Source organism: Oceanospirillum multiglobuliferum (assembly GCF_900167095.1).
Taxonomy (GTDB): domain Bacteria; phylum Pseudomonadota; class Gammaproteobacteria; order Pseudomonadales; family Halomonadaceae; genus Oceanospirillum; species Oceanospirillum multiglobuliferum.
Genome location: NZ_FUXG01000010.1, coordinates 1 through 115,343 on the forward strand (window position 1 = coordinate 1; position 115,343 = coordinate 115,343).

General features: G+C 44.4%; 93 protein-coding genes (1 of these 93 running past the window's edge). 44 read left to right on the top strand and 49 right to left on the bottom strand.

Annotation, left to right across the window (positions count from 1 at the left end; translation table 11 throughout):
• The 3 genes from tnpA to B5D26_RS08215 all read left to right on the top strand — a co-directional run.
• A partial coding sequence (tnpA, locus tag B5D26_RS08205; protein ID WP_143833096.1) for an IS200/IS605 family transposase occupies positions 1-255 on the top strand: 255 nt, incomplete at its 5' end.
• 60 nt (positions 256-315) lie between these two features.
• A complete protein-coding gene (locus B5D26_RS08210; protein ID WP_078745255.1) occupies positions 316-1,680 on the top strand; it encodes a diguanylate cyclase domain-containing protein in 1,365 nt (454 codons plus the stop codon).
• Between the two features lie 206 nt (positions 1,681-1,886).
• The gene (locus tag B5D26_RS08215; protein ID WP_078745256.1) at positions 1,887-2,354 is read left to right on the top strand and encodes a flavodoxin; all 468 of its coding nucleotides are present in this window, start codon (positions 1,887-1,889) and stop codon (positions 2,352-2,354) included.
• 58 nt (positions 2,355-2,412) lie between these two features.
• Here the strand turns inward: B5D26_RS08215 and B5D26_RS08220 are convergent, their stop codons facing one another.
• Both B5D26_RS08220 and B5D26_RS08225 read right to left on the bottom strand, forming a co-directional pair.
• Positions 2,413-3,087 carry a cytochrome b/b6 domain-containing protein gene (locus B5D26_RS08220; protein WP_078745257.1) on the bottom strand — a complete coding sequence of 225 codons (675 nt, stop codon included), beginning with the start codon at positions 3,085-3,087 and terminating at the stop codon, positions 2,413-2,415.
• A gap of 8 nt (positions 3,088-3,095) precedes the next feature.
• Entirely contained in the window at positions 3,096-5,234 is a 2,139-nt protein-coding gene (locus tag B5D26_RS08225; RefSeq protein WP_078745258.1) for a protein-disulfide reductase DsbD family protein, read from the bottom strand.
• 338 nt (positions 5,235-5,572) lie between these two features.
• On the opposite strand from B5D26_RS08225, the gene B5D26_RS08230 reads away from it, so the two are divergent.
• Together B5D26_RS08230 and B5D26_RS16610 are read left to right on the top strand one after the other, a co-directional pair.
• A complete protein-coding gene (locus tag B5D26_RS08230) occupies positions 5,573-7,615 on the top strand; it encodes a methyl-accepting chemotaxis protein (protein WP_078745259.1) in 2,043 nt (680 codons plus the stop codon).
• A gap of 215 nt (positions 7,616-7,830) precedes the next feature.
• The gene (locus B5D26_RS16610) at positions 7,831-9,837 is read left to right on the top strand and encodes a methyl-accepting chemotaxis protein (RefSeq protein ID WP_078745260.1); all 2,007 of its coding nucleotides are present in this window, start codon (positions 7,831-7,833) and stop codon (positions 9,835-9,837) included.
• 118 nt (positions 9,838-9,955) lie between these two features.
• On the opposite strand, the gene B5D26_RS08240 is transcribed toward B5D26_RS16610, so the two are convergent.
• Positions 9,956-11,650 carry a DUF342 domain-containing protein gene (locus tag B5D26_RS08240; RefSeq protein WP_078745261.1) on the bottom strand — a complete coding sequence of 565 codons (1,695 nt, stop codon included), beginning with the start codon at positions 11,648-11,650 and terminating at the stop codon, positions 9,956-9,958.
• A gap of 443 nt (positions 11,651-12,093) precedes the next feature.
• Here B5D26_RS08240 and B5D26_RS08245 point away from each other — a divergent pair, with 443 nt between their 5' ends.
• From B5D26_RS08245 to B5D26_RS08275, 7 genes are all read left to right on the top strand, one after another.
• On the top strand, positions 12,094-12,429 hold the full coding sequence (locus B5D26_RS08245) for a hypothetical protein (RefSeq protein WP_078745262.1): 336 nt from the start codon (positions 12,094-12,096) through the stop codon (positions 12,427-12,429).
• Between the two features lie 116 nt (positions 12,430-12,545).
• Positions 12,546-13,175, top strand: coding sequence for a uracil phosphoribosyltransferase (gene upp / locus B5D26_RS08250; protein ID WP_078745263.1), 630 nt, complete (start codon positions 12,546-12,548; stop codon positions 13,173-13,175).
• A gap of 16 nt (positions 13,176-13,191) precedes the next feature.
• On the top strand, positions 13,192-14,442 hold the full coding sequence (locus tag B5D26_RS08255) for a uracil-xanthine permease family protein (RefSeq protein ID WP_078745264.1): 1,251 nt from the start codon (positions 13,192-13,194) through the stop codon (positions 14,440-14,442).
• Positions 14,443-14,760: 318 nt separating this feature from the next.
• Complete coding sequence (locus B5D26_RS08260) at positions 14,761-15,999, top strand: EAL and HDOD domain-containing protein (protein WP_078745265.1); 1,239 nt, start codon at positions 14,761-14,763, stop codon at positions 15,997-15,999.
• 54 nt (positions 16,000-16,053) lie between these two features.
• Positions 16,054-17,160: a DNA polymerase IV gene (dinB, locus tag B5D26_RS08265; RefSeq protein WP_078745266.1), complete on the top strand. Its 1,107-nt coding sequence runs from the start codon at positions 16,054-16,056 to the stop codon at positions 17,158-17,160.
• Between the two features lie 111 nt (positions 17,161-17,271).
• Positions 17,272-18,069 (top strand): response regulator, encoded by a 798-nt coding sequence (locus B5D26_RS08270; protein WP_078745267.1) that lies wholly within the window; start codon positions 17,272-17,274, stop codon positions 18,067-18,069.
• Positions 18,070-18,124: 55 nt separating this feature from the next.
• A complete protein-coding gene (locus B5D26_RS08275) occupies positions 18,125-20,716 on the top strand; it encodes an EAL domain-containing protein (protein ID WP_139776630.1) in 2,592 nt (863 codons plus the stop codon).
• A 19-nt stretch (positions 20,717-20,735) separates the two neighbouring features.
• Here B5D26_RS08275 and B5D26_RS08280 read toward each other — a convergent pair whose 3' ends face one another.
• The 5 genes from B5D26_RS08280 to B5D26_RS08300 form a co-directional block, all read right to left on the bottom strand.
• On the bottom strand, positions 20,736-21,572 hold the full coding sequence (locus tag B5D26_RS08280; RefSeq protein ID WP_078745268.1) for an amidohydrolase: 837 nt from the start codon (positions 21,570-21,572) through the stop codon (positions 20,736-20,738).
• Positions 21,560-22,747 (bottom strand): pyridoxal phosphate-dependent aminotransferase, encoded by a 1,188-nt coding sequence (locus B5D26_RS08285; RefSeq protein WP_078745269.1) that lies wholly within the window; start codon positions 22,745-22,747, stop codon positions 21,560-21,562. The genes B5D26_RS08280 and B5D26_RS08285 overlap by 13 nt, the downstream gene beginning before the upstream one ends.
• A gap of 113 nt (positions 22,748-22,860) precedes the next feature.
• Positions 22,861-24,786 (bottom strand): sensor histidine kinase, encoded by a 1,926-nt coding sequence (locus B5D26_RS08290; RefSeq protein ID WP_078745270.1) that lies wholly within the window; start codon positions 24,784-24,786, stop codon positions 22,861-22,863.
• 7 nt (positions 24,787-24,793) lie between these two features.
• Entirely contained in the window at positions 24,794-25,936 is a 1,143-nt protein-coding gene (locus B5D26_RS08295; RefSeq protein ID WP_078745271.1) for a BMP family lipoprotein, read from the bottom strand.
• Positions 25,933-26,985: a BMP family ABC transporter substrate-binding protein gene (locus B5D26_RS08300; protein WP_078745272.1), complete on the bottom strand. Its 1,053-nt coding sequence runs from the start codon at positions 26,983-26,985 to the stop codon at positions 25,933-25,935. The genes B5D26_RS08295 and B5D26_RS08300 overlap by 4 nt, the downstream gene beginning before the upstream one ends.
• 351 nt (positions 26,986-27,336) lie before the next feature.
• Here B5D26_RS08300 and B5D26_RS08305 point away from each other — a divergent pair, with 351 nt between their 5' ends.
• The 3 genes from B5D26_RS08305 (at position 27,337) to B5D26_RS08315 (ending at position 32,742) form a co-directional block, all read left to right on the top strand.
• Positions 27,337-30,366: a PAS domain S-box protein gene (locus tag B5D26_RS08305; RefSeq protein WP_078745273.1), complete on the top strand. Its 3,030-nt coding sequence runs from the start codon at positions 27,337-27,339 to the stop codon at positions 30,364-30,366.
• A gap of 2 nt (positions 30,367-30,368) precedes the next feature.
• Entirely contained in the window at positions 30,369-31,583 is a 1,215-nt protein-coding gene (locus B5D26_RS08310) for an EAL domain-containing response regulator (protein WP_159445622.1), read from the top strand.
• Positions 31,584-31,644: 61 nt separating this feature from the next.
• Positions 31,645-32,742 carry a response regulator gene (locus B5D26_RS08315; RefSeq protein ID WP_078745275.1) on the top strand — a complete coding sequence of 366 codons (1,098 nt, stop codon included), beginning with the start codon at positions 31,645-31,647 and terminating at the stop codon, positions 32,740-32,742.
• A gap of 53 nt (positions 32,743-32,795) precedes the next feature.
• Here B5D26_RS08315 and B5D26_RS08320 read toward each other — a convergent pair whose 3' ends face one another.
• The 10 genes from B5D26_RS08320 to B5D26_RS08365 form a co-directional block, all read right to left on the bottom strand.
• A complete protein-coding gene (locus B5D26_RS08320; RefSeq protein WP_078745276.1) occupies positions 32,796-33,530 on the bottom strand; it encodes a 3'-5' exonuclease in 735 nt (244 codons plus the stop codon).
• A gap of 3 nt (positions 33,531-33,533) precedes the next feature.
• Positions 33,534-35,468 carry a putative nucleotidyltransferase substrate binding domain-containing protein gene (locus B5D26_RS08325; protein ID WP_078745277.1) on the bottom strand — a complete coding sequence of 645 codons (1,935 nt, stop codon included), beginning with the start codon at positions 35,466-35,468 and terminating at the stop codon, positions 33,534-33,536.
• Positions 35,469-35,615: 147 nt separating this feature from the next.
• Positions 35,616-37,247, bottom strand: coding sequence for a BCCT family transporter (locus B5D26_RS08330; protein WP_078745278.1), 1,632 nt, complete (start codon positions 37,245-37,247; stop codon positions 35,616-35,618).
• A 385-nt stretch (positions 37,248-37,632) separates the two neighbouring features.
• Positions 37,633-38,706 carry a peroxidase, FMP-type gene (locus tag B5D26_RS08335; protein ID WP_078745279.1) on the bottom strand — a complete coding sequence of 358 codons (1,074 nt, stop codon included), beginning with the start codon at positions 38,704-38,706 and terminating at the stop codon, positions 37,633-37,635.
• A complete protein-coding gene (locus tag B5D26_RS08340) occupies positions 38,699-39,889 on the bottom strand; it encodes a tryptophan 7-halogenase (RefSeq protein WP_159445623.1) in 1,191 nt (396 codons plus the stop codon). Before B5D26_RS08340 ends, B5D26_RS08335 begins: the two co-directional genes overlap by 8 nt.
• Positions 39,867-41,705, bottom strand: coding sequence for a LodA/GoxA family CTQ-dependent oxidase (locus tag B5D26_RS08345; RefSeq protein WP_078745281.1), 1,839 nt, complete (start codon positions 41,703-41,705; stop codon positions 39,867-39,869). The genes B5D26_RS08340 and B5D26_RS08345 overlap by 23 nt, the downstream gene beginning before the upstream one ends.
• A gap of 42 nt (positions 41,706-41,747) precedes the next feature.
• On the bottom strand, positions 41,748-43,058 hold the full coding sequence (locus B5D26_RS08350) for a ferritin-like domain-containing protein (protein WP_078745282.1): 1,311 nt from the start codon (positions 43,056-43,058) through the stop codon (positions 41,748-41,750).
• 268 nt (positions 43,059-43,326) lie between these two features.
• Entirely contained in the window at positions 43,327-44,511 is a 1,185-nt protein-coding gene (locus B5D26_RS08355; RefSeq protein ID WP_139776631.1) for a hypothetical protein, read from the bottom strand.
• A gap of 10 nt (positions 44,512-44,521) precedes the next feature.
• The gene (locus B5D26_RS08360) at positions 44,522-45,712 is read right to left on the bottom strand and encodes a methanobactin export MATE transporter MbnM (protein WP_139776632.1); all 1,191 of its coding nucleotides are present in this window, start codon (positions 45,710-45,712) and stop codon (positions 44,522-44,524) included.
• Positions 45,713-46,582: an MbnP family copper-binding protein gene (locus tag B5D26_RS08365; RefSeq protein WP_078745284.1), complete on the bottom strand. Its 870-nt coding sequence runs from the start codon at positions 46,580-46,582 to the stop codon at positions 45,713-45,715.
• Between the two features lie 300 nt (positions 46,583-46,882).
• Between B5D26_RS08365 and B5D26_RS08370 the strand changes: the two genes are divergently transcribed.
• The gene (locus tag B5D26_RS08370) at positions 46,883-48,148 is read left to right on the top strand and encodes a 6-phosphofructokinase (protein ID WP_078745285.1); all 1,266 of its coding nucleotides are present in this window, start codon (positions 46,883-46,885) and stop codon (positions 48,146-48,148) included.
• Between the two features lie 69 nt (positions 48,149-48,217).
• On the opposite strand, the gene B5D26_RS08375 is transcribed toward B5D26_RS08370, so the two are convergent.
• The 5 genes from B5D26_RS08375 to purU all read right to left on the bottom strand — a co-directional run bounded on the left by B5D26_RS08375 (position 48,218) and on the right by purU (position 53,427).
• Entirely contained in the window at positions 48,218-49,696 is a 1,479-nt protein-coding gene (locus tag B5D26_RS08375; protein WP_078745286.1) for a M48 family metalloprotease, read from the bottom strand.
• Positions 49,697-49,807: 111 nt separating this feature from the next.
• Positions 49,808-50,479: an energy-coupling factor ABC transporter permease gene (locus B5D26_RS08380; RefSeq protein ID WP_078745287.1), complete on the bottom strand. Its 672-nt coding sequence runs from the start codon at positions 50,477-50,479 to the stop codon at positions 49,808-49,810.
• A gap of 103 nt (positions 50,480-50,582) precedes the next feature.
• Positions 50,583-51,692: a BamA/TamA family outer membrane protein gene (locus B5D26_RS08385; RefSeq protein WP_078745288.1), complete on the bottom strand. Its 1,110-nt coding sequence runs from the start codon at positions 51,690-51,692 to the stop codon at positions 50,583-50,585.
• A 313-nt stretch (positions 51,693-52,005) separates the two neighbouring features.
• Positions 52,006-52,413: a CBS domain-containing protein gene (locus B5D26_RS08390; RefSeq protein WP_078745289.1), complete on the bottom strand. Its 408-nt coding sequence runs from the start codon at positions 52,411-52,413 to the stop codon at positions 52,006-52,008.
• A 159-nt stretch (positions 52,414-52,572) separates the two neighbouring features.
• Positions 52,573-53,427, bottom strand: coding sequence for a formyltetrahydrofolate deformylase (gene purU, locus B5D26_RS08395; RefSeq protein WP_078745290.1), 855 nt, complete (start codon positions 53,425-53,427; stop codon positions 52,573-52,575).
• Between the two features lie 392 nt (positions 53,428-53,819).
• Between purU and B5D26_RS08400 the strand changes: the two genes are divergently transcribed.
• The 4 genes from B5D26_RS08400 to B5D26_RS08415 all read left to right on the top strand — a co-directional run bounded on the left by B5D26_RS08400 (position 53,820) and on the right by B5D26_RS08415 (position 59,918).
• Positions 53,820-55,775, top strand: a complete 1,956-nt coding sequence (locus B5D26_RS08400; protein ID WP_078745291.1) for a methyl-accepting chemotaxis protein — start codon at positions 53,820-53,822, stop codon at positions 55,773-55,775.
• A 300-nt stretch (positions 55,776-56,075) separates the two neighbouring features.
• Positions 56,076-57,395 carry a sensor domain-containing phosphodiesterase gene (locus tag B5D26_RS08405; protein WP_078745292.1) on the top strand — a complete coding sequence of 440 codons (1,320 nt, stop codon included), beginning with the start codon at positions 56,076-56,078 and terminating at the stop codon, positions 57,393-57,395.
• A gap of 118 nt (positions 57,396-57,513) precedes the next feature.
• Entirely contained in the window at positions 57,514-59,037 is a 1,524-nt protein-coding gene (locus tag B5D26_RS08410) for a thymidine phosphorylase family protein (RefSeq protein ID WP_078745293.1), read from the top strand.
• The gene (locus B5D26_RS08415) at positions 59,034-59,918 is read left to right on the top strand and encodes a ribose-phosphate pyrophosphokinase (RefSeq protein ID WP_078745294.1); all 885 of its coding nucleotides are present in this window, start codon (positions 59,034-59,036) and stop codon (positions 59,916-59,918) included. Before B5D26_RS08410 ends, B5D26_RS08415 begins: the two co-directional genes overlap by 4 nt.
• Before the next feature lie 59 nt (positions 59,919-59,977).
• Here the strand turns inward: B5D26_RS08415 and B5D26_RS08420 are convergent, their stop codons facing one another.
• The 5 genes from B5D26_RS08420 to B5D26_RS08440 form a co-directional block, all read right to left on the bottom strand.
• Complete coding sequence (locus tag B5D26_RS08420; RefSeq protein ID WP_234985251.1) at positions 59,978-61,312, bottom strand: SLC13 family permease; 1,335 nt, start codon at positions 61,310-61,312, stop codon at positions 59,978-59,980.
• Between the two features lie 190 nt (positions 61,313-61,502).
• A complete protein-coding gene (locus B5D26_RS08425; RefSeq protein WP_159445628.1) occupies positions 61,503-62,231 on the bottom strand; it encodes an amino acid ABC transporter ATP-binding protein in 729 nt (242 codons plus the stop codon).
• An 83-nt stretch (positions 62,232-62,314) separates the two neighbouring features.
• Entirely contained in the window at positions 62,315-63,400 is a 1,086-nt protein-coding gene (locus tag B5D26_RS08430) for an amino acid ABC transporter permease (RefSeq protein ID WP_078745359.1), read from the bottom strand.
• Between the two features lie 44 nt (positions 63,401-63,444).
• Positions 63,445-64,641, bottom strand: a complete 1,197-nt coding sequence (locus tag B5D26_RS08435; protein ID WP_078745297.1) for an amino acid ABC transporter permease — start codon at positions 64,639-64,641, stop codon at positions 63,445-63,447.
• Between the two features lie 66 nt (positions 64,642-64,707).
• A complete protein-coding gene (locus B5D26_RS08440) occupies positions 64,708-65,721 on the bottom strand; it encodes an amino acid ABC transporter substrate-binding protein (RefSeq protein ID WP_078745298.1) in 1,014 nt (337 codons plus the stop codon).
• A 718-nt stretch (positions 65,722-66,439) separates the two neighbouring features.
• Here B5D26_RS08440 and B5D26_RS08445 point away from each other — a divergent pair.
• The 8 genes from B5D26_RS08445 (at position 66,440) to B5D26_RS08485 (ending at position 76,451) form a co-directional block, all read left to right on the top strand.
• The gene (locus tag B5D26_RS08445; protein WP_078745299.1) at positions 66,440-66,796 is read left to right on the top strand and encodes a hypothetical protein; all 357 of its coding nucleotides are present in this window, start codon (positions 66,440-66,442) and stop codon (positions 66,794-66,796) included.
• Between the two features lie 534 nt (positions 66,797-67,330).
• Positions 67,331-70,705, top strand: a complete 3,375-nt coding sequence (locus B5D26_RS08455) for an ATP-binding protein (RefSeq protein ID WP_078745301.1) — start codon at positions 67,331-67,333, stop codon at positions 70,703-70,705.
• A gap of 142 nt (positions 70,706-70,847) precedes the next feature.
• A complete protein-coding gene (gene purD, locus B5D26_RS08460; RefSeq protein ID WP_078745302.1) occupies positions 70,848-72,140 on the top strand; it encodes a phosphoribosylamine--glycine ligase in 1,293 nt (430 codons plus the stop codon).
• 140 nt (positions 72,141-72,280) lie between these two features.
• On the top strand, positions 72,281-72,724 hold the full coding sequence (locus tag B5D26_RS08465) for an acyl-CoA thioesterase (protein ID WP_078745303.1): 444 nt from the start codon (positions 72,281-72,283) through the stop codon (positions 72,722-72,724).
• 57 nt (positions 72,725-72,781) lie between these two features.
• Positions 72,782-73,654, top strand: coding sequence for a phosphoribulokinase (locus B5D26_RS08470; protein WP_078745304.1), 873 nt, complete (start codon positions 72,782-72,784; stop codon positions 73,652-73,654).
• Between the two features lie 115 nt (positions 73,655-73,769).
• Positions 73,770-74,111, top strand: coding sequence for a histidine triad nucleotide-binding protein (locus B5D26_RS08475; RefSeq protein WP_078745305.1), 342 nt, complete (start codon positions 73,770-73,772; stop codon positions 74,109-74,111).
• A gap of 169 nt (positions 74,112-74,280) precedes the next feature.
• The gene (locus B5D26_RS08480) at positions 74,281-75,255 is read left to right on the top strand and encodes a bifunctional enoyl-CoA hydratase/phosphate acetyltransferase (RefSeq protein WP_078745306.1); all 975 of its coding nucleotides are present in this window, start codon (positions 74,281-74,283) and stop codon (positions 75,253-75,255) included.
• Positions 75,252-76,451, top strand: a complete 1,200-nt coding sequence (locus B5D26_RS08485; RefSeq protein ID WP_078745307.1) for an acetate/propionate family kinase — start codon at positions 75,252-75,254, stop codon at positions 76,449-76,451. The genes B5D26_RS08480 and B5D26_RS08485 overlap by 4 nt, the downstream gene beginning before the upstream one ends.
• Before the next feature lie 126 nt (positions 76,452-76,577).
• Here the strand turns inward: B5D26_RS08485 and glpE are convergent, their stop codons facing one another.
• The 7 genes from glpE to B5D26_RS08520 form a co-directional block, all read right to left on the bottom strand.
• Positions 76,578-76,898, bottom strand: a complete 321-nt coding sequence (glpE, locus tag B5D26_RS08490) for a thiosulfate sulfurtransferase GlpE (RefSeq protein WP_078745308.1) — start codon at positions 76,896-76,898, stop codon at positions 76,578-76,580.
• A 46-nt stretch (positions 76,899-76,944) separates the two neighbouring features.
• Entirely contained in the window at positions 76,945-77,763 is an 819-nt protein-coding gene (locus B5D26_RS08495) for a symmetrical bis(5'-nucleosyl)-tetraphosphatase (RefSeq protein WP_078745309.1), read from the bottom strand.
• Positions 77,764-77,776: 13 nt separating this feature from the next.
• The gene (gene apaG, locus B5D26_RS08500; RefSeq protein ID WP_078745310.1) at positions 77,777-78,196 is read right to left on the bottom strand and encodes a Co2+/Mg2+ efflux protein ApaG; all 420 of its coding nucleotides are present in this window, start codon (positions 78,194-78,196) and stop codon (positions 77,777-77,779) included.
• Complete coding sequence (gene rsmA / locus B5D26_RS08505; RefSeq protein WP_078745311.1) at positions 78,189-79,001, bottom strand: 16S rRNA (adenine(1518)-N(6)/adenine(1519)-N(6))-dimethyltransferase RsmA; 813 nt, start codon at positions 78,999-79,001, stop codon at positions 78,189-78,191. The genes apaG and rsmA overlap by 8 nt, the downstream gene beginning before the upstream one ends.
• 14 nt (positions 79,002-79,015) lie before the next feature.
• A complete protein-coding gene (gene pdxA / locus B5D26_RS08510; protein ID WP_078745312.1) occupies positions 79,016-80,050 on the bottom strand; it encodes a 4-hydroxythreonine-4-phosphate dehydrogenase PdxA in 1,035 nt (344 codons plus the stop codon).
• Positions 80,051-80,068: 18 nt separating this feature from the next.
• Positions 80,069-81,352: a peptidylprolyl isomerase gene (locus B5D26_RS08515; RefSeq protein WP_159445624.1), complete on the bottom strand. Its 1,284-nt coding sequence runs from the start codon at positions 81,350-81,352 to the stop codon at positions 80,069-80,071.
• Positions 81,353-81,438: 86 nt separating this feature from the next.
• Positions 81,439-83,826, bottom strand: coding sequence for an LPS-assembly protein LptD (locus B5D26_RS08520; protein ID WP_159445625.1), 2,388 nt, complete (start codon positions 83,824-83,826; stop codon positions 81,439-81,441).
• Positions 83,827-84,127: 301 nt separating this feature from the next.
• Between B5D26_RS08520 and B5D26_RS08525 the strand changes: the two genes are divergently transcribed.
• Genes B5D26_RS08525 through B5D26_RS08535 form a run of 3 tightly spaced genes read left to right on the top strand, consistent with a single transcriptional unit; the run spans position 84,128 to position 86,119 of the window.
• Entirely contained in the window at positions 84,128-85,183 is a 1,056-nt protein-coding gene (locus tag B5D26_RS08525) for an aminoglycoside phosphotransferase family protein (RefSeq protein ID WP_078745315.1), read from the top strand.
• Positions 85,183-85,869 (top strand): N-acetylmuramate alpha-1-phosphate uridylyltransferase MurU, encoded by a 687-nt coding sequence (murU, locus tag B5D26_RS08530; RefSeq protein WP_078745316.1) that lies wholly within the window; start codon positions 85,183-85,185, stop codon positions 85,867-85,869. The genes B5D26_RS08525 and murU overlap by 1 nt, the downstream gene beginning before the upstream one ends.
• A 31-nt stretch (positions 85,870-85,900) precedes the next feature.
• Entirely contained in the window at positions 85,901-86,119 is a 219-nt protein-coding gene (locus B5D26_RS08535) for a DUF6500 family protein (protein ID WP_078745317.1), read from the top strand.
• A 379-nt stretch (positions 86,120-86,498) separates the two neighbouring features.
• Here the strand turns inward: B5D26_RS08535 and B5D26_RS16175 are convergent, their stop codons facing one another.
• From B5D26_RS16175 to B5D26_RS08545, 3 genes are all read right to left on the bottom strand, one after another.
• Positions 86,499-86,672: a hypothetical protein gene (locus tag B5D26_RS16175; protein ID WP_159445626.1), complete on the bottom strand. Its 174-nt coding sequence runs from the start codon at positions 86,670-86,672 to the stop codon at positions 86,499-86,501.
• Positions 86,673-86,830: 158 nt separating this feature from the next.
• Entirely contained in the window at positions 86,831-87,910 is a 1,080-nt protein-coding gene (locus B5D26_RS08540; RefSeq protein ID WP_078745318.1) for a hypothetical protein, read from the bottom strand.
• A gap of 424 nt (positions 87,911-88,334) precedes the next feature.
• Positions 88,335-89,570, bottom strand: a complete 1,236-nt coding sequence (locus B5D26_RS08545) for a DUF3530 family protein (protein ID WP_078745319.1) — start codon at positions 89,568-89,570, stop codon at positions 88,335-88,337.
• Positions 89,571-89,858: 288 nt separating this feature from the next.
• Between B5D26_RS08545 and rpe the strand changes: the two genes are divergently transcribed.
• The 7 genes from rpe (at position 89,859) to B5D26_RS08580 (ending at position 98,134) form a co-directional block, all read left to right on the top strand.
• Positions 89,859-90,533: a ribulose-phosphate 3-epimerase gene (gene rpe / locus B5D26_RS08550; RefSeq protein WP_078745320.1), complete on the top strand. Its 675-nt coding sequence runs from the start codon at positions 89,859-89,861 to the stop codon at positions 90,531-90,533.
• Between the two features lie 22 nt (positions 90,534-90,555).
• Positions 90,556-91,233 carry a phosphoglycolate phosphatase gene (locus B5D26_RS08555; RefSeq protein ID WP_078745321.1) on the top strand — a complete coding sequence of 226 codons (678 nt, stop codon included), beginning with the start codon at positions 90,556-90,558 and terminating at the stop codon, positions 91,231-91,233.
• Positions 91,234-91,415: 182 nt separating this feature from the next.
• Positions 91,416-92,903 carry an anthranilate synthase component I gene (gene trpE / locus B5D26_RS08560; RefSeq protein WP_078745322.1) on the top strand — a complete coding sequence of 496 codons (1,488 nt, stop codon included), beginning with the start codon at positions 91,416-91,418 and terminating at the stop codon, positions 92,901-92,903.
• A 116-nt stretch (positions 92,904-93,019) separates the two neighbouring features.
• Positions 93,020-93,607, top strand: a complete 588-nt coding sequence (locus B5D26_RS08565; RefSeq protein ID WP_078745323.1) for an aminodeoxychorismate/anthranilate synthase component II — start codon at positions 93,020-93,022, stop codon at positions 93,605-93,607.
• A 16-nt stretch (positions 93,608-93,623) separates the two neighbouring features.
• On the top strand, positions 93,624-94,655 hold the full coding sequence (gene trpD / locus B5D26_RS08570) for an anthranilate phosphoribosyltransferase (protein WP_078745324.1): 1,032 nt from the start codon (positions 93,624-93,626) through the stop codon (positions 94,653-94,655).
• A 9-nt stretch (positions 94,656-94,664) separates the two neighbouring features.
• Positions 94,665-95,462, top strand: a complete 798-nt coding sequence (gene trpC / locus B5D26_RS08575) for an indole-3-glycerol phosphate synthase TrpC (RefSeq protein WP_078745325.1) — start codon at positions 94,665-94,667, stop codon at positions 95,460-95,462.
• A gap of 227 nt (positions 95,463-95,689) precedes the next feature.
• Positions 95,690-98,134 (top strand): putative bifunctional diguanylate cyclase/phosphodiesterase, encoded by a 2,445-nt coding sequence (locus B5D26_RS08580; protein ID WP_078745326.1) that lies wholly within the window; start codon positions 95,690-95,692, stop codon positions 98,132-98,134.
• A 20-nt stretch (positions 98,135-98,154) separates the two neighbouring features.
• Here B5D26_RS08580 and crp read toward each other — a convergent pair whose 3' ends face one another.
• Positions 98,155-98,787: a cAMP-activated global transcriptional regulator CRP gene (crp, locus tag B5D26_RS08585; protein ID WP_078745327.1), complete on the bottom strand. Its 633-nt coding sequence runs from the start codon at positions 98,785-98,787 to the stop codon at positions 98,155-98,157.
• Positions 98,788-99,006: 219 nt separating this feature from the next.
• Between crp and B5D26_RS08590 the strand changes: the two genes are divergently transcribed.
• On the top strand, positions 99,007-99,426 hold the full coding sequence (locus B5D26_RS08590; protein WP_078745328.1) for an OsmC family protein: 420 nt from the start codon (positions 99,007-99,009) through the stop codon (positions 99,424-99,426).
• A gap of 171 nt (positions 99,427-99,597) precedes the next feature.
• The gene (gene speD / locus B5D26_RS08595; RefSeq protein ID WP_078745329.1) at positions 99,598-100,410 is read left to right on the top strand and encodes an adenosylmethionine decarboxylase; all 813 of its coding nucleotides are present in this window, start codon (positions 99,598-99,600) and stop codon (positions 100,408-100,410) included.
• Positions 100,411-100,501: 91 nt separating this feature from the next.
• Here speD and B5D26_RS08600 read toward each other — a convergent pair whose 3' ends face one another.
• From B5D26_RS08600 to B5D26_RS08620, 5 genes are all read right to left on the bottom strand, one after another.
• Complete coding sequence (locus tag B5D26_RS08600; RefSeq protein WP_139776634.1) at positions 100,502-100,879, bottom strand: hypothetical protein; 378 nt, start codon at positions 100,877-100,879, stop codon at positions 100,502-100,504.
• 164 nt (positions 100,880-101,043) lie between these two features.
• Positions 101,044-101,691, bottom strand: coding sequence for a 2-polyprenyl-3-methyl-6-methoxy-1,4-benzoquinone monooxygenase (gene coq7 / locus B5D26_RS08605; RefSeq protein WP_078745331.1), 648 nt, complete (start codon positions 101,689-101,691; stop codon positions 101,044-101,046).
• 201 nt (positions 101,692-101,892) lie between these two features.
• Complete coding sequence (locus tag B5D26_RS08610; protein ID WP_139776635.1) at positions 101,893-103,119, bottom strand: flagellar assembly protein T N-terminal domain-containing protein; 1,227 nt, start codon at positions 103,117-103,119, stop codon at positions 101,893-101,895.
• Between the two features lie 111 nt (positions 103,120-103,230).
• Positions 103,231-103,827 carry an LPP20 family lipoprotein gene (locus B5D26_RS08615; protein ID WP_078745333.1) on the bottom strand — a complete coding sequence of 199 codons (597 nt, stop codon included), beginning with the start codon at positions 103,825-103,827 and terminating at the stop codon, positions 103,231-103,233.
• Positions 103,828-103,869: 42 nt separating this feature from the next.
• Positions 103,870-104,112, bottom strand: coding sequence for a hypothetical protein (locus B5D26_RS08620; RefSeq protein WP_078745334.1), 243 nt, complete (start codon positions 104,110-104,112; stop codon positions 103,870-103,872).
• 112 nt (positions 104,113-104,224) lie between these two features.
• On the opposite strand from B5D26_RS08620, the gene B5D26_RS16615 reads away from it, so the two are divergent.
• The gene (locus B5D26_RS16615; RefSeq protein WP_078745335.1) at positions 104,225-105,361 is read left to right on the top strand and encodes a tRNA nucleotidyltransferase/poly(A) polymerase-related protein; all 1,137 of its coding nucleotides are present in this window, start codon (positions 104,225-104,227) and stop codon (positions 105,359-105,361) included.
• 6 nt (positions 105,362-105,367) lie between these two features.
• Here the strand turns inward: B5D26_RS16615 and folK are convergent, their stop codons facing one another.
• From folK to tsaD, 3 genes are all read right to left on the bottom strand, one after another.
• On the bottom strand, positions 105,368-105,931 hold the full coding sequence (folK, locus tag B5D26_RS08630) for a 2-amino-4-hydroxy-6-hydroxymethyldihydropteridine diphosphokinase (protein ID WP_078745336.1): 564 nt from the start codon (positions 105,929-105,931) through the stop codon (positions 105,368-105,370).
• On the bottom strand, positions 105,931-106,284 hold the full coding sequence (folB, locus tag B5D26_RS08635) for a dihydroneopterin aldolase (protein WP_078745360.1): 354 nt from the start codon (positions 106,282-106,284) through the stop codon (positions 105,931-105,933). The genes folK and folB overlap by 1 nt, the downstream gene beginning before the upstream one ends.
• A 65-nt stretch (positions 106,285-106,349) precedes the next feature.
• On the bottom strand, positions 106,350-107,381 hold the full coding sequence (tsaD, locus tag B5D26_RS08640; RefSeq protein ID WP_078745337.1) for a tRNA (adenosine(37)-N6)-threonylcarbamoyltransferase complex transferase subunit TsaD: 1,032 nt from the start codon (positions 107,379-107,381) through the stop codon (positions 106,350-106,352).
• A gap of 203 nt (positions 107,382-107,584) precedes the next feature.
• Between tsaD and rpsU the strand changes: the two genes are divergently transcribed.
• The 3 genes from rpsU (at position 107,585) to rpoD (ending at position 111,774) form a co-directional block, all read left to right on the top strand.
• Positions 107,585-107,800: a 30S ribosomal protein S21 gene (gene rpsU / locus B5D26_RS08645; protein ID WP_078745338.1), complete on the top strand. Its 216-nt coding sequence runs from the start codon at positions 107,585-107,587 to the stop codon at positions 107,798-107,800.
• 124 nt (positions 107,801-107,924) lie between these two features.
• The gene (gene dnaG, locus B5D26_RS08650) at positions 107,925-109,796 is read left to right on the top strand and encodes a DNA primase (RefSeq protein ID WP_078745339.1); all 1,872 of its coding nucleotides are present in this window, start codon (positions 107,925-107,927) and stop codon (positions 109,794-109,796) included.
• 121 nt (positions 109,797-109,917) lie between these two features.
• Positions 109,918-111,774: an RNA polymerase sigma factor RpoD gene (gene rpoD / locus B5D26_RS08655; protein ID WP_078745340.1), complete on the top strand. Its 1,857-nt coding sequence runs from the start codon at positions 109,918-109,920 to the stop codon at positions 111,772-111,774.
• Between the two features lie 115 nt (positions 111,775-111,889).
• On the opposite strand, the gene relA is transcribed toward rpoD, so the two are convergent.
• Both relA and rlmD read right to left on the bottom strand, forming a co-directional pair.
• Positions 111,890-114,151 (bottom strand): GTP diphosphokinase, encoded by a 2,262-nt coding sequence (gene relA / locus B5D26_RS08660; RefSeq protein WP_078745341.1) that lies wholly within the window; start codon positions 114,149-114,151, stop codon positions 111,890-111,892.
• A 93-nt stretch (positions 114,152-114,244) separates the two neighbouring features.
• Positions 114,245-115,343 carry the 3' portion of a 23S rRNA (uracil(1939)-C(5))-methyltransferase RlmD gene (gene rlmD / locus B5D26_RS08665; protein WP_078745342.1) on the bottom strand. It continues 185 nt past the right edge of the window, so the window shows 1,099 of its 1,284 coding nt (coding positions 186-1,284); its start codon lies off the right edge, out of view; its stop codon occupies positions 114,245-114,247.

Here is a 115,343-nt window from a genome sequence, read left to right on the forward strand (position 1 = left end):
GACCTACTGGAAATGGACGGTGAATCAGATCATGTTCACCTGCTGATAGCTTATCCGCCGAAGCTGGCGATCAGCGTCATGGTGAACAACCTGAAATCGGTTTCATCACGCCGGATACGCATACTCAATACCCATATCCCCCGGCAAAGCAAAAGTGCAGCGCTCTGGTCACGTTCTTACTTTGCCTGCAGTGCAGGCGGGGCAACGATCAAAACACTGAAAGAGTATGTGCAAAGTCAGGCGACACCTGATTAGAACCGCTGCGCGGTTCCCGCTTGTATCCCCGCCCGATTGGGCGAGGGTTTACGCGGAGTTTTGCTAATTAGCTTGCTGGTTTCTATTGTTGTCTACTTACTGCTGAATAGCCGATTCTCTGCAATACGCATGGCGTCACAATTGCTTGAGCAGTTTGCCGAGAGTGAAACTCGTTATAAGTCTCTTTTTGAATTATCCCCTGAAGCTGTCATTATTCATCGCCAAGGTCAGGTACTGTTGGTGAATAAAGCGGCACAGCATTTACTAGGTGCTGAGTCTCCCGGATTATTGATTGCCCGCAATGTGTTAGATTTTGTACATCCAGACTCTAAAGCGGAAGTATTGGCGAGGATGAAAGAATCATCAGATAAACCTCTGCCATTCACTGAGGAAAAGCTGGTTAGGCTTGATGGCACTGACTTTTTAGCAGAAGTGACTAGTGCTGCAATCCACTTTGAAGGTAAGCCTGCAACTCAAGTGCTGTTTCGTGATATTTCATCCGAGCAAGCGGCTCGCTATGAAGCACAAATATCACGAGCCGTATTTAAACATACTCATGAACCTATGATGGTGACGGATGCTAAAGGCCAGATCATTCTTGTGAACGCAGCCTTTACACAAGTGACGGGCTATGAGTCATTAGATGTTCAACATGAAAATGCCTCTATTTTATCCTCTGGCTATCATGATGAATCTTTCTATTTAGCAATGTGGGACGAGCTGAAAGCCGAAGGGCAATGGGAGGGCGAGATCACCAATCGCCGAAAAAATGGCGAGATCTATATTCAACGTGCTCATATGTCCGCCATTAAAGGGTTTCAGAATCAAGTTACGCATTATATTTGTGTGATGAGTGATATTACTGAGCAAAAGCGTGAGCTAGAGTCTATTCGTTTCCAAGCCCTACATGATCCGTTAACGCATCTACCTAATCGTATTTTGTTTATCTCAGAAGTAAAGAAAGCGATATCCAGCGCTAAAAATAATAAGCAACAATGTGCAGTGTTGTTCATTGATTTGGATGGTTTTAAGCCAGTTAATGACAACTATGGTCATTTAGTAGGTGATAAACTACTAAAAGCACTGGCTAAAAAACTATCGGGAGCTGTTAAGCATGATGATATGGTCTCTCGAGTGGGGGGCGATGAGTTTCTGGTACTACTACGAAATATTGATGATGAGCATGGTGCGATGACGGTAGCAGAGCGTTTGATTGCCTTGGTAAAAGAACCATTACTCATTGATGGTATCAGCCTGCATCTGGGAGCCAGTATTGGGGGCGCAATTTATCCTGATCATGCGCTAAATGAATTAGAGCTGATAGACTTAGCTGATCAAGCGATGTATCAGGTAAAGCGCACAGATAAAGGACGTGCTCATCTTTGTACTCCAGTGAATCGTGCTAATACGATTATCACTGAATAATTAAACCGAATGATAAGGGGGGTACATATCTGATGTAGCCCCTATCTTGTTTGAATACCCTGCTTTCATGACCTAGCATCATAAAATGTTTTTGTGCATCGAATCGGTGTGCCTGTCTGTATAATTTCCTCTTCGCTCTCAATGTCGTATAATACCTGACATAAATACTTGGTTTAAATGTTAAAGCAAAATAGAGACAGTATTCGATGGCGATGATTAAAATTTTGGTAGGCACAGTATATGGTAGTGCGCGTGAGGTCGCGGATGCACTGGAACCTATTTTTGCAGCTAAAGGGCATCAGGTGGAGATCTCAGAAGACCCTGAGGTTTCTGATTTGAGTGATAGCCGTTACCAAGCGGTACTAATTAGTTGTTCGACTTCTGGGTCAGGAGATTTCCCTCCTAACTTTATTCCGTTTTACCGTCAGTTGGATCAGCAGCGCCCCACTTTAAGCCACTTAAGATATGGTTTGATTGCTTTAGGTGATAGTGCTTACGATCAAACCTTCTGTGAGGCAGGTTCTAAAATTGAAAGACTGTTTGGTCAGCTGGGCGCTAATCGTGTGGGTCAACGCTTAGATATTGATGCCTCTGAGCACTTCCAAGCCAGCGAGGCTGCTTTACCTTGGGCTGAGCGTTGGCTGAACCACTTTGAAGCGGAACGTTCCGTTTAGGCTGTTACAGAACCACCGTTTTAGCGGTGGTTTTGGTCTTTAAGCTTATCACTCATAACTAAAACCAAACAAAGCGGCTTAATAACCACCAGCCGATTAGACTGAGTGTGGCGACTACAATCAAAAAACGCCTGCTAGGCAAATGAGACTCTGGTGCATCCTGTTTGCTCTGCTTTACCCCTGTGATCATCGCTTGGATTAAACGCTCACGCTTTACTGCATCGTGGAATAGCACGGCTGCAAGGTGCAGTATAATTAAAGCGACTAAAAAATCAGGCACTAGCAAGTGTATTTCACCTAATAAAGATGCCCACTCCTCTGAAAGATAAGGGATAAGCGGACCATCAATAGAGATATCATCAGTAGTGCCTAAGCCGCTGATAGCCTGTAGTAACAGGGTAAAAAGCAGGAGAATGACCATCCAGCCCCCAAGAGGGTTGTGGCCGACATAGTGAGAATCACTCCGTATTGAAAACAGGTCTGGTATTGCCTTTAGGGTTTGTATAGGTGAGCGAATAAAGTGCACAAAGCGGGCATGATGACTGCCAATAAATCCCCATATCAGACGATAGCTTATCAGCGCTAACACGCCGTACCCTGCTTGAACATGCTCATCCATCATTTCGCCTTCAGTGCCACTCCACCATAAAAAGCCGATTAAACCTGCTAACAGCCAGTGAAAAATTCGAATACTGAAATCCCAAACTTTGACAGTTTTTACGGTGTCCATCATCTAATCTCCTATTGTTGGCTGGAAGCTTGCTGCAAACTAGATAGCACAGCTTCTTGTGTCAGTAGTTCTGGCAGAATAATGCCTTCAGGTGCTCTAGGGCCGTATACCACGTTAAATGGAATGCCAAAGCGTTGATGCTGACTTAAAAAATCACTGATACGTTGATCAGGACGCGTCCAATCCCCTTGCATCGCAACAACACTTTGTTGAGTCAAAGCCTGTTGAACCGCTGCGGTATTGATCACCGCCACTTTATTGGCCACACAGGTCACACACCAACGGGCAGTGATATCCACAAAGACCACTTTACCTTCAGCTACTAAGCTAGAAATTTTTTCAGGTTCAAAGGCTTGCCACTTGATTTGGTCGTTAACCTCTCCACCTGTTGGCACTCGCAGTTCGGCGCTAGGTATAGTGAATACCAGCAGCCAAGCAGCAACAGGTACTAGCCAAAGTAACTTGGATTTAGTGATACCTAACCACCAAAGGCTAATTAAGGCACTCAGCAGTAGCACGCCCCAAAACGCAATTAAGTCAGATAGCACCCAAAGTAGCCAAATCGCAGTGGCAATTAACCCTAAGGCGAGTATTTTTTTCAGGGTTAGCATCCAATGTCCCGGCTTAGGTAAATAATGTACCCAATGAGGCTGCAAACTCAGTAGCAGGTAAGGCAGCGCTAAACCTATGCCTAAGACGGTAAAAATAGACAGCATTACCGCTGTTGGCTGGGTAAAAGCAAAGCCAATGGCAGTACCTAAAAAAGGTGCAGAACAAGGTGTGGCTAATAATGTAGCTAATGCACCTTGTACAAAAGAGCTGGTCATACTTGAGGGGTTAGCTGACTGGCCTTGCCCTGCTAGCGGATTGCTGATGGCACTGGGCAGTACAAATTCAAAGCGCCCCCATAAGTTAGCCGCAAACAGCAGCACCACAATGGCAAGGGCGGAGATGAACAACGGTTGTTGGAATTGAATCCCCCAACCAATCGCCTGCCCACTATTTTTCAGGCTGATTAGCACCAAAGCCAACACTATAAATGAACTGATAATCCCTGCTGCAGTGGATAAGAAGCTTAGACGCATCTGTCTTGCTGATAGCTTTTGATGTTTGATCAAGTGCAGTACTTTTATAGAAAGCACCGGCAGAACGCAGGGCATTAGGTTAAGAATAAAGCCTCCCACCAAGGCTAGAAGCAACATCCACCAAAGATTTTGTGACGCTATTACCGTATTCGTTTGAATGCTAGGGAGCGCTGCGGTAGTCAGTTCAAGCGGTGCTTCTAATTGGTAATCACCTTGACTGGTACGTAAAGTCACAGATACAAGATTGTTGTCATTAGGCTGATACCGACGGGTTAGCGGCAGTTGAGCTCGCCATACTGTATCAGCTTCAGCAGAGATCAGGCTTGTGATCACAGGGGCGTCTAATTCTGGTTCTGGCTGTAACTCAGGAAAAACGTCCAGTAAGCGCATTGACGAAGGTAAGCGCTGTTCAATCTGCAATAGCTTTTGTTCAAGATTGAGCTGGATACGGGGGGGCGTTAGGCCAATGTGCGCGCCAGATAAGGGGATTTTGGCGCGGTATTGCTCAATGGCAAATGCCGCTTCAGCATCAGCTGAAAACTGCTGTGGATTCAATGTCACTTGCAATGGAAAGCTTGCAGGCACGCAGAGCTCTCGGCAGATCAACAAACGCGCATCCAACTGCACATTCAACACCTTATCTGCATTAGCTTGAGCCGTTATGATCAGAGGGAAAATCACATGTTTTTGATAGCCATATAGCTGCAATCCCTGAAAATCTAATCGACTGGGTGCAGGGTATAACAATTCTGTCTGTTGGATCGCGCCCTCTACAGGCCAGATCAATTTGGGGGGCATCCCGGCAGCTCCGGGTGTGCGCCAATACGTTTTCCAGCCATCAGGCAGCTTAACTTCTAAACCAGCTTGTATTCGAAAGAGACCTGTTTGTTCTGATGTTTGTTCTGATAGTGCTTGTACCGCTGCAACCCTCAAACGTGCCTCCCCTTGAGCGGTGCTATGCCATGCGCTATCTAACGCGAAGCTGGGTAAGCTGAAAAAGCAGATGAGTAGAAGTGATAATAAGCGCAAAGCGTTACTGAGACTAAAATGAGGGAGTTGACGCAAAATTCACTCCTAAAACAGACCAATGTAAAAAAGGGGCAAGCATAACAAACCCTGATAAACCTAGACAGGTGTTATCTATTTCAGTTCCAAGAGGCTTAATAGTCTCAATATCGTATTTTAGCATTGGGTCTATTTGTTTAAGTATCTAGGATTAATTTGGATTTGAGTTCGCTTTAAGGTGTTATAGCGGTCTTAATTTCCAACCTGTTGTTTTTAAAAGTTTTTTGTTTTTTAGACGGATGTAGTTTGCTATCTTTTTTGGGTTTAGAGGGTGTATAAATTGTAAAGAACACCCTCTTTTAAAGCCCAAAAAAGACTCACAGCAATGGAATGGTGACATGATAAAACTTTTCAAACAGCTTTCTTTAGCAACGCAATTAACCCTTGTTGTTGCGGTATTGATGATTGCCAGTAGCTTGGTCATCACCTTTCAACTAACCCATGAAACGCAGCAGGATCTTGAGCGAGAAGCGGAGCATAAACTACAGCAACAAAGTCATGATATTTCATCGCTACTGAGCTTTTATTATCAAGACAGTTTCAATAATGCTAAACGCCTTTCTGACATTTTCTTCAATCTTTTCCCTCAAGGCTTAGTCCAGACTGATCAATCCGTCATTGTAGGGCAATACAAAACCTTGGCGTTGCAAGATGAGGTTGGGGTGGTGAATGGTAACTTTGCTAAACCTGACCAGTTCACCAAAATGACAGGGGGGACGGCTACCATTTTTGCTCGTCACGGAGATGACTTCTTGCGTGTGAGTACCTCTTTACGAAAAGTTGATGGCAGTAGAGCCTTTGGCACTTTGCTTGGTCAGAAGCATCCAGGATATGAAAAGTTGATGCGTGGTGAAAGTTATCATGGTGTTGCGCATTTGTTTGGCCGTGACTATATGACCGTGTACCGACCTGTGCAGAAAGACAATCGAACCATTGCCGTGCTCTATATTGGCTTTGACCTAACCGAAGGATTGGCTGAATTACGTAAAACTCTAGTCAATATTAAGGTTGGCCAAACGGGTTATGCCACTATTGTGGCCGGTGTAGGGCATAAACAAGCAGGTACTATATTGATGCACCCAACAGTGGAGGGCGCCAATTTAGCAGAGGTTACCAGTGCTGACGGCCTTAAACCTTTTGGTCGTATGTTGCAGGAAAAACGAGGCATCATGCGATATCAGTGGCTAGATAGCCAGCAAGAAATGCGGGAAAAAGTTGCCATATTCGAACATATTGAAGGTTGGAATTGGGTGATTTTGTTGAGTAGTTATTCTGAAGAGTTTGCGGTAACCAGCAACAATCTTCAGCGCTCGATGATTATTGCGATGGCTTTCAGTACGTTGATGATTATTGTAGTCATCGCTTTTATGTTGCGCCGCCGATTACTACCTCTCCAGAAAATTACAGAAGACTTAGTGGCCATTGGTGCGGGCCGTTTAGATCTGGTACTGCCCAAGGTTAAAGCTGACCATAACTGTCGAAATGAAGTGATATTACTGCAACAAGGCGCAGGTGCCATGCAAGAAGGTTTAAAGAGCCTTGTGCAGTCACTAGGGCAAGCTGTTGTGGCTCTAAAAGAAAATGCCCAGCAGGTCAACCAAGCCAGCCATGACACTGATCAAGCAGTTGCACGGCAAAGCCTAGAAACGGATCAAGTTGCCAGTGCGATGGAAGAGCTTACTGCGACTACGGCAGATGTAGCTGACAACGCCAGACAAGCGGCTCAATTGACAGGCTCTGGTAGAGAGAAAGCAGACCAAGGCCAAGCAGTAGCCGAAGCAATTCATCGTAATATATCAGGCTTAGCCAAGGAAATGATGGCCGCCGCCCAGCTGATCTCTGATGTATCAGAAGAGAGTGACAATATCAGCCATTTTATGACGACCATTAGCGATGTAGCAGAGCAAACTAATCTGTTAGCCCTAAATGCTGCAATTGAAGCGGCACGTGCGGGTGAGTCTGGCCGCGGTTTTGCCGTGGTTGCAGACGAGGTGCGCACACTGGCAGGGCGTACTCAGCATGTTACAGGGGAGATCCAACAGCTAGTGAATAGGCTGCAAGATAAAATTCATCAAGCTGTTAGTGCAATCCAATCAAGCAATAGCGCATCAAAGAAAAGTGCTGAAGAAGCATTGGCAACACGCAACCAGCTAGCCGACATTCGGGCTTATATGGTGCAAATTACCGATATGAGCACCAGTATTGCCAGCGCTGCAGAGCAGCAAGCAGCAGTCTCTGAAAGCGTCACCCAAAGTCTGCACAGTATTCGAGCCTTATCAAACGACAGTCATCATCATAGCGAATCAGGTATAGCAGCAAGTAAACGTCTGCATCAGGTCAGTATTGATATAGAGCAAAAGCTGTCGCGCTTCAAAGTATAAGTCATGACGGATAGAAAAATTAATACTCAATAGTACTTTATAAGGGCTTGCATCACGCAATGGATGTAAGCCTTTTGACGCCCGACTAAAGGGCGCAAGAAATTAGCGCATAAGCTCTCTATGATGCACAAAAAGCACCCTCTAATCACAATGGATAATCGACCACCGTCGCCCTTAATGGATTGCCTACTGATCGCCACTGCAGAGAGCCTTGTATGTTTTGGAACAAGAATAAAAAAAGCCACCCCCTTTCTGAAGCGCAGACCGTACCCGTTAAAGTCATCAGCTTAAAGCAAAGCCAAATCTCAGAGTCCTACCTCAAACCGCTGGATATCGCGGATCAAGGTGCTGCGCTTGTAGTGGCATTTATCTCCCCTTATTTACCTTTTGAGCAAACTGCACAGCAGCTTAAAAATGCGATGCCTTTTGCCCAGCATCTGATTGCTGTAATGACCGCGGGGGAGGTGAGCTCTTGTGGGCAGCAGTTCTACCACGAAGCAGATAACCAGTGGGATAATATCGTTCTGCAAAGTTATAGCCGCGATCTGTTTAGCGCGGTTGAAATTCGTACTGTGCCCTTGCATTGCGAGGATATTAAACAAGGACAAACTCGCTTAACTGAGCAAGCACGAATTGAGCGTATTGAATCCGAAATTAAAAAGCTGAATCTGCCCTTTGCAGTGAACTCACAAGACACCTTGGCGTTGACTTTTTTTGATGGCCTATCTGCCAGTGAAAACTTCTTTATGCAGGCGCTTTACAATAGTGATCGCCTGCCATGTTACTTTGTGGGTGGCTCTGCGGGTGGCAAGCTGGATTTTCAGCAAGCTGCGGTCTTTGATGGCCAAAAAATTGCCAACAACCAAGCGGTACTGATTTTCTGTAAACTGAAACCCGAAGTGCGTTACGGCATTTTTAAAAGCCACAATTTCCAAAAAACAGGCACTGCTTTTGCGGTGGTTGAGGCTGATGCCCACAGCCGTAACGTACACTCCGTAATGCAAAAAAATGCCAATCGCGCCATCAGCTTAATGGATGCGCTTTGTCAGCACTTTTCCTGCTCTAAAGCCCAGTTAGGCGCCAAACTGCAAGGTTACTCATTTGGGGTTGAGATTGGTGGCGAGCTATTTGTACGCTCTATTGCGGGGATGGATGAATCCAGCGGAGCGATTTCATTTTTCTGCGATCTGCATTTTGGCGACCAACTGCACCTACTCAAAGCCAACCCTTTTGCCTCGCAAACGGAACAAGAGTACCAGCAGTTTGCTCGTAATAAGCCAACCCCCATCGCCATGTTGGCCAATGACTGTATCCTGCGACGCTTGAACAATGCCAATGAACTGAATCGCGTCACCCCATTTCAGAAGATTCCAAGCGCGGGCTTCTCCACCTTTGGTGAGCTGCTTGGCGTGCACATGAATCAAACGCTCACTGCCATTTTCTTCTACCGAGTGAAAGACGGTGAGCGCTTTCAAGATGATTACGCTGACAATTTCCCTCAAAACTACAGTCATTTTCGAATGTACTTTATGGCATCACGCCTGAATAGTTTGCAGCAGATTAACAGACTGCAAGCCACCTTGATTGACCGTATGTCTGAATACAAACCCTTAGTGCGCTCGATTATGAATGGCTTTGATTCATTGCAAAATTACACCGAATCAAGCCGCGGTGTACTCAGCGATGTACAACAGCGTTTTAGCCACTTCAATAAACTGGTGGATGAGCAGGAGCAAGACCGACTACAACTACGTAGCGATGTGGATATACTGCAACAAAATGCAGAAGAAGTGATGTCAGTTTTGAATGTGATCGCAGGTATTGCAGACCAAACTAGCTTGCTGGCGCTGAATGCTGCTATTGAAGCTGCGCGTGCAGGTGATGCAGGCCGAGGCTTTGCCGTAGTAGCAGATGAAGTACGTAACCTTTCACAAAACACTCAGCGTAGCGTGGATGAAACGGGCAAAACCATCAACAGCGTATCTAGCTCTATTATCAGTATTAAGGGCACCATTGACCGTACCAGTGATTTTATCGAGGAAATTGCCACCAATTCCTCATCACTGAGCGAAGAGATGGATTCAATGGTAACTTCAGCTATGAAGACAGGATCAGAAGTTAGCGCCAATATTGAAAGTATGAACGAACTGTCGATTCGACTGGATCAAATTGATGAAGAGGTTGAGGAGATCAACCGCTTAAAAGCCCTGAGCGATTACTAAGCTCAGGGTTCTGTAGAACTTTAAGGGGAGTGGACACTCATACTATAAACGCGAGCAGCGTTCACAGAGAGCTGTAGTAATTGCAGTGCCATACTAAGCTTGATCTCTCAATTAGAGGCTAGCGTAGTAATATTTCAGTGCCCTCAAGGTAAAACGTTGTTTTGCCAAAATCCTCTTTAAGGATACGACTTACATCAGAAATAATAATATTACATCCTGAGTGTGCTTTTTTAATACCGCGCACTCGGCCTTTTTTTCTTGTTTGTACTTCTTGTTCAAGCTCACTTCGACGCAGCTCTAAAGCTGCAATTACATTACTGATAGTGTCTCTGGCCTTCAGTATTTGCTCTTTCTTTTCAGGGCTAATCTTGCGCTTTTCTTCTTTGATACGGTGAATCAAATCTCGTAGCTGCTTCATTTGAGCCGCGCCTTCCTTGAGCTTGTTTTGCACCTGTATCACCTCTTCCCGAATAGCATCTAGAGGCCCTACCTCTAAGATAGTGGGTACAGAAGCTAAAGTGCCAAGCTGTCCTGCTTCGATAAGTGTACCTGCGATAACATGTCCACCAACAAGCTGGCCTGCTCCCGCAAGTTTAACCTGATGCGCAGCCCATAATCGGCTATGCATAATCAGCTTCTGAGCGCTAATGGAGCCATTAGATTCAACCCATGCATCTTGAATAAAACGTGCCTTAACATTGCCTTTAGCGCGTACCACGGCATTTTCTTTAGTGGGAGCATCGGCTTTTAAACTTGGAGATTTTTGCCCGATGATACCGCCCACAATTTCAACATTGCCACCTGAAATCACTGTGGCATTGTCAACTAAGCCACCTACCTTAATATCACCAGTTGCTTCTAGCAGCATGCCTGGATTTACCCCTTTTTTGACAAGTACGCTACCATCAAAACGGATATTGCCTGTCCCCATGTTGATTTCATCTAGCTTTAGTACTTGCTCAACATGTACACCTTGCTCGGTAAAAACAGGCATACCTTTAACGGTCGAGATATAAACTCGACGATCTTCATAACTAGGTTTGACGCTACTATCGAGCTTTAATTTTTTCTCTTTGCCTTGATAGGCTTTAATAGGCTTACCTGAAAGAGAAAAGCCATCTTCCCCTGCGACAGGTTCTGTTAGACGAAATAGGGGGGTTTCAACTTCAACAACAGGAAAGTCACCCAACTCTCGAAAGTCGACTTGATCAATTTGATCATTAATAACCTTCGGACGGCGTTCAGATATTTGCTCGGTTAGCGGCACTAGCTCAGAATCTTGACCATTCTTCGGTTTTTGACCAAATGCAATTAAATAGCATTGCTCCTCTCTAACTTGCGCCAAAGCCTCGTCTGACATGATTTTTTCAATCAACTCATGATCTAAACCACGATAGATACGTGCTTTTTGTAAAGCACTATCAAACAACTGGCGTGAGAGAGGTAAACCTTTTCCTGATGGTGGTAATATGCGTACGCCTGCCAAAGTTTTATCTTGAGCAAAATAAATAGACACATCGCCATCTGTAGGACCACCAATTTCAATCTCAAAACTGCGGCGTTGACGAATACCTATAACCAGATCTTTTAGTCGATCTGGATATATTGGATAGTCTTCTTCGGAATAGCCTTGCTCAGCAATCATCGCAAGAATTTGCTCTTCACTTAGCGCTGCGCTGTTTGGGACAGGCTGAAAATGAGCTGCTAAACGAGTGCCCGCAGGGTTAATAAACAACTCCAACCCCGTTGATTCTGTCACTTCAACATCTGTATCTGCATTGTTTTTTTCAGGTGCATCGGTATCAATAGTCATATATTCAGTGAGTCTGCTGCGCTGTAGATAAAGGGTTTGCCTATAGTATCTTCTCTCTTAGCGATTAAAAGTACGAAGATGATATTATTCTTAGGCCATATTGATTACGTTTGTTTGACTTCACCATAAACTAACCTTTTTGACCATTGTTTACTGATCGAAGATACTATTTTTTACTCATTTATTCATCTTGTTAACGTATTGCTATGCCACTGAAAAAGGATTCATTTAAATACATCTTTTTTTGGCACAATATTTTCAACGACTTGAGCCATAGACATTAGTACCGGATGCCATAACTGGGCTGTAATACCACCATTTTTTCGTTGATCTGACATAGGCAACTGGTTTGATTCAGGTTATCATCCTGCGGGATTAAGTTTCGTATATTGGAACAAATTAACCTTAAGCCGATTACGAAGAATATAACTCAAGGATTTTTAATGTCTGATTCATCTAAGGTTCGCGAAAAGCGCTTCAAAAACTTACTTGGCATTGTGCTCCTGTCTGAGCTAATGACGGGCAAGCGCAATTTGCTTAACCTCATGCTGGATAAAGGCACAACGATAGATCAAGATCGTAAAGAACTAGAGCTACCACCTTTGCCAGGCAACAGCTGGCAAGGTCTAGATATCAAAACTCAGCTGAGAAAAGCCCGTTTAGAATCTGCTATTTTGGCGCTATCTGGTGATAGAAAAATCGACCCTACAAAGAAACTGGTCTATCGAGACAACGTTTATCAACCAGAAAAACAACCTGTATCTCAGAAAACTCGTTAAATATTCGCCACAAACTATACCTTCGAATATAAGACTATCGCATAATTAGAGCTTTACGCCTAAACCTGAACTCGGGCTTAGGCATTTGCGACAGTCTCTACTGATTCGAGGTCTTCATGACAATCCACGTAATTAACCACCCTCTGGTTAAACATAAACTAGGTCTAATGCGCCAACAGGGCATCAGTACTAAGAGCTTTCGTGAGCTAGCGGCAGAAGTCGGCACATTACTCACTTATGAAGCTACCAAAAGCCTTGAAGTTGAAACCGTTATGATTACAGGCTGGGATGGCTCTGAAATTCCAGTTGAGCATATCAAAGGCAAAAAAATCACTGTTGTACCCATTCTGCGCGCAGGCTTAGGCATGATGGACGGCGTGATGAATTTGATTCCTAGCGCTAAAGTCAGTGTTGTTGGCTTGCAACGTAATGAGGAAACCTTAGAGCCTGTGCCTTATTTTGAAAAACTGGTAGGCAAAATTGATGAGCGTATCAGCCTAATCATAGACCCAATGCTTGCAACAGGCGGCTCTATGATCGCTACCATTGATATGCTGAAAAAAGCAGGTTGCCAAGACATTAAAGTGATTGTATTGGTTGCGGCTCCAGAAGGGGTTCAAAAAACCTTGGAGGCCCATCCTGATATTGAGATTTTTACAGCCTCACTTGACCAGTGTTTAAATGACAAGGGCTATATTATTCCCGGTCTAGGCGATGCCGGTGACAAAATTTTTGGCACCCTGTAGCCCAAAGGAATAGTTTATGAGTCATGATCAACTGTCTGCCCAGCGTGCAGACGCATTTTCAGTTAAAACAGTACTCACAGGCGCGCAAATGTTATTTGTCGCGTTTGGCGCCCTGGTATTGGTGCCTTTACTCACAGGTTTAGATGCCAACGTGGCACTCTTTACGGCAGGTGCTGGTACATTGCTGTTTCAGCTTGTTACTCGTGGTCAAGTACCTGTTTTTTTAGCCTCTTCATTTGCTTTTATTGCACCGATTATCGCCAGCGTTCAGTCTTGGGGGATACCCGCTACAATGGGAGGGCTATTTGCTGCTGGCTTGGCCTATGTGTTGCTCAGCGCTTTAGTTAAAGCCAAAGGCGCGGATATCCTGCATCGAATTCTACCACCTGTAGTTGTTGGCCCCGTAATTATGGTGATTGGCTTGGCGCTAGCGCCTGTTGCGGTCAATATGGCGATGGGTAAAACAGGGGATGGCTCTGGGGTGTTAGTGGCGTATGACAAAGCCATTATCGTCTCAATGTTTGCCTTATTAGTCACCTTACTTATGGCAGTGTTTTCTAAAGGGATCTTCCGTTTAATCCCAATTTTATCCGGTGTTGTTGCGGGTTACGGTCTTGCGTTCGTCATGGGGCTTGTTGATTTAAGCCCTGTCACTCAAGCTGCTTGGATTTCGATGCCTGCATTTACCGCACCGGAGTTTCATTGGCAGGCTATACTCTTCATGATTCCGGTTGCTATTGCACCTGCAATTGAACACTTAGGCGATATGGTCGCTATTAGCCAAGTAACAGGCAAAAATTATCTGAAAAAACCAGGTCTACACAGAACATTACTGGGTGATGGTTTAGCAACCTCTACCGCTGCGCTATTTGGCGGACCTCCAAACACAACCTATTCAGAAGTGACGGGGGCAGTTATGCTGACAAGGAACTTTAATCCAGTAATCATGACTTGGGCGGCGATCTTTGCCATCTTACTTGCCTTTATTGGCAAAATGGGTGCTGTATTACAAACCATTCCAGTACCTGTCATGGGCGGCATTATGACGCTTCTGTTTGGCTCTATTGCAGTGGTCGGTATGAATACTCTGGTTAAATCGGGTCAAGATTTAACAGCACCTAGAAATCTAAGTATTATCGCATTGATTCTGGTATTCGGTATTGGAGGGATGTATATCGGCGGCGGTGAATTTAGCTTACAGGGAGTTAGCCTTTGCGCTATTGTTGGCGTTTTACTGAATCTGATTTTGCCTAAACAGGCTGAATAGAGAGCTTAAGATCAACCCTGCTTCAGAAGTGCTGCCATAGTCAGCCTTCTGAACAAGCTGTGACTTTTAATGATTTATGATGGTGCCTTTCAACACCTCAATGCTCGCTTTGTCACTGAATAGCCAAAAAAACTGTAAACAAAGCACTAAATTATCAGAATATTCTACTTAGTAATACACTATGATGTGATGTGAGTTGAAGTTAACAGCAGAACCAAGCCAATAATAACTACACCATAAAACTAGGGTTTTCCCTAGTTGCTTTGCTAAAAGACTTAGCCTGTAATGATGGGTAGGGGCTTTAACTGGAGGTGATCAGTGCAGCTTGAACAATCGGACGCAATGCTTCACGAAGACTACTGTCTTGCTCGGCAACCCATCTGCGATGTTGAGCTAAACTTAGCCGCTTATGAGTTACTTTATCGTAATAGCGCCAATTCAACGGCAGCAACCGTTAGCAGCCCTCATGAGGCTACCGCTCGGGTTTTCACTTTGGCATTTATGGATATTGGCATTGATAAACTAGCAGGTAAGCACCCTGTCTTTATCAATATGACAGATGAGTGGTTACTCAAGAGTGATATGTTACCAGAGCCAGCGGAACGTATTGTTTTAGAGGTTTTAGAGGATATTCGCCCTAGCCCAGAGATTATCAGCGCGCTTAAGTCTTTAAAGTCCAGAGGCTATAAAATCGCTTTAGATGATTTTATCCTGACACAAGACACAAAAGCCTTTCTACCCTACGCAGATATTATCAAGTTAGATGTGATGGCATGCTCAAAAGAGGTGCTGGCAAAACGGGTACAGATCTTAAGCCGTTTTCCTATCACTTTATTGGCAGAAAAAGTTGAGACATGGGAAGAGTATAAACAATGCCGAGAAATGGGCTTTACCCTATTTCAAGGCTACTTTTTGTCTAAACCTGAAACCATGAACAACCATTCAAAATCAGATAGCGGTATCGTTCTGACACAGCTATTGGCTATGTTACATATGGCAGAGCCTAATGTGGGCGAATTAGAACAACAAATCTCCCGTGACCCACAGCTATATTATCGAATCTTACGCTATATCAACTCAGCACAATATTCCCTACCGAGAAAAATCGAAAGCTTAAGACAAGCTATCGTACTACTTGGTTTTGACAACCTCCGCTCTTTAGTCAGCATGATGGTACTCGCTGGCTCTAATCGTAGAGGCAGTACCTTAATGCCAATTGCACTGCTACGTGCAAAAATGTGTGAGTGTTTAGCTCGGAAATATAAGCTGTCGCCTGCTGAAAATTTCTTTACAGTTGGGTTGCTATCAATGTTAGATGCATTTTTTAACCGCCCACTCCCTGACATCCTAGCAGATCTTCCTTTGCACCCCAGTGTTGAGTCTGCACTGCTTAGCTTTGAAGGTATGATGGGTGATGTCCTAAAAGTGGTTGAAGCTTATGAAAAAGCGGATTGGGAATCTGTCGAAAAAAGCACTTTTGATAAAGCAATTCTTGCTGATTGTTATGTTGATGCAATGTCTTGGGCTGACGGTGTAATGGGTATTGCTGCTGGATGATTGATAAAGCCTGCTCTAGAATGCTGTTTTTAAATACAGTATTTTGGGGTATTCATGAGAAAGATCATTCATGCCGATTGTGATTGCTTTTTTGCCGCAGTCGAAATGCGTGATAATCCTGCATTACGCGATAAACCTATTGCGGTAGGCGGTGCCGCCGACAAGCGCGGCGTGATAGCCACCTGTAACTATACTGCCAGAAACTTTGGTATTCACTCTGCTATGCCAACCGCTCAGGCTTTAAAATTATGCCCTGAGCTGGTTGTTTGCCCACCAAGAATGTCTGCTTACAAAGAAACAGCCGAGCATATTCGCAGTATATTCTTACAGCTTACCGATCAAGTTGAGGTTGTTTCCATTGACGAAGCCTACCTAGATGTTTCAAATGTTGAACAGTTTAACGGTAGCGCAACACTTATGGCGCGATGGCTAAAGCAGCAGGTTCAAGGCCAAACAGGTGTGACGATCTCAGTAGGTATTTCAGTGAATAAGTTTTTAGCCAAAATAGCCTCTGATTGGCAAAAACCTAATGGCCTCTTTATTATCAAACCAGATGAAGTTTCCAACTTTATTTCCACCTTGCCTGTAGAGAAAATTCATGGTGTTGGCAAAGTAACGGCACAAAAACTACACCAAAAAGGGATACATAACTGCCAACAGCTTCAGCAAGTTTCAATGCATCAGTTAACCGAACAGTTTGGTAAGTTTGGCGTGGCACTTTATCAGCGTGCCCGCGGAGAGGATTTTCGAGAGATCAAAACAGAGCACATACGCAAGTCAATCAGTGTTGAGCGTACTTATGCTGAGAATATCGCGGGGATTGAACGCATCTCTCACGCACTATTACAACTTGCAGAGCCTTTAATGCAGCGTTTTCCCCAAGACCTTCAGCAACAGGTTAAAAGTATTTTTATTAAACTGAGATTTGCTGATTTTTCTACAACCACGGTAGAGATCACACCCTCAGCTCAGCAGCTTGCACAACTACAGCAGCAGTTAAAACACCAGCGCTTAAATGCAGCCGTTTTTTTGCCGTTGCTCACAGAAGGGCTGAGTAGAGGGAAAGGCGGTATTCGTTTATTGGGTATGGGCGTTAAATTATCAGAACCTTATGCCTTAACACCCGATGTCAAACAGTGGCAGCAGTTAGTTTTATTCTAGTATCAAGCATAGATTAGGTGATATTTCCCTTTAAATTGAATAGGATTATGGCTCTTTAAACTTATCGTTAATTTATAGTCATTTTGTTTCAGTCACTGGGAAGTGTTTGGTATGGAAAGCTTGGCCGTTCAGGATCTCTCTATTTTATTGGTAGAGCCCTCCACCACGCAGCGCAAAATCATCATCAACGAACTAAAAGAAGAAGGCATTTTAAACATAGAAGGTGTCGGCAGTGCACGGGAAGCATACGCCCGTCTCAAGCAAAATAAGCCTGATTTGCTAATCACTGCGATGTATTTGCCAGATACTACAGCGGCAGAACTAGTTGAGCTGCTACAGAGAAATGATGATTTGGCTGATATTCCCGTCATGGTCGTTTCAAGCGAGCAAAACTATGACAACCTTGAGGCTGTAAGGCAGTCAAAAGTACTGGCATTACTCCCTAAGCCATTTACGCGTCAAGATTTACATCGAGCACTGATTGCTACCATCGAATATATCAATCCTGATGAGTTAGACCTAGATCTTTACGATATTGATAACATCAGAGTACTTATTGTTGATGATAGTCGTATGGCGCGTAAGCACCTATCACGAGTGATGCAGCAAATTGGCATTACCAATATCACAGAAGCAGTTGATGGCTTAGATGCCCGCAATATTATAGAAGCTCATGCTTTTGACTTAATTTTAACAGATTACAACATGCCTAATATGGATGGTGAAGCACTGGTCAGTTACATTCGTAACGAAAGTGATCTGTCTCATGTACCTATATTAATGGTAACCTCTGAGGAGAATGATGCCCGCTTAAGCTCTGTTCGCCAAGCAGGTGTGTCAGCCCTATGCGACAAACCCTTTGAAATGACCCAAGTAAAAGGCTTGCTTGCATCGTTACTGGAAGGCTAACGGTCTACTTATACCTACCACTGGTCACGGGATTGAACTAGTGCAGGAGAATTTGATGGTGTTTGAATTGAAGCAGCGTACTCAGGTGCAACCAAACTATCTACAGCGTATGACGTTTACCACAGATGTACCTGTCGGTGAGGTAATACATCATAGTCTGTTGAGCTGCTCCCCAGATGCGCGCTTGATAGACGCTGCAAAGCAGATGGAAAAGCACCATGTAAGTTCTATTCTAATCATGAGTGCAGGCACACCTATAGGCATATGGACAGAGGCTGATGCACGCAAGTTAGACTTCTCAGATAAAAGCATCGGCACTCGCCCCATTAGCGATTTTATGAGTGCGCCTGTTGAAACTGTTTTGGATACCACCAGCCTCAGCGAGGTCGCACTCAAATTTAAACAGCAGCGTCGACGTCATTTTTTAGTTATTGATGAAAATGCTGAACCTATGGGCGTGGTATCACAAAGTGATGTAATCCACTATCAAGGATTAGAGCATTACCTTTGTATGCGTAATGTGCGCTCTGCTTTAAAACATGTGCCGCTCATTTTAGATGACCATCTTTCTCTCAGTGAAGCGGTATCACGCTTACGTGAAGAACAACGAGACTCAGCCGCAGTACGTGTTGGCAGATCCGAGCAATACAGCATTATCACAGAGCGAGATATCGTACGCTGGCTAGCCAATGATGTGAAAGGTGACTGCCTAAGAGATGTTTGCGATAACCGTTTGTACTCTGTTGATGAAGAAACAGGTTTATTACAAGCCAGTAACCTACTAAAACGCAAAGGTTTTAGACATTTAGGGGTGGTAAACAATATTGGCAAGCTTGTTGGCATTCTATCTTATGCCGATATATTAGAAAGCGTTGAATACGAATACGTCAATCGCTTGCAAGATGCCTTACACTCCAGAGATGAGGCTTTAAAATCATCAACAACCCACCTTCGTCTTGCTCAACGAGTCATTGAAGCAAGTCTTGATGGCATCATTATCACCAACCCAAAAGGCGTTATTCAGTCGGTCAACCCTAAGTTTACTCAGGTCACTGGCTACAGTGCTGAAGAAGCTATCGGTCATACCCCTCAACTCCTCAGCTCTGGCCGCCACTCAGGTGATTTCTACCAGCATATGTGGGATGAACTATACCGCAATGGTTATTGGCAGGGGGAGATCTGGAATCGTCGAAAAAATGGGCAAGTTTATCCTGAGTGGCTAACGATTACGGCCATTTATGATGACGATGGCCAAGTGTGTCAGTTTGCGGCCATTTTCAGTGACATCACAGACCGCAAGAAGGATGAGGAACGGATTCGTCGTTTAGCTTTTTTTGATGATTTAACTGGCGTCGCTAATAGAAGATTGTTCCAAGATCGGCTTGAGCAAGCAATCGCCAATGCACATCGCCATAAACACCGTTTGGCCGTTCTATTTCTTGATTTAGACATGTTCAAACGCATCAATGACTCACTGGGTCATTTAATGGGTGATGAAGTACTCAAAGTAGTTGCTGGGCGCTTAGCGCATACTGTGCGAGAGGGAGACTCTGTTGCACGCTTAGGTGGCGATGAGTTTACCGTGATGGTGCCTGAAGTAGAATCCATTGACGGCTTAATGGTTCTAGCTGAGCGTATTAATCAGGCTATCAGTGAACCAATAGCGGTGGGTAGTCATGAACTATATGTTTCTTCAAGTATCGGCATTAGCATCTTTCCTGATGATGGCAAAACACCTGACGAGCTGATTAAAAATGCCGATGTTGCAATGTATAGGGTCAAGGCAGATGGTCGAGGTAGCTACCATCGCTATACGGCATCACTGCACCATGACTCGGTACGAGAACTAACCATCGAAACCCGATTGCGCAAGGCAATAAAAGAACAAAGCTTTGATCTACACTATCAACCAAAAATAGACCTGAAAACGGGTGAATTGCTCAGCTTTGAAGCCCTGCTGCGCTGGTATGATAGCTACAGTGAGCAGCAGATTTCACCTGCTGAGTTTATCCCTGTTGCTGAGCGTTTAGGCTTAATTAGCATGTTAGGTGAATGGGTGCTAGAGCGCGTTTGCATGCAACAAGTTAAGTGGCATAAAGAAGGACTTAAGATCAAGCCTGTCGCCATTAATATTTCTGCTCAACAATTAATGAAAGGCGATATCAGCCAAACAGTACACAGAGTATTAAAAGAAACAGGAGCACAAGCCAGTTGGTTAGAGTTTGAAGTGACAGAAAGCTGCTTCATTCCAGAACAAGCTGATCGTATTGCAGAAATTTTGCATAACCTAAGGTCCGCAGGCTCTAACATCTCCATTGATGATTTTGGCACAGGCTACTCCTCTCTCAGCTACTTGCGACGTTTACCACTAGACGAACTAAAAATTGACCGTAGCTTTGTTACCGACATTGCAGTTAACGCTGATGATGCACGTTTGGTTTCTACTATCATAGCTATGGCGCAGGGCTTAGGCTTAAGGGTTGTTGCAGAAGGTATTGAAACTCAAGAACAACTTGATTATCTGCGAGACCACGGTTGTCACCAAGGACAAGGTTACTTTTTTGCAAAGCCATCAACAAAAGAACAAGCTCATGACTGGTTGGCTACAGAATGGAATCCACTAGAGACTAAGCCTATATCGGCTTAGCTTCTAGTGTAAATATTGATCACTTTTGAGCAGGCTTTACCTTATCTAAAGTAAAGTTGTCAGCATCACTAAATGCAGGGAAGGCTGTTCTAAAATCAGACAACGCGCTTTTTGACAAAGCTGCTGTTTGAATAAACTCAATACCTGCATCTGCTGATATTTGAGAATGCCCTTTGAAATCAATTAAGGCAGAATCACCACTGTAAGGCAGTTGATTCGCATCAGTACCTACCCTGTTGACGCCCGCTACATAGCACAGGTTTTCAATCGCACGAGCTTGTAGCAATACCTGCCAGGGGTGTCTACGTACTTCAGGCCAGTTAGCAACATAGATCGCTAGATCATATTGCCCATGATTACGACTCCAGACAGGAAAACGTAGGTCATAACAGATCTGTGGAAAGATTCGCCAGCCCATATACTCAATAACTAGAGCCGACTCTCCTGCACAGTAAAACTGGTGCTCACCTGCCATACGAAACAGGTGTCTCTTGTCATAAGAGTGATGCAGGCCATCCGGTTGCACCCAGTAAAAACGATTGTGGAAGCCTTGGTTAGACTTCACTACCACACTACCACAAAGCGCTGCATTCAAGCTTTTTGCTTGCGCTAACATCCAGTCCAACGTAACCCCATTTTCAGGCTCTGCAACAGATTCAGGCTGCATGGTAAAGCCTGTGGTAAACATCTCAGGCAAAATAATCAGATCAGTCTGGCCTTTAAGCACTGCCAGCTTTTCCGTAAACATCTGCCGATTCAGCTCAGGTTGATGCCAGTGCAGATCAGATTGAACCAAACTAACGCGCAATGATTCAGCCACAGTACTTAGTGTTAGAGATGAGCCTAAAGTTGACATAAGCGTGCTCCTGCTTGGTTTAATGTATCAGCGCCTTTGGCAAAGCAAAACCGTACCAATTTCATGCTAGGATTAGGCTCTGCACAAAAAACTGACACGGGTATTGCTGCCACCCCTTTTTCTACCGTTAACCAACGCGCAAAACTTACATCATCAAGGTCACTAACGGCACTATAGTCAACCAACTGAAAATAAGTACCCTTTGCAGGTGTAAAACTAAAACCTGAGTCACGAATTAAGGCGCAAAATAGGTCTCTTTTTTGTTGATAAAATGCAGGCAGCTCATTGGTATAGTGAGGGTCTTTTTTCATGTAGTCGGCAATAGCTAACTGTAAAGGCGTTGCGGTACTAAAAGTCAGATACTGATGCACTTTTCGCAACTCAACAGATAAAGGTGCAGGCGCAATACAGTAGCCCACCTTCCATCCTGTTGTGTGATACGTTTTGCCAAAAGAAGATACAACAAAGCTACGAGCCGCTAACTCGGCATGAGTCAGCAAGCTGTTATGCGGCTGATCATCAAAAACTATATGCTCATAGACCTCATCCCCTAATAACAGAATATGTGTGTCACGCACTAAATCAGCCAACTGATCCAGATCGGCTTTACTCAAAGTTGCACCACTTGGATTATGCGGTGTATTAACAATGATCATGCGTGTACGGGGAGTTAGGCTGCTTTTTAGTAACTGCCAATCAATATTAAACTCAGGTAAGGTCAAAGGTAAGTGACGACAGATGCCACCATTAATTTCAATAGCAGGCTCATAACAGTCGTAGCACGGATCAAAAACAATCACCTCATCACCAGCACGCACTACCGCACTAATTGCTGCAAAAATAGCCTCTGTAGCGCCTGATGTAACCGTTACTTCAGTTTCGACATCCACCTGACAACCATACAAGCGCTCTACTTTCTCGGCAATGGCCTCTCTTAGAGATGGCATACCTGTCATTGGTGCATATTGATTTGCACCATGCGCCATGTGATAAGTGACACGCTCACGTAACGCTTCTGGGCCTTCAAAGTCGGGAAAGCCTTGAGATAGATTAATCGCGCCATGTTGAGCCGCTAACTGTGACATAACTGAAAAGATAGTCGTGCCTACTTTAGGTAGCTTAGTTGTAGGATAGTGAAATGGGGTTACTGAGTGCAGGGTGTCAGAACTGTGCATAATGGCGATAACTCAACTCTAAAAAGCCAGATGATTAGCATTTGAAATGGGCCATTATAGATCGGGAAAAGCCTATTGAGTTATAACAATTATGCCCTGCCTTATAAGTATGGCTAACTCACCAGCGAGCGAGGGAAACGTATCGTGAAATGCACCCCTTGACCAATTTCACTATGCACCTCAATCGTCCCCTTTAAGACTTGTGTAACAAGGTTAAAAATAATATTGCCACCTAATCCACTCCCCCCTGCCCCTCTGCGTGTGGTATAGAATGGATTAAACACTTTTTCACACTGCTCTTGATCCATCCCTGCGCCATTATCACTGTACTCAACCACAACCTCATCTGCACGTTCACTGTCTTGAACTTGAATGTGAATAAGCCCTTCAGCCCGCTCACCAAAACCGTGAATAACAGAGTTCATGATCAAGTTGGTAATGATTTGAGAGAATGCCCCAGGGTTGTGCACTACCTCTAATTCCTCTATACCCTCAACTAACACTTTGTGTTTTTTCATTTTCAAACTTGGGGTTAAAGAGTTCGCCACTGCGCGTACATACTCTACTAACAAAAAGGCACGCACATCATCATGAGACTGATCAACGGCGACTTTTTTGAAATCGTTAATTAGCTGAGAGCCTCGATGTAAGTTGCTGCTCATTAATGCCAATGCATTATCGGTGTCTTCAATAAACTCTTGTAGCATTGATGCGGTGAGGTTTTGCGTCTCCAATGCATTTTTAAGCTGTTTTAGATCATGTGCAATATGAGATGAAGCGGTAACACAAATACCTATCGGCGTATTAATTTCATGGGCAACCCCTGCTACGAGCTCACCTAAGGCCGCCATTTTCTCCCGTTGAATTAGCTCACTTTGCGTTCGTTGTAGATAGGAAAGTGTTTCAGATAAAGTTTTGGTGCGCTCACTCACTCGATGCTCTAGTTCATCGTTCAGCTTTTGCAAACTCTCTATCGCCTCTTTCACTTGCATCGCCATATCATTAAAAGCTTCAGATAAGAGTACAAACTCAACAGGTGAGTGAATCTCAAGTTTCGGTTGATACTCTCCCTGACTGACCTGCTTAGCCGCATGGGTTAGCATTTGCAAAGGCTCAGTAATTCGACGTGTTAGCACCCTGCTGACCCAGAATACTATCAACATTGCAACGAGTGCCCCCCCTAAAGAGAGGTAGATAATTTTATGAATGGGTGCGAGCACTTTGTCATAAGACACTTCGGCAACAACCGTCCAAGGCGTACCAAATACTCGGTATAAGTTACCCAAGACCTTGTCGCCTTCGATACCGCTGTATAGATCTAAAGCGGCATGACCAGAGATCTGTAGCTGTTTTTGCAATGCGGGTTGAGTTAAAACCTTTCGAACTGAGGCTAACATCGCAGAGTCAATTTTACTGCCCGACGCAATTAGCTGATATTGACCATCAACCAGATAAGTGGTGCCACCAATAGTATTGCTCACTTGAGCTAAGCGATAACGTAAAGGCTGAAGATTAATACTGGCGACTAAGACGCCGTTTACCTTATCTTGCTGATCACGCACAGGCACAGACAGCTGCACAAAGTGGGCATCTAAATCAGGGAGATAGGTTGGTGCAGAGACAAACTCTTCATGTCGATTCAAAGATCTGCGAAAAAAGTTTTCACTGCTGACATTGGGTGCAGATTTTTTACCGTACAGGCTCGTTTGAGCAATCACATTCCCCTCTTTATCGTAAAGGGCCACCAACTCAAAGGCACTATTTTGACGGCTTAAGGCTTCGATCAAAGGAAATGCTTGCTCTGGCTCTAGCTCTGCAAAACCTCTGATCCTTGCCAGCAAATTCATACTACGAACGACTTCATCCCAAAATATCTTAACTGTCTCACCTGCTAACTGGCTACTTTGGTGAACCTGTGCCCTAGCTTGCGTATCCAGAGCAGAAAAACTGACAGGCATGGTTAACGTAAAGGTCATTAATACCGATACTAAGGTTAACAATACGCTGCCCGCCAAGAGCTGCTTACGAATACTACTCATATACAGCCTACTTAGTTACTGGCTGAGAAGAGTTTACTGGCACCAGTAAACCTTGACTAAGCTGATCAATAATCATAAATATATTTTGCCGCTGTTCTAGGTCAACCAAGTTAGAGTTGAGTTTCACCAACGCCACGTTCTCTTTGAAACTAAACCATTCTTGCTGGCCATACCAATGTCCTGCACTGACCTTTTTAGCGCTGTTGCTGATCAGCTCGGCTACATCAATAATGCCTGTTGCTAGAACTTGCTCAGGATTCCAATGGCTACGCTCGTCTGTATCCACTAATAACAGACGCCTATCAGGGTATTGCTTAATCAGCTCTGCAATAACAGCATTTCCCATCCCTGTATTGATCAATAAAACTTGGACACCTTGGTCTAATAATATTTTGGCTTTCTGATAGGCAAGATCTGGGGCTGCAAAGCTACCAACCCAGTCTACTATCACATCAACAGTTTGATCGTATCCATTAACCGCATTATCAAAGGCTTGCGCCATTTTCTGATAAGACTTAAATGGAATTCCACCTATAAAGCCAACTGTCAGCTGCTTCGATTGATTGTGAGCAGTATCCTCAGCTCTAACAGCAGCAAAGCTTTGCCTCATTAAATCCTGATACGCAACAACACCTAATATATAGCCTATATCATCAAATCGGCCTGCAACTGCACCAAAATTCCGCTGATTACCTTCTGTCTCCCCTACAATAGCCATGCGTACATAGGGGTGCTCTGATGCTAAAAAGCGTAAAAAACCCTCATACTGACCACCAACCCCCACAATAAGCTGTACGCCAGACGTTAAACTCGGACTAATCAGCTCTAAGAGCTTGTCCTGTGATAGTTTTTTAGGATCTGTGCCCGTTAATAGTGTTACTTGAGCATTTAACTGCTGTTCTATTCTATGCGCGCCTTCTTGCCCTTGGGCACTCCAATTGTCGGTATCAGGATATTGAGGCACAAGAACTAGCACGTGCATCTGGTTCTGGTTTGGCGCGCCTCTGTCAACCTTCTTGTGTTCTGCTGGTTCGCTACAGCCTTGCACTAGTAACAACACACCAAACAGCATCAAAAACTTGCAAATCAGGCTTGCAGTAAACAATGCAGAAAGCTTATTTTTAGGCGACGTCATCGTAATCAAGTTCAATGTGTCAGCTCCAGCTGTCGACTGAGTAATTGTTGGGCAAGAGTATCAAAGCGCTGTTGTTTCTCTGGTTCCAGCGCTCCGGATGTTAGTTCAACCTGCTGCACTTGATCATCTATACCAAAGCGATACAACTTACCCTCCCAGCGGCCTTGTAATATTTGGCTTAAACCATATTCAATTAGACGACTGGTTTCTAATCTAACATTGGCCAATAGCGTTGCTGGCTTATCTGCATATAGCTGCAAATCTCGTCCGATAATTGCGATACCAGCTTGAGCAAAGATCGGGTAAAGCTTCAAACTGGCAGGGTCAGCATTGATCGCGACAACATCAACACCTTTTTTGATCATTTTTTCTGCTTCAATCAGTGCTTGGGTATCATCGCTCCAGCTATTGAGATAAACCTCTGTCAGCTCGATATTAGGGTTAATATGCTGGGCTCCATGGCGAATACCTTGTGCCATTTGTTGCAAAATATTCAATCGCATACCGCCAATGAAACCGATCTGCCCTGTGCGACTCTTTAAACCTGCAGCAATACCTGTTAGCTGCCCTAGTTCATCCCAATCAAAAGACAAACAACCTAAATTGATGTTATTACCGGCACAGTCACTGTTTACAATGAAGTTTACTCTTGGAAAAGCTTTTGCTAACTCAGAGGTTGCATTAACAAACTGCCCGCCATGCGCCAGCACCAAGCGAATATTATGTCGCTTAATCTCCGCACCAACCTCCGCTTTAAAGCGCTCAACATCTGAAAACTGTACTGACTCTAAATAATGAAAGGGCATACCCAAAGAAGCTGTCAACTTTGTAGCACCTTGGTAACCACCTTGATTCCAAGCTGAGCTTGTAATGGTTTGTGGAAACAAGGCCAATAACGCTAAGCCACCTTGAGCAGTAGGTACGGCACTATGATCTCTACTCATTGTTGTAGTTGTAGACATTGACTGCGCATCTTTAACCGCAGACGGCTCGTCGCTACAAGCCTGTAGCAACATAAAAGAGAGGCAAAAACACAACCATTTCAATGACTGCAAAGCGTTCATAAGTGAGTCCCACCACAATAACGCACAAGAAAAGCAGTCATCTGATTAGACTGCTGAACTGTCATAAGCATAGCCCATGATCAGAGGTTAATAATATTCTACTCCTGCAAGTATGCAAAAAATAAAACAATCAAGCTAACCTTTTGATTAAGTACATTATATAACACTGAGTCCTAATACTGTTTCGCTCTGAACTCCGCACTTTTGTCTGCCGAGAAATATTGGCCAATCAAATTCACAGAGAACTTTGCAAATAAGCAAAACATCGCCTAATTCTTAAGTAATGATTGATCTAACAACCAAAGCTCCTTCCGAAGGTGATAGACGAACGCTACTGCAAGGATTTGCATTATGACAACGGCCACTATGACACCATCAACCATACTAGAGCCTACACTTGAGCTGCAAAAGCTACTCCAGCAGTTTATGGAAGATACTGCTACAGCAGATCTCATTTTAAGTGTATTACAGACAATGATTAGACTGTCAGATAGCCAATCTGCATTTCTGTTACCAAACAACAGAGGGGCAGATTGTAGCGGTGCAAAGAGTAATCAGCTGTATTGGCAATATCACGCAGGATACGAAGGTGTAAAAAAACAGATCGAGCCACATTTGACAAAAATCAGCCATGTGTTTCAGCCTGAACTCTGCCGTACAGAGCCATTGTTTGCAAACACCTCATGTGCAGTATTAACAGCCTTTAAATCAACACTTTTATGGCACTCATTGGGGCGTGTGGCTGTTATTCCACTACAAAGCAGCATGGGCCTACATAAAGGTGTACTTATTCTTGCTGGCAGAGATACGCCCTATTACGCCAGCATGATTGAACATATAGAGCCATTTATCTCCTTTTGTATGAACTTGTTACTGCTCGACCAAAAGGGACTTTTGGGCAATTCACATACATCAATCAATAACAGTCAATCTATTCCAATTTCAGAACCTAAACTTGAACAATTCAAACCTTTTTTTGACCACAGCGTTTTACCCCACGTTATTACTGATGTTGACGGCACAATTCAACAGTGCAATGCCGCAACAGAGCAACTATTAGGCTATCCAGAAAACAAACTTGTAGGGCAACATATTGCTCGTTTCATCCCAAAAATAAAGCTGAGCCTACACCATTTAGAACAGGAAAAAAGTTTACAGGAACTTAAAGCCTATACTAGGCAAGGCATTGCACTGTCTATACGGGCAAATACTCAACCCCTTATTGAAGATGAGAGTTTGCAGTTCAATATTACATTGCAAGACCTAAGGCGTAATGACGAGTCTAAAGCCCATCAGCAAGCACGGGAAAAAAGAATTCAAAAACAGATTCGCAGCACCTTAAGAATTGCCCGTATGGCCACTCAAGAACAAGCGCCTTTTGCACAGCTGGTACAACAAATCTGCGAGCTAACAGCTGAGACATTACAAGTACTACGTGTTGGAATCTGGCTGGCAGAGGAGAATAGTCCAATATTCAGAAACCTCTGTCAGATTGACCTGAATCAATCTGCTTATAGCGAGTGTTTACCGCTTATTTTAACCAGTAAAAACCCGTTTGTTCGGCAAATAGAGCAGGTGCAGGTTTTAGCACTTGGCAATTTAAGCGAGTCGAAAAACTCATCTCACTTTCTCTCTTCTGATTATTATCAGAGGAATAAAGTACAGACTTTAATGAGCGCGGGCATTATTAAAGAGGGCCAATTAATAGGTTTTCTCGTCATTGAAGAAAGCAACCCTGTGCTTTGGCAAGAAGATCAATTTAACTTTGCCCGTGAAGTTGCCAATTATCTACATATCCTAGTCTTGAGTAATCAACGGCAACGTATACAGTCTGCATTGGCGCTACAAGAAGAGCAGTTCAGACTACTGTTTTTTGACAGCCCAATGCCAATGCTTGCTTTTGATCAAGAGAGCTTTCAGTTCATCTCTGTTAACGATGCCGCAACAAAAGAGTTTGGCTATTCAAAAGAAGAGATCGCAAAGAAAGGCATCTATGATCTAGTCCCCCCCTCTTGTGTGCTCGATATCCACAACATTGTTTCTGCTAATGCACAAAAGCAACATGACTACCACGTGCTTGAAACCAAAATGCAAAAACACTCCGGCGAAATAATTGATGTTGAAATCCACTCCCACGCCATAACGCTTTCTAACAGAGAAGCGATATTAATGGTGGCATTAGATATCACTCAGAAAAAACGCATTGAGCAAAGCCTACGTCAGAAGCAAAAAATGGAAGCGATTGGGCAACTCGTCGGTGGCATAGCCCATGACTTCAACAACATTACCAATATCATTCGTGGGCATACGGAGCTGCTGGAGCTAAAGCTTGTTAATCAAGATAAAGCTCAAAAGCATATCCAAGCCATATTTAAAGCAACCACTCGAACGACAAGCCTAACTCACAAGTTAATGCAGTTCTCTCGTCAGCAACAAATTAGTAGTGAGCCATTGCAAGTTAATGATGTTATTTCTGATTTAGTTGAGTTTATGAGTAAATCTTTAACTAATAACATTCAAATTCTATTAGAGCTTGATCACAGCACACCTACTGTATTGATTGATCGTGGCGATTTTGAAGATGTGCTGATCAACTTAGCAATTAATGCCCGCGATGCAATGGAGAGGCAAGGAACCCTTACGATTAAAACTAGCCAACACACGCTATCGGAAGATCATGTACTCATGACTCGAGACCGACAAGCAGGCCGCTATGTTTGTGTACGGGTACAAGATACAGGTACAGGAATACCTCAAGAAATTAGAGAGCAGATATTTGATCCCTTCTTTACCACAAAAGATAAGGGTAAAGGTACAGGGCTTGGCTTGAGCATGGTGTATGGCTTTGCTAAACGCAGTGGGGGCTTTTTAGACCTTGAGTCAATCGAGGGTAAAGGCTCGTCATTTCAAATATGGTTGCCTGTTCTTGAACAAGATAAAACCACCGAAAAAATAGAGACACAAGACGAAGCACATCTAATACCAGAACTAAAAGTACCAGAAGGCACTCAAGCTTTAGTTGTTGATGATGAAGAAGATATTCGCTCAGCGCTATCTGAAATGGTGAGTTCATTCGGATTTGTCGTAACAGAAGCGTCCAGTGCAGATCAGGCAATACAGGTTATTCAAAGCGGCCAGCATAACTTTTCACTCATGTTGTCAGACATCATTATGCCGGGGTCTATGAACGGTGTTGCACTGGCTCATTGGGCCAAAGAGCAACGTTCAAATTTACGTATTATCTTAGCCTCAGGCTATTCTGAAAATATTAGTGTCATAGATGCACGTAAAGTGTCATGCCACTTGTTGAAAAAGCCTTTTGGTCGGCAAGATCTGCTAAAAGTGCTGTCATCTTGGGACTGGCCTAAAAACAAGGAATGACCATGACTATTATTTCAGAGATCAGAGCACAACATTTATTAATTATTGATGATGAAGAGGATATTTGTGAGCTAATCACAAATATTGCAGATCTATGCGGTCTACAGTCAGATTATATGGCTGAGCTAACCGATCTTGCCATGCTTAAAGATATTGACCAGTACGACCTTATTGCACTAGATCTCTCCATGCCCAACATCGACGGTATAGAGGTTATACATTTTTTAGAGCACTTCGAAAAAAAGCCACAGTTGATCTTAATGTCTGGGTTTGAGCAAACCGTGATAGAAGGCGCTAAACGACTGGCTCAACAGCTCTCAATTCCTGTAGCAGGTGTGCTCTCCAAGCCTTTTGCTCTACAAGAGCTACAGGCTTTATTACAACAGCCTCAAGCCTCAACAATGCCTACTAGCAAACCAAAACAGAGTAGCCTACACGCTCAATATTTTAGTATTCAAGATATTGAGTCAGGCTTAGCCGCTGGTGCTTTTATCCCCTATTTTCAACCACAGATCAACTTAGAGTCAGGTTTGCTCCACGGCGTAGAAGCTCTAGTGCGCTGGCATTATGGTTGTCAAATTATTATGCCCGATCATTTTTTGCCTATCATCGAAAGCCAACAACTTATTTTACCTATGACCAAGTCGGTGATCGAACAAACACTCAAACAGATGATCAGTTGGAGAGAGGCAGGTTTGCCTGATATACAGGTATCCATCAACTTATCAGCGGCTTATTTAAATCAGCTTAATTTGCCCCAGTTAATGACAGACCTACTACAAGAGTATCCTGTCAATAGCAGTCATATTACTTTTGAAATAACCGAACGTATCTCCTTAGAAAGCAATCAACCTACTCTAGATACAATCACTAGACTACGCTTAAAAGGCTTTTACTTATCACTAGATGATTTTGGCACGGGCTATTCTTCATTAGCTCAGTTAGATCGACTCCCGTTTAATGAAATCAAGATTGATAAAAGCTTTGTCATGCATGCGCTCAGCAGTCCTATATCAAGAGTGATAGTAGAGTCATCAGTTGCCTTAGCTAAACAGTTGGGCGTGCGCTGTGTCGCTGAGGGTATAGAAAGTCAAGCCTGCGAACAGTTTTTGAAAGACAGTGGTTGTGATATAGGCCAAGGCTATCTTTACAGCAGAGCACTACCTAGCCATGCCTTTCAGCAGTGGGCATTAGAGTATTTAAAAAAGAGCAGCTAAATCTAAGCCATAGTGGCTCAGTAAACAATTCGGCATTTAAACATTAAGAAGGATCTGAATAATGAATGAGTTAACTTTATTAATTGTTGATGATGATGAGATGCACTGTGAGTTAGTTGGAGAGATGCTTGAAGATGACTATGATATTTTCAGCGCAACTAGCAGCAACGAGGCTATAGCACTATTCTCTGAGCACAAACCAGACATTGTTCTACTTGATATTAATATGCCTGATAAAACAGGCATTGAGCTTTGCCAAGAGCTAAAGCAAGAATATAGCCACGACTTCTCTGTAATTTTTGTCTCCGGCCACAACTCACTTGAAGAACGCTTGCGAGCTTATGATGCAGGCGGCGATGACTTTGTAGCCAAGCCATTTGAAATGAAAGAGTTACAGGCAAAAGTGCACGCAGTTGGTTTATACCAAATCAACAAGCGCAGCTTAAAAGACCAAGAAGCTTTTTCTAGAACCATGGCATTTCAGTCGATGGCAGAAGCCGCCCAATACGGTCATGTCTTACAGTTCTTCAAAAACAGTATGCAGTGCAAATCGCTTGATGAATTAGCGAAGCACTTCTTTGAGATGATGCAGAACCTTAATTTAGTCACTTGCCTGCACTTTCATGGGCGCGTTGTACGCTCTTACGATCAGGTTAATTGGCAATGCAGCCCGATAGAGGAAAATATCTTTGAACTGTTGCGCGGGGTCGGGCGCCTATATGATTTTGATAACCGCACCATTTTAAATGACCATCATGTCTCCTTCCTCATTAAAAATATGCCGATGGATGATGAAATTAATTACGGCCGTTTGCGAGATGTCACCGCCGTTATTATCGAAGGGCTAGAAGCCAAATACCTAGATCTAGAGCGTGAGCACACTTTAAAGTCTGTACTCGATACTGTGCAGTTTATTATTGACCAAATGAGCGAGCAAATTGCTGGGCACGAAGGGCGTATGAAGTCACAAATTAACAACCTGATATTAGAGGTGCGCTCTAGTTTTCATGCCCTTGATTTAACGCTTGAGCAAGAGGACTACTTTACCCAAGTTATTGAGAAAAGCTTAAACGATATGGATAGCGCTGACGAAGGATTACAGCAGGCCAGCACGGCATTAAAAGAGCTAGCCGAGAAAATCCGTATTGCTGTGCAATAAGACCAATATTTAAGAAAGGCGACCCTGTAAAGTTGATCGCTAAAAATACAGAATCAATGCCAAATCAGGCTAATAGGGTCGCTTGCCTTAAAACGGTCGGCAACTTGCGCTTGCAACAGTTCTGCCGAAGCAAGCGCATCAGTCAGCGCATGATGCGGAGTGTAAAAAGGTAAGTTATAACGGGTACGACTGTCTGCAAGTCTAATCGACACAGGCTTGCGGCCAATCAAACGGGCAATCCAGCTCAACGGATGGTGGCGATGCAAACGAGCCTCCAACTCCATTGTATCAACGACAGGAAACATTAACCCCTCGCCAAGTCTCGCTTTAAGAGCTGCATTGAGAAACGGCTGTTCAATCCCTCGATGATGCACAACCACTATGCGCCCCTTCAATGCTTGCAAAAGTTGAGGCAGCACTTTACTCAAGTCTGGAGCCTCATCAATGTCGGAGTGCGTAATACCATGGATAACAACAGACTCTGCCCTTAACGGCTTGCCAGGGTCCAGAATCCAGTGCCGTGACTGACCGCAGTAGATACGCTGCAACGTAAAAGGCACCAACCCAATACTAACAATGCCATTCTTTTGTGGATTGAGCCCTGTGGTTTCAAAATCCATCGCAACAAAAGGCACCTGATCTAACGCTGTATCTGGAGCTACACAACCTTCGCTGTAAAAATCTTTCAGTAATGGATGCTGTGCTTGCTCAGCCAGCTGTTGAAAGCGCTCTGGCCACTCAGTTGACACTTTTTTACGTCTATTCTGATCTGGAATCAGGTGTAACATCGTTTAATTCGCCCGGTTGGGTTGGTAGCGGAACTTCAGAAACTTCTGAGCATCACTCAAAATCTGAAATGCTTCTTTCAGATTACGCCGCTCAAAATGCGATAGGTTTTCCGGCTTAATATTATTATCTGGTGCCTGTTTACTCTCAATGTTTAAGGCCTGATGACGGATACGCACCATAGAGATAAACTCCATTGCATCTCTCAAGTCTGGGCCTCGATCCGGTGGTAGAATTTTTGCTTCAACTACATCATCTAGTCGATCAAAAGAGTTTTGCGCACGAGAGCCAACCGCCAAAGCATGCACCCGAATAAGATCCGCCAATGGCGCTGTACCACGGCGTTTTAGGTTAATGGCATTCTTATGTTGACCATCTTGCTCCATAACAAAGGTTTTAAAAAAGCCCAAAGGCGGCGTTCTATTCAAGGCATTACGCGCCATGCAGGCTAAAAAACGCTGGCTGCGCCGTGCTCGACGACTAATTAATCCCTGTAATTGGTCAGCCCATTCGGTACGTCCCCAAACTCCATCCAGATCAAAGAAAATATTACTGTGCAGTAAAGACTCGGGCGTTGGATTATCAATCCAATCAACAAAATACTGCTCCCAAACAGACTTAGGCTGACGCCATCGGCGATTAGTCGCCATAACCTCACCAGTGCAGTAGCTGTAGCCACAAGCCGCTAAGCCATCACTGACAAATTTTGCCAATTTAGCAAAATACTCATCATGCTTTTCAGGATTGAAACTGTCATCCAGAATAATGGCATTGTCCTGATCGGTGACAATCAGTTGCTCACCCCGAGCCATAGAACCCAAAGCCAAAAAGCAGTAAGGAATAGGAGGTGGGCCGAACTGCTCCTCTCCCAGTTCTAATAAACGCTGTTTAAAGCTCCGACCAATGACGGCCATTGCCGATCCCACCATGCGTGAGTTGGCATCTTCATTCACCATCCGAACAAAACTTGCCTGTACATCCGTTTGTAATGCTGCCAACTCCTCCACCGTTTGTTGGCGAAAGATACTGCTCACTACAAAGAGACTATTGCGAGATTCATAACGCACAAGATCAGACAAGGCGATCACACCGACAGGGCGACCTTTTTTCAGCACGGGCAGGTGATGCACATTGGTGCGCAGCATGGTAAGCATGGCTTCAAAGATATACTCATCGCTATTAATCATCACAAGCCTCTGAGACATGATCTCGTCAACCGATGTATCAAACGGTAATCCCTGTGCAACCACCCGAGTTCTTAGATCACGGTCTGTAATAATACCGCATACCTTATGCTCACTGCCGTCCGATGCCGAAACCATAGCCTGACGATAGTCAAATATCCCCTCGGACTCACTAGGATCACTGGCCTCAGGCTGTAGAATCAGCAAACAGGAAACACCTTCATCAGTCATCAACTGAGCCGCCTGCTGAACAGTTGCCATACAAGAGATCAAAACTGGTTCTCGGCTAATCAACGTTGTAATACGAGACGTTAGCAATACATTCGCATCGTCTCGCTTTGAAACGGCCTGACGCAAACGGGATTGATCTCCAACCTCGAAAAAATCGGCAAACTCTTCATGCTCATCAAAGATTGGCCGAAAGACTGACTCAGGCAGAAAGTAGATCAAGCTGTCTTCAATCGCTTTTACTGGAAACCGTACTTTCTGCCTCATCAAAAGGCTTTGATAAGCAAATAAACCACCCTCGCTCAGGCGGTTGTATAAGTCACCATTACGGCGATAAATTTCAACTGCACCGCTACGAACAAAACAGAGATCTGAAATGGTGTCACCAAACTCCAAAATTTGGCTGCCAGCTTTGTAATAGGCTATTTCAACTTGACGGCTGGCCTCTGCAAGCACCTCTTCCGGTAAGCTTTTGAAAGGCACAAAGCGTCGAAGGCACTCAAAAATTTCTATCTGTTCGACTTCCATAGCAGCACCTCAACACCCCACTTGTTTGGGGAAATTCGCAATTTAAAAGCAGATCATTTAAAAACAAAAAGGGCAGAGCGCACGATACGCCTCTGCCCTTTAGGATCTATCTTCCTTTCAAGCCTCACCTGTTAGGTTAGGCAAAATTTACACTGATCTAGGCTCTGAAGCTAAGCCTTTCAAAACTGACACACAAGCTACCAACAACACTATTGTGAACGGAAAGCCCGTTGAAACAGCCATCGCTTGTAGCGCAGTAAGTCCGCCACCCAAAATCAGTGCAATTGCAACCAAACCTTCAAACGTACACCAAAAAACACGCTGAGGCTTAGGTGAGTCTACTTTCCCACCAGCAGAGATTGCATCAATAACCAAAGAACCAGAGTCAGAAGAGGTCACGAAAAATACAATAACCAGAACAATGGCAATCAAAGAGGTGATCTCTGACAAAGGCAGGGTATCCAGCATCATAAAGAGTTTAATTGGTAGATCAGCCTGACTTACAGCCTGATAACCATCATTCACTAACTGACTAATCGCTGTACCACCAAAAGCTGTCATCCATAGCACACAAGCCAGAGAAGGTATCAACAGAACAGAGATCATAAACTCACGCACAGTACGACCACGAGAAACACGAGCAATAAACATACCTACAAAAGGAGACCAAGAGATCCACCATGCCCAGTAAAATGCAGTCCAACCAGATGCGAAGTTAACATCTTCACGCCCTATGGGGTTTGCCAACGCTGGTAAATGTTGCAGATAAGAAGATAAATTACCGACAAAGCCTGTCAAAATAGCGAGGGTGGGGCCAACAATAATCACAAATAGCAATAATAGAGCCGCCAAAATCATATTGATTTCGGACAGGCGCTTAACACCTGCATCTAAACCTGCCAATACAGATACCATCGCCAGACCAGTAATACCTATTACCAGCAATACATCAGTCGTTGTCCCCATCGGCACATCAAACAGATAATTCAACCCCGCACCTGCCTGTGAAGCCCCTAGTCCCAGAGAGGTTGCCAGACCAAACAATGTCGCAAACACCGCAAGAATATCAATAATGTGACCCGGCCACCCCCAAATACGCTCACCCAATAGCGGGTAGAAAACAGAGCGCATAGTCAGCGGTAAGCCTTTATTAAAAGAGAACAGCGCCAAACCTAAGGCCAGAACCGCATAGATCGCCCAAGGGTGCAAACCCCAGTGATAGATCGTTGCAGCCATAGCCAGAGATGACGCAGCCTCGGCATCACCAGCCGCCCCACCTAGGGGTGCCCAGTCGGTGCGAACGCCATTCTCCATAGTGGTGCCACCCATTGACGATGCAAAGTGAGACAGAGGCTCAGATACACCATAGAACATCAGGCCGATCCCCATACCTGCGGCAAACAGCATCGAAAACCAACCTGCATAGGTGTAGTCAGGCGTAGCTTCGGTGCCACCAATACGCACCCTTCCCATTGGAGAAAAGATTAAGAATAGGCAAACCAGAACAAAAATATTACCAGCACTAATGAAAAACCAATCTAGGTTAGTGGTTAACCAAGCGCGCACTGCACCAAAAATAGGTGCAACTTGAGACTGAAATATCAATGTCAGCAGAACAAAAACCACAATACTTAAACCGGAAATCATAAAAACCCGGTTGTGAATATCAAGCCCGAAAGGCCCAATTTGCAATGCGACATTATCCTGACCGATTTGATAATCCGTATTGATCGGATTTACCTCACCGTCAGGCGTCATAATATCGTTTTTATCACTCATGAACTTAGCCTTATGAAGAGAAGTATGTCGCTTCTACTCTGTACTCTGGCGGCTATTTAACGGCTCTAACTGACACAACATAAAACAGCTTTAACGCAGTGAATGAAGGAATAGCAAAGTCATCAAGATAGAAGAAAAACACAGAGGGAGAAGACAACAGATTATTTACATGTCTAATCATTATAGCACAAGTAATTCTGCTTTCTAAAAGATTTGTCTCGGCACGTTCTGGCATTTTTTCGGTTTAAAAGTCTTGCTGGTAGATTGATACAGAAACAGTGATGGGTAACCCAAAGCCATAAACCTTTGATTAGTTTTGGCCTTGGGTGCAAGTCCTTTATACTTTTAATGCTGTTTTGAGGTTAATTGATTGTCGATTTGTCACTCATATTTTCTTGCGCAAGGTATTAACCTGAATATGAGGCCACCGAGTTGTACCGCCATCCGTACCAAATTGGAATTCGAAAATCTGAATTTGCTCATACTGTAGCTGTAGAATCTCCTCTCCATTCTCCATCACAGTTTCAATCCAAATACGAAGTGACATCTCTGTTACAGGTGTGTGCCTTTGCACAAATGGCGTATTCAATATACCACCTTGAGGGCCACCAGTTTTCTGTGTAGACATTGTAATTAGCTTATAGCTTGTAATGTCTTGATCTTGTATTGCATCACGTAAACGAAGGTCAGGACGAACTGAGTAAGGGTATAGTGGATGAGCGAGGATACGCTGAGTGTAAGTCGTATTCCCACTAGGGTCTCTGTCTGGCAAGCCCTGATCATGAACCCATTCAGGTGCAGGTTCATCAAGATTTATAGGATGCCCTGGCGTTGTACCAGCCCCTCCCATACTCGGGGAGATTGCAAGATGATTAAAATCCCAAGCAGCATCACCATAAGGGAACTGTGGCTTACCTTCTTCAGAAAAGTCTTTCCCTAAAAGGCTAATGGTGCTGCCGTGAGGAATTGTACCACTTCGAGAAACACTGTAAGGAGGGATAAATACAGGGCCATCACTGCCATCACCTGATGATAGCTCTGGAAAGCCAATATCCGTCATAATGGATTCATTGTCTGCTGGATGGGTATATAACTCATTCAGCCACAGATACATACCATTCTCTTCGTGTAAACTTTTACCTGTTAGATCCTGAATACTTTGATTGTATTTAACGGCGCCACAAAACTGCTCATTTGCACCACCTCTATTACGTATACCACCTTTCACTAAATCAAAAGTAAGCTCTTCTGTGTAGTCTTCACAAAGAAAGTGAAATTTTCCAGGAATCGTAGCAGGATTGCTGCCAGGTGAGGGCATACAGGTTGTGTGCAACCCCCAACCTGTCTTGTTGTTAGTTGGGTTGTAATTAACCCAAGTGCCTTCTAGCAACTTTAGAACACCATACTCAGCTGGCTGGGTAAGTACTTCAGGTGTGTATAGCGGTGCAGGATTAACCATGTTGAACATCCTCTGTTGAGGTTAATGAAAGACTGGGTATATTTACTTCAGCTGAGTGGCGGCGCTGCCAAAAAGCATGATGCGCCCACCGGAACTCATGTTGATAATATGTTCGGCGTTGATGCTGATAGGTTTGCCAAGCTTGAGCGATTCGATTAGAAAACATTGCCATTGGCTCATTATTGCCTGCGTTCTTAGCAACAATGGCTTGTGCAGCAACAAAGCCATCTTCAAGGGCGCTACTGATACCTGATGAGGTCAGCGGGTCTAATCCAATTGCGGCATCACCTATTGCCATCCAATCATCTCCAATAGGAGGGTCGGTATATTGCGAGATTGCTCCGACAATATCTGGCTTAGGTGAATCAAAAGCTTGTAATGATTCTAGGTTGATGTGTTTGCTTATATAACTTGTTTGGCTGAGGTGAGCAATAAAGCCTGCTCTATTAGAGACATCAAGGTCTCGAAGTAAATCTGAATCACTCATAAACATCACCACAGAGCGACCCTGAGGAATTGCTGTAGCATACCACCAGCCATCACTCACCGATTCAACTAGTGACCGATGCTGAAGCAATGCTGAGCCTGAGTCGTTCAAGGTAAGCGCAACAGCAACCAAGCGATCTAAGTGATGACACTTTGCTCCGAGCTTGGAGGCGACAAAAGCCTTTCGTCCAGTTGCATCAATCACAAATGCTGTACGAATATGATCTCCATTGCTTAAGTTAAGTTGCCACTTTTCACGACCGACTTGGAGTTGTAAAGGTGTGATATTATTTAGCCTGACGCCTTTTTGAATACTTGCACCTTTCTCCAAGGCCTGCTCGATCAACCAGCTATCAAAAGTGGCTCTATCCAGATGCCAGCCATATCCATGATGCATCGTATGGAAGTCCTTATAAGCTAGAGAATCCTCACCCCATACACTACAACTACCCCGACAGACCATATGACCGAGGGTCTCTAAGTCTGTTCTTAGACCTAACAATGCTAACTGGAGGCGTACACTTGGATTAGCTGACTCACCATAATGGAAGCGAGGTTCACTGTTTTTTTGAGAAAAACCTTTATCATCTAATAAGATGACGGAGCCTCCGCCAGCGTTGCGTAAAGCAATCGCAGCGGCGGCTCCAGCAGGACCAGCGCCAACAATGACAACATCAGCCGTTGATAGTTGTGTCATCTGCATTGGCTCTTGGTAGCGTACGTTGAACCTCGACAAATAGAGGCGGTAGAGGTTTACCATCCTGACTTTTACCTAGGTTGGCATTGTAGATAAACCCTAGCTGCATCCAATGATTCACCATCTCTAGGTCGTCAGAAAATGCGATATAGTTACCAGCACTTTGATCGAAGTCTATGCCCACCCATGCAACCTGCTTGCCTTTTAGCTGCATCTCCACAGGGTCAGTAATACTCGCATCAGGTAAATAAGCAAACTCTGGGCGCTGGGCTGGCCACCACCACATATAACGTTTACCCACAGGTTGTGATGAACACTCATTGAAATCTGCTTGCCACGGAATGGCCATATAGCGAGTGATATCACCAGGTTGCATTCCTGCATCGTAGTTCAGACCAAGCGAGAGCGGCACTGAGTAATCTTTTTGCGCTTTAATTCGGAATGGTTCACTGTAAATTTGAGGTATACGTGATACCCATGTCATTTCTATACCGGGACAGAAGGCACCTCCCACACAGTTATCCAAAACAGCTTTAGTTAACACCTCTCCTGGATGCCGTGTGGCTTTATCTGGGAGATTAGTGAAATAGCCTTGTGCCCACTGTTTTAAGAAAAAATATTGGGTACCAGTCACGGTTAAGAAATTAGCCATATACTGTTGGCTATTAATGCTGCCATCACCACATAAATAAGGCATCAGAGTTGCACCGTTCTCTGACGTAACAATTTCATTTACTGACTCAGGTGCACGCATCACATCTAGAATATATTGACGTAAACCGTTGTAGGTTTTATCAGGGTTGCCCAAGCGGCTATAGTCAAACCGGTGTGGTTTTGGTGGAATCGCAGCAACCCAAGGGTATTTTTCACCACGTTCTAAGATAGGCCTAATTTCGGTATTGAAATCTGGATAATAACCCTCAGGGCCAGACTGCCATAAGTTGTCTTTGAATATTCTTTCATCAGCTCCCATGCGGCAAATGCTTGTGTCGTACATTGTATCGTACAGCGTCACCATATTTTCAATTTGTGGGGCATAAGAAGGCACACCAGAGATAACCCACGCAGAGTCTGCATAAATTGGTGTTGATTCATCTTCTTGCAGGGTAATTGTAGCGTGAATAGGGCCATCAGCCGTATCATCCCACCAGCTATCGTTGTTGGCGTATTGTTTAATCATCGGTCCAGATGGGCTAGACGAACCTGAGCGACCATATCCCGCAACTACGAGTAGACGTCCGTGATCATCCGTTTGGCACTCACCTAGCGTTTCAATTGTGAATGGCTTGATATTTTCTGGCGGAAATGAACAGTATTGATCAGCGGCTCCTGCTTTAGAAAAAGTATACTGCTGACCATGCTGACTACGACCACTGATCTGACGCTTTCCAGGGTCTGTTATCAATGTCTTTTGACGTACTTCAGCCTCTATAATAGATGGATTTCTCAGAGGATGATTAGGGCTATATGGTAATTCACCTGGATTGGTTTGATATTCATACCAACTAGACTTCTTATTTGCCACATGCACAGTCCACTCAATCTTATGCACGCCTGGCGTATTTAAAGTAACTTCTTCTGCTTCATGCTCACAACCTTCCTTATAGCGGTAAATTTTAAAGCGAGCTGCTTGTCGTCTCATATCACCATTTTGATCCCGAAATATATCTTCGCTAGTCGCTGGCACCGCTTCCGGCCAAGTTAAAGGCATACCAGCAGATGTTTCTGGGCCAAGATAGAACTCTTCACTCGTACCTACTCGAGCGATACCGATAGAAGGGTATATTTTGTATATATAGCTGTTATTCATCGCCATGATAAATTCCTTTTATTCTGCACAACCGCAATATGCGGGATATTAGATAGATTGCTGATCACATAGAGCTTCGATATGGCTTGCGGAGGCTAATATTCCCTCTAGAACTTCTTTTAATGGCGCCCCAGATCGAGAGGGTGGCAGAGCCCCAACTACTTCTTGTATCAGTTCGATCCCTCGTGAAAAAAGTTCTGGTACATACTCAAAAGTTGGTGCTGCATTAGGGCCAACCGATGAGTCTCCATTCTCCCTTGTCGGCAGTTGCATAATGCTAGAACCTAAAACGGGCACGATGCTGTGCATAATCGTAATCGCGACTTTAAAGAAAAGATTATTGTTGTCTTCGCCGCTACAGAAGGATTGCTGGAGGCTACGCATCAATGTGCTATAAAAAACATTGAATGCCTGAGCTAGCTTTTTAGCATTAACATTCAAATAAGCATTGATATCAGGCTCGCTAGTAATGGCGTATGTCGGTGGGAATGGCACTTTACCTTGAGCAATTTTCTGGAATGAATAATAGTGAGAGAGCTCTATAGTTGTACCCAAAATAGGGCCAAAAGTGCCGTCGACACGCTCACCATAATGGTTATAAACACCATACTTTTCAAAAGGCATTATTGACTGAATTTCATTTGGTGCTATGGCTCCTTCACCCTGCTTAACAATTTCATTTATAGCAGCTGCAGCTGACGTTAGATTCGTCACCTTGACGTATTTCCCACCAAACTTCCCAAAATAAAAATCTTGCCACTGCGTCATTTCAGGATCTTGCTTGAACAGCTCTGCTTCCGCCTTCAGCTGCTCTTCAGGGGAAAGCTCAACCCATTGTTTAATGTTTTCATCATAGGTGTATTTCACAAAGTCATTAATACCCTGTGCAATAGCTGAATAGAATTGACCAATTGTTTCAAATCCTTCTCCTTCTAAAGGAGGACCATCAACACCCGGCTTTTCAATCACCATAAAAACATCACTGAATACTTCTACAGAAGCACGACGTAATGCGATATAGGGCATGGCGCTATGCTCAAAGCCAGGTAAATATCCTGGGTAAGTAGGCACCGCATCACCTGTCAAAATAGGTTTACCGCCAATGCTAATTAGTAGGCCGCAAGCTTGATACACATGGAACATTTCCTCCATCAAAACACTACGTGTTAAACGATAAGCATCGCTGGCAGTATCTTTCATTGATAGCAAGGCAGTGTAATACGCAGGTATGGTGCTGAGTTCTACTTGAATTGCAGTCTGAATGGCTTTAAGTAATGTTGGCTTTTGGGCAAAAGCCAAACGGCTGTAGACGAGTCCTTCCCCTGCTGCGGAGTGCTTAGGCGTTGCAGTTGCCAGCATAGTATTCTTCCTTAACTTTACAAATATGAGAGTTTTCCTATCTAACTATTCCCAATCAGAGTGGCTATAGAGCCTATACACTTAAAGTTATACAGGACGTCAGCACATCTCTGATACGTCTCATATGAAGCAATATGCAGAAAGGTAAAACAACTAGGGAAAACCCTTGTATTTTTTGTGCCTTTACTAGTTTTGCCCTAGGTTTCGAGGAGGATTTATTAAGGAAGATTGTATTGAGAGGTAGGCGGCCAGCTAACCGCCCTGTGTTTTAAAACAACTCTCTTGAAAACACCAGCTGATAGCCTAAAGCCATATACCACTGCTCAGTATTTTTGAATGACCCACCTGCAACGTACCAAGACTGTAGACGATCTGGCAGGTAGGTCAGCTGCATACTTAAGCTTTCTGGGTTTTGTACAACAGGTAACTCTAGAGCGGTTAATAATGCTTGATGTCCATAGCTGTTGGCTTGATAGGTGACTCGATCATAGCGCCCTGATAATTGCCAGTTATCACTCAGATCAAAACCTGCCCATAAATAACCACCATAACTTCTATCTTTAACTTTCAAAAACTGATCGCTGGTTATGATGTCTGCTGTTTGCTCTCGGGCAATCAGCTCTGCAATCAGGTGCCATTGATTGATTTGCCAATACCCTGCAAGACTAAGCTGCTTGAGCTTACCTGAAAGCTGGTAGTTCAAGTCTGCCGTATGGCTATGCCCTGTATTGGTGCTGTCTAATTGCTGATCGGCCTGTAAATATGCCAAAGACCAGCCAGCATTTGAGGCTGCCAATGCCTCGTTCCTGCCCAGAAGACTGGAAAGGTTTTGCTGCATAAATAACACAACCGCAGGTTTTCCTGAGCTTAAGCGATCACCCGAAATATTATTTTGGCCACTGAGTAGCTCAACACCCACTTCAGCGTGACGGGTAAGATGATGATTGAAACGTATGCCATCATCTAGCAACTCTTCACCAAAATGACTTTGATAGACCAATGGCGCAAGATGGTAAGCATTACCTGAGTGCCCCACTTGATTATAAAAGCCTGCGGCGGAATAAAAGCGCCCCAAGGTAATAAAAGTTTGTGGGCTATCTTTGAATAACTGCCCCTGTACAAAGCCCTGCTCAACTACCAGATTTTTATCTGTGCTAGCACCATGAGAATGATGCCCTACTTTAGCCAATATCAACCAATTCGGCATCGGTGAGGCAGTCAACTGTAAGGATAGCTCCGCTGAGTTAAGGCCACTCACTGGTGCTGCGGCTTTATCAAATAGAGGCATAGGGATAGATTGAATGACCGAAGGCGCATCAGCAAAAGCAGCTTGCTCCAAAGCTAAATCAATGGCTAACCCGAACTCAGGCACTGACACTTTTGTTCCATGAGCAAAAGCCTTTTGGCTTAATCCTAAGGCGGCAAACATACAGAGCAATAATCTTGAAAACATTGCAGACACCTTACTCAGACTTGGCATTTTGAAATGGATTAGAGAAGCGAGCATCTTGATTAAAATGCTCATCGGTCAGCGCCTGTAAAAAACTCAACAAGTCTTGTTTTTCCTGATCGGTTAATGTGAAACCACTGACAAAACCACTTTTATTCGGATTCAAACGGCCATCACCTGTTTCTAGACCGTTAACTACGGCTGGCTTGCGCCCACCCGCAGCATAAAAATCAATCACGGCTTCTAAGCTGCTTAACGAACCGTCATGCATGTAGGGTGCGGTTATTGCAATATTGCGCAAAGAGACAGGGCGAAACTTACCTTTATCCTCAACTTTGCCTGTTAGCTCAAATAACCCTTGATTACCCTCTGGATAGGCCCCTAAACCATCTAAGTTATAAAGCCCATTATTAAAAAAAGGCGCTTCAAAAAAGACGGTTTGATTATGCAAAGTGGATTGGGAAAAATTAAAACCACCATGACAGTGAAAGCACTCTGTTTTTTCATCAAAAAACATTGCCATACCACGCTTTTGCGACTCGGTTAGCGCACTGCTATCACCTCGTTCATAGCGATCATAGGCCGATTCAAAAGACACCATCGAACGAATAAAAGAAGCCATTGCCTGACTGATAGCGGTAAATTGAAAAGGATTTTCAACTTCAGGATAAGCCGCGGCAAAAAGCGACTGGTACTGAGGATCGGTACTGATGCGGGTCAAAATTTCTTGTTGATTAGCATCGTTCACACCCAATTCAACCGGAAACTCACCAAATAAAGGCACTTGATGCTGGCTAAATAAACTGAGCAACGAATGATTGGCCCAGGTGTAGGTTGCGTTATAAGCAACATTCAACAAACCTTGGGAGTTACGGCTTAATACTTCGCCTGTTGAACCCGTTGGTACGGCAACACCATCTGCAAAGCCCAAAGACTGAAAGTGACAACTGGCACAAGATTGTGTTTGATTACCGGATAAACGCGTGTCGTAAAACAGATGTCGGCCTAGCTCAACCTTTTCAGCTGTCATCGGATTATTAGCGGGCACAAAAGGCTGAGGAATACCCGCAGGCAACCTAAAGTCAAAACTACTTTGGCTTGCTGCATATTCAGTATGTTGCCAGTCAGCATCACCACAAGCTGCCAGTAATACTACTGGCAGCAGGCTAAGGCTGCGTTTAAATTGAGAAAGCGCAGCCAGCATTTACAAACTGCCTACTTTAAAGACGCGCTGTGTACCCTCATTAAGCCCTATTGCTTTTAGCACCTCTGTACAATCAGCATCAGTTTTGCCCGACATGCAGCCATTAGGTTTTTCTGTAGGGTTAGCCAAGTCTGTCAGTGAAACCAGTTGGGCGTAATCCAGAATCACTTGATTAGCTTCAGCATTAAAATTCATTAACCTAATCGTTGGCCGATTTGGTGCACCGCAAGTTACTGCCTCACCTTGGGTGGGGTCACCTGTACAATCGGTGCTACCCAAATGGAAGAACCAGTCTGTTGTACCGTTCACTTTGGCATCAATACGTGCATGTTTATAACCCGATTGCCATCTCCAAAACAGGCTGGATACATTTAACGGTGAAGGTGCCTTAGTTGAGTCCTGATGGTTGTCTTCCTGCGGAACACCCACTTTAAAGGTGATGCCAGTATAGCTACCTGCTGCCACCTTACCTTTTAAGATCATATTGGTTTGGCTATTGCCATTAGCGCAGCCGCTTTCACCAGTCTCAAAATCTAATAGCGCGACACGATCAGTTTGCCAAGCACCATCAGATGTCAGGCTAACGGCTTGAGCATTGCCATTTTGATCAAGTAGTGCAACATCGTGCACATATAGTCTGAAATCAGTAAATTGAACGCTGGCGTTACTGTTAACGCCTAAGCCCGCATAAGTATCATTACAACTGGCGTTTTGGTCGGCAACCTTAGCCGCAAAACGAATGTTAACATCCTGAGTTGTAGCGCCCGTGGTCGTGGTCGTGTCGTCGTCTGAGCTGCTACTACCTAAGCAGCCTGTCAGTAACGACGAAGCCATAAGCGTGGTTAACAAGAGCTTGTAGTTTTTATTCATATTGCACCCCTTTGTTTGATTGCGGGGAATGCTATCCTATTGAAAAAAATGGACAAATTAGACATTTTGTCGCGCGACAAAATGTCTCTGCGACAAAAAACCTCAGGCTAAAACTTTATATTGTCAACCTGATAAGGCTGTAGCTCCCGTAGATAAAATTGATAAAAAGCTTGTTGCTAATTATGCAAATCAGCTCGTTTTAGAGTACAATTAGCGCCATTTTCGCGGGGTAACGGGCTTATCTCTCGTTTCCGCATTCAATCTAACTTGAGCGACCTCTCTCAGGAGTCTGATTCAGCGATGAGCAAGCAAAATGCGTTTTACGCACAATCTGGTGGTGTTACAGCAGTTATTAACGCCAGCGCCTGCGGCGTAATCGAAACCGCCCGTCAACATAGCGATAAAATTGGCACTGTTTACGCAGGCCATAACGGTATTATTGGCGCATTGGTTGAAGAGCTGATCGACACTAATGCCATCTCTACCGATGATGTTGCTGCACTACGTCACACTCCTGGCGGCGCTTTTGGCTCTTGCCGCTATAAGCTAAAAGATATTGATACTCATCGTGAGCAATATGAGCGCCTTATTGAGGTCTTTAAGGCTCACGACATCGGTTACTTTTTCTACAATGGCGGCAACGACTCAGCAGACACTTGCTTAAAAGTGTCGCAAATTTCTGAAAAGCTAGGCTACCCAATCAAAGCGATTCATGTGCCTAAAACCGTTGATAACGACCTGCCGATTACAGATACCTGCCCAGGCTTTGGCTCTGTTGCAAAATACATTGCACTATCAACAATGGAAGCAGGCTTAGACATTCAGTCGATGTGCGAAACTTCTACCAAGGTATTTATCCTTGAAGTAATGGGTCGACATGCGGGCTGGATTGCAGCAGCAGGCGGCTTGGCGCAACAAGCTGAAGGCCAGCCACCACACCTGATCGTATTCCCTGAAATCGCTTTTGACAAAGCGGCCTTCCTGAAAAAAGTTGATCAGTCTGTTAAAGACAACGGCTACTGCGTAATCGTGGTATCTGAGGGTGCGCATTACGAAGACGGCACATTCTTAGCTGATGCTGGTACTAAAGACGCATTTGGTCACACCCAATTAGGCGGTGTTGCACCCACTTTAGCCAACATGGTACGTGCAGAGCTAGGTTATAAATACCACTGGGCAGTTGCTGATTATCTACAACGTGCAGCGCGTCATATCGCATCTGAAACAGATCTACAGCAAGCTTATGCCGTAGGTAAAGCAGCGGTTGAAATGGCAGTTGCCGGCAAAAATGCCGTAATGCCAGCCATTATTCGCACCAGCAATGCGCCATTTGCATGGACGATTGAAGAAGCACCGTTGTCATCAGTGGCTAACGTTGAGAAGTTTATGCCGCGTGACTTTATCACTGAAGATGGCTTTGGCATTACCGACAAGTGCCGTGAATATCTTGAGCCATTGATTCGCGGCCAAGCAGATCTACCATACGATGAGAAAACAGGCCTACCTAAATACGTGCGTTTACAGCACGTACTGGCTGAGAAAAAGCTGCCAGAATTTAAAGCTTAATTCTCGCTTATCTACCAAAAACCACCGCATGTGCGGTGGTTTTTTGTTATCAGTCTCTGCCTTTACGGCTTATCTCCCTTTATCCATTTGCTTATACACTTTTTGCAACACTTCTAAGCGTTCACTAATGCGTGCATGGGTCAGTGGGTCATTACTGGCGTACTCTTTTGCCAGTTTTAGCTCTGCCATGGCGTGAGGTAGGTTGCCTGTCAGTTGATGCACTTCTGCATTGGCCTGATATACGGTTAATAAATCACCTGCTTGCTTAGCTGCCTCTGATAATTTATGCCATAAGATAGGGTCTTCTGTACGCTGCTTTAACATTGCTTGATAAAGCGCTATGGCTTGAGGGTTTTGCCCCGACTGTAGGTGCAGATATGCCAATAAGCTTTTGGTTGGGTAGTTTTCAGGGGTTACGCTGAGTTGCTGCTGTAGCAAATTGATTGCCGCGCCTATTTCATTGTTCGCCGCCAGTACCCGAGCTTTTAATAAGCGAAAATAAAGGTGGTCAGGCTGTAAAGCTAACTGTTCGGCTAAGGCCTTAGCTTTAGCCGCATTTTGTTGATGCAACGCCAATAGAATATCTAAATATAGGCTGACACTTGCTTTGAGGCTGTTTGGAACAGAGTTTAACAGTCGTGCTTGCTCAGCAGGCAGTTGTGCCTCTTCTGTTTGTAGTAACAGGCTATGTACTCGTACCAGTTGAAAGTCTAGCTGTGCAAAATTAGTGATGCTGTTTTGTTGCTGTGCACGCTCTTGTGCAAAACCGATACGGCTTTCTGTAAGCGGGTGGGTGAGTAAAAACTCTGGCGCACTGCCCCCATTGGTACGGGCTTCTGTTTGTAGCAACTCAAACATTTTACCCATGCCTGCGCTGTCAAACCCTGCTTTACTAAGCACCTGAAACCCAACGGCATCAGCCTCAGTTTCATGCTGACGGCTGAATTGAAGCTGGTTTTGAATAGCCACAGCTTGAGAGCCTAAAATAGCGGCCGTACCCGCTTGAGCTTGGCCATTAGCGCTAAGTACAAGCCCTGCAAGCATGGCGGTAAGTAATGGCATTTGTTGGTTTTCAGCACTGTCTTTACGTCGAGCGTAGTGGCGTTGACTTAAGTGCGCCAGCTCATGAGCCAATACTGAGGCAACCATAGACTCATCAGAAGCTTTTACCAACAGGGCGCTGTGTACACCGATCACTCCACCGGGAACGGCAAAGGCATTGATTGTCTTGGCATTAATTGCGACGACGTTTAAACGCCGTTCATATAAGTTGCTTTCAACGGCCAGTTTTCGGACTAGCTGTTCTAAGTAGTCTTGAACGATAGGATCACCGATTACCGATGTGCTGGCTCTGTATTGACGAAGCCAAGTGCGGCCTAGTTCAAATTCCTGATTCACCGTAACTCGGTCAGGTTGATTGCTGCCAATACTGGGTAGCTCATCTGTTATCACGGCGTTAGCAGGTAGCGTAAAACTTGCAGCGAATAGCGCACACAAACCTACTGCTAAGTGCAGCCACTTTTTGCCATATTGCTTATTCACTAGCATAGTAATAATCAACCTCTGAAAAACGCTTACATAGCCAGTATAAAGAGCTTATTGATAAGAAAAAGTTCATTTAACGGTGTGAGCCACCAGCCTGCATTGCTTCATATGTCGCTATTTGTTATCAAAATAACGATGGTAATCAAAGTTTTTAACCCACTGCGGTTTGTAAATCATCATTGAGCTTAACAGCATACCGTTAACTACTGCCTCTGGCGGTAGGATCATAGGTAGAAATAAAAAATATTCGCTTGATATGCGCTCAAAATCCCAGCTACTTGAGCCTAGCCAAAGGCCAATCATTAGCGACAGTCCTGAAGACAACGCGGCTGCGGCACTGGTGAAAAACCCACCAACAAAAAATAGCGCAAAGAAATTATCAGGTAGCTTTTCATCTGCCAGCTTGAATAAGTAATGACTGACGAATACGGGTACTACTGCGGTGGTCAGGCCGTTCACTCCAAACAGATACCAAGGTGCTTTGCCTGTCCAGCATAGCCCTACTAGTGCGCAGCAACTGGCGATGATAGCCAGCGGCCAGCGAAACATAACGGTTAAAGTGGTCGACATTAAAAAGTGTATGCTGACGAGCGTTGTGATATCGGCTTTCATCTGCCACAACAGTAAAACAAAAACCGTTGCCCCAAGGTAAACATGCTGGAATGAGGTCTCTTGCATGAGTTCTCGCCAGCGCGCGTATATAAAGGCCAATAGTAACGCTAACCCAAACAGGATGTTTGCCACCCAAACCCATATCCCTTCAATACCAACGGCAGAGAAATTCATAAGCAACCCACCTTTAAGCACAAAAACAGCAACATCAATACAGAGGCTTTAGGCTAGCAAAGACAGGGGCTTAAATAGTTGCAACTGGACAATAGATCAAAGGTTAAAATGCCTCTGTAATCTGAATATACATGTTCATACCGTCTGCTTCTGCTGAACCAAGCGCGCCACCATAGCCTAAATCTAATCTTAGGTTAATTCTCTCTTGGTCGTTAAGCGCATAACGCAAACCTGAACCGAATGCATACTTTAAGTGCGTAAAACGCGTGTTATTAAGTCCATCAAACACATCACCCGCACCCATAAATACAGCATAGCCCCAGCGGGCTGAAACAATTTGACGCCATTCAATTTGGGTCGACAAGGCGGCATTATCACGATAGCGGTCTTTTAATACACCTCGTAAGCTGTTTGCTCCGCCAAGGGTGGGTAAGTCGCTATAAGGGGTATTGCCCTGTGCGACATCTATTTTGGCTTGTATTGCGAGTACAGACTTATCGCCCATGGGTAAATAGCGGCGGTGCTCTAGTTCAAAGCGATCATAGTTAAAGTCACTGCCTAAAGCGCGATCAAAACGGCGTAAAGCAAACTGGCTTAACACCCCTTGGGTTGGATAAAAGCTGCTGTCTCTGGTGTCACGCTTCAAACGTATTCCCAAACCATGCAGGCTCTGTGAATTGGGTTCTGCTTGCTGATTCAAGTAAGCACTGAGCTGAGGGGCTTTATTTAGGTCTGTATAATTTAACCTTTCCAATACCAGCTCTGGGCCTAGAAAAGTATCCTGCCAAAGCTGTTTGCCTGCACCCAGTTTGAGTTTGATAAACTCTGATTCATATTTTTCTAGCGAGTTGGCCGGAGCTGTAGCGCCAAAAGCATAGTGGTTACTATTGGACAAACCAAGGGCAATAGAAGGGGTGAGCAGCCAGTTGCCTTGATCTAGGAATTTGTTGGCACTGGTCGCAAACATCGACTGGCCTTTCTGCGTAAGAAATATAAAAGTACTTAAGCTATCTTTACGCGGTTTACTGGCTTCCTCATAAGGTTTTACCCAGATTATAGAGGCGCCACCTGCAACGCCTGTGTCAGGGGTGTAAAACACAATGGGCACAATGATGCGCTCTGTAGCCCAAGTAGCTGTTGCGCTAAAGCCTAATGACAAAGAGAGGCATAAGCTCAAAAGCCGTGATTTGCGTGTAAAAATAGATTGCGACATAAGCAAAATCGAGCCTGTTAAGATTTGAGTACTAGATGGTATACGAGATTATGGGGAAATAGGATCTTTGGGCGTGATTTTATTAACAAACTTGGGGTTACAAACTTTAAGGCAAAAAAAAGCCTCCATTCCATGGAGGCCCTCTATACATACATTACATATATTCGATAACAGTTCTATCCTTGAACTCGCATCCATTGCGCTTTTCTACATTTCCCCGAGAGCGTTCAGAATAAAGAAACACTCGTGTAAACAATAGAGGTGATAAGCACTTAAGGATGTACGATATATCTTACAACCAAAGCACTGTATTTTAACGATGCTCAGCAAAGTCACGCACAACACGTAAGATGTCGGCAGAGGTAATCATACCCAACAAACGCCCATTCTCGTCTAAAACAGGGAAGCGGCGGCGGCGATTACGAATAAACTTTTGGGCAACGGAGATTACGTCGTCATCTCCCCGAACAGTATCCACTTCAGCACTCATATAGTGTGCAACTGTTTCACCTGACTGCTCATAAAAGCTACCTTTAATGACATTATTTAAACAGTCTGACTGAGAAAGAATACCAACTAGCTCACCTTTAGTGTTAACAACTGGAGCTCCAGATATTTTGTGTTCTAGCATTTTGTCTATAGCAGAAAAGATATTCATCTCAGGCGTGAATTTAATCAGCTGGCTGGGCATGTAATCACTGACACGAACAGACTTTAACATGGCTATACTCCTTAGCTTTAGTATAGGTTTGTCCGTTTTACGAGTGGTAGTCAAACACCCTACACACTGTAAAACGGTTACCTTTACCTTAATTAAAGATCAGCCTTGCTTAATGTCCAGTAAATCGAGTGATAAATATGGAAAGTACGGGTATTGGGCTTAGTTAAACACCACTGTTTTATTCGCGTGAACAATGACGCGATCTTCTATGTGCCAGCGTAGGCCGCGCGCTAAAACTGCCTTTTCAACATCTTTGCCTAAACGCACCATATCTTCAATGCTGTGACGATGGCTGACACGTTGAATGTCCTGATCAATAATTGGGCCTGCATCCAATACTTCAGTAACATAATGACAAGTAGCACCAATCAGCTTTACACCACGCTCATAAGCTTGATGATAAGGTTTAGCCCCAGCAAAAGAAGGTAAGAAGCTATGATGAATATTAATCACGCGACCGTTGTATTTTCTGCACAGATTAGGCGGCAGGATCTGCATATAACGCGCCAGTACAATACAATCTGCATTAGCGGCATCGACCAGCGCCTCAACTTGGTCAAATGAGGCTTGCTTGTTGTCTTTATCAACGGGCACGTAGTGGTACTCAATACCATGCCACTCAACCAACTCACGAAAGTCTTCATGATTGGATATGACGCATGGAATTTCACACTTAAGTTCGCCACTTTGCCAGCGGTGTAACAGATCCACTAAACAGTGTGACTCTTTACTGGCCATTAATACCAAACGCTTTTTCTCTTCAGAGTCAGAAATAAACCAGTCCATTTCAAACTCACGGGCAATAGGTGCAAATGCACTGCGAAACTCTGCCAAACTGAATGGAATTGAATTTGCGCGAATCTCGTGGCGCATAAAAAACCAATTTTCCATTAAGTCTGAATGATGGCTAGCTTCTGTAATCCAACCGCCGTACATCGCCAAAAAATTACTGACCTTGGCCACAATACCCACTCGATCAGGGCATGAAATCACCAGTGTGTATGTCCGTTCCATAACGCTATTTAACCTATTGAGCGCAGATATTAAATACCTGACGATTTAACCATGAAAAAATGCAAGGCCAGCATTCTACAACATTCAATGTGCGATGCATCAAAAGTCTTACACAATTCATATTACACAGAAAATCCAATGCTGACGTAACAGAGGTGTAATACTTTACTTACACTGCAATCTATTACTGTGCATGAATTAAGTGCACCTCTCTGCTTTGCTACCTTTAAAAATAGTCTAAAAACCCTATTATCCTGCTTAAATGATAACTATTATCAAGAACTTTATAGCGACCACTGAGTCATATAAAGTTCAGATTACAACCCTTGAGGCTCTACACATTGGGCTAGGGGTATCTAAAGGATTATTCAAACTACATAGGTAACACTGTAATGAGTGCTTTTAACGACATTAAAATCAGCCATAAGTTGATGCTAAGTTTCGGCTTAGTTTTGACTTTATTACTGATCACCTCTTTTGCTGGCTATCAAGGTCTTGCTCGATCAGACAAAGGCTTTGACACATACCGAGAGTTAGCAAGAGACAGTAACCTTGCAGGCCGCTTACAAGCAAACTTATTGATGTTTCAGGCAGAATTTAAAGGCTACTTAATTACTCATAACCCTGAATCCCTCACCCATTACCAAGCGCGCTTGGATGCGATGAAAGGCTTTCTTGATCAAGCTAAGGTTGAGATACAAAAACCTGAGCGTGCTGCATTAATAAAGGACATTGGGCCACTGATTCAAAATTACGAACAGTCTGTTGAGCAGATTGTGCAGCTTATTGAGGATCGTGCTAACACCGTTAACCAGATTTTAAGTGTTAACGGTCCCAAAATGCGACAAGTGGTTAGCGATATTCGCCAACAAGCCTATTTGGCCGGTGATGCCGAACTGTCTCATCTTGCTGGCAACTTGCAAGAAAACCTTATTTTGGGTCGTTTATACCTATTGAAGTACTTTGACTCTGAAAACAAGGCAGATTTTCAAATCGCTCAGCAGCAGTTAACTCAGATTGTTTTCTCAGATTTACAGGCACTAGATGAACTGCTTTTGACCCAAAACCAACGGCAGTTAATTGCAGAATTTAAAACCTTAAAGGATGATTACTTAAGTGCAATGAATAAAGTGCAGGCTATTATTGAGCAGCAAAATCAGCTATTAAACACCAAAGTAGAACAAGTCGGCCCTGTGATTGCCGATAAAATAGAGCAGGTCAAATTATCTGTTATAAAGGATCAAGACTTACTCGGCCCACAACTTCAGCATAATAATGAATCAGCCGTGCAATGGATGGCTCTGCTCGCGCTGGCGGCCTTGGTGATTGGCACCCTGTTATCAATCAAGTTCTCTCGTACTATTAATCATCGCTTACAAATTGCAGTTCAAATCGCACAGCAGATCGCTCAAGGTAATTTGAAGCTTTCGGCAATGGAAACCAGTAAAGATGAAATAGGCCAATTGCAACAGACGTTGCTTCAAACAGGCCAAAGCCTTAAAGAGATGATTCAGTCAATTTCAAGTGCAAGTCATGAGATCAGTGGCGCATCTATCCAGCTGTCTGCAATGACAGAGCAAGCAGGACGAGGAGCAAAACAGCAGCAACTTGAGGCTGATCAGCTTTCTTCATCAGTAACCGAAATGACCGCCAGCGCCTTACAAGTTGCAGCTAGCACGCAAGAAACTGCACGCTCAACAGAAAATGCTCGTCAAGAAGCTGACCAAAGCTATCAATTAGTCAGCTCTGCTATTAAGAACATCAGCTTATTACATGACAGTGTCAGCCTGACCGAACAAAGGCTAAATACCGTACAGCAAGAAACGCAAAATATTGGTTCTATTATTGAGGTGATTCAATCTATTGCTGAACAAACCAATTTACTGGCGTTGAATGCTGCAATTGAAGCCGCTAGAGCAGGCGAGCAAGGAAGAGGCTTTGCCGTAGTTGCAGATGAGGTTCGATCATTGGCACAGCGTACACAACAATCGACTGGTGAAATCCATCAATTGATTGCCCGCTTACAGCAAGGCGCTAATGAAGTAGTTGAAGCGATGCAACAAGGTCGTCAAATCACAGACACCAGTGTTGAGCTCACCAAAAATGTACAGATTGCCTTGAGTAATATTAATGGCACTGTTGCCATTATCAATGATATGACCTTACAAATTGCGAGTGCCGCTGAAGAGCAAAGCAAAGTAGCGGAAGAGATCAACCAAAGTGCAGCCAGTGTTCGCAGTGTTGCAGAAGAGAGCATGCATGCCGTGGTTGAAACTGTAGCAGCCAGTCAGTCTCTAACCAATACCTCCGTCCGCTTACAAGGTTTGGTAAATCGCTTCACGCTTTAGGCTGCAAAACTTTATGCAAGAAGCTGCACTAATGAAGACCATGCTTAAATAAGACGCCCCATTTCAGGGCGCTCCATGAACTAGATCTTACTTTCTATGGGTAGGCTTTAAGCTTACCCATGATGATCTACAACCAATCCCACTCAATTAACACTTACTAACACCCTGATAATACCTAGGGTTTTGCACCTATAGTCTATTTTTCTCAACCCGCCCTCTGTTAAGCCTTACAGAATTTTTAAAGTTGGCCTATATTCTGCTTCAGTAGAGTGTTATTTCTTTGAAAGTGCAGTCATCTCTATGGCACCACATTTGATCATTCCAGACCATATTCGTCGCCTTGGCACCCATCCTAGCCGTGTTTCACGCGATAAAGAGCGTTATCGCGGCCATTTCGCCGGATATAGTATTGAAAGCCATTATCAACCTATTATCTCTTTGACTCATCAACGGGTAGTGGGCTATGAGGCGCTCTTGCGTGCTAAAAATTCACAGGATCAGCCTTGCTCACCGCTGGACCTATTTGGGCGCTGTAATAGTGCTACCCAAATAACCCAGTTAGACCGACTGAGCCGCGCCCTACACTTAATGAACTTCAAGTTTATAGGTACAGAGGGACGCTGGTTATTTCTAAACATTCGTGGCGAAGAGATCCGGCAAAGCAATATGGATGCCGAACGTATTAAAGAAACGTTATCGCTGCATGGTTATCGTCCTGAGCAAATCGTACTAGAGATCTTAGAAGATGCCGTACATGACGAGCTGCTATTGGCAGAGTTTGTACAGGCTTTTCGAGACGCAGGGTTTCTAGTCGCTATTGATGACTTCGGGACAGGCCAATCCAATTTTGATCGAATTTGGAAGATTAATCCCAATATTGTAAAGCTGGATCGCTCAATGATCCGTAACGCACAACAACAACCAAGGGCGCGCCGGATTTTCCCTCGCTTGGTTAGTTTATTGCGAGAAACAGAATCCTTAGTATTGATTGAAGGTATTGAGAACGAAGAGGAAGCGCTGTTAGCAATGGATACAGAGGCTGATATGGTGCAAGGCTTTTTCTTTGCAAAACCCTCTTTAAACGGCATAGATCGAGAAGACTTACCGATACAAATTAGCCGATTGCACCATCAATATGCATTGCAGCAAAAATCAGGTCGGCAGAATTTTCATGCCCAGCTGACAATTTTTGAAACTATGCTGACAGCTTGCTCTGATTTAATTCGTTTAGGCAACAGCTTTGAATCTTGTTGTATTGGTCTACTCACCCAACTGGGCTGTCGTCGTATCTTTTTATTAAATGATGAAGGCTACCAGTTGACGCAAACCATCGCCTCAGACAACTCTGCGGCACTGGCTCGCTATCACCCCTTACAACAAGCTCAAGGCGCTAATTGGGCCAGAAGAAAATACTTTCAGAGAGCCATTGAAGCACCGGGTAGAGTCTATATTTCTCGCCCTTATTTGGCTTTACCCGATGCAAGTATTGATGTCACCTTTTCTCTAGCATTTACCATGAACGGCCAAACCTTTGTACTGTGCTGTGATGTAGACTCTCGCAGCGTTGATGCCGCAGGTAATTTATTACAACAGGGCCAGTTGATTATTAACTTACAATAAACCATTAATGTATTGACCTATTAACTGTAATAAATAATACAACTGCTTGATCTGGCGATTGTTTATCTATAATTCTGAGACTAAGATGAAGTTTCATCCTAAGTCACAGATTCTACATATGACAGCTGTAATTGATACTGAAAACCAGCCCTTTCCTCTGGTCATCCGTTATTTAGGAATCGATACACATCAACAGCCTACGGTCTATCTGCGCCGTAATAGTCACGTTTGCAAAGCGGAAGGTTTTGCCAGCGCATCAAGAGTGCAGATTAGCAGTGAACAGGCCACAATCATTGCCTCTTTAAATATTGTAGACAGTGATATTCTAGCCTCTGGTGAAATAGGCTTATCACTTTCTGCCGCACATTTGCTTAAAGCCCCTGAGCGCAGCATTGTGCATGTTTGCCATCCCAAGCCCATTCAGTCTCTTAGCCATCTACGCCATAAGGTTTATGGTCATCATTTAAATGATAACCAAATGGACAGCATCGTCTCTGACATTGTCGCGGGGAGATACTCAGACGTACATCTGGCAACGTTTATTACAGCCTGTGCAGGTAAAAATCTTGATCAAGAAGAGATTATCAGCCTAACTCGCGCCATGTTACATGCAGGCGATCGCTTAGACTGGCATACCAGCCCCGTAGTGGATAAGCACTGTGTTGGTGGTTTGCCCGGTAATAGGACAACGCCTATTGTGGTGAGTATCGTTACCGCCTGCGGGGGCGTGATGCCTAAAACCTCCTCCCGTGCGATTACCTCTCCGGCAGGTACAGCAGACACTATGAGCACTATGACAGAGGTTGAGTTAGACCTACCTGTATTAAAACAAGTGGTGCAACAAGAGGGCGGCTGCTTAGCTTGGGGAGGCTCTGTTCACCTTAGCCCTGCTGATGATATTTTGATTAGAGCAGAGCGCGAGCTAGACTTAGACAGCGAAGGCCAAATGGTCGCCTCTGTTTTATCTAAAAAAATCGCTGCTGGCTCCAGCCACGTCCTAATTGATATCCCTATTGGCCCCACTGCCAAAGTACGCTCACAAGCTGATGCAGAGCTACTATCTGATCTGTTAATGACCACAGGCAAAGCCCTTGGCTTAACTGTAGAGGTGATCTGCACCGATGGCAGCCAACCTGTTGGCCGTGGTATTGGCCCAGCGTTAGAAGCACAAGATATTATCAAGGTGCTTAAAAACCAAGCGGATGCACCGCAAGATCTACGTGAAAGATCCTTATTACTAGCAGGGAAAGTGCTAGAAATGGCAGGTTTAGCGCCACAAGGCCAAGGATTGAGAAAGGCAGAGCACACTCTAATAACAGGCGCAGCTTGGGATAAATTTTTCAAAATTTGTGAAGGACAAGGCGGTTTTAAAAAACCAACGGTTGCACACTATCAATACTCTTGGTGCAGCCCCTTAAATGGTGTTGTAAGCGCTATTGATAACCGTAACTTAGCCAAACTCGCTAAGCTTGCTGGCGCACCGGAAGACCTTGCCGCAGGCGTCACCTTAGAAGTGAAACTCGGCCATTCGATCCGTATCGGAGACCCTTTACTGGTCATACATGCAGAAAGTCCTGGGGCGCTGAATTATGCCATCGAATTTCTGACCGACAGACCTGACATTATTAAGATAACGCCATGAAACCGATTCTTTTTGATCTGAACGACGGCAGCACAATCGCCAACAGTTTGTGCCAACAACTTGATGCCACTCTAGGTGAGTTGAGCCAACGTCAATTCCCTGACGGTGAGTCTTACCTACAAGTGGTAACCCCTGTACATGGCGCACAAGTAATTGTGCTTTGTACCTTATATCAGCCTAATGAAAAGTTTTTGCCTTTGGTTTACTTGGCAGAAACCTTAAAAGAGATGGGGGCAAAAAAGGTGCTCTTAGTCGCGCCTTACTTAGCCTATATGCGTCAAGATAAGCGCTTTAAGCCAGGAGAGTGCATTACCTCTCGCCATTTTGCCGCTCTGATTTCACGCAGTTTTGATGCACTCATTACAGTAGATCCTCATCTGCACCGTTACGACCGTTTAGATGAGATCTATAGCATTCCGAACCAAGTTGTTGCTTCGGCAGAAAGTGTTGCGCTGTGGATTAAACAACATGTGCCTAACCCTTTGCTGATAGGCCCTGATAGTGAAAGTGAACAGTGGGTGGCTGAGGTTGCTCATTTAGCCGCTGCACCTTTTGAAGTGTTGCTGAAAGAGCGTCACGGTGATTGGGATGTAACCGTTTCATTGCCCCATGTCGAGCGCTACCAGCAACACACCCCTATATTGCTGGATGACATTATCTCCAGTGGCCGCACAATGTTAGAAACCATCCAACATCTAGGCAATGCAGGTATGAAACCTGTTATCTGTATTGGCACTCATGGACTATTTGCTGAAAACGCCTATGACCAGATGTTATTGGCACATACGGCCCAAGTAATCACCTGCAACACCGTCAATCACCCCAGCAACGCCATTGATATTGCCCCAGCACTGGCTCAAGCGATTGGCCATTATCTGTAAACCTATATTGGCTAGTTTGAAGGTTGTCTCAAACTAGCCAAAACTTTGACCTCAACACCTTAGAGTAAGCTCCAAGCTGCAAATGCAATCAAGATAATCATAGCAATATTCAGATAAATCCCCGTCCGCATCATCTGTCCCTGTGGTACATAGCCTGAGCCAAACACAATCGCATTGGGTGGCGTAGCAACAGGCAACATAAAGGCACAGGAGGCCGAAATCGCAATGACCGAAGCCAATACAACAGGCGACAGCCCCATGGCTTGCGCAATTGAGACAAATATAGGCACTAGCAGAGCGCTACTGGCTGTATTACTGGCAATTTCGGTCAGCATCACCACAAAGGCCGTGATGGCGAGCATAAACAGCAGCAAAGGCGCACCGTCTAATAGCTGATTAATCGACTCTGCAAGGAAAACACTAGCCCCTGTTGTTTTCAAAATGGCCGATAGGGTTAAGCCCCCACCAAAGAGCAGTAACACCCCCCAATCTGCCGATTGTTCAATATCCTTCCAGCTCACCAGTTTTAAAGCACATAGCAGAACAATCGCCAATAGCGCAACAATGGCGTCAAACCCTTTTTCAATGCCTAAACTGCTTGAGACAGGGGCACTGAACAGCCACAGTAGAACCGTGATTGTAAACACCGCTAACGTGAGCCATTGCTGTAACCCCATCGTTTGGCGTTTTTCCTGTAAATCAAAGGTATGCGACAAATTGGGACGAAGTACCCACCAAAGAATACCCAACATCGTAGGCTGCATCAGCAAAACGGCAGGGACACCCACCTTCATCCAATCCGCAAAACCAATCCCCACCGCAGCAGCTGCAATGGCATTTGGCGGGCTACCCACTAGCGTGCCTATACCACCAATATTGGCAGAGTAAGCGATGCCTAGTAGTAGGAACCAATAGGTACGCTGATTATGTTCATAAGGCAAACGGGCGAGCATCCCTAAAGCCAAAGGTAGCATCATCGCAGTTGTCGCGGTGTTCGAAATCCACATAGAAACAAAAGCCGCCGTTGCAAAAAGCAGAACAGTTGCCAACCACATCCGCCCTTTGGCAATCCGTAAGACCAATCCCGCTATACGCTCATCTAGCGATTGTTTATGCAGTGCCGCAGCAAGGGCAAAGCCCCCTAGAAATAGGAAAATAATAGGATTCGCAAAGTTCTTCATCGCCTCAGCAACGGAGAAAATGCCCAGTACCACCGCCAGAATTGGCACCAACAGCGCCGTAACCGTGATGTGAAAAGTCTCTGTCATCCAAAGCAATGCAATGGCCGCCAGCATCGCTAAACCTAGGCGCAGATTGGTATCAAGATCTAAACCAAAGTAAATGCCTAGTCCGACCAGCACAGAAAGTAAAAAGGTAAGCTGCGTTCGCTGCACACTAATCTCCATCTGTCATAGCGTATTGAGATTACGCTTGCAAACGCAAGCCATTGTGAGCAATTTTAGCATAGCAGGAGGCAGTGATAGATTGACGGCTGACAAGCAAGCCAAGAAGAAAACCCGCCACCAGAGTCTTTGCACGATTGGCTGATGGCGGGTTTAGAGCTTAAAGACCAACAGTATCAGATTAATGTTGCAGAATTTGGCTCAAGAACAACTGTGTACGCTCAGATTGAGGATGATTGAAGAAGTTATGAGGGTCATTTTCTTCAATAATCTGCCCCTTATCCATGAAGATCACTCGGTCTGCCACTGTTTTGGCAAAGCCCATCTCATGAGTTACACAGATCATGGTCATCCCTTCTTGTGCCAGCTCAATCATTACGTCTAACACTTCCTTGATCATCTCAGGGTCAAGTGCTGATGTAGGCTCATCAAACAGCATCACCTGAGGATTCATGCATAAACTACGGGCAATAGCCACACGCTGTTGTTGACCACCTGAAAGCTGACCGGGAAACTTCAGCGCCTGATCCTGAATTTTTACTCGTTCAAGATACTTCATCGCCATAGCTTCCGCCTCTTTACGCGGAATCTTACGCACCCAAATCGGTGCCAAACAGCAGTTCTCCAACACGGTTAAATGAGGAAATAGGTTAAAGTGCTGAAACACCATTCCCACTTCGCGACGAATAGTTTCGATATTTTTAAGGTCGTTGTTCAATGTTGTACCACCGACGATGATGTCGCCTTTTTGGTGCTCTTCTAAACGGTTAATGCAGCGAATAGTCGTTGATTTGCCGGAGCCTGAAGGGCCACAAATTACGATACGCTCGCCTTTACGCACCTCAAGATTCACATCTTTTAAAACATGAAACTGACCATACCATTTGTTAACACCGCGCAGCTCCACCATTAGCTCATCGTTCAGCTCGCGCGCAGCAGCAGAGTTTGTTGTATTAGTTGTCATTATTAAAATGTCTCCAAAATCTGTCTGGGTTAACGGGAGCCGTGACCCGTGTGGAAGCGGTTTTCAAGATGCTGACTGTATTTAGACATGCCAAAACAGAATACCCAGAACACAAAAGCAACAAAGGCATAACCTTCAACGGAGAACCCTAGCCATTTAGGGTCGGTTAAACCTGCCTGAACAATTGCCAATAGATCAAATAAACCGATGATAAGCACCAAACTGGTATCTTTAAACAGTGCAATAAAGGTGTTCACAATACCGGGAATCATCAGTTTCAACGCTTGCGGTAAGACGACAAAAACCATCATTTTCCAATAGTTCAAACCCAATGCCTGAGCGGCTTCATACTGTCCTTTTGGAATTGCTTGCAAACCACCCCGAACCACCTCCGCCATATAAGCAGATTGGAACATCACGATGCCGATCATAGCGCGTAGCAGCTTGTCAAAGTTCATCTCTTCGGGGACAAACAGTGGCAGCATCACAGAGGCCATGAATAACACGGTAATCAGTGGAATACCGCGCCAAAACTCGATGTAAACCACACAAAAGCTTTTAACTATAGGCATCTCTGAGCGACGGCCAAGTGCCAGTAAGACACCAAAAGGCAGCGCTGCCACAATTCCCACAATCGCCAGCACTAAAGTCAGTGAGAGGCCACCCCATTTATGAGTTTCCACCACCTCTAGGCCAAAGCTACCACCGTATAGTAAGAAGTACGCCAGTATTGGGAATACCAATAGCACCACTGCTGCAACCATCCCCTTATAGGGCAGGTTCGGTAGCATCAGCCACAGCACCTGAGCAACTAACAGTAAGAAGGTAAGGTTAATGCGCCAAATTTCAGCCTCTGGATAAAATCCATACATAAACTGATCGAAACGATTGGCTACAAATACCCAACAAGCACCGCCAGAGGTACAGGCATCTCGACTAGAGCCAGTCCAATCTGAGTTGATAAACACCCAGCTAATAGTTGGCGTCAGTAAAATGTAAAGTAAATACAGTGCAAAGAGTGTGAGTACACTATTGGTGATATTCGAAAATAGATTAGCACGCATCCAACCTATCACCCCTACGCTACTGGCAGGAGGTGGCAGATTAGGTAGCATGTCGTGTCTGACTTTGCTCAAATTGCTCACAATTATTTCTCCTGTTAACGCTCAACCAGCGCCATGCGCGTGTTAAACCAGTTCATAAAGGCTGAAACCAACAAACTCAATGTCAGATAAACCAGCATCGTCATAAAGATTACTTCAATCGCCTGCCCCGTTTGATTCAAGGTGGTGCCTGCAAAGACTGAAACCAAATCAGGATAGCCAATTGCAGTGGCAAGAGAGGAGTTCTTAATCAAATTAAGATATTGACTGGTTAACGGCGGAATAATCACACGTACCGACTGAGGGATCACCACCAAGCGTAAAACCTTAGCTTTACTTAGACCTAAAGCACTGGCGGCCTCAGTTTGACCTTTAGATACGGCTTGAATACCTGAACGCACAATCTCGGCAATAAATGCCGCTGTATAGATGCTGAGTGCAACTAGAAGAGCTGCAAGCTCAGGGATAATTGTCATACCTCCGCGAAAGTTAAAACCACGTAAAGCAGGCTCATCCCAAGTCAGTGGGCTACCAGATAACCAAAATACGATTAAAGGTAAGCCAATGATTAAAGCCAACGCAGTTTTATAAACAGGGAATAGCTGCCCTGTTGCATCTTGGCGTTTTTTTGACCAACGCGCCAAAACAACAGACCCTGCAATTGCGATTAGCAATGCCCACCAAACCAACTCAAACCCTTGCTGAGGCATTGGCTGGGGCATAAACAAACCACGTACATTCAGAAACACATTGTCAAAAGGTTGAAAGCTCTGACGTGGCGAAGGCAGTGCACGCAATACCGCGAAATACCAGAAGAAAATCTGTAACAATAGCGGAATATTGCGAAAGATCTCAACATAGGCTGAAGCTAACTTTGCAACGAGCCAGTTATTCGATAATCGAGCAACACCGATAATAAAGCCCAAAACAGTGGCAAAAAATATGCCCAATGCTGAAACCAAAATAGTATTAAGCAAGCCGACCAAAAAGGTTTGCCCGTAGCTGCTAGACTCTGAATATTCAACAAGGGATTGGATAATGCCGAAACCTGCCTCTTGAGACAAAAAGGCAAAACCTGTTGTGATGCCCCGACTTTCAAGATTGTGCAAAGTATTCTGGACAATAAACCAGAGCACCGCGAACACACCTAAAACCAGCAAAATCTGGAAAACCAGTGCTCGTTTAGCCGGATCATGCCAGAAGCGCGTCTTAGTGCTAGGGGCTGACGGCGACTTTTTGGCATCTGACTGCATAGAGAAACCTCCCAATTAAACTACTGAAATGCAAACAGGCGGTTTACACCGCCTGTTGCTTAGGGCTTAGCGCATTGGTGGGGCGTACTGTAAGCCGCCTTTATTCCACAGTGCATTCAGACCACGTTCAATTTTCAATGGAGAGCCGTTACCTAGGTTACGGTCAAATGCTTCACCATAGTTACCCACTTGTTTCACAATTTGATAGGCCCAGTCACCGCTGATACCTAAGCCAGAAGTGATGCCCTTACCTGCAAAACGATCAATATTAGGGTTACCTTTGGTCATCATTTTGTCGATGTTCTTAGAGGTTAAGCCCATCTCTTCTGCGTTGATCATTGCATACAGAGACCATTTAACAATATTGAACCACTCATCATCACCCTGGCGAACCAATGGGCCTAGCGGTTCTTTTGAAATGATTTCTGGTAGAACTACTGCATTGCTTGGATTTGAAAGCTTAATACGCATTGCATAAAGCTGAGACTGGTCAGAGGTTAAAACGTCACAACGACCTGACTCAAAGCCTTTTACGGTTTGGTCAGAGGTATCAAATACCACAGGCTCAAAGGTCATTTTGTTTTCACGGAAATAATCTGCTGCGTTTAGCTCGGTTGTAGTACCTGCTTGAATACAAACAGATGCACCGTCTAGCTCAAGTGCGCTTTTTACACCCAGCTTTTTGCTGATTAGAAAACCCTGGCCGTCGTAATAAGTCACACCTGTAAAGTTAACGCCCAGTGAACCATCACGGGTAAGCGTCCAAGTGGTAACACGAGACAGCATATCAATCTCACCAGATTGCAGTGCTGTAAAACGTTCTTTAGCATTAAGAGGAATATATTTAACTTTATCAGCAGCACCCAAAGTAGCGGCTGCTACAGCTCGACAAACGTCAACATCCATCCCTGTCCAATTACCTTTGTCATCAGGGTTTGAATAGCCCGGAAGACCTGTTGTTACACCACACTGAACATAACCGCGCTCTTTAACGCTATCCAGAGTTCCTGCTGCCTGTGCCAAACCTGTGAAGCTTAGTGCCATTGCTGCTGATGCAGCCATTAGACTTATCTTCTTCATTATTATTAATCCTCTTGTATTGATTAGAGTGCGCTCTTTTAGAGTTAACACCTTCGTACCAGTCAAAAATGGGTAGAACCAATCAGTCAACAAACTAAAAGCAAATACCGTTCCAATTAGAGTAAATGCTTAATATCACAGCTGGTTACTTACTGTTTTTAACTGTAGACCATAGAATATTTTTATGCCAAATACAGTGCTGATAAGAGCTTTGCTCTTTTTATATGCTGTAAACTTTATGGATAAAATAGAGAGAGGCATGTTAATTAGTCAAAACAAATATAAATAATTGCAGGGTTATTCATGACACTTAAAGTTACATTGTTTTCGTATACGCCCTAGGATAGTGCAACAAGTAACACTTTTGGCTAATAGCGTTTTGTATTGCACTCTAAATTAGCCCGACCTTTACCAATGTTAATACAGTGGCTTTCTGCTAAGAGTCCTCATGCTTTTACCCAAGGTATGTATGTGTTTAACGATAGTCATCTGAGTAGAAAGCACGAACCATTCATCTTTTTCCTCTATGTCTACCCTCTTTTCTAATCAAACGCTGATTAAACATCTAACCCTAAAAATAGCCTTTCAAGCAAAATGCTGCACCTGCGAACAAAAAGTATTTGACAATTTTTTGTGCACTGCACTATATTATCAATCATAGATTGTGCACTGCAAAAACTTTGGCAAAAGATCCCTAACTAGGATCATGGAGGCAACAATGAGCTTTTTCGATAAATGGTTATCTGATTTTCAAAACACTTTGAAAACAATGAACGATGCAACAAACTGGCAGCCTATCGAAGCGATGAGCAGCTTTGCCACTTCAGAAGTCAAAGTTGCTGAAAAGTTTGTGCAGCAACAGAACCAATTTTTCACTGAAAATACAGAGGCTCTAAGTAAACATTGGGCTGCGTTAATAGGTAAAACAGATCCTGTTGCAGCATTTGAAGCTAACTATAGCTTCTTCTGCGAATGGCAGGTCAAAGCCAATAGCCAATATTTAGCAACACTAGATACCCTGACAGAAGCCAAAGAACTGATTGATCAGCATCTACCAAAAGTTTTTGCACGCTAAGCTTGTTGTTCTTCTTGAATGCTCTCTTTGAGTGTTTTCTTAGCGACTTTTGACTCTTGTCTGTTCTAACTCCTTCCCTCTGCCAGACAAGAGTGCAACCCAGCCAAGGCTGGGTTTTTTTATGCGTCTAAAAAGCGTATTCAACACCTCAGATATTTACTTATGCGACCGCGCTGTACTTTGGTCTATGCTGAAAATAAAACAGGGTATTTCTTTGTCACTTGCAGGTATCTTTTTTCCTTTATACACCTACTCTTGGCCTTGATTCTCTGTTGTTGAATAAGTTGATAATAAAATGAAACTAAAATACCTTTTCAAACACCCTGAACTGAAACTTTTTTTCTTGGCATTGATGTTCTTAGCAATCTCTTGGCCTGTGTTTAATCAGGGGCAGATACCTTTAGCAGTTTCATTTTTTATTATCTGTGCTGTTTGGTTAATCACGGTTTTGTTGCTGTTTTTGATGCGTAATGAATAGCTGCTATAGAGTTTAGCTGTATTTGTATTGCAGATGTTTCAAAATGGAGAGCCTGAATGATTGCTGATACAGGGATCGGCCAGAGTATGTTATTTATATTCTTGGCGGCGTATTTGCTGTTGCTGTTAGGCATTGCATGGTGGGGTGCTCAAGCAGAGCAAGGTTCTAGGTGGATGAACCTAACCCATAGCCGTTGGGTGTATACGCTGTCACTTTCTGTTTATTGCACCTCTTGGACTTATTTCGGTATTGTGGGCAGTGCATCTTTGTCGGGTGGGCTTTATCTTGCTATTTTCTGGGGATCTATTCTTGCTTTCTTTTTCAGCTCCGTTCTATTGCGGCGCATGATTGCAGTAAAAAACCTCTATCGCGTCACGAGTATTGCCGATTTTTTATCCGCTCGATATTTCCGCTCGCAGAGCATCGCTGCACTTGTCTCTATTATGGCCGTTGTAGGTGTGATGCCTTATATCGCCTTGCAGTTAAAAGCAATTAATAACAGCTTTGAGTTAATCAGCCAGAACTCAGCCAGTGTTATGAATGAGTGGATTCCCATCGGAAGCGCCAGCTTTATGGTGTTGTTTACCATTCTTTTTGGCCTGCGCCATTTAGATACCACAGAGCGTCACCCTGGGGTAGTTTTGGCGATGGCGCTTGAAAGTTTAGTTAAGCTCTTGGCCTTTATTTGTGCTGGATTATTAGTAACTTATGGGCTATTCGATGGTTTTGGCGATATATTTTCTCAAGCAGAAGCGCTCAGGCAAACCGAAGCCAGATTCCAAGGTTATCAATCTACACCCACTTTTGTGCAATGGATCTGTTACCTGCTTATTTCAGCCTCTGCCATCTTCTTTTTACCCCGTCAGTTTCACTTGGCCGTTGTAGAAAACTCAGATCCCAACCATGTAAGAACCGCGCAGTGGGGCTTACCTTTTTACCTGTTTTTGATTTTACTATTCGTGATTCCCATTAGTCTTGGCGGACTGATTATGGGCTATTCTCCTCAACAGGCTGATACTTTCGTTTTGCTATTACCGCTACAAACCAACAGCCCTTGGCTGAGCTTGTTTGTGTTTATTGGTGGTTTTTCTGCGGCAATGGGCATGATCGTAATCAGTGCGATGAGTATGTCGGTGATGTTCACTAATCACTTGTTACTGCCTGTTTTAGAGGTTACCCCCGGTTTAAAATGGTTGCGCCGTCATCTATTAAAACTGCGCTGGTTAGCTGTTGCTCTGTTTCTTTTTATTAGCTATCAATTCAACGCTCACGTGGGTGAGTCGTATATGTTAGCCAGCATGGGAATTTTATCTTTTGTGGCTGTTTTACAGTTTGCGCCTGCGGCCTTAGGTGGGTTGTTCTGGCGCAAAGCCAGCAAGGTTGGTGCTTTTACAGGTTTGTTGCTGGGCTTTTTGATGTGGTGCTATACCCTGCTATTGCCTGCGTTAATGAAAAGTGGCTGGCTGACGTTTCCATGGTTACAAAGCCAAATCATGACCAGTTGGCTAAATCCTGAGGCTTTTATGGGCTTAGAGGGGCTAGACTCTATCAGCCACGGGGTAATTTGGACGCTGATCTTCAATGTGACCGGTTACCTGTTTTTCTCATTACTTTTCCCCGGTAATCAGGAGGAACATGATTACAATCAAGAGTTCACCGAGGTGCTACAGCAAGAGATCAGTGAGCAACCTTCTATTGAGTTGCCACACAATATCTTTTTACCCAATAAAATTGGTTTAGTAAAAGCACTGCTAGAAGAGTATTTACAACATCATGAGGCACAAGAGTTATTGCAACAAGCCTTAGAGAGCTTAGGGCTAAGTGAACAAAGCTATGTCACATTGATGGATCTTAACCGCTTTCATAAAGAGATTAGTCACCGTTTATCAGGCTCCATCGGTGCAGCTTCAGCCTATAAAGCGTTGAGTCGTGTCAATTTAATCACGCAATCAGAGCAAGAGGCGATTCGTAACTTATACACGGATATTCTAAATCAACTCAATATATCCCCTCATGAACTACAAGCCAAAATCAGTTATTACCAAGAACGTGAAAACCTTATTGTGCGCCATTCGGAAGAACAAGCTGAAACTATTCAGTTATTGAAGGAGCAGATGTCTGAAAGGGCTAAAGCAGAAAGTGCCCGTATTGAAACAGAACATCGGCTGCAAGCTATTCTAGATCATGCGCCGTCTGTTATTTATATGAAAGACTTGGAAGGGCGCTATCTGCTGGTCAATCGAGAGTTTTGTAGAATATTTAACCTCCCTCTCAATGAAGTGATTGGCAAAAACGATTTCGATATTTTTTCAGAAGAGTCGGCCCGTCTTTTTCAAGCCAATGATCTGGCTGTAGTCGCCTCAAAACAGCCTCAAGAAAGTGAAGAGGTTGCTCATCATATTGATGGCATACACACTTATATCTCGATGAAGTTTCCTATCTTCAATGATCAAAATGAAGTGATCGCCTCAGGCGGTGTTTCAACCGATATTTCAGATCGAAAAGCGAGTGAAGATCAATTATTACGATTTAATCAAGCTCTGGAAGAGAAGGTTAAGCTACGTACTCAGCGTTTAGAAGAGAGTAATAGTGCATTACAAAAGACGTTGCAGAACTTAAAAGCAACACAGGACCAGTTAATTGAAGCGGAAAAAATGGCGTCTCTTGGTAGTTTAGTGGCAGGAGTCGCACATGAGATCAATACCCCTGTTGGCATTGGCGTGACTGCGGCCTCTGCGATGTTGCAAGCCACTACAGATCTTATCTTGAAAATTGAAGCAGAAAGCCTAACTCGCAGCGACTTAGAGGACTATTTAGATCTCTCTCAAGAGAGCAATAGTCTTGTGCTGTCTAACTTGCAACGTGCCGCAGAGCTTGTGCGTACATTTAAGCAGGTTGCGGTGGATCAGTCTGCTGAAGACTTACGCGAATTTATTTTAGATCAATATATTCAAGACCTAATTGCTTCTCTTAAGCCTGTTTTATCTAATGTGCAGGTTGAAGTGAATTGTCCAGAAAACATCGTCATGTTCAGTTATCCGGGGGCGCTAGCACAAGTTATCACCAATATGATTACTAATGCGATTGATCATGGTTTTAATGCGCGTGAGCAATACAGCCCTGATAATAAAGTTAATATCACCATAAATTTATTGAGTGAGTCTGAGCTTAATCTTACTTTTAGCGACAATGGTAAAGGTGTGCCCAAAGAAATTTTGGGCCGTATCTTTGAGCCTTTTGTGACCACAGCCAGAGGCAAAGGTGGCAGCGGCCTAGGTGCACATATCATCTACAACTTGGTTACTCGAAAACTAAGAGGCCATATCAAAGCAGAAAGCCGTGAAGGAGAGGGACTGACGCTGTACATCCAAATTCCGTTGGATGTTCGTGAATTGGATGATTTTAGTGACACCACTTTCTTTGAGATTTAGCCATTCAATGCCTAAGCCTTTTGCAGTGCTATCTGCCACAGTTTTTGCGATAATAGCGCCAATTTTTAACAATCCGTTGAATGGCAGTCTGTGTGTTATCTATAGCACCAGCGTCAACACAGACAAGTGAGATGAGGCAAAAATGAAGGTTTTAGTCATCGGTAATGGTGGTCGTGAGCACGCTTTAGCGTGGAAAGCAGCACAATCTGCAAAAGTGAGCCAGGTATTTGTTGCTCCAGGTAACGCAGGTACGGCACTGGAACCTAAACTGGAAAACGTCGCCATTGACGTACTAGACTTTGATGCCCTAGTTTTGTTTGCTAAAACAAACCAAGTTGAGTTAACAATTGTTGGCCCTGAAGTACCACTGGTAGCGGGTGTAGTGGATCGCTTCCGCTCAGAAGGTCTGAACATTTTTGGCCCATCACAAGGTGCTGCTCAATTGGAAGGCTCTAAAGCCTTCACAAAAGATTTCTTGGCACGCCACAACATCCCAACGGCTGAATATCAGAACTTCACCGAGATTGAGCCAGCACTGGCTTATCTACGTGAAAAGGGCGCACCAATCGTCATCAAAGCTGATGGCTTAGCCGCAGGTAAAGGCGTTATCGTTGCGATGACCCTTGAGGAAGCGGAAGATGCAGTTAAAGATATGCTCGCAGGCAACTCCTTTGGCGATGCCGGCAGCCGCGTTGTAATCGAAGAGTTTTTAGACGGTGAAGAAGCCAGCTTCATTGTGATGGTTGATGGCAAAAATGTATTGCCAATGGCAACCAGCCAAGATCATAAACGTGTAGGGGACAAAGACACTGGCCCTAATACAGGTGGTATGGGCGCTTACTCTCCGGCCCCTGTTGTGACACAAGCCATTCACGACCGAGTAATGGCTGAAGTAATTATGCCAACGGTTGAAGGTATGGCCGCAGAAGGCAATGTGTATACAGGCTTCTTGTATGCTGGCCTGATGATTATGGCTGATGGCACTCCAAAAGTGATCGAATACAACTGCCGTTTTGGTGACCCTGAAACTCAACCGATTATGCTACGTTTGCAGTCTGATCTAGTTGAACTATGTGAAGCTGCACTAGCTGGCAACTTAGACAAAACTGAAGCGCAGTGGGATGCTCGCCCATCCATTGGTGTTGTGATTGCCGCGGGCGGTTACCCTGCTGATTACGCCAAGGGTGACGAAATTACAGGACTGCCAGAAACTGAACTTGAAGGCGGTAAAGTTTTCCATGCAGGCACCACGCTAAAAGATGGCAAAGTTGTAACCAACGGTGGCCGCGTACTATGTGCCACTGCAATGGGTCACTCGGTCAGCGAAGCACAAGCCAATGCCTACCAGCTTGTGAAGCAAATTAACTGGAATGGCGCATTCTATCGTACTGATATTGGCTATCGCGCTATTGCCCGCGAGCAAGCAAAAGGCTAATCTCAGCTAGCATTATTGTGCAGTTGCAAAATAAAGCCGGAGTGTTATCTCCGGCTTTATTGTCTGAGTCTTTTACAGGCAAATGATGAAGACCAATAACTTTTTAATAAGCCACAATAAAAACAGATAAGGAAATTAAAATGGCTCGTATCCAAATTGACTACCCTGAGCAGCAAACTATTTTTACGCATCAAGCTATTTTGCGTATCACCGACCTAAACTACGGCAATCACCTTGCTCACGACACCTTGATCTCTCTAATCCATGATGCACGGGCACAAATGTTTATCGCCCATGGTCACCGTGAGATCGACATAGAAGGGGTTGGTATCGTAGTTGCCGATCTTGGTATCTGCTATCGCGCAGAAGTTTTTTATCCTGATACTTTAACTATTGAAGTTGCGGTGGATGAACTATCACGCAAAGGTGGTGATCTGATCTATCGAGTAACCAAAAACTCAGATGGCGCTTTAGTGGCACTGGCTAAAACAGGCATTGTATTTTTTGACTATCAAGAACGTAAAGCAGTAACCGTGCCTGAGGCTTTTAAAGCCATTGTTGCGAATGCAACAGCTCAAGCCTAACAGATCAAAGCATCTATATGCTTTGATCTGATTATTATTAGTAAAGGTTTATAGTTTATGTCGCGAGAGTATCCCATTGTTGCGGTAACAGGATCGTCGGGTGCCGGTACAACAACGGTCAAGGATGCGTTTGCTCGTATGTTTCACCGCGAACAGATCGAAGCGGCCTTTGTGCATGGTGACAGTTTTCACCGCTACTCACGGGAAGAGATGCACAAAATTCTACGTGAACAACCAGAGCGTAAACGCCAAGTCAGCCACTTTGCAGTGGAAGCCAACATGCTTGATGAGCTTGAGCAGTTATTTTCCAGCTATGCAGAAAATGGCACTGGAGTTTACCGCCACTATATTCACGCAGAAGACAAAGAGATGGTAGAGCAAGGCCATCGTGTTGGTACATTTACCCCTTGGCAAGCATTACCAGAGGGCACCGATTTATTGCTATATGAAGGTTTGCATGGTGGGCTTGTCACAGATCGGTACAACATTGCTCAATATGCTGATCTTTTAATCGGTATCGCCCCGACAATTAATTTGGAGTGGATCCAAAAAATTGACCGTGATACCAAACTACGCGGCTACTCACAAGAAGCGGTAATAGATACGATTCAGAGTCGAATGCCGGATTATATCAAGTATATTTTGCCGCAGTTTAGCCGCACACATATTAACTTTCAGCGTATACCAACGGTTGATACCTCTAACCCGTTTACCTTACAGGATGTGCCCTCTAGCGATGAAAGTCTGGTGGTGATTCGTTTCAAAAATCGAGGGAGTGTTGATTTTCCGTTTCTACTGAGCATGATTAAAGACTCTTTTATGAGCCGCCCAGACACTCTAATTGTACCTGGTGGCCGTATGAGCTTAGCAATGGAGTTGATCTTAACTCCGCGTATAGAGGCTTTGTTAGAAAGCAGACGCTTTCGTTAAACCCCTCAGCTTAAAATCCTTATATTTTAGCTATATCTAAAACACGATGTTTCACTTATGATTGGGCGGCTTATAAAGCTGCATAAACTTGAATAACAGCGACAGGATTCTGAAGATGGATTGTCTATTTTGTAAATTAGTTGCGCGGGAGATCCCCGCTGACATTCTCTATGAAGATGATCAAGTTATCGCCTTTCGTGATATCTCTCCACAAGCACCAACCCATGTATTGATCATTCCAAAGCGTCATATTTCAACCTTGAATGATCTGCAAGAGGAAGATTGTGCACTTGTGGGTCGTTTACAGTTCACAGCTCAAAAAATTGCCAAAACACTAGGCATTGCAGAAGAGGGTTACCGTGTCGTGATGAACTGCAATGAACAGGGTGGACAAACGGTTTACCATATTCACATGCACCTACTGGGTGGACGGAGTATGACTTGGCCTCCGGGTTAAGATGCAGATACAGGGCGTCCTACGGGATGCCCTTTTTTTATGCCTTACTTTTATGACCTTTTAGTCAGCATAAACTGACACTTATCAGGAAAACGTCATAATTTATAAGGATAATGCACTGCAATAGAATACCTATCAGACAAATTAAACTCAGGAAATAAGAAAGATTATGGATCAAATTATTCGCGAGATTCTGGTACCTAATGCACCTCGAATCGAAGATCATCATCATGAGCAGCTGAATGCGTTTTTACAGCAAGCCAAAGCCTATGATCCTATCCCAACCGCCGTTGTACACCCTGCTGATGCCAATAGTTTATTAGGCGCAGTTGAAGCAGCAGAGGAAGGCTTAATTATTCCATTTTTTGTAGGCCCAGAAGCCAAAATTCGCTCTGTTGCGCTAGAGTGCGGTGTTGATTTAAGTAAATACACGATTGTTCCTACCGCCCATAGTCATGAGTCTGCTGAGCTATCTGCTCAAATGGCAAAAGAGGGTAAAGTACATGCACTGATGAAAGGTAGCTTAGGCTCGTCTGAACTATTAGCTGCATTGATTGATAAAAAAGCAGGCTTACGCACTGAGTATCGTTTAAGCCACGTATTTGTGATGGACGTACCGAGCTATCACAAAACCTTAATCGTGACCGATGCAGCCATCAATATCACACCTGATTTGATGACCAAACGAGACATCGTACAAAATGCGATTAATTGCGCCCATGCTTTAGGCATCGAAAAACCTAAAGTGGCTATTTTAGCCGCGGTTGAGAAAGTCAAACCGGGTATGCAGAGCACAATAGACGCGGCAGCATTGTGCAAAATGGCCGATCGCAAACAGATTACAGGGGCGCTTTTAGATGGCCCATTGGCTTTTGATAACGCTATTTCCGCAGAAGCCGCTCGTGATAAAGGCATCGACTCTGAAGTCAGTGGCGATGTGGATATCTTGCTGGTACCAGACCTAGAGGCCGGCAATATTCTAGCAAAACAGCTGCAATATCTGGCGGGTGCCAAGTCAGCAGGTATTGTTTTAGGTGCAAAAGTTCCAGTAATTTTAACCAGCCGTGCGGCTAAACCTTTGGAACGCTTAAGCTCTTGCGCTGTCGCATCCTTAGTTGCTCGCAAAATGGGACTCACGCTATGAACTCAATCTTAATTGTTAACGCTGGCTCATCTAGCTTGAAATGCTCTGTATTTGATGAGTTTGATGGGGATATTCGCCAGCACTTTCGCGTTAAAGTAGCTAATCTTGCTGGCCCTGCTCGCTTAGAAATTTATGACCACAGTGAAAAAGCCGACGGTGTTCTAGTTGATAAATTCGAGCTTTCGGCAGAAGAGCTTGATGTAGCCCATAGTCAGGCACATCACCAAGCCCTGTCGGTTGTATTGAAGTGGCTAGACAAGAACACAAAGTTTCGAATTACACAAATTGGTCACCGAGTGGTGCACGGTGGTGATGCGTACTCTGAGCCTGTTGTGGTCACCAATGAGGTACTGGAAAGTCTTAAAAAACTTATTCCTCTTGCACCATTGCATCAGCCTTACAACCTAAAACTTATTGATGTGTGCAAAGACGTACTACCGGGGCTACCACAAGTAGCCTGCTTTGATACGGCCTTTCACAGCACCATTCCTGATGTGGCACGCAACTTTGCAATTCCACGGGCTTTAACACATGAAGGCGTGCGCCGTTATGGTTTCCACGGACTGTCTTATCAATATATCCTGAACAAGCTACAGCAGCTTGATCCTGAGTTAGCCTCTAGCCGAATTGTCACTGCACACTTAGGTGCAGGTGCCAGCATGTGCGCCATCCACAATGGTGAGAGCGTGGCTTCTACAATGGGCTTTACAGCACTGGATGGTTTACCGATGGGCAGCCGTTGTGGACAAATTGATCCAGGTGTACTGCTGTACTTGATGCGTGAACACAAGATGGATGTAGACGCCATCGAAAGCCTGCTCTATAAAAATAGCGGCTGGCAAGGTGTTTCAGGTATTAGCAGTGACATGCTGACCTTGCATAAAAACGGCTCTGAGCATGCTCGTGAAGCCATTGATATGTTTGTGTATCGCATCGCGCGTGAAACAGGCAGCTTGGTTGCTTCAATGGGTGGGTTGGATACTTTTGTTTTCACTGGTGGTGTTGGTGAGAATGATGCCGAGATTCGTGCTCAAGTCGCGCGCCAAAACGAATGGCTTGGTATGAAGATTGATCCTCAGCGTAATGCCACTAATGAATACTTAATCAGTGCTGATGACAGTAAAGTAAAAGTCTTTGCAATCCCAACCAACGAAGAGTTGATGATTGCCCGCCATACAAGCCGCTTGCTACGTTAACAACACTTCTTATTAACCTTTAAAGCTTACGAAGAAGGCTAAAGGTTAAAAAAGTGAATGTTAAAAATAAAAACACCGCGTAAAAATTTGCGCGGTGTTTTTTTGTATTAAATCTGAAGAATTTAATCAGGACTCGCAGTATTGCGGGAATGCAATCTTCCACATCTCATAGCCCCCTTGCAGGCTATACACTTCGCTAAAGCCCTGATCTACCAAAAACTGAGCCGCTGATTGACTGCTGTTACCGTGGTAGCAACATACTACAACGGGTGCGTCTTTTGGTGTTTGCTCAATAAACTGCTGCACATTGCTATTGTCTAGCGCAGTTGAGTCTTTAATACGACCAGCCGCAAAGCTGTTGCCATCGCGAATATCTACAACAACAGGTTGTTGGTCGGCGGCAATTTTCTCCCCCAAGGTTTGAGGAGTCATAAACTGAAAACGCATGGTCAGTTACCTACAAAGTCAGATTCTACTTTAATTTAAGATTGTACTAATATAGCGATTTTTGCAGGCTAGGTACAGAGCTTAGCTCAGCGTTACTTAGATTCAATGCGGTTAAGCTGCCGCCCCAAACACAACCTGTGTCCAACGCATAACAGTTAACCGCCTCAATCTTACCTTCAAGAGCAGCCCAGTGACCGAAAATAACTTTGGCTTGGTCTTTTCTTGGGAAGCTAAACCAAGGGGCAAAACCTACAGGGCATTGGTCTAAACCTTCTTTACTCTCAAACTCTAACTGTCCTTCTGCTGTGCAAAAACGCATGCGTGTTAGATAGTTAGTGATGACTCGCAAACGTTCAAAACCGACCAGCTCATCCGACCAAATATCTGGCTTATTGCCATACATGGCATTGAAGAAAGCTTTGCAACTATGGCTACGTAATACGGCCTCCACCTCATGAGCATAGGCCAAAGTATCGGCCACACTCCAAATAGGTGGAATACCAGCATGGGTCATCACATAGCCCTGCGCTTCATCAAAGTGGCATAACGGCTGATAGCGCAGCCAGTTCAACAGTTCGTCACGGTCAGGGGCTTTTAATATCGCATCAAGGGTATCTTGACGTTTTACTTTAGCTCCAGCGTAAGCCACCGCTAACAAGTGTAAGTCGTGGTTACCCAGTACCACTTTGACACGATCGCCCAGAGAGTAAGCAAACCGCAGTACCTCTAAAGATTGAGGACCACGGTTGACTAAATCCCCTGCCAACCAGAGGTGATCATGATTAGGGTCAAACTGTACGGTTTCTAAAAGCTGTTCTAACTCTGTAAAGCAGCCTTGTAGATCACCAACGGCGTAAATCGTCATTGGAGCGTCTCTTTTATTGCAATATAGATGGCATCGCTAAACGAAAAGTGGGTACTAACACCTTGAAGGTTTCACCTTTATCAACATCCAGCAACTCTAAATGCCCCTGCATAAAACCGATGGGGGTCGGAAAAACTGCGCCAGAGGTATACACATACTGCTCGCCGCTTGGAATAACGGGTTGCTCGCCTACGACACCTTTACCGGAAACCTCTTCCTCAGAGCCATTGCCATCGGTAATTTTCCAGTAACGCCCTAGCACTTGCACAGTGCTGGCATGGCCGTTTTTGATGGTGACACGATAACTGAAAACGTGCTGTGCTTTATCGGCACTAGACTCGGCTTTAATAAAACGCGGTTCTACGCTGACTGCAATCAAGTCGGCAACATTTTCTGGCTGTTCAGGTGTAGTAGGTGAGGTCAATTCAGTCATGTTTACCCTGCAAATCAGCATAAGCGTTACTAATGGCAACAACTTCTTGCAATGACAAAGTTTCAGGCCGGCGTGTAGGGTCGATCTCTAATGCCTCTAAAAGGCTCATCTCCATTAAGCCTTTTAGATTGTTTCTTAATGTTTTACGACGCTGTGCAAATGCGCTACGTACCACGGTGTCAAAACACTCAAAAGATTTTGCTGGATAAGGCAGTTCTTTATGAGGTGTTAAACGCACAATAGCCGACTCTACTTTTGGCATAGGGTCAAAAGCTTCAGGCGGCACTAAAAACAAAGATTCAACTTGGCAACGATATTGCGCCATAATGCCTAAGCGTCCCCAGTCATTGCTAGAAGGCTCTGCAGCCAAGCGTTCAACCACCTCTTTTTGCAGCATAAAGTGCATATCACGCACCACTGGGCCTTGATCTAATAGATGAAAAATCAGTGGAGTAGAGATGTTATAAGGCAAGTTGCCCACAATACGTAACGGCTGCCCATCATCCACTAAGGTGCTGAAGTCAAACTTAAGGGCATCTGCTTGGTGAATATTAAAACCTTTGTGGTTAAAAAATTTCACTTTCAAGCCGGGAATCAAATCACGGTCTAATTCAACCACATCTAAACGGTCGGTCGCCTCTAAGATCACCTCAGTTAAAGCGCCCATACCGGGGCCAATTTCAACAAGGTGTTGGCCTTCTTGTGGCGAAACACTGCGCACAATACGACGAATAATACCTTCATCCTGAAGAAAGTTTTGCCCAAAGCGTTTTCTGGCACGGTGTTGCTGAGGCTGTTTAGCCATTGGTATTCCTCAAATTACAAATTCTGCTGACGGGCATTCGCCATCAGCGCAGCATATCCTAACGCGGTCCACAGGCTGCCTTCATCGGCCAGTCCTGTACCCGCAAGATCAAGGGCAGTGCCATGATCAACGGAGGTTCTCACAATAGGCATCCCTAATGTAATGTTAGCGGCTCGGCCAAAGCCTGCATGTTTCAATACAGGCAAGCCTTGATCGTGATACATCGCCAATACCGCATCGGCGTCTTTTAAATGATGAGCAGCAAACAAGGTATCGGCAGGCAGAGGCCCTATCATGGCTATCCCTTCTGCTGCGAGCTCAGTTAGAGTGGGTATAATTATATCCAACTCTTCTCGGCCTAAATGACCATCCTCACCAGCATGGGGATTTAGGCCACAGACCAAAATTCTAGGCTGAGCAAGACCAAAATCAGTCTGCAAGCCTTGATACAATACGCTGCTAACACGCTTAATACGCTCAGGTGTAATAGCATCTGCGACTGCGCGCAACGGCAGGTGAGTGGTCACTAATGCGACCCGCAACCCTTCCGTCGCCAACATCATCACCACTTGTTCAGTGTGTGTGCGATCTTGCAGAAACTCGGTATGCCCAGTAAAGGGCACACCAGACTCATTAATCACGCCTTTATGAACGGGGGCTGTCACCATTCCATCCCATTGGCCTGATAAGCAACCATCTGTCGCCACCGCAAGGGTCTTCAATACATAGTCAGCGTTGTGTGTGTTCAGTTTACCCGCTGTAGCAGGCTCCGACAGTGACACAGGGATAACAGACAAACAACCTTCACGCATCACCGGAATAGACTCAGGGTTAGATAAGGTCTCAATCGTGACGGTTAAACCTAAACTTTTAGCACGAGCGCGCATTAACTCTGGGTCAGCAATCACGGCCAATGCCAAATCAGAAGCCTGCACACCACTCCAAGCCAAACGTGTTGCCGCTTGCGACCAGTTCGCCGCTAACTTCAGCACCACATCGGGGCCAATACCCGCAGGCTCACCTGCTGTAATCACTAAAGAAAGCGGCATCATTAATCCTTGCTCAACTTATCGAATATCAATGTAAGCACTGGCTTTGATTTCACGTAGCCAATTATCTAACTCGGTATCAAACTTACGCTTAAATAACTGTTGGCGCGCCTGATCACGCATCACTTGAGCACCAATATCTTGAGTACGCCGCCCCTCTACACGAATAATGTGCCAGCCAAAGTTACTTTTAAATACAGGGCTTAAACCATTAATAGAAGTGTTATTCATGGCAGCATCAAAAGCAGGCACAAACTGACCCGCTGGCGCCCAACCAAGTAAACCGCCATCAGAGGCAGAGCCTTTATCATCAGAGTAAGTTTGTGCTAACTGGGCAAAATCTTCACCAGCCTCCACACGCTCACGCAGTTTATTGATCAGTTGACGCGCTTCAGCATCAGTACGTAACGCTGTTGGTGAGATCAAAATATGACGGGCTAAGGTTTCGTTAACCAGCTTAGAAGGGCCGCCACGTTTTTCTACCAACTTAATGATATGAAAACCTGCTGGGCTACGTAGTGGCAGCGTGACGTCATTAATTGCTAAAGAGAGTACTTGATCTGCAATAAAAATTGGCAACTCGCTCCCTCGACGCCAACCCATATCCCCCCCTTGCAGGGCAAAGTCATCGTTAGAGCTGCGAATCGCCAGTTGGTTAAAGTCTTCGCCATTTAATAACTGCTGATAGACTTGCTGGGCTTTCTGCTCCGTTTCTGCCACTTGCTGTGGTGTCGCTTTATCAGCAATCCCAAAGGTCATCTGTTGTAGGTGAAAATCGGTGCTATTCAGTACGCTTTTTTCTTGGCTGATCAAGCTATCAATTTCTTGTTCGCTGATTTTAATACGCTCGCCCACTCGACGCTGACGCAGTTGTGAGATTAATAGCTCTCGACTGATCTGCTCTTGCACATTCGCAAAAGAGATACCTTGTTGCTCCAGTACCTGACGGAACTGCGCCACACTGAGTTTGTTTTGCTGCGCCACATTACTAATCGCTTGGCTCAACTGTGCATCACTCACCTGCATACCTGATTGCGCAGCCATCTGCATCTGTATTGTATCCAACACCAAACGATCTAGAACTTGCTCACGCACAACCTCTTTTGGTGGTGCAGGAATATTACGCTGCTTTAAGTTTTGATAAACCGCGTCTAGCTTACTGTCTAGCTCAGACTGCATCAGCGCCTCAGTATTCACCACCGCGATTACTTGATCTAGCGTAACCCTTGCCGCCGAGGCGATAGGGGCTACTAACAACAGGCTAAGCCCTAAAAAGCCTATGGCTTTTTTGATGCCCTTCATACTATTTATACTGTTTAGGCTTGGTTTAAACATTATCTTGATCTTATCCATTAAAATTCTGAGGTCAGCGCAACACTAACAAAAACTTAGTTAAACAACGGGTTATAACCCGGTATAAATTCTTTTGAGCGAGTATAAGGTTCTTTTTTGCCTATGCCACCAAAGCCTTTCAATACAAGCTGTAAACGGGTTTTGTTTTGAAATGCATCAGGCTTGCTGTTGTCATCATCGGTGTAATATTGATGTTTGGCGATACGAATCATCCAACAGCAGCTTTCATACTCCAAACCAGCTATCGCTTCTTTATAGTCACCTTTTACAAAGTCACGACGAGCAATCGCAAACATGCGCCACTGATCGGTTAAAGGTGCAGTTAAACCAAAATCCCCTGTTTCATCGAAGGGCTTTTTAACCCCGTCAGCGCAATCATCTGTTAACGCACAGCCACTGTAATTTTTAGTATGTCGTAGCAAAAAAGAAATACCGGAAGGGTGTGTCGCCGTGATTTTCTCTTCCTGTCTCTCTAGCGCAAAAGCAGAGCGATCTGTGTTCCACTGCCTTGAGGCTGACAAGGTTAACCAAGATAAAGGATCATAAGTCACAGCGCCCACCAAAGGGGATACTGGGCGGGTATGTTGATAACCCAGTTGAGTGTTGTCGCTGTAAGGGGTACTTGATAAAGTGACCGTTCGATTTTTCAAATACAGCGCCTGCCCCAAGCTTAGCGTTAACAGCTCACGACCACTGCTATCATCAATAAAACGACTGGTGATACCCAAAGCCACTTTTTGCAAATCACCTTGACGATCTAAGCCTGCAAAGCGGCTGTCACGGAAAAGTTGGTTGTTATCAAAGTCATATTCTGTGGTATCAAAAAGTGGTTGGCTGGCTTGCTCAACCGCAGGTGAATATACCATTAGCATTCTAGGCTCTAAGGTTTGGACATAACTTTGATCAAAAAGTGAAAAATCGCGTTCAAAAAACAGCCCTGAATCAAGACTGTACGTTGGCACCAAACTTTGTTGAGTCGCGGCAACTTCATCAGGCTGCCCCGTTAACTGATACTGGGAAAAGCCTGCTTTTACCTTACCTTCAATAAAGCCCCACAACCAGTCTTGGCGATAGCCAATAAAAGGGGCGATATGAGTGCGCTGCGCCTGCAATCCAGTGCCCCAATTAATGGCACCTGTTGCAGAGACAGAGCCAGCTTGCGCGCTATCGTCAGTAATAGGCTTATAAAAACGTACCGTTTGGTTATCTGAACCCCAACGCCAAGCATCTGCACTGTAGGCCGCATTGGCCTGCAATTCAGGCAACTTATAGTACACTCGCTGAGCATCTGTAAGCTGATCATTTAACTCTTGAAAGCCCTGCACACGTGCTAGATAAGTCCAATGTGCTGTGCTGTACTGAGTCTCAGCTAACTGATTTAACTTTGTGGTATTGGCAGAGTCAAAATCAGACTCAAATGAGCGCATATAGTCATCGTCTGATACTTTAGAGTAATCTACCTTGTAGATCCAAGACGGAGCAATATGCCCTCCTCCTTGAAAACTGACCAGTTCTCGGCGCTTATCATTCAGCAGTGGATCTTTGTCTAAAAAACCATAATTAAAAGTGCCAAAGTGATCACTTGGCAATAGATAACGCAGCTCGGTATTCAGCAAGGTGCCACGATTCCGATACCAATAAGGGCTAATGGTCGCGTCATAGTTTGGAGCTAAATTAAGGTAGAGCGGTTGGCCATACTCATCAACCCCTTCACTACCTAAAGAGATGGATGGATACAACAAACCGGTATGGCGTCGGCTATCAATAGGAAACTTAAGATAAGGCCAGTAAAAAACAGGCACCCCACCTAACTCTAATCGTGCATGAGTTGCAGTACCAAAACCGGTTCCATTATTTAGCTCAATCTCACTCCCTACCAAGCGCCAGCTATTATCATTAGGCGAACAAGAGGTGTAGTAGCCATCTTCAATCACAACCAACCCTGTGTCGGTATGTTGTAAGCGGCCTGCTTTGCCACGAAAATGATTGGCATAAATCAGATACTCAGCATTTTTAATATCCATCTGCTGGCTTTGCTGATTAAACAAACCTTCATCACCCAAAATTAAGGCATTAGGTTGACGCACAACAATATTGCCTTGGGTAGTCAGCTGTGACCGATCATTAGATAACTTGGCTTTGTCTGAAAAAATACGCATTTTTTCAGAGTTAGCACTCACCCGCCCTTCCAATATAATGTCGCCATTTTGCTGATATTCAGCTTGATCCGCTAAAACCTCAGTGGTTTGGCCATAAACCCTATTAATAAAAGGAGGGTGTACATAGGCTCCAGCGCAAATACCACGAGTCGCTTTTTGTTGTTCAAGCGTAAGCTGATCATACGGCAGCCAATCTAAGCGAGAGGCGCTCTTCTGCTCATCAGCCTTGGCCACAAACACAGCACAAAGAAAAACAATGCTCACTATGCCTACAGAAAAAGGCTTTGAGCACTCGCTAAACTTTGACGTTTTCGTAGATAAAATAGCACGCTGATTCAAGCAAAAGTCCTTAACTAAAGGTTCAAGCCACTGCATTTAGAGAAAAAAAGAGGAACATTATAACGGGTTGCGTCTAACAGTTCATCGCATAAGCTCGACAAATCAACCCCTAAGTTAAACCCGCCATTGCGCAGGCAAAAGCGATAACAGATAAAGAGTACCCTGCACAAGATTGTTCATCGGCTGGTGCTTCTGAGATAATCCCTCTAAATCAAAAGGAGCCACTATGACCGCCCGTTACCAGCAAATGTGCCAATGGCTAAAACAACAAACTGAATCAGACGAACTGCAACTTGAAATGGTTGCAGGTGATGCCAGTTTTCGCCGTTATTATCGTTTACATCGTGATAACGGCACCGAGATCATCATGGATGCGCCCCCTAGCCATGAAGACTGCCAACCTTTTGTCACCCTTGCAGAACAATGGTTCAAACAGGGCATTCCAGTACCACAGGTTTTGGCACAAGACCTTGAGCAAGGTTTCTTACGTTTAGAAGATTTTGGCGATCAACAGTTCCTACCCATACTGGAGCAAGGCTTTGAGCAAGCCAATAACCTATACCCCATGGCACTGTCTGCACTGATACAACTGCAAACAATCCCCGCAACTGCCTTACCCGCTTACGATGAAGCCCTATTGATGCGCGAGATGGCACTGTTCAAAGACTGGTTTTGCCAAGACTGGCTCGGCTTAACCCTAGACACAAGCGAACAGCAACTGCTGGCCGATAGCTTTGCCTTTTTATGCCAAGCCGCACTTAGCCAACCTAAAGCGACAGTGCATCGTGATTACCACTCACGCAACTTGATGCTAACGCCAGACAAAAAACTAGGCGTGATTGACTTTCAAGATGCGGTATATGGCCCGATCACCTATGATCTCGTGTCACTGTTGCGCGATTGCTACATTCAATGGCCAACCGCTGCATTAACCCACTGGCGCGACAGTTTTTGGGATGCCCTACAACAGTCAAAGCACCACCAACAGCAAGTGTTACCCGCTGGATATAACCAAAAACAGTTCACCCGTGACTTTGACTTAATGGGTGCACAGCGTCACCTAAAAGCGATCGGCATTTTTGCTCGCCTTTGGCTGCGTGATGGCAAATCAGGCTACTTAAAAGATATTCCGCGCACACTGATACACCTAGTGCAAGGGTGTTCACCATACCCAGAACTCCGCGCCTTTGTTGACTGGCTGAATCAGCGTATTGCCCCCGCCTTAGCCGAGCAGGCGCTGTTTCCAGAACTAGAGACTAAGACAGAAGGTACAAACGCCTAATGCAAGCGATGATTTTAGCCGCAGGACTGGGTACTCGTATGCGGCCTTTAACAGACCACACCCCAAAACCAATGTTAAAAGTAGCGGGCAAACCTTTGCTGGAATATCAGCTTGAACGGTTATTTGCCGCAGGTGTTGAAGAGATCGTTATCAACACCAGCTACCTAGCAGAGCAAATTGAACAGTTTATCGCAGGCCGAGACTGGCCTGCCAAGATCAAGCTCTCATTTGAAGCCAGCCCACTGGAAACCGCAGGTGGCATTCAACAAGCCCTGTTAAGCAAAAAGCTAAACCCAGAGCAGCCTATTCTCTTGGTGAACGGTGATGTGTGGTGTGATTTCCCCCTGCAAATATTGCGCAAGACTCAGCTAAACCAACATTTAGCGCACTTAGTGTTAGTGCCCAACCCCGAGCACAACCTAAAAGGCGACTTTGCCCTACAAAGCGGACAGGTTAGCAACCAACAACCGCGCTTTACCTTTAGCGGCATCAGCCTGATTCACCCGCAACTGATCCCACTGGATAAACCTGCACCGCTGGCACTCGCCCCCTTATTAAGGGCTGCCGCCGAGCAAGGGCGTGTTTCAGGTCAACTTTATGAGGGCTATTGGCTGGATGTAGGTAATCCCGAACGCTTGCGGCAGTTGGAGCAGAGAATAGCTACCACGCGGCAATCAACCGCTTAATGAAATGTATATATTGAGATGGACATAAAGAATGCGTGAATCCTTACGCTGTAAAGTGATCGATGTTTGCACTAAGAAAATTATACAAAAGGGCGAAAATGTTGGCGTTTCATTTTATGCTTTTTTCGCCAACAAGAACTCTGATCCTGAGTTACTGATGGAAGCTGCCACTTGGTGGATTCAAAAGCATCAGTTAGACCATTTCGAAAAAGCCAATAAAATCATTGAAATGGTTAAATCTGGTAAATAAAGAGCGCTTTGAATCCGGCACTTAAAGTGTTACGCAGTAGCTTTTGCATTGCCAACTATAGCCCAAGAGATGGGTATTGCCAGTACTCCAAAAAAACGGGTAGAAGAATGCTTTATTAACAAAGGGACTTTACTCGCTACGAGATGGTTGGATTAAACTTCACTATCCTGAGTGAAACGCCCTGTTCGGATCCGCATGCAGGGTGTTGTGGGGGCTATCTAAGCGATGTTTCATCCAAGTCAGTGAGCTTAGTGGTCGTTTGTCATTTAACGGGAAGCTGACTTGGCGGCCAGCGCCTTTATGGTAATCAGCTGCGGAGGGGGGGGGCTTCATACAACGGTGCTTTTTGTTGCAATTCCGGCATTGTAATAACCTGCCCTCAAAATAAGCGATGGGCTTGCCGGGTATCTGGTGGCGTTTGCCGTATATCTCTTTCTAGTGAGCGAACCAGATAATGCAGGGCATGCTCAAAAGTACCGAGCTGCAACTGATTCTGATAATTAATCACCACCATCGACGTTTGGTTGTAGTCGTAGTGCTTGAATCGAGCCATCACCGCCTCCTGCGTTTGAAAACCCGATCAGAGCATAGTTCGGGAGGTTTTTGACAGCCTGAACGCCCCAATCAATTGCGCCTTGCACTATAACCAAAGCGCATTAAATACTTTAAACCGCAAGCCCAGCGCTTAACTGCATCAATTGAATTGGCTTGTTAGAATCGTTGGTTAGCGTTTATAAGATCTATAATTAATAAAGTTAAAATCCCTGAAAGCCAAGTTACTTCCTCTTCCTCTTTATTTAGAGGGACAAGTCTAAAGCCTGACTGGATATTTTCAGCATGCATGAGCTTATTACGAGCAAAATAAGTATACTTTATGCACAATGTTGCAGCTAGATGAGCATTATTTATAGTCTTTTCGTTATTTTCCAAATGTTGATTAACTGCTTCCAAAAAGCCTTGCTGTTTCAGAAAATCTGAACGAACGCCAATTGTATCCGTAAAAATTTTCATTAATCTATGATCTTCATTTCGCAAAATGAATTTTTTAAACGCTTCAGTCTGTTTGATTGTTGAAAAATCATTGTGTATGAATTTAATCCAACGAGTATTATCTCTTATCTCTTTTACAGTCAGACCTGATATTTTTTCTAGCACTAGAGGATACGATGCTTGGTTGTTTATTAAATCTTCTCGAATAAATTTATGGCAATCAAAATCTTTTGTTGCCCCTGATGCTGATTTGTAAATTGCGTTAAATGCTTTCCATTTATTTTCAAAAATTTCATGTTTGCTACTTTTATCAAGAGATTTTATTAAGAATGTCAAGCCAAAAAGGAAGCCCGTTGCTTTACTATTTTCTAAAAAAATCAATTTCAAAGAATTTAAATCAATATCTTTAAGTGCTTTCAAATTTGCACTACAATCAACAACCTGAGTGATATCACCTTGGTTCAAAATGAGTTGTTCAGATGTTTTTTTAGCGATACGTTCAACTTTAATCATTTTAATTTGATGAGGTTTACCAGTCGCACAGTAGTAATAGACTAGAGCCTTGGTTATTTGTCGATACAATGCACTTTGATGATTAAGAAAAACACCCTTTAAATCGACCACACCTGAACGCTTAGCTACTATATCAATCTTATTTTCTTTAATTGTTATTTCATCAAAATATGATTGAGATTGAGGATATGGAACTTTTTCATTATCTAAAATAGATTTCGATGAATTAACATTCAAATCTATTGAAATACGATATTCATTCGTCCTTGTATTTTTCACTGGTGCCAAATTATTCTCCTAGATTCTAACTATTAAGCGGTTATATAGATGGCGAAGCCATGGCTATAACCGTTTGTTGAACGGCCGCTGGCACTCTAGGGAATTTGCTTTTTAACACGATGTTTTCCCTGTCAACCTGTGGCTTATCTACGCGCTATTTTCTGGCCTGTTCCACGCCTAAGTCGCTCGCTAGGTTCACTATTTTTTCTAATAAAGCTATCTTCTACCTGTTTTTTGATGTGCTGGCAACAATCCCCCCTCGGGCTATACCCGAAGCGCTTAACACCTTGCTATTGATCAAGGTTTCGGTGCTAAGTCGTATCAGCTGTTCGTAATATCTGAGCTATCTCTTTTCTGACCTGATTGACTTCACCTAAGCAGTGAATGCAGTGGTGAAGCGTGGGAGCGAGGCACAACCTCCTGCTTCAGGCATTTAAAAACGAGTACGCCCTGTTTCCTCTTCAAAACCTGAACGCAAGGCACCATCGCGATAAGCAGGTGAGTTTCTCAGGTAAGGGTCTGCGGGTTCTCTAGGTTCTATATCAGTATCTTCAGTGGGTAGGGTTCGCAGCCAACCCCGTATAGTTTGCACAATGCGACGGCCATTGGCTTCTGCTTTGGTTTGGTCTGAATGACCCGCTAACCGTGTTTGGCGATAGCGCTGGTTGCCTGAACGACGGGCAGTATCAGCGCGATGTTTAGCAAAGCTGGCGTCAAAGTAGGCGTCGTTATAGTAGAGATCTAACGTGGGGTGTTGTTGTTCAGCCAGCAAGCCTAGTAGGTCAATTCCTGCATCACGTACGGGTAGTCGGCTTTGTATTAGCACTACGGGTTGATCAGGCTCAATAGGGTGGTCTTTCATATAGTCCAGCAACCAAGCGGCACCTGTGCCGTGACCTAAGAGTACGATGCGTTCGTAGTTTTGGCTTTTCAATTGTTCAATGGCAGCACCAATACGGGCGTCAATACGTTCGGCGATTGGGGCTTTTGGTTTTTCTGGTTCAGCGGGTGGAACAGGCTCAGGCTCATTTTGTGCGCCTAGCTCATCACCTTCTTCATCTTTTTGAGCGGCTTCGGCGGTTTGTTCTTCAGCGGCCTCTCCTTCAGCTCCTTCACCCTCTTTTTTCTCAGGTGCTGCTTCCCCTTCCTCTGCTTGATCAGGTTCTGGCATTGCAGATAACACTTCCACCGCAGGCATGGTTCGTTCAGGTTGCGCTGCACCAATAATATGAGGTACGGAAACAGATAGGGTTGCCCAGCCGTAGTCTGGTAATAAGGTGCGTACAGGGTTCACAATTGAGGGCCAGTCTGGATGACCATCTTCTTCATGCACAATTAAGATAGCACCAGCGGCTTTGGCTTGATTCTCTGGCAGAAATAATGCCAAGGCAGTTTCATCTAAGGCCGTAAGCTGTACGATTTCTTTTGGGTTGACTTCTCGCGTTAGAAATTCAAAACGCTGCTCATCAATATCAGGGGTAATATGCGGTTTTGGGGGGAGTTTGGGCTTGGCAGCCTGTTCTTCTGAGCTGCTCTCCTCACCATCAACTGGAGCTTCCTCTTCAGCAAGCGCTAGGGGAGAAAGTGTCGCTATTGCTAGAAAGGCAAGCCAACGCACTTGCGTACTCAGTTTGAACTCTCTTGTGAAACGCTTTAATAGATTTGACACCCTGAACCTCTATTGCGACAAGCCAAAAAACACTCATCACCGATTTAACACAACTCTACTAAGGTGATGACGCCTTGGAGTATAAATAACTCTGCTCCGATTAAGAACAACCATCATGCGAATAGATCAATTATGCGCCAATTTAATACCTTGGCGTAAAACAAAAGTACGCTAATCACTAGGACTGCTTAAGGGCATTGGGTAGAATGCGCCACTCTAGCTTGATGCTAAACCCTATACCCTAACCGTCCGCATGCTTTTAGCTTGTACAGATCCTGAGAGAACCCGATGCCTGATTTCAAAATTGCGCCCTCTATTTTATCTGCTGATTTCGCCCGTTTAGGTGAAGAGGTTGATCACGTACTCGCCTCTGGTGCCGATATTGTGCACTTTGATGTGATGGACAATCACTATGTACCGAATCTGACTATCGGCCCTATGGTATGTAAAGCTTTGCGCAATCACGGTGTAACCGCGCCTATTGATGTTCATCTCATGGTGTCTCCGGTTGATCGTATCATAGGTGACTTTATTGAGGCGGGGGCTAGTTGGATTACTTTTCACCCTGAGGCATCTGACCATATCGACCGTTCGCTACAGCTGATTCGTGAAGGGGGCTGTAAATCAGGCTTGGTATTCAATCCTGCAACACCTTTGCATTATCTTGATTACGTTTTGGATAAAGTTGACGTTGTGCTACTGATGTCAGTTAACCCTGGTTTTGGTGGGCAGAAATTTATTCCCGCGACTTTAGAAAAGTTACGCCAAGCACGCAAAATCATCGACAACAGCGGTTATGATATTCGCTTAGAAATTGATGGTGGTGTTGGCATTCAAAATATTCGCGAAATTGCTGAGGCAGGTGCAGATACTTTTGTGGCAGGCTCGGCCATTTTCAATACGGATGACTACAAAGCCACCATTGATGCTATGCGTGCAGAACTTGCACAAGTAAACCGTTAGGCCACACAAAAAAGGATAACTGATGCACCCGTTGATCGCACAAGCCAAACTGTTAGCCTACGATCTTGATGGCACGCTAATTGATTCAGTACCTGATCTAGCAAAGGCGGTAGATCAAGTGCTTATAGACTTAGAGCGCGAGCCAGCAGGTATCACCAATGTGCGTCAATGGGTGGGCAATGGCTCTGAAGCCTTGATTAAGCGCGCCCTTTGCAATGATGTCAAAGGTGATCAATTACTTAAGAGTAACGATCCTCTATTTGAGCAAGCTCATCAGTTATTTTTTCAGCACTATGATCGCTGCAAAGGTCAGCAAACACGCTGCTACCAAGGGATATTTCCTTTATTAGAGTGCGCACAAGAAGCACATCTGACACAGGTTTTAATCACCAATAAGCCTTACCGTTTTGTACCGGAAATTCTCTCCGCTCTTAAGCTAGAACCTTTTTTTGCGATGGTCATTGGGGGCGACTCGTTACCTGAGAAGAAACCATCTGCTTACCCTTTGCTACATGTTTGTCGGGTACTTAATATTGATCCTAGTCAAGCGGTTATGATTGGCGATTCAATTACAGATATTAACGCAGGTAAAGCTGCGGGCTTTAAAACCATTGCAGTACGCTACGGCTATGATCACGGCATCCCTGTAGACCAATGTGGGGCTGATCTTGTGGTTGATTCATTGGCCGAGCTAGTATAGTTTATTGTGCTTAATTCTTAAGCTAACTAATCATTTGGTTATAAACAAAGTTCAACAATTAATAGGATGTATCATGATTCTGAATAATGCACTGGGATTAATGCGTGAAGTCAAACGCTGGCGATGGTGAATATCAACTCACCTTCTTTGACTTTTGTTTTTTCAGTGACAGGATTAATGATATGACACCGGAACTGTTTTCCGAACTGGCCGCACAAGGCTACAACCGTATTCCGCTGGTACGTGAAGTATTGGCCGATCTAGATACCCCGCTTAGCACCTATTTAAAGTTAGCCGATCAACCTTATAGCTATCTTTTAGAATCAGTTGAAGGTGGTGAAAAATGGGGGCGTTACTCCATTATCGGCTTGCCTTGCCAGCGTAGATTGCAAGTACGCGGCTATGAGGTCACGCTGTTTGAGGGTAATAGCGTCTTAGAACAAAGTGAGCAAGCTGACCCGCTGGCTTATATTGAACAGTTTCAGAAACGCTTTCATGTGCCAGAACTGGATAATCTGCCTTTATTTACAGGTGGTTTAGTGGGTTATTTTGGCTATGACACCGTGCGCTATGTTGAGAAGAAGCTCTGCAATCCACCCTCGAATGACCCTCTGGATGTACCTGATATTTTACTGCTGATCTCAGAAGAGGTTGTAGTGTTCGACAATCTCAGCGGCAAGCTTTACCTCATTGTACATGCCAATACTGAGCATTCTCGACCACTAGAAAAGGCACGCTTGCGTCTTAACGCGCTGGAGCGTCAGCTACGTTCACTGGCAGTTACCTCCTATAGCACGGGCACAGGTCGCACCACTCAAGAGGCAGACTTTAAATCAGGCTTTACCCAAGAGCGTTTTGAAGCCGCGGTAGATCAAATCAAAGAGTACGTGTTTGCAGGGGATATTATGCAATGCGTAATATCCCAACGTATGTCGACGCCATTTGAGGCACAGCCACTAGAGTTATACCGTGCGCTACGTTGCTTAAATCCTTCACCTTACATGTTCTTCTTCAATTTAGATGATTTCCATGTAGTAGGTTCCTCACCTGAGATTCTGGCGCGTGTTGAAGATAATGTTGTAACGGTTCGCCCTATTGCAGGTACGCGCAAACGTGGCGCAACAGAAGCTGAAGACAAAGCCCTTGAAGCAGAGTTACTAGCCGATCCTAAAGAGCGTGCCGAGCATTTAATGCTGATTGACCTTGGCCGCAATGATGTTGGTCGCATTGCCAAAACTGGCAGTGTGAAGGTCAGCGATCAAATGATTATTGAGCGTTATTCTCACGTGATGCATATTGTATCTAGCGTTAACGGGCAGTTGAAAGAAGGCATGAATGCCCTTGATGTGCTGCGCGCTACTTTACCTGCGGGTACATTAAGTGGTGCGCCCAAGGTGCGTGCGATGGAGATTATCGACGAGTTAGAACCGGTTAAACGTGGCGTTTATGGTGGCGCAGTCGGCTATCTTGCGTGGAATGGCAACATGGATACGGCCATTGCCATTCGCACCGCTGTAATTAAAGATCAAATACTGCATATACAAGCTGGGGCAGGTGTTGTTGCAGACTCAGATCCAAGGCTGGAATGGAAAGAGACCATGAATAAAGGTCGTGCCATTTTCCGAGCCGTAGCGATGGCCGAGCAAGGTTTAGATAACCCTAACCGCTAACCCGCTCTATGTTTACTTGGGTGTCATTTTTTAAACTTAACCAGTACAGCGACACTCAATACTTAAAGTATTTTAATCAATCTGCCCAGCTTGCAGGTTGATCAGCAGGTATCACCATGTTGTTAATGATCGATAACTACGACTCTTTCACTTATAACGTCGTACAGTATTTTGCCGAGCTAGGCGCTGATGTTCAGGTTTACCGTAATGATGAAATCACTCTTGAACAGATTGAAGCCTTAAATCCTGATCACCTTGTGATCTCTCCCGGCCCTTGCACGCCAAATGAGGCGGGTATCTCTGTGGCTGCAATTAAGCATTTTGCAGGTAAGCTACCTATCTTAGGCATCTGCTTAGGTCATCAAAGTATCGGGCAAGCCTTTGGCGGTGATGTGGTACGCGCAGCACAAGTGATGCATGGTAAAACCTCTCCAGTGCATCATACAAACCAAGGTGTATTTGCAGGTTTAAACCAACCTTTCGAAGCCACTCGTTACCACTCGCTAGTGGTAAAGCGTGAAACCCTACCTGATTGCCTAGAAGTTACCGCTTGGGTTGAAAATGAAGAGGGTAACGTGGGTGAGATTATGGGTATGCGCCACAAAACACTTCCAATCGAAGGTGTACAGTTTCACCCTGAGTCTATCCTGACACAACAGGGTCATGACCTGCTGAATAACTTCTTAAAAATGCGTTGCGAATAATTGCCAAGGATAGATCATGAATATTCAACAAGCTCTGAACAAAGTTGTTGCCCATCTTGACCTAAGCCGAGACGAGATGCGCGACGTAATGCGTCAAATCATGACAGGACAATGTACTGATGCCCAAATTGGTGCGTTTCTAACCGCACTGCGTATGAAAAGTGAAAGCATCGACGAAATTACCGCTGCCGCAGAAGTCATGCGAGAATTGGCTACTCCAGTACAGATCAAAACACCTAACGCCGTTGATACTTGCGGCACAGGTGGTGATGGTTCAAACCTATTTAATGTATCAACCGCATCCGCTTTTGTTATTGCCGCTGCGGGTGGACACGTCGCCAAACATGGTAACCGTTCTGTATCCTCCTCTAGTGGTAGTGCCGATTTACTAGAGGCCGCCAGTATTAATCTAAATCTTAGCCCTGAGCAAATTGCTCGAAGCATTGATGAAATTGGCATCGGCTTTATGTTTGCCCCTATGCATCACAGTGCAATGAAGCATGCAATAGGCCCACGTAAAGAGCTGGCGATGCGCACTATTTTTAATATGCTGGGACCTATTACCAACCCAGCAGGTGCCAAACATCAGGTTATTGGTGTGTTCTCACAAACACTATGCCGCCCAATTGCAGAGGTATTACAACAACTGGGCAGCAAGCATGTACTGGTTGTACACGCAAAAGATGGCTTAGATGAGTTCAGTTTGGCAACTGGCACTTATGTTGCTGAGTTAAAGGATGGCCAGATCAGCGAATATCAAATTACACCTGAGGATGTTGGCCTAACAAGCCAAAGCTTAGTTGGCTTAGATATTGATAGTGCAGAGGCGTCACTACTGCTCATTCAAGATGCATTAGGTAAACAAACCACACCTCAAGCCAAAAAGGCAGCCGATATGATTGCCTTAAATGCTGGCGCTGCACTTTATGCGGCTGATATTGCAGCCAGTCACAAAGAAGGCGTGCTAATGGCACAAGATGCGATTTACAGTGGCCTAGCCGCTGAGAAAATGAAAGAACTGTCCAGTTTTACTTCTGTTTTTGCTTAGGAACCATTTATGAACACGCCAACCATTCTGAAGAAAATTGTTGATCGTAAATGGGAAGAGATAGAAGCGCGCAAGCAAATCCGCTCTTTAGAAACCATGCGCGATCTTGCATTTGCCAACAAAGATACACCTAGAGGCTTTGCTAACTCACTTGAGCGCAGTTTAAAAGCTGGACGCTCAGCGGTAATAGCAGAAGTTAAAAAGGCTTCTCCAAGCAAAGGTGTACTACGAGAAAACTTTAATCCGGCAGAAATAGCAATAAGTTACGAAGAAGGCGGTGCAAGTTGTTTGTCTGTTTTAACTGATCATGACTTCTTTCAAGGTCATGAAGACTACTTAAGACAAGCACGCGAAGCCTGTGACCTACCTGTCATTCGTAAAGACTTTATAGTAGACCCTTATCAAGTGTATGAGGCACGCGCCATTGGTGCTGATTGTATACTGTTGATTGCAGCCTGCTTAGATGACAGCGCAATGCTTGAGCTAAACCTGTTAGCTCATGAGCTAGACATGGATGTGCTGATTGAAGTACATGATGCAGAGGAGCTACAGCGCGCACTTAAATTGCCAAATCGCTTAATTGGCATTAATAATCGCAACTTACACACTTTTGAGGTGGGCTTGCAAACTACTATTGACTTGCTTGCACTAATCCCTAAGGACAGAATAGTCGTCACCGAAAGCGGTATTTTAAGCCCAGAAGATGTTCAGCTTATGCGTCAACATAATGTAAACAGCTTCTTAGTTGGAGAAGCCTTTATGCGTGCTGAAAATCCGGGCGATAAACTGGCAGAGCTTTTCTGCTGAGTGTAGTATCACCAATAGAAGGTCTCAAAGCAGATAACAAGACCTTCTGCTTGGCCATTATTTGAAATATTAGCCTTACAACACTTTAGAACAGATTGAAAGTCTTGCGTTTTCACTCAATAAAGGCATTATGACCAAATAAGAAGTAGCACTTAAAATAAACAATAATAACTAAGCACTTTATTACTCTTGGGTAATGACTTACATCAGGCAGAATGGAATAGACCTTGAATACGTCCGCACTGCATAAGCGATTATCGTACAAGCAAGCTAAGGCAACGCTATTTGTTGCACTTGCTTTGGGGCTTTTGTTTAGCTTCATTCAAATCGGCCTTGATATTAAGCAAAGCCGTCACAGCATGAATGACAAAGTCTCACAAGTGATACAACTTGTGGAAGAGTCTGCCGTGCAGGCCGCATATAATATCGACCAAGAGCTAGCTGACAGAATTGTCGGTAGCTTAATTCAACACACATATATTCAATACGCTGAAATACAGCTGGATGACAAAAGTAAACTTTCCAGCGCACTTCGAAAGCCTATACAGCTATCAAGCCTTGCCGAGCTTTGGTCCGGTAGCAGCGTTATCTATAAAATCCCGCTGACAAGCCTATATGAGGGCAAATCAATTGGTACATTGCTAGTTGAAACTGACCCAGAAGCCTTTGCATTAGATATTGTTGATAGGATAGTGATCATCTTAAGCACAGGTTTCTTGCGTAATATCTTGCTCGCAATGTGCTTACTCTATGTCTTCCATCGTTTGATTAGCCGCCCCCTAACAACCCTGTCACAAGGCTTGCAGGCACTAAAGCAAAACCACGATGAGCATCAATTAAGTAAAAAAGTAGGGGACGAGAACACAATAACAAGCCTACCAACGTTAAAAGGCCATGATGATGACGAGTTAGGTTATCTTGTTGACAGTTTCAATACGCTTTGGTCTTCTCGAAATCAGGCTGAGCAAGCACTGCGCAGTAGTGAGCGTTTTAATCGTGATGTGATGAATAGCATCAGCGACATCCTACTGATTTGTGAAAAAGACCTGTCAATTTTCGATGTAAATGATCAAGCATCAAAAAGCTTAGGTTATCGAAAGCCTGACTTAATCAAACTGAACTTAATCTCTATCTGCCCTGAACAGAATGATGATACAGAAAGTATGCCTTTAGAGGGGCTTTTCTTTAGCCAGCAAGATTGTGCCGTGGAGACTCATCTTCTCAGAAAAGACGGCACGCTTATGCCTGTAGAGATTAAGTCTCGACATATTGAGTTGTCAGGTAAACATTATATTCTAGCTTTGGCTCGTGACATTAGTGTTCGTAAAACTCAAGAGAAATTGATTCACCATCTTGCCTACTACGATGCGCTAACTGATCTGCCTAACCGTAGCTTATTTCAAGATCGGCTCCAACAAACACTCTCTAAAAGCACGCGTCATAATGAGTATGGTGCCTTACTCTTTTTAGACTTAGATCGCTTTAAAACCATTAATGACTCGCTTGGCCACGATATAGGGGATGAACTGCTGAAAGAGATCGCCCTACGCCTGGCGAAAATGATGCGCGATGAAGACACAGTTGCCAGATTAGGTGGCGATGAGTTTGTGGTGCTATTGCCAGAGCTAGCAAATGATTTAAAAGCAGCGGCACAGAATGCCAGAAAAATTACTGAACGTATTCTCCATACCCTAAGTCAGACGATTCATATTGGAGAGCATACACTGCATATTTCTGCCAGTATTGGTATCCGCCTTTTCCCTGAAGCGGAAGTGGATGCTAAAAGCATTCTAAAACAAGCCGATACTGCCATGTATAAAGCAAAGTCTGGCGGGCGTAATACCTTCTTTTTCTATAATGCCAATATGCAGGTTTTGGCGGACCAACATCTCTCCATGGAAAAAGCCCTGCATAGTGCAATTGACAATAACGAGCTGTATTTAAATTACCAACCTCAAGTTAATCAGACTCATCATATAACAGGCGCCGAGGTGCTTGTACGCTGGAAAAACCCAGAGCACGGCTTCGTTCCACCAGATCAATTTATCCCTCTGGCGGAAGAGACAGGCAAAATCTTAAGTATTGGGGCATGGATTTTACATGAGGCTTGCTCACAGTTAGCTCAATGGGAAAAAGCAAAGCTTTGCCCTAAAGGATTCCGCCTTGCCATCAATATCAGTCCAAAGCAATTTGAGCAAACTGACTTTATCTCTCAATTAATCAATGTGATTAGCAGCACTAATGTTAATCCTTACCACTTAGAGCTAGAGTTAACAGAAGGTATTTTGGTGAAAAACCTTGATGCACTGACAACCAAAATGGATGCTATTCGCCAGATGGGAATTGCACTGTCTATTGATGACTTTGGTACAGGTTACTCATCTTTGAAGTATTTAAAGAAGATGCCAATTTCTCAGCTTAAGATCGACAAATCATTTATTGCTGACTTACTAACTGATACCAACGATCAAGCCATCACAGGTACAATCATTGCGATGGCACATCACATGCAAATGGAGATTATTGCAGAAGGTGTTGAGGATATTCCCACTGTTGAGAAACTCACTTCAATGGGCTGTACACACTTTCAAGGCTATTATTTCAGCCGACCAGTATCAGCGGAGGATTGCACCCTCTTGCTACAACAGGAAATACTGCCAGCTAAAGCCTAACACAAGAGGCATATGGTACGTTAGCGCGTACCATATACCACCATCGTTTTACCACTAACAGACATTAAACCTTGCTCTTCAAGGTCTTTTAGTACACGTCCAACCATCTCTCTTGAACAGCCTACTATACGTGCAATCTCCTGACGCGTTACTTTAATCTGCATGCCATCAGGATGAGTCATTGCATCGGGTTCATTACATAAGTCTAAAAGCGCTCTGGCAACACGCCCTGTCACATCCATGAAGGCTAAGTCACCAACTTTGCGAGTTGTATTACGCAACCTAACCGCTAGCTGATTACCTAAGGCGTAGAGTAAACGCGTATCTTGGTTCGTGAGCTCTTGGAATCGGCTATAACTAACTTCCGCTACTTCACAGTCTGTTTTAGCTTTTACCCATGCACTACGGCGGCTAATCTCATCAAATAGACCCATTTCACCAAAAAAAGCCCCCTCATTAAGATAAGCAACGACAATTTCATTACCGTCTTCATCCTCAATTGAAACAGTTACAGACCCCTTAAGCAGATAAAAAATTGAATGACTTTCAGCCTCTGCACAAAGAATTGTACTGCGCTTAGGGTATAGACGATTGTGGCTTAATGCCAAAAAAGCCTCTAAGCCTGGGAGCTCTCTTTTTATCACGGGGTACATAGCAAACCTTGTTTAAAGCTAAGTTGCAATATCAAAGTTACTTGATAGCCCTATCCTATCAAGAATGCAAGAGAAGGTATGATAAATCAGACGCACTTTAAGGCAAGGCTACAAGCTAATAACCGAAAACCAAATAACTAGTGTAAACTAATCACCATTTTTATGGTTATACGGCATATATTGCCTTGAATCAAAATAGAGCTAGGTTGGGAGATCAATATGAAAGCGGTAGTAAAGTGGACTGATGGAGTTCAATTTTTAGCTGAATCCGGTTCAGGTCATGCGATTGTTGTAGATGGTGCACCAGAAAATGGTGGCCGCAATACGGGTCCAAGACCAATGGAGCTGTTATTGATGGGGCTAGGCTCTTGCAGTGCTTTTGACGTAATCACTATTTTAAATAAAGCCCGCCAAAATGTGAGTGACTGCAAAGCAGAAATTGAAGCAGAACGCGCTGATTCTGTGCCTGCTGTTTTTACTAAAATTCACTTACATTTCGTAATTACAGGTCGAGACCTAAAAGAAGCTCATGTAAAACGCGCCGTTGAGCTTTCTGCCGAAAAATATTGCTCTGCATCAATTATGCTTGGTCAGGCAGGGGTTGAGATTAGTCATGATTACGAAATCATTGAGCACTAAACTCCATAATTACCACTATGTATCAAATTAATGCTGTACTAACAGGACAGTGCGCCTTTTTTCTGTGCATTAGTTGACAAATATAGGCATAATACGCGCCTTTCAAACGTAGCATGACTAGCATTTAGACTAGTACTTTATTTAGAACTTGTAGTGCGCGAGGACTCAGGCGTGAAGGACAAAATCAGGCTTCATGGGTTTAACAACCTAACCAGCTCCCTGAGCTTTAATATTTATGATATCTGTTATGCTAAAACAGAACAGCAACGTGAAGAGTACATTGATTATATTGATGAACTTTATAATGCTGAGCGTTTAACTCAGATATTAAAAGATGTGACCAACATTATTGGTGCACATATTTTGAACATTGCGCGCCAAGACTACGATCCTCATGGTGCGAGTGTTACTGTTCTAATTGCAGAACATGAACTCTCCTCTGACGCTGAGAATGATGTTGGCCCAGGCCCACTCCCAGCAACGGTTGTCGCGCATTTAGATAAAAGCCACGTTACCGTACATACTTATCCAGAAAGCCACCCTGACAATGGCATCAGCACATTTCGCTTAGATATTGATATCTCGACTTGCGGCATGATTTCCCCATTGAAAGCACTGAATTATCTTATTCATAGCTTTGATTCAGATATTGTTACTATGGATTACCGCGTTCGCGGCTTTACTCGTGCGGTAGATGGTCGAAAACTATTTATTGACCATAACATCACCTCTATCCAAGATTACTTGTCTGAAGATACAAAGAAAGCCTATCAGATGATTGATGTGAATGTTTACCAAGAAAACATGTTCCATACCAAAATGCTGCTTAAAGATTTTGATCTGGACAACTATCTATTCGGTGTAGACAAAAATAAACTGACCTTTGAAGAAGCCGCTGATATTGAAAGCCGCCTTCGCAAAGAGATGCTTGAAATTTTCTACTCTCGTAATATAGATAAGATGCCATCTGTTATCAGTGATTGATACTGCAAAGCAGATTGGGCGCAAACAAAAACGGCAGCTAATTTTGATAGCTGCCGCTTTTGTTTAAATCGTTATTACTTAGGCTTAAATACTAAATACGCCAAATAATATTCAGTAGATAAGGTGCAAGAAAATACATTAGCACTGCAGAACCCACTACGCCAACTACAGATCCCGTTGCAGAAGCACCATCGCTAGCAGATAGCATTTGAGCGATAGTTGAGCATAGACTTGCCAAAATTTGCGAGAATATAATCGCACCATACATTAGCACAGTGATGCCTACAAAAAGGTTCAGCGTATTTAACGCCTGCCACCAAATACCACTCTCCGAGCTGTAATATATACTAACCTTCAGTAAACCGATCATTAGTACCACTATAGTGGATACGATCAAATGGTGGCGTAACGAAAATGTTCCATAGGCGCTAAGAAAATTTCTCAGCATATTTCGTTCATCAGCACTCATTTTATTCCCAGAAGCACTCATTGCTACATTCTCCGATTAAGGTTTAATCCATTAGGCATCAGCAAGATCCTTGATGCCTTTATGCTATAAGCTTAAAGTTACAAAATGTTAACCTGCGTAAAAGAAAGCTGCAACATGTAATTAAGTCACCAACCCTGAAATAGTTATAGGTGATACACGGATTTAGTCATCACTTTTGACATCATCTTCATCACCAATTTAACAGGTGTAGGAAAACGTATACCTCCAGCAGACAATGCCTGTTCTGCATGCTGCTCTTCATCTATATACATTTGCTCAAGTACTGCGCGGCTTTTTTTATCGTTACTTGGTAATTCTTGCAAATGATGTTCCAAGTGCTTACAAACTTGCTGTTCAGTTGCAGCAACAAAGCCCAAACTATATTGATCTCCCGCCGCCCCTGCCATAGCACCTATTCCAAATGACAGGCCATAAAAAACAGGGTTTAACAGACTGGGACGACTGCCTAGCTGGCGAATACGTTGCTCACACCATGCTAGATGATCAATCTCTTCCCTTGCCGCCTGATCCATCTGCTCACGTATTTCCGGTAATTTAGCGGTTAAAGCTTGCCCTTGATACAAAGCTTGCGCACATACCTCTCCAGTATGATTAATACGCATTAAGCCAGCGGCATGCTTGCGCTCAACAGAAGAAAGTTCCAACTCTGCCTCTTGACGAGCGGGACTTACACGATAGGGTTCTGCTGCGCCTGGAATTAATGTTTTCAATACAGTATCTGCGCTAATTAGCAGCTTATCTAACGGGGTGTGCTGGCGTGTACTATTCATATCAACCTCAACAATATCTGGCCCTATGGTAGCGAATGCCCCTTAGACCTACCATGATAAAAGCAAAAAAATCATAGTCCAGTGCGCCACATCAAACGCTTTACACTTGATAAAACCAGAGATAAAACTTAGCCATAAAAAAAAGCGGCACCGCCTTTACACGATACCGCTCTATAACTGCTTCAAGCAATTAATTTAAAGCTACCAGGCAATCACTGCATCGCCTTGCTGTATACCAAGCTGATCAGTTTCTGTGCTAACAACACCCTTCGAAAAGAATGGCTGCACTTTTTTCAGTGTTAATACTATTTTGACATTTTCTAGTTCGGTATAAGGTGTCTGGTTAGCATCATAGAATGTATTGGAACGATAAAGGTTTAGGGTATCACCAGGGCGTAACCCTGAATCAGCACCCGCATCAATATAGATGTTCTTACCTTCCGTACGAATCACCTTGGCCATAAACGGCTGACACCCTAATGAGCCATGTAGATCTTTGATACTCTCTTCCAGAATTTTATCAACCTGATTTCCGTAATCACTCGCCCAAAATGCTGAAGAACCAAAGCCCACTTTTTCAGTAAGTGGCACCGTCCAGTTACCCGAGACATCATAGCGTTGGTTATAGACCATAGAGCCGCTGAAGCCATCATGAACATAAAGATCGAGCTGAAAGCGTCTTTCAAAGCGCTTGTCTTGATACTGCATGCGATCTTTTATTTGTTCGGCATAAGACTTGGTTTTTAAAAGATCTGGGCGACCCATAGAAAGATCACGAATCACACCAGAGATCACATACTGTACGCCCAGTTGTGTTGCAGCAGATACTGCATTGGTCAATGTGCCGAGCGTGGTTACAGAAGTCGGAATAGTGGCAGGGTTAGTATAAAGCTGGAAATTAGAAGCATCTAACACTTTGATTTTTTGATAACTACCTAGACGTCGGGCAATATCTGCTGGTAGCTTTTGTCCAATTTGATAAAGACCACCGAAATTTGCTGATGTCGGGTCAGCTAAATAGAATGACGTGACGGCAGCACTACGCTGATAACCATTACTGAAAGCATCAGCACAACTTTTAGTTTCTACAATATCCGCCTGAATAGTGAGGTATAGCACCCCGTCTTTGACTTCCTCTTTCAGGATATTGATATCTTGAACTTTACCATTGCTGCTGACCCGCAAGTTATCAGCGGTAATAGCACCATCTGTTACTTGCTGGTAACTACTAATATCAGCACCTGCCTGCAATGTGACCTGTTGGACGGCATCTCGAATGGCGACTCGACGAGCACTCACCAAGTCTTGATGTTCGATTGTTGCCTGACCTATGGCTTCAATCCATTTGGCTTCTGCTTGGGATACATTTAATAAGGTAGCAATACCTAGCACCCGCAGTAATTTGTGAGAAAACATATTACTGAACAAGCGGCCACTCCTTTTCAGAATCTGACAACAGAGTTAAGACAAGCAAGCCATTGCTGAGTGAACGGCAATGGCTTTGCAGGAACGGGGTGAAGCAAATAACTTAAGCCTCTATCAGTTCAGATAGTACTGACTTGATTGCGCCTTGACCAGAGGACGAGCAACAGCACGTGTATCTGGTGACTCACCATGCACGGTTGGAGAGGTGCAGTTTGGCGAACTTTGCATGACATCAACAGAGCCTAGGCAGTTATAAAAAGTAGGCTCTAATACCAGCTCCATAGTGGTTTCATAGTTACCATGAGCCAGTTCATAAGTGGAGATCACTTTGGCTCCGCGAATTACACTGTCAACGTAAGTACGGAAGCGGTCATCTCGCAGCACCATCGCTTCAACAGTCGAGCCACCGCTCACACGGGTGCCGTAGACTCGTTCAGCCATTGCTCGATAAGCATCTAACTTAGCAGAGCGCATCGCCATCAGCTGATTTTGCCCTTTAGACATGCGAGGATTGTTCAGGTAAGCGCCATATCCCGTCACGCGTACAATAATAGGCTCAACCATTGGGCTGTACTGGTGATCAATCTGTTGATAGATCACTTGGCTATTTTGGGCTTGAGCTTGAGGTTGCATACCTTGATTATACATTGGGCTACAGCCTGCAAGAAGCGACATACCTGCAAATGTTGCGATTGCCAATTTAAGTTTCATTTAATCACTCCCGATATCCGCAAAACTGAATCCAACACTGTTTTATCTGACATAAAGTACACTAGGCTCCATTCTACAGCAGGGTTCCATCACAATACGCGGTCTCAATACGCGATGGGTCTCTGTGCGAATAATAATTTGACGCGGAGGTTGTGGCGGCTCTGGTGGCAGCTGAACATAAACGGGCGCTGCTGCTGTTTGGCCATAATAACCCTGAGGAGCAGCACAACCCACAGCCAATACAGAGGCTATAATTACAGCCGACACTTTAACTTGCCTCAACATCAAATCACCCTTGATTACTTATGTTATTGCGATAAACACTTGAGTCGGAGATTGTACCGGATAATATCGACCCATTCGTAAAAAAGTTTAGTAAATTAAAGGGTAAGTTACCATGCCTCAAGCAGAACAAGTGTATTTAGTAGGAGGCCCTGTTCGAGATGGGCTGCTTGGAATTGAGGCTCATGACAAAGATTGGGTGGTGATTGGCGCTACTCCTGAGCAAATGCTCTCTGAAGGATACCTGCAAGTTGGGCGAGACTTCCCAGTTTTTTTACATCCCAAAACTAAAGAGGAATATGCCTTAGCCCGCACAGAGCGGAAGCAGGGGCACGGCTATCAAGGCTTTGTTTGTTTTACCAGTCCTGATGTGACGTTGGAGGAGGACTTACAGCGCCGAGACTTCACCATCAATGCAATGGCACTCAGCCAAAATGGCTTATTAGTAGACCCCTACCAAGGTCAGCAGGATTTAAATAACCGTATATTGCGCCATGTCTCCAATGCTTTTTCTGAAGACCCATTACGCGTACTAAGAGGCGCTCGTTTTTTGGCGCGTTTCTACCATTTGGGCTTTAAAGTTGCCGATGAAACTTTAGCCCTAATGACTCAGCTGGCCGTCACTGGAGAACTCAAATATTTATCTGCCGAAAGGGTTTGGAGAGAAACTGAGCGCGCACTAACAGAAGCAAATCCAGCACAATACTTTATAACCCTACAGCAGACCCAAGCGCTAGACGCCTTAATGCCCGAGCTAACAACAGGGAGTCAGCTTAGTCATAAAACATTAGACCTGATCAACATAAGCTTTCCAGAGCAATATCAAAGCCTATGCCGCTGGGGCTTACTGCTCAAACACTTAGATGAAGCACAGATCAATCAGCTCTGTGATAGGCTCAAAGCACCCATACAATACAAGCAATTTGCACTACTGGTACAAGCAAACTTTAAGACGCTCGTAGCGCCACAGCTGCAAGATGCAGACAGTTGCTTGCAGTTGATTGAAAAAAGCGGCGTGTTTAAACAAGGGGGATTATTTGACGTTTTATTAAGTTTATTGCAAGAGCAGCCATTGATCAGCAACCAAGCCACACGATTAAAACAAGCTTGGTTAGAAATAAGCGAGCAGCTGAAAACTATCACTGCACAAAAGTTTCAAGCACAAGGCTTGAAAGGTATAGAGATAGGGCAGGCAATAAAGGCTACACGTTTGACGCTTGTGCAGCAGTGGCTTGTTGATATCAATCAGTAAGTTGAATCAGCCTGTTGATTCGCATTCAACAGGCTGAGCTTGAACTAGAGGTAACCAATCTGCACTAATATCACGTCCCTGCCAATAAAAAGAGGTTAACCAAAGCGCTTGCTCTGCATCATTAAACTGTTGCCAAAGCTGTGCAGTAGTCAGTGTTGTGCATGGAGGGACAAGCTCTGGTAACAATAGCGACAGTGGATAAAGTGTATAGGCGTGCTCGAATAAATCTATTCGCGGCAGCTGAATGCCTTCGTGCAAGCCTTGAAGCTGATCGACCATTACGATATCAATATCAAGGGTACGGCCACTGAATTTAGTTGCATTGAGCTCTCGACCATATTGATACTCGATCTGCCGCAACTGCTGAGCAACAGCTGTAATAGACCGATCTGTATCAACAACGGCCACTAAGTTGATAAAGTTATCGCCCTGAAAACCAACAGATTGACTTTCTACAGCCGGAGACAGAGTCAATGCACCAAACTGCTGCTCAAGGGCATCTAAGCCTAAAGCAAGATTATGTGCGGGGTTAATATTACTGCCCAAACCTAAATAAAAGCGCGCCATCATTAGCAACTCCCACGCTCGATCTGCACCGCAACGTTAATAGCGTTAGGCACAGCACCAGGCTTACTGACTTTAAGTCTTAGCCAGCTCACGGAAAATTGCTGCTGAATCATACAGGCAATGGCCTCAGCCAAGCTTTCAATTAACTGAAATGCAGACTGCTCAACCAGTGCAGTCACCGCAGCGCTAATAGCGAAATAGTCCAAAGTGTATTGCAAGTCATCCGTTTGAGCCGCTTGTCGAATATCTGTCGCCATTGTGATATCAAAAACCAAAGGCTGTAGAATTTCACGCTCCCAATCATACACGCCAATTAAAGCATCGACTTTTAAGCCTTCGATATAAACAAGATCCAATGCAATACCCTTAGTCATCATTCAGATAAGATTAAATACTCAACGCCAAAAAGCTACGTTTATGCTTATAAAGGCGGTAATTCTGTTAGCGGCCAGCGGGGACGTACTTGAATCGCCAAGTCATTCACTTGACCCGCCAATAATCGCTGGCAACCCGCATAGGCGATCATTGCACCATTATCGGTACAAAATTCATTGCGTGGATAAAAAACCTCCCCACCCATGCCTTGTAAGGTTTTGGCCAATTCTGTGCGCAAAGAAACATTCGCGCTAACACCGCCAGCTATCACCAAACGCTTTAAGCCAGTTTGCTGTAAGGCACGTTTACATTTGATAATCAATGTATCCACAACAGCTTCTTGAAAGGCTAAAGCAATATCAGCAGCCGCTTGCTCTGAAAGCTCACCATTATTTTGCTGTTTCTCTGCTTCGATGGTGTTCATGGTAAAAGTTTTTAAGCCGCTAAAGCTAAAATCCAAACCTGGTCGGTTGGTCATGGGCCGAGGGAACTTGTAGCGACCTGTTACACCTTGGCTTGCCAGACGTGCGATATGAGGCCCGCCAGGATAAGGCAAGTCCATCATTTTGGCCGACTTATCAAACGCTTCGCCTGCCGCATCATCAATACTCTCACCTAGCATCTGGTATTGACCGATCCCCTTTACCTCGATCAACTGAGTGTGTCCACCTGAAACCAACAGTGCCACAAAAGGAAACGCTGGCGGATTGTCCTCAAGCATCGGAGCCAACAGGTGGCCTTCCATGTGATGTACGCCTAAACAAGGCTTACCCCAAGCCAAAGCTAAAGCCTGAGCAGTAGAAGCCCCCACCATTAAAGCACCGATCAAACCAGGGCCTGCGGTAAACGCCACTGCATCAATCTGATCTGCGGTACAGTTGGCTTGCTCCATCACCTCTCGGGTCAGCGGCAGCAATTTACGCACGTGATCTCGTGAAGCCAGCTCAGGTACGACGCCGCCATAAGGTATGTGTAGATCAATTTGACTATACAAAGCATGGGCTAACAAACCTTGTTCAGAATCATAGATAGCTAAACCAGTTTCATCACAAGAGGTTTCTATTCCGAGTACGCGCATAACCTTGACTCTGTGCAGGAAAAATTTGGCGGTAATTTTACATTGATGCTATAAAAATGACAGTAAAAGCCCACCCTATAAAGCAGAAGCCATTTGCAAGCCGTGTCCAAAGCCTTTAGAATCATGCGTCCCCTAAGGCATGTTGCCAATTTGTGCAACATCTCTAATTTCAATCCTATTACTTTTAAGGTGGTGAGTCTTTAATGCCTGCTGTCAAAGTTAAAGACAATGAGCCGTTTGACGTTGCTCTGCGTCGCTTCAAGCGTTCATGTGAAAAAGCTGGTATCCTAGCCGAAGTCCGTAGCCGTGAGTTCTACGAGAAACCGACTTGGGTTCGTAAACGTAAAGCAGCTGCTGCTGTTAAACGTCACGCTAAAAAGGTACAGCGCGAACAGAAACGTTTCGAGCGCCTGTACTAAGCAACGTTGTTACAGACTTCGGTCTGTACGGTTGTCTTTTTAGGGGTTAAAACGGCTGTCTTCGGACAGCCGTTTTTCGTTTTTAGGAAACAGTTATATTACTTAGTTTAGGTTTTACTATTTCATGGCCGGACGTATTCCTCAGTATTTTATTGATGACTTGGTTGCCCGTACCGATATCGTTGATGTAGTCAGCAGCGTAGTAAAACTTAAAAAAAGTGGTCGAAACTGGCATGGTCTATGCCCTTTTCATAATGAAAAAACTCCGTCATTTACCGTAAGCCAAGACAAGCAGTTTTATCACTGCTTTGGTTGTGGCGAGCACGGTAATGCGATCGGCTTTTTAATGAGCCATGATCAGCTCTCCTATATTGAAGCCATTGAAGAACTGGCTAAACAGCAAGGCTTAGACATTCCTCGCGAAGAAAATGAGCGCGCACAGCAGCAGCGCCAAGCGTTGCAAGATGCTACGCGCTTATTGTCTAGTGCAACCCGCTTCTACCAAACCCAGCTACACACCAACCCATTACAAGGTATCGCCCAAGCTTACTTAGAAAAGCGAGGGTTAAGCGCAGAAACCATTGAACGATTCTCTATTGGTTATGCTCCTGATGCTTGGGACAACCTTAAAAAGCACCTAACCGCAGAAGGTTGCACTGAGAAAGAGCAGATCGAAATGGGGCTGCTGGTACAAAAAGAAGAAACAGGGCGCACCTATGACCGCTTCCGCCATCGCATTATGTTTCCAATCAAGGATTGGCGTGGACGGGTTATCGGCTTTGGTGGCCGAGTATTAGGTGATGAAAAACCTAAATACCTAAACTCACCTGAAACCCCTGTTTTCCATAAAGGCAAAGAGTTATACGGACTTTACGAGGCTCGAACTGCATCAGGTTCTTTAGAGCGCCTAATGGTGGTAGAAGGCTACATGGATGTTGTAGCACTGGCTCAAGCGGGTATCACTTATTCCGTTGCTACCTTAGGCACCTCTGCCACACCAGAACACATGGAGCGTTTATTTAAAGTTGTACCAGAGGTTATCTTCTGCTTTGACGGTGACAACGCGGGCTTAAAAGCCGCTCAGCGTGCTTTAGAAAACGTACTACCGTTTATGATTGACGGCCGTCAGGCTCGCTTTCTATTTTTACCAGAAGGCGAAGACCCAGACTCCCTTGTGCAAAAAGAGGGCAAAGTCAAATTCGAGCAAAGGGTATTGCGTGCATCACCACTATCTGAATATCTATTTTGGCACCTTAAGCAGAACCTAGATTTAGAGCACCCTGAAGCAAAAGCTCAGCTGAAACAGCGCGCCATTCCCATGATGCAACAGTTACCCAAAGGACTGCTGCAAACGTTATTAATACAAAAGCTAGCTGAAACCGTCGGCGTTGCCATTGATCAGCTGCAAGTAGCGCTTGAAGAGTCACCAGCGCCACAAGTGCGAGCTCGACCCGAGCTAGAGCAAAGTTCAACCTATGAACCTGTTGCCAGCAATTCAAATACAGCCAATAGCCCCAGCATAAGTACAGCGGGGCAAGATTACTATTCCGAACCCATTGCCCAGAGATTATTGACTTGGCTCGTACTACAGCCTTGTATTTTTTCAAAGCTGCCTGATGAGCAGCAAGCACAGCTTGAGCAGTTGGCAAACGACAATCTGCACAATCTTTCAGGACAAATGCTGAAAAAAGTGACCGATTACTTGAAATTATTACCCTCTGCCCCAACTGATGCCATTCTAGTACGTTGGTTTGGCACGGCTGAAGGTGAATATTTACAGCAGCTTTCCCGTGAAGAGTTACTGATTTCAGCCGATACACTGGTCAAAGAATTTATTGCATGGCTCCAGTCACTGGAGCAAAAACGACAGCAGCACCGGCGCACAACGCGTATAGACGCATTGATGAATCAGATTCGCTCAGGTCAGTCGTTAACCGTTACAGAAAAAGAAGAATTAGTGATGTTATTACAGGAGCAAAAACCAGCTTCTTCGTGAATTTCATCGTTCTACAGGCTTAATTTAGAATGTTGTGGAAGTCAAGCGCTTTTTTGTGCTATACTTTAAGGCTTGAATTTTTCTCCACCTCGTTCTTTGCACTACTTGAAATAGGGTATCTATGGCTGGAAATGAGCAGCAGCAGTCGCGCTTGAAGGAATTGATCGCCCGCGGAAAGGAACAGGGCTACCTCACTTACGCTGAAGTGAACGATCATTTGCCGGAAGATATATCCGATCCAGATCAGGTTGAAGATATCATCCGTATGATCAATGACATGGGTATATCGGTTTCAGAAGAAGCGCCGGATGCCGAGACGCTATTGATGACCGACGGTGACTCTTCCTCAGATGAAGATGTGACTGATGAAGCCGTGGCTGCCTTGGCCGCCGTTGAGTCTGATATTGGTCGCACCACTGACCCTGTGCGTATGTATATGCGTGAGATGGGCACGGTTGAGCTACTGACTCGTGAAGGTGAGATCGTCATTGCCAAGCGCATTGAGGAAGGCTTGCGCCAAGTCATGCACTCTGTGTCTTATCTACCCGGTGCAGTGAGCCTTGTTCTTTCAGCATACGATAACACTCAGACCGAAGAGGGGCGCTTAAGTGAGCTTCTAATCGGTTACATCGACCCGGATGACAATAGCATTCCTGATGAGGTTGAAGTCGACGTTATCATTACCGACGATGACGATGATGATGATGACGACGATGACGATGAAGAAGAGGGTGATGACAAAGAGGAAGAAGAAGGCGACGGTGACCCAGATCCAGAAGAGGCTCGCATTCGCTTCACTCAACTTCGTGAGTTAAATGATAAAGCTATAGCAGTCTTAGCCAAGCATGGCAAAGACAGTAAGCAGTATCGTGAAGCCCAAACTGAATTGGCTGAGTACTTCTCACCAATCAAACTCACGCCAAAATATTTCGATATGTTAGTTGCACGTATTCGCAACAACATGGAGCACATTCGCCAGCAAGAACGCCGTGTTATGCAACTATGCGTGCGTAAAGCTAAAATGGGTCGTGCAGACTTTATCAAGAGCTTCCCTGGCAATGAAACCGATCAAGCTTGGTTAGACCGCGTACTGGCAGATAAACCAGCCTACGCTGCCAAGTTGGAAGAACACCGTATTGATATTTTGCGTGCACAGCGCAAAATCGCCAATACAGAGCAAGAGCTAGGCTTAACCCTTGTTGAAATCAAGGAAGTTAACCGTCGCATGTCTATTGGTGAGGCGAAAGCTCGTCGCGCTAAGAAAGAGATGGTTGAGGCGAACTTGCGTCTGGTAATTTCTATCGCGAAGAAATATACCAACCGTGGTTTACAGTTCTTGGATCTAATCCAAGAAGGTAACATCGGCTTGATGAAAGCAGTAGATAAGTTCGAATATCGCCGTGGTTACAAGTTCTCAACTTATGCGACTTGGTGGATTCGTCAGGCCATTACTCGCTCTATTGCCGATCAAGCTCGTACCATCCGTATTCCGGTACACATGATTGAGACCATTAACAAGCTGAACCGTGTATCCCGTCAAATGCTACAAGAGATGGGACGTGAGCCTACTCCTGAAGAGCTAGGCGAGCGCATGGAGATGCCGGAAGACAAAGTACGTAAAGTACTGAAAATCGCAAAAGAACCAATCTCAATGGAAACCCCAATTGGTGATGATGAAGATTCACATTTGGGCGATTTTATTGAAGACACTGCGATGGAGTCTCCTGTTGATTCTGCAACCAGCGAAGGTTTAATTGAAGCCACTCGCTCAGTGCTTGCAGGTTTAACTGGTCGCGAGGCAAAAGTGTTGCGTATGCGCTTCGGTATCGACATGAACACTGACCACACCCTAGAGGAAGTGGGCAAGCAGTTCGATGTAACCCGTGAGCGTATTCGTCAGATTGAAGCCAAAGCATTGCGTAAGCTACGTCATCCGACTCGTTCGGAGCACCTACGTAGCTTTATTGATGAGCAGTAAGACTTAACACTTTACTGCTGATTGAAGCAAAAAAACCGTTACAAATTAATTTGTAACGGTTTTTTTGTGCTTGCAGATCAGTCGATTAAAAGCGCTGACCTGCTTGTTTTAAAAATTATTTATTTTTTTCTGAAAAGCGCTGCACATCCAAGATATTGGGTAGTTGCTCAATTCGGTTTAACACGCGCCCTAATACTTGCAGACCTGTCACTTCTAAAGTAATTAGGATATTTGCTTGATTCTCTTTTTTATCCGTTAACGTATTCACCGACAACACGTTAACTTTTTCATTGGCTAGAACAGACGTAATATCACGCAGCAAACCAGAACGATCCCATGCACGAATACGAATATCCACTGAGTACATGTGCTCGGTTTTCTCACCCCACTCCACATTAATCATGCGATGGGGGTCTTCCGCTGTCAGCTGCAAGGCATTACTACAGTCTTCACGGTGAATTGAAACACCACGCCCAACGGTAATATAGCCCACAATGCTATCGCCAGGCACAGGATGACAACATTTGGCAATTTGCGTCATCAAGTTACCTACACCATGAATGGTAATATCATCACTGTTTTTACCACTGGCGTGAAAGCGGCGTTGCATAAGGAATTTTTCTAACTGTTCCTCATCATCCGTTTCACCAAATAAGTTCTGAGCGACACTCAAAACTTGTCCGATACGTAGATCGCCTGCCCCTAAAGCCGCGTACATATCCTCATCGGTTGTGTAATTCACTGCCTTGGCAAGCTTCTTAATGTCTAAACCGTTCAGGCCAAGCTGTTTGAACTCTTTCTCAAGCAACTGCTTACCTTCAACCATATTCTGGTCACGGTCTTGCAGCTTAAACCAACTTTGAATCTTCGCGCGAGTGCGTGATGTGAGTGCATAACCCAGCGCAGGGTTCAACCAATCACGGCTTGGGCGCGTATTTTCAGAGGTTAAAATCTCAACCTGATCACCCGTTTTTAGGTGATAAGTTAAGGGTACAATACGACCATTCACCTTAGCACCACGACAGCGGTGCCCCACCTCTGTATGTACTCGATAGGCAAAATCTACCGGCGTTGCATCATGAGGCAGATCAACAACGTGACCGTCTGGGGTAAAAATATAGATACGATCAGGGGCGACGTCATTGCGTAACTCTTCACGTAAGCCTGTGGCATCACCTACCTCTTCATGCCACTCTAGTACCTGACGTAACCAAGCAATTTTTTCTTCATAACTGTCGCTACTTTTCTTGGTATCAGTGCCTTTATAAAGCCAGTGCGCACAAACCCCTAACTCAGCTTCTTCATGCATATCTCCGGTACGAATCTGCACCTCTAAAACTTTGCCTTCAGGGCCAACTACAGCAGTGTGCAAAGAGCGATAGCCATTCTCTTTAGGTGTCGCAATATAATCATCAAATTCGTTAGGGATGTGGTGCCATAACCCATGAATAATGCCTAATGCGGCGTAACAGCTTTTCACATCTGGCACCATGATACGCACTGCACGCACATCATAAACCTCTGAAAAGTCGATGTTTTTACGCTTCATCTTACGCCAAATACTGTAGATATGTTTGGCACGCCCATGCACCTGCGCCTCAATGCCATCGGCTTTGAGTTTTTCTTTCAGCAGAGCGATCACTTTTTCAATATATTCTGTACGATCAAGGCGTTTTTCTGAGAGTAGGCGTGCAATATTCTTATACTGCTCCTCCTCAAGGTAACGGAAAGAAAGGTCTTCTAACTCCCACTTGATATAACCAATCCCTAAACGGTGAGCCAAAGGCGCATAGATTTCAAACACCTCACGGGCAACCCGTAAGCGTTTCTCTCTGGGCGCGCGCTTAACCTCCCGAATGGCACAGGTACGCTCAGCCAACTTGATCAATGCCACACGCACATCATCAATCATGGTCACAAGCATTTTGCGCAGGTTTTCTAACTGACTCTTATTCTGACCAAATACAACCCCGTCAGCAGGCATCTGAATTTGACTGATGGCGGCCATATCAATGACCCCCTGAATCAACTTGGCAACGGTTTCACCGAACTGTTCTGACACCGCAGGCAAAGCAATCTGCTTCTCCCGCACCGCTCGATACAAAATAGCCGCAATCAGCGTGTCTTCATCCATTTGAAGTTCGCCTAAAATATCGGCCATCTCCAAACCGGTACGTAGACTGCTCGAACCGGAGGCGATCCAAATATTTTCGTTACTACTGGCCGCTTTGGCCTCAAGCTCTGCTGCTAGCTCACAGGCTGATAAAATATGCTCAGGGCGTGCCAGCTTGACGTCATCTTGTAATCGTTTTAGCCAACCCACAAGGTTAACGCTACCATCTGAATTAAGCGGTTGATCTTCGCGTACTTTTACCATGATTCTGCCTGTGTCAGTTCAGTTTCTTGTTATTTTGGCGTATGAAATTAATTGTCTTTTCAATAAGTTGACTGTTAATTCAAGCCCGCTATTTTACTTTCTTTTGAACAGTGCCATCGATTCCACATGAGTCGTATGCGGGAACATATCCATAATGCCAGCTTGCACCAACTTAAAGCCTTTTGATTGCAAAATGGCACTGTCTCTGGCCAAGGTTGATGGGTTGCAAGAGACATAAAGCACTCGTTTTGCACCGAAGGCTTTGATCTGCTCACAAATCTCTTGCGCACCAGTGCGGGGGGGGTCCAGCAAAACTAAATCATAATCTTTTTTAACCCAGCTCTGTTTTTTAAATGGCTGACTTAGATCAGCTGTTTCGAAAAAAGCATTATCTATGCCATTTAATACTGCATTAGCTCGGGCGCGCTCTACTAGCGTTTTTTCACCTTCAACACCTGTAATTGATGCCACATGCGGTGCCATTGCTAAGCTAAAATTTCCAAATCCAGAAAACAGGTCTAATACTTGATCTGTTGGCTTTAACTCTGCCCAAATTAGCGCTTGCTGCACCATTTTAGCGTTGATCGCAGCATTCACTTGGAAAAAATCATTGGGCAAAAATGACATCTTTACATCACCCACTTGATAATTCAGGGGCGTCAGCTCACTGCCATCGGCTTGCTTTAAACTGGTATGACCTTCAGTCTGAAGATACAGGCGCACATTATGGTCATGCGCCCATGCTAACCAGAGTTTAAGATCAGCTTGTGACAGTGTTTTCAAATGACGCACCACAACAGCACAGCCATCATCACCTTGTGCCAACTCAAGATGACCAATTGTCTTCTTGCTTTCCAGTTGTGGAATCAAATCATAGAAAGTGCTGATTAAAGCTGACAAAGGTTTGGTTAATACCGCGCAATGATGAACGCCTTTTAGGTGTGGAGAGCCTTTTTCACGAAAACCTACTAGCAACTCACCTTGCTTTGTCCACTTCACACCTAAACGTGCTTTGCGGCGATAGTGCCATGCTTCATCTAGCAAAGGCGCTTGTAGATTAATCGTTTCAACTTTACCAAAACGCTGTAACTGATCTGTTAACGCATCACTTTTAACCTGACGTTGGGCATCAATTCCAAGGTGTTGCAGACTACAGCCACCGCACTGCTGATAGTACTCGCAGGCAGGCTCA

Coding starts and splice junctions, on each gene's coding strand:
- B5D26_RS08320 (WP_078745276.1), bottom strand. CDS start 33,530: ATGTTACACCTGATTCCAGATCAGAATAGACGTAAAAAAGTGTCAACT.
- purU (WP_078745290.1), bottom strand. CDS start 53,427: ATGGAACGGACATACACACTGGTGATTTCATGCCCTGATCGAGTGGGT.
- B5D26_RS08480 (WP_078745306.1), top strand. CDS start 74,281: ATGGATCAAATTATTCGCGAGATTCTGGTACCTAATGCACCTCGAATC.
- B5D26_RS08290 (WP_078745270.1), bottom strand. CDS start 24,786: ATGAGTAGTATTCGTAAGCAGCTCTTGGCGGGCAGCGTATTGTTAACC.
- dnaG (WP_078745339.1), top strand. CDS start 107,925: ATGGCCGGACGTATTCCTCAGTATTTTATTGATGACTTGGTTGCCCGT.
- B5D26_RS08495 (WP_078745309.1), bottom strand. CDS start 77,763: ATGACGATTTACGCCGTTGGTGATCTACAAGGCTGCTTTACAGAGTTA.
- purD (WP_078745302.1), top strand. CDS start 70,848: ATGAAGGTTTTAGTCATCGGTAATGGTGGTCGTGAGCACGCTTTAGCG.
- trpD (WP_078745324.1), top strand. CDS start 93,624: ATGAATATTCAACAAGCTCTGAACAAAGTTGTTGCCCATCTTGACCTA.
- B5D26_RS08220 (WP_078745257.1), bottom strand. CDS start 3,087: ATGATGGACACCGTAAAAACTGTCAAAGTTTGGGATTTCAGTATTCGA.
- B5D26_RS08390 (WP_078745289.1), bottom strand. CDS start 52,413: ATGTTAAAGTCTGTTCGTGTCAGTGATTACATGCCCAGCCAGCTGATT.
- B5D26_RS08330 (WP_078745278.1), bottom strand. CDS start 37,247: ATGAGTGATAAAAACGATATTATGACGCCTGACGGTGAGGTAAATCCG.
- B5D26_RS08615 (WP_078745333.1), bottom strand. CDS start 103,827: ATGAAACTTAAATTGGCAATCGCAACATTTGCAGGTATGTCGCTTCTT.
- B5D26_RS08355 (WP_139776631.1), bottom strand. CDS start 44,511: ATGTTTTCAAGATTATTGCTCTGTATGTTTGCCGCCTTAGGATTAAGC.
- trpC (WP_078745325.1), top strand. CDS start 94,665: ATGAACACGCCAACCATTCTGAAGAAAATTGTTGATCGTAAATGGGAA.
- B5D26_RS08465 (WP_078745303.1), top strand. CDS start 72,281: ATGGCTCGTATCCAAATTGACTACCCTGAGCAGCAAACTATTTTTACG.
- B5D26_RS08315 (WP_078745275.1), top strand. CDS start 31,645: ATGAATGAGTTAACTTTATTAATTGTTGATGATGATGAGATGCACTGT.
- B5D26_RS08445 (WP_078745299.1), top strand. CDS start 66,440: ATGAGCTTTTTCGATAAATGGTTATCTGATTTTCAAAACACTTTGAAA.
- B5D26_RS08555 (WP_078745321.1), top strand. CDS start 90,556: ATGCACCCGTTGATCGCACAAGCCAAACTGTTAGCCTACGATCTTGAT.
- B5D26_RS08405 (WP_078745292.1), top strand. CDS start 56,076: ATGGCACCACATTTGATCATTCCAGACCATATTCGTCGCCTTGGCACC.
- B5D26_RS08325 (WP_078745277.1), bottom strand. CDS start 35,468: ATGGAAGTCGAACAGATAGAAATTTTTGAGTGCCTTCGACGCTTTGTG.
- B5D26_RS08525 (WP_078745315.1), top strand. CDS start 84,128: ATGACCGCCCGTTACCAGCAAATGTGCCAATGGCTAAAACAACAAACT.
- B5D26_RS08400 (WP_078745291.1), top strand. CDS start 53,820: ATGAGTGCTTTTAACGACATTAAAATCAGCCATAAGTTGATGCTAAGT.
- folK (WP_078745336.1), bottom strand. CDS start 105,931: ATGATGGCGCGCTTTTATTTAGGTTTGGGCAGTAATATTAACCCCGCA.
- B5D26_RS08350 (WP_078745282.1), bottom strand. CDS start 43,058: ATGCTGGCAACTGCAACGCCTAAGCACTCCGCAGCAGGGGAAGGACTC.
- glpE (WP_078745308.1), bottom strand. CDS start 76,898: ATGCGTTTTCAGTTTATGACTCCTCAAACCTTGGGGGAGAAAATTGCC.
- B5D26_RS08590 (WP_078745328.1), top strand. CDS start 99,007: ATGAAAGCGGTAGTAAAGTGGACTGATGGAGTTCAATTTTTAGCTGAA.
- B5D26_RS08275 (WP_139776630.1), top strand. CDS start 18,125: ATGGTGTTTGAATTGAAGCAGCGTACTCAGGTGCAACCAAACTATCTA.
- B5D26_RS08380 (WP_078745287.1), bottom strand. CDS start 50,479: ATGAATTTCTCTGCCGTTGGTATTGAAGGGATATGGGTTTGGGTGGCA.
- B5D26_RS08600 (WP_139776634.1), bottom strand. CDS start 100,879: ATGAGTGCTGATGAACGAAATATGCTGAGAAATTTTCTTAGCGCCTAT.
- B5D26_RS08455 (WP_078745301.1), top strand. CDS start 67,331: ATGATTGCTGATACAGGGATCGGCCAGAGTATGTTATTTATATTCTTG.
- B5D26_RS08425 (WP_159445628.1), bottom strand. CDS start 62,231: ATGGTGGAGCTGCGCGGTGTTAACAAATGGTATGGTCAGTTTCATGTT.
- B5D26_RS16610 (WP_078745260.1), top strand. CDS start 7,831: ATGTTTTGGAACAAGAATAAAAAAAGCCACCCCCTTTCTGAAGCGCAG.
- B5D26_RS08285 (WP_078745269.1), bottom strand. CDS start 22,747: ATGCACAGTTCTGACACCCTGCACTCAGTAACCCCATTTCACTATCCT.
- B5D26_RS08345 (WP_078745281.1), bottom strand. CDS start 41,705: ATGGCGATGAATAACAGCTATATATACAAAATATACCCTTCTATCGGT.
- B5D26_RS08240 (WP_078745261.1), bottom strand. CDS start 11,650: ATGACTATTGATACCGATGCACCTGAAAAAAACAATGCAGATACAGAT.
- B5D26_RS08485 (WP_078745307.1), top strand. CDS start 75,252: ATGAACTCAATCTTAATTGTTAACGCTGGCTCATCTAGCTTGAAATGC.
- crp (WP_078745327.1), bottom strand. CDS start 98,787: ATGTACCCCGTGATAAAAAGAGAGCTCCCAGGCTTAGAGGCTTTTTTG.
- relA (WP_078745341.1), bottom strand. CDS start 114,151: ATGGTAAAAGTACGCGAAGATCAACCGCTTAATTCAGATGGTAGCGTT.
- B5D26_RS08230 (WP_078745259.1), top strand. CDS start 5,573: ATGATAAAACTTTTCAAACAGCTTTCTTTAGCAACGCAATTAACCCTT.
- B5D26_RS08370 (WP_078745285.1), top strand. CDS start 46,883: ATGAGCAAGCAAAATGCGTTTTACGCACAATCTGGTGGTGTTACAGCA.
- B5D26_RS08410 (WP_078745293.1), top strand. CDS start 57,514: ATGACAGCTGTAATTGATACTGAAAACCAGCCCTTTCCTCTGGTCATC.
- B5D26_RS08280 (WP_078745268.1), bottom strand. CDS start 21,572: ATGTCAACTTTAGGCTCATCTCTAACACTAAGTACTGTGGCTGAATCA.
- B5D26_RS08335 (WP_078745279.1), bottom strand. CDS start 38,706: ATGGTTAATCCTGCACCGCTATACACACCTGAAGTACTTACCCAGCCA.
- B5D26_RS08310 (WP_159445622.1), top strand. CDS start 30,369: ATGACTATTATTTCAGAGATCAGAGCACAACATTTATTAATTATTGAT.
- B5D26_RS08385 (WP_078745288.1), bottom strand. CDS start 51,692: ATGTCGCAATCTATTTTTACACGCAAATCACGGCTTTTGAGCTTATGC.
- trpE (WP_078745322.1), top strand. CDS start 91,416: ATGACACCGGAACTGTTTTCCGAACTGGCCGCACAAGGCTACAACCGT.
- rsmA (WP_078745311.1), bottom strand. CDS start 79,001: ATGGCTAAACAGCCTCAGCAACACCGTGCCAGAAAACGCTTTGGGCAA.
- B5D26_RS08340 (WP_159445623.1), bottom strand. CDS start 39,889: ATGACACAACTATCAACGGCTGATGTTGTCATTGTTGGCGCTGGTCCT.
- coq7 (WP_078745331.1), bottom strand. CDS start 101,691: ATGAATAGTACACGCCAGCACACCCCGTTAGATAAGCTGCTAATTAGC.
- murU (WP_078745316.1), top strand. CDS start 85,183: ATGCAAGCGATGATTTTAGCCGCAGGACTGGGTACTCGTATGCGGCCT.
- pdxA (WP_078745312.1), bottom strand. CDS start 80,050: ATGCCGCTTTCTTTAGTGATTACAGCAGGTGAGCCTGCGGGTATTGGC.
- B5D26_RS08515 (WP_159445624.1), bottom strand. CDS start 81,352: ATGAAGGGCATCAAAAAAGCCATAGGCTTTTTAGGGCTTAGCCTGTTG.
- rpsU (WP_078745338.1), top strand. CDS start 107,585: ATGCCTGCTGTCAAAGTTAAAGACAATGAGCCGTTTGACGTTGCTCTG.
- B5D26_RS08565 (WP_078745323.1), top strand. CDS start 93,020: ATGTTGTTAATGATCGATAACTACGACTCTTTCACTTATAACGTCGTA.
- B5D26_RS16175 (WP_159445626.1), bottom strand. CDS start 86,672: ATGGCTCGATTCAAGCACTACGACTACAACCAAACGTCGATGGTGGTG.
- B5D26_RS08535 (WP_078745317.1), top strand. CDS start 85,901: ATGCGTGAATCCTTACGCTGTAAAGTGATCGATGTTTGCACTAAGAAA.
- B5D26_RS08415 (WP_078745294.1), top strand. CDS start 59,034: ATGAAACCGATTCTTTTTGATCTGAACGACGGCAGCACAATCGCCAAC.
- B5D26_RS08255 (WP_078745264.1), top strand. CDS start 13,192: ATGAGTCATGATCAACTGTCTGCCCAGCGTGCAGACGCATTTTCAGTT.
- B5D26_RS08375 (WP_078745286.1), bottom strand. CDS start 49,696: ATGCTAGTGAATAAGCAATATGGCAAAAAGTGGCTGCACTTAGCAGTA.
- tsaD (WP_078745337.1), bottom strand. CDS start 107,381: ATGCGCGTACTCGGAATAGAAACCTCTTGTGATGAAACTGGTTTAGCT.
- B5D26_RS08270 (WP_078745267.1), top strand. CDS start 17,272: ATGGAAAGCTTGGCCGTTCAGGATCTCTCTATTTTATTGGTAGAGCCC.
- B5D26_RS08470 (WP_078745304.1), top strand. CDS start 72,782: ATGTCGCGAGAGTATCCCATTGTTGCGGTAACAGGATCGTCGGGTGCC.
- B5D26_RS08365 (WP_078745284.1), bottom strand. CDS start 46,582: ATGAATAAAAACTACAAGCTCTTGTTAACCACGCTTATGGCTTCGTCG.
- B5D26_RS08440 (WP_078745298.1), bottom strand. CDS start 65,721: ATGAAGAAGATAAGTCTAATGGCTGCATCAGCAGCAATGGCACTAAGC.
- B5D26_RS08620 (WP_078745334.1), bottom strand. CDS start 104,112: ATGTTGAGGCAAGTTAAAGTGTCGGCTGTAATTATAGCCTCTGTATTG.
- B5D26_RS08435 (WP_078745297.1), bottom strand. CDS start 64,641: ATGCAGTCAGATGCCAAAAAGTCGCCGTCAGCCCCTAGCACTAAGACG.
- rpe (WP_078745320.1), top strand. CDS start 89,859: ATGCCTGATTTCAAAATTGCGCCCTCTATTTTATCTGCTGATTTCGCC.
- B5D26_RS08245 (WP_078745262.1), top strand. CDS start 12,094: ATGTCTGATTCATCTAAGGTTCGCGAAAAGCGCTTCAAAAACTTACTT.
- B5D26_RS08430 (WP_078745359.1), bottom strand. CDS start 63,400: ATGCTACCTAATCTGCCACCTCCTGCCAGTAGCGTAGGGGTGATAGGT.
- B5D26_RS08475 (WP_078745305.1), top strand. CDS start 73,770: ATGGATTGTCTATTTTGTAAATTAGTTGCGCGGGAGATCCCCGCTGAC.
- apaG (WP_078745310.1), bottom strand. CDS start 78,196: ATGACTGAATTGACCTCACCTACTACACCTGAACAGCCAGAAAATGTT.
- B5D26_RS08360 (WP_139776632.1), bottom strand. CDS start 45,712: ATGCTGGCTGCGCTTTCTCAATTTAAACGCAGCCTTAGCCTGCTGCCA.
- dinB (WP_078745266.1), top strand. CDS start 16,054: ATGAGAAAGATCATTCATGCCGATTGTGATTGCTTTTTTGCCGCAGTC.
- B5D26_RS08300 (WP_078745272.1), bottom strand. CDS start 26,985: ATGAACGCTTTGCAGTCATTGAAATGGTTGTGTTTTTGCCTCTCTTTT.
- B5D26_RS16615 (WP_078745335.1), top strand. CDS start 104,225: ATGCCTCAAGCAGAACAAGTGTATTTAGTAGGAGGCCCTGTTCGAGAT.
- upp (WP_078745263.1), top strand. CDS start 12,546: ATGACAATCCACGTAATTAACCACCCTCTGGTTAAACATAAACTAGGT.
- B5D26_RS08305 (WP_078745273.1), top strand. CDS start 27,337: ATGACAACGGCCACTATGACACCATCAACCATACTAGAGCCTACACTT.
- B5D26_RS08215 (WP_078745256.1), top strand. CDS start 1,887: ATGGCGATGATTAAAATTTTGGTAGGCACAGTATATGGTAGTGCGCGT.
- rpoD (WP_078745340.1), top strand. CDS start 109,918: ATGGCTGGAAATGAGCAGCAGCAGTCGCGCTTGAAGGAATTGATCGCC.